Consider the following 99,266-nt stretch of genomic DNA (forward strand, 5'->3'; position numbering starts at 1 on the left):
GCTCGCCGGCCGCCAGCCAAACGGCAAGCGTGCCAAAGCCAATGGTCAGAGCCACAATGGTCAGCCAAAAGGCTATACGATCGGCCAGATGCTGTGTTTTCGATTTCTTATTTTGGGCATCCTGAACCATGTTGATCACTTTCTTCAGGTAAGCCTCATCACCCACTTGCTCTACTTTCAGTTTAAGCGAACTGCTACCGTTGATTGTTCCACCAATCACGCGATCGTTAATTGATTTCCTGACTGGCTGTGATTCGCCGGTAACCATAGCCTGATTGACATGGCTCTCGCCTTCAGTGATAATCCCATCAACTGGAATTTTCTCTCCGGGGCGAACCAGCACCAAGTCGCCGGGCTCAAGCTGGTCAATCGGAACATCTTCCGTCTCTCCATCTTCATGGCGATGGGCTTCGGAAGGCATCAGAGCAACCAGTTGCTGTAGCGATTTTGACGCTCCCATAACTGACTTCATCTCAATCCAGTGGCCTAGTAGCATGATATCAATTAGGGTGGCCAATTCCCAAAAGAAGGTTTTCCCTTCCAGACCGAAGGTGGTTGCCGAGCTGTATCCCCAAGCTATGGTAATGGCCACTGCAATCAGCGTCATCATTCCCGATTGTTTCTTTTTTAATTCATCGGCCAGGCCTGTCAAAAAAGGCCATCCTCCATAAAAGTAGATGATGGAAGACAAGCCAAACAAGATGTATTGGGAAGCTTCAAAGGTCAACTTATAACCAAGCAACTCCTGAATCAATGGCGATAGGATCAGAATTGGAATAGTAAGTACTACCGAAATCCAGAATCGCTTTTTAAAGTCGCGGATCATTTGCTTATGGTGCCCGGAATGATCGTGTGAACCATGATCATGATGGTGCTTTTTTTCTGTTTCTGATTTCTTATTGGATTTGCTGTCTTTACTCTCATTGGCTTGCTCTTTTTCATGCTGACTGGAATGCTTAGGATTCATTTGATTGCCCGATTCAGCTTTGTTTTTTGCTGCAAATTCTGAGTGTTCTTGGTGGAACATAATTGCTTTTTAACAATTGGGTGAAAATATCATGCCATAGGCTGTGTTATCCACTATCACCGACTTGTAAGTCCTATGAGCCCGATAATAAATCCAATGACTTTGACTTATGGGGTAAGGATTACACGATTGTTGTGTCTTTTCTACACTGACTAGGGAGCTGACATGCAGCCGGCAGCAAGCTTTAGAAATGAAATGACAAATATTGCTCGTCTTTGCCACTTGTGGAATCAATGGCCACCATGTGAGATTTAAATGCTACCTTTGCGTCCTTTATTTATCATCCCATCATTTCTAATTCAAATTATTTTAAGGTGGGAACAAAAATTAGTGAATGACACCATTTGAAGAACTAGGAATTATTGAGCCTATTTTAAAGGCATTGAAAGAAGAAAAATACACCGAACCAACAGCGATACAAGGAAAAGCCATCCCCATCATCCTACAGCGCAATGATGTACTGGGAAGTGCACAAACCGGAACAGGTAAAACAGCGGCTTTTTCTATTCCAATTTTACAACATCTTTTTCAGGACCAGCGCCAGCGCAACCATCAGCGAGTAATAAAATCATTAATCATCACTCCAACACGTGAGTTGGCTATTCAGATTGGCGAAAGCTTATCAACCTATGGCCGATATACCGGCCTTAAAAATACGGTCATTTTTGGAGGGGTAAAGCAGGGGGCACAAACCAATGCCTTGCGCAGTGGTATTGACATTTTGGTTGCTACTCCGGGGCGTTTACTCGACTTGATGGATCAGGGTTTTATCAACCTGAACCACATTGAGTATTTTGTATTAGACGAAGCTGACCGTATGCTGGATATGGGCTTTGTTCATGAAATTCGGAAGGTTATTGCCAAACTACCAGCCAAACGGCAATCGCTGTTTTTCTCGGCTACCATGCCTAAAAATATTGTGGAGTTGTCGACCAAAATCCTCAGGAATCCGGTCAAAGTGGAGGTTAGTCCAGTATCTTCAACAGCTGAAACAATTAGTCAGTACTTGTATTACACCAACCGGGCAGATAAAAACAGCTTGTTGGTTCACATTCTGAAAAATCAGGAATTGGATCCGGTTTTACTGTTTGCCCGAACCAAACACGGAGCCGACAAGATTGTCCGCTACTTGAAGAAATACAACATTGAATCAGCTGCTATTCATGGCGACAAAGCACAGAACCAACGTCAGAAGGCACTGGCCAAATTCAAAGATCGCGAGATTCGCGTATTGGTAGCTACCGATATTGCCGCGCGTGGAATTGATATTGATAAGCTGAAGTATGTTATTAATTACGACATTCCGAATGTGGCTGAAACCTATGTACACCGTATTGGGCGGTCAGGAAGAGCCGGAGATGAAGGCATTGCTATTTCGATGTGCGAACCGGAAGAAAATGCCTATATTAAAGACATTGAGCGCCTGATTAACCGCAAAATTGAGCGGGTGCAGGATAATCCATTTCCGCAAACCGACAAACCGATGACGGAAAAAGAGAAAAAAGCCTTTGAAAAGGAAAAACGGCAGCGAAAACAAGAATTCTTTGCCAACCGAAATAAATCGCAAAACCGGTCATACCGACGATAAAACAAAAAGAAGCCTCACAAGGGCTTCTTTTTGTTGCTCCTAAATTGGGAGCGAATTCCAATCAACCGCAAAAAAACCGGGAGAATGAAATTTTCTTATCAATGTGCTCTATCCGCTTAGCACATCACTAAAATAAAAGGATTGCCCTTCAGAAACAGGAGCAATCCACTATTCTGAATTTGTTAAAGCTTCTTCCCGATATAGAACACATAGCCATAATAGGCTTTATACTTGTTGTATAATTGTGTTTCATGCCGCTGGTTGGCAATAAATGCTTCGGCTGTTTGATTGCCAGCATACTTTTTCAGAAAGGCTTCCTGTGCTGCAACTTGTGGTGCATAAAAATGATCGGTCCAGCAATTATCAGGCAACACAAAGCTTGCGGTAGAAACATAGCCGGCATTTTGCATTTGAGTAACCTTATGAGGAATCGTATCGATCTGCGGATAGGCATCCTGCCAAAACGCGTCAATTTCGGCGGGGCGTTCCTCGGCGAACCACGAAGCCTCCGAAACGGCAATAAACACGCTTGGTTTCAGAAATTTAAGCCACTCATTTAATCCCCGTTCAAAACCGATATTGTAGATTGCTCCCTCAGACCAGATCAGGTCTAACTCTTCTTGCTGAAAAGGAAGAGCATCCATTGAGCCAACAAGCCCTTTTAAGCGATCTTGTAGGTTCAGTTTGGCGGTATTCCGATTAAATAGATTAATGAACTTGGGAAACAAGTCAATCCCGGTAATTTGTCCCGCGGTGTATGCTGTGCCAACACCATGGTCTGTCCGCCTGTGCCGCAACCAATATCGACAATGCGTGATTCATTCGTTAAATGATCAACAAAGCTTAGAGCTTTCAGCGTAACTTCGGGGCTGCCGGGACCTTGTCGTGCCAGGCTTGAAAAATAGTCGCAGATTAAATCAAAGTCGAACTCGTGCATGGATGTGTTATCGTTGCTCATTGATGTTTAATTATAAGGATTGAAACCGTGCCCTATGAATCAAGCGATTTCTGGGCAGGCCTCAAAATGTTATTAATAAATAGTCATGAAAATAACTCTGGCAAACTTATGCCTGAGTTTAATTACGGGATAGCCAGAGGCAACATGCCAAAGGTTATTTACCAGATCCATTTCAAATTTAAACATCCAACGTTTTTAGATTAGTTAAAGGTAGGAATTAATTTAGTACGTAGATGATTTGCTCGATTTATTACCTATTGGGGAGCTTTTGAGCTTGGAGAATACTTGCCATGATTAAAGTGTGGACTCATTATTCAGCGGATAAATATTCACCTTCAGCATCAAGAAAAGCAGGCTCAGCAATATTCTCTTTATTTCTGGCGGCCGCCCGGGTACTTTTGGCTCATGAAATCAATTTATACAAAAAGAAAGAACCCATGAAAACAAAAGGATTAACATTATTCGGACTAATCATTCTACTTTCAGTGAGTAGTTTGGCCCAGGAAAAGAACAAGCGATTTGGTTTTGAATTGAGCAGTGGCGTTTCTATCGCCTCTCAAAAATTAGCTGATGTAAATCTGAACACCGGTTTGGGTATTGAAGGCATTTTCCATTACCGTTTCTTGCAGCATGTAGGCATTTATGCCGGCTGGGGTTGGAACAGCTTTGGTGCCGACAACAGTTTTACCGGCAATGATGTTTGCTTTGAGGAGACGGGGTATGTCTACGGATTACAGTTTAAACACCCGATCGGTAATTCGCCAATTTCCTATTACCTGAGAACAGGAGGCTTGTACAATCATATTGAAACTGAAAATGCCGACGGTGATATTATAGATGATACCGGACATGGTTTAGGTTGGCAGGCCGCAGTAGGATTCGATATCGAGCTGGGAAATAACTGGAGTTTAACGCCTGGTGTAAAGTTCAATTCTCTTTCAAGAGATACTCAGTTCGAAGGTGTTTCAAGACAACTGGACTTGAAGTACCAAACCTTGCGTATCGGGATACTGAGAAAGTTTTAATCAACTTCCTGCGCTGATTGATTGCTATGCCCTTGCGTTCAGGAAATTAATTGTTGGTTTTTGGGGTATTTGCCTTGGTTGGGCTTCTAAGTAAAAAGAAACGAACATTTATCGTTCTCCTGGAAGCTTGGTCATGGCAAATGCCTTGTTTAATTGAAGCAAGTGCTAACATGCAGTTCCGGGATCTGCCAATTAAGTTACATTTCGTATCGGTTGAATGGAGTTTGGGTTGAAAATAAGTTTGATTCGGGCGGTATCATGTTACATTTCACCGATTAGGATAGTAACTTCATGATTTATATTTATTTTTGAATTTTATGCTTATGTTTTTTAAACAGATCCATAGTTTGTTATCCTTTAACCGCCTCTTGAAACTATTGGTGGGGATAGCCATAGGTATTCAACTTATTGTGATAAGCTATAACCATTTTAGCGGATATTATGTGCTGACCGGGTATCCTCACTTTTTTCAGCGTCTGCTCAGGGGGTCACTGCTTAGCCTTTTGGCCGCATTTCTGATTGCTTATCCCGATTTGTACATTATCGATTTTCTCAATAAGCGTTTATCCTGGGGAAAAAGCCCTTTTAGAAGAACAACAATACAGCTAGGTTTGTCCCTAGTGGTTGCTGGAAGTATTTCTGTACTGGTCACCCTGTTTGCAAACTGGCTGAATGCCTATACCGAGTACTTGCCCGGAGTACTCCTATACAACGCACTTATCTATAGTGTGGTTAACTTGTTTTTAATGGCTATCCTTGAGGCTTGGATATCCTTCATCGAAAGCAGCCGGGCGAAGCATTTGGCAGAACACCTTCAGGAAGAATTATCTCAGATTAAGTTTGAGGTTTTAAAAAGTCAAATCAACCCGCATTTCCTATTTAACAGTCTGAATGTACTTTCAGGATTGGTCAGTGTTGATTCGGCAAAGGCGCAGTTGTTTATCGATGAGTTTTCGCACATCTATCGCTATGTTCTTGAAACCATCGAGCAACCAGTTGTTACCTTAAATAAGGAGCTCGACTTTATGCGTTCATACTTATTTCTGCAGCAAATCAGGTATGGCGACTCACTGACTTATGAGGTGACTATTTCGGTCGAACTGTTGCAGCAGGTTCTTCCTCCGCTTTCGTTACAGGTTGTGCTTGAAAATGCCATAAAACACAACATTGTTAATGAAATAAAACCGCTCAAAATTGAGTTATTCAGTGAAGATAACTTTCTGGTAGTTAAAAATAATATACAGCTCAAAACGGCTGGAACTTCAACGGGGCTGGGGCTTAAAAATCTGGAAAAACGTTATGCCCTAATCAGTAAATTAGCACCACAGTCCATGGTGGTCAACAACCATTATATTGCCAAACTTCCTTTAATTAATCCTGATTGAAATGAAAGTTCTGATTATTGAAGATGAGAAGATCGCAGCAGAAAAACTGGAAAATATGTTGCATGAAATTGATCCTGAGATTCAGGTTCAGGCTAAGTTGGGGTCGATCAGAGAATCGGTTAAGTGGTTAATGCAGAATACTACTGAGCTGATTTTTCTCGACATTCAGTTATCCGATGGAATCAGCTTCAAGATTTTCGAGCAGCTTGCTGTAAGTACGCCCGTAATTTTTACAACAGCTTACGATCAATATGCCATTAAGGCTTTTCAGGTGAATAGCATTTCCTATTTGCTAAAGCCGATAAGGAAACGCGAATTGGCTGAGAGTCTTCAGAAATTTCGCTCACTGAAGGCGACGTTTAGTATCGATTTCGATGCATTGCTCGATCAACTCCAGGGGCGAGAACCTGACTTTAAAAAGCGTTTTCTAATTCAAATCGGGGATAAGATCAAGAAGATTGAAGTATCCGATATTGCTTATTTCTATGTCTTTGAAAAAGGAATCTATATCAAAACGTTTTCGGGTAATTCCTATCCGGTGGATTTCACTCTCGACAAATTGGAGGGTCTGGTAGATCCGGGCAATTTTTTTAGAATAAACCGCAAATACCTCGTAAACATGGATTCGATTTCCAATATGTTTGCCTATTCGCGAGCACGCGTCAAGTTGGAACTAGAGCCCCAAGCTGATGATGAATATGATACCATCGTAAGCATCGACCGATCGGCTGATTTTAAGAAGTGGCTGAACAGCTGAGTGGGTGTTTAAAGGTTTTAGCTAGATCATTTCGGCAACAAAATACCAGGCCATCATGCCCGAAACAATAAGCTTGAGCAGGGTACCCACCAGGAAGCCTAGGAATGAACCAAAGCCGGATCGAAAAGCTTCGCGCGATTGTTTGCCGCTGCTTAGCTCACCTACTACCGCCCCCAAAAAAGGCCCGACAATAAGGCCAAAGGGAGGAAAAAAAATCATACCTATAAGCAAACCAATAATGCTTCCCCAAACACCGCGCTTGCTGCCACCAAATCTTTGGGTTCCCCATATCGGGATAAAATAATCGAGCAGGTAAACTACGATGGTAATGACTCCCCAGATAATCAGAAAACGGCTTGAAAATTGGTAGCGTTCGGTGACATGCAACAGAAGTAAGCCGATGTAACTGAGGGGTGGCCCGGGCAATACGGGAATAACAGCTCCCAGAACACCACTAATGATAAATAAGATGCCCAAGGCAATTAATACGTAATCCATTATGTTGTGACCTGTTTGGTTGGTTTGTAGGCGAAAGTAGCCATCAGGCCGATAAACACCAAACTGATACCCGCTATCAAATAACTAATTTTTAATTGAACTTCCTTTTCAAGTAAGAAAAAGGAAAACTGTGTTATTTCCTCCCAATATTCAATGGAAAGTAAAACCAGCAGGTTGTTGATGGAGTGCCCGATGATGCAGACAAAAATATTTCGGGTGATGACCATAAGCCATCCAAGCAAGAGGCCCAGCAAGAAGGTAGCTGAGAATTGCCAGGGATTTAAATGAAACAGAGCAAAAAATAAGGCTGAAACGACAATAGCAATGATTTTGGGGTAGTTCCGCATAAAGCCATGCATAATCACCCCACGAAAAATCAGTTCTTCAACAATTGGGGCAACAACAGCAACTTTTAGGAAAGCACCAATAACTCCGTAATCATTTTCAAAGATTTTTTCGAACAGCTCCCAAAACCAGGGTGGGGGTGGAAATACCTTATCGATTTTTTGATTTATTTCGCCCAAAAACACATGCGCCGCAGCCAGAAAAGTGAGCACGGGTATAAGTATAAGCGGATTAAATCGTTTGATCGGAAATAAGTTAATGAGCTTGGTTTGAGCTTTCCGGTAAGCAAAATAAAGAATGAAGAGAATAGAGCCGAGTGAAAGAGCAATTTTTTTAATGGGATGAGATAAGTATTCTGTGCCATAGTAATAATCCCAAATGGCCAACGGAAAATCAACAATAGTCTGAATGAAGATGTACAAAATAATCAAATGTGCAGCTCCTAAAATCGTCGGGTAATAGCGTGTTTGAGTTGAATCCATAGGTCAATTTAAACTTGCTCTAAAATAACGGACTTTTCTATAAAATGAAACAGGAGTTGCTATTATTCGCAACTCCTACTCACTATCAAACAAAAAATACGGTTATAAATCCTTTTTAGCCAGGTAGAAATCAACCATTTCATAAGCTGATTTTTCACGCTCTTCCATGTCCGGAACAGTTTTTGGCGGTGGAACAATCACTTTTTCACCGGGCATCCAATTTAGCGGAAGAGCAACACCATGCTTATCCGATGTTTGCAGGGCTTTCAGCACTCGCATAATTTCATCCATATTACGTCCAACATTGAGCGGATAATACATTACCAGCCGCACCTTGCCAGTGGGGTCGATAATAAATACTGCGCGTACGGCAGCGGTTTCACTCTCGTTCGGTTGAAGCATCCCATAAAGCTTAGACACCTTCATGTCAATATCGGCAATAATGGGAAAGTTGAATAACACACCTGTGTTCTTTTTAACATTGTTTACCCAAGCCACATGGGCATGAATACTGTCAATACTTAATCCGAGTAGTTTGGTGTTTAGTGCTTTGAATTCGTCGCTCTGCAAGGCAAAACCACTCATCTCGGTGGTGCACACCGGGGTGAAATCTGCCGGGTGAGAGAAAAGAATGACCCAACTTCCTTTGTTGTACTCTGAGAATTTTAAGGGTCCATAGGTGGTGTTGGCTACAAAATCGGGGGCCATATCACCAATTCGAGGCATTTGATTCACTTGTTCTTCCATGATGATTTTTTTAGTAGGTTAAATTGTGACTTTAATATAACTATTTATTCGGCAATAGGTTCATTACCTAATCAATAGAAATGACTACCTTTGCGTCTTCATATACAATGTAAAAAACAACATTCGTAGGCCTGTAAAATCAAGTGCTGGAAAAACTTTTTGATTTTTAAACAATTAGTTGTTGAAAAAAGCACGAAAAAATCTTGAAACAATTTGATTTTTACAAGAAAAAACGCTTATTTTGCGAACTGTTTGAAAAATGTGTGATTCTGAATAAAAAATAAGACAATGTCAAAAGTTTGTCAAGTTACCGGAAAAAAAATGATGGTGGGAAACAATGTTTCACACTCAAAAAGAAGAACAAAGCGTCGGTTTTACCCGAATTTGTTCAAGAAGAAATTCTATCTTCCTGAGGAAGATCGTTGGATTTCGTTAACCGTTTCTGCTGCAGGTATCCGTACGATCAACAAAAAAGGATTGACTGCCGCGTTGAAAGAAGCTAAAGTAAAAGGATTCGTAACGAATATTTAAAAGCGTAAACAATGGCTAAAAAAGGAAATAGAGTCCAGGTTATTTTGGAATGCACCGAGCACAAAGAAAGTGGTGTGCCTGGAACATCAAGGTACATTTCAACCAAAAACAGGAAAAATACTCCTGATCGTTTGGAATTGAAAAAGTACAATTCAGTTTTGAAAAAAGTAACTGTTCACCGCGAAATTAAATAAATTGAGATATGGCTAAGAAAGCAGTTGCATCATTGCAAAAAGGTGCCGGTAAAGGTTATGCCAAAGTAATCAAAATGGTAAAATCAGAAAAAACCGGAGCTTATACATTTCAGGAAGATATCATTCCTAATGAAATGGTTAAAGACTATTTTAAAAAGTAAAAATATTTGTTTGCTTAACATGAAAGCTTCCATCATTTGATGGGAGCTTTTTTGTTTTATACTTCCTTGGATAAGGATTCAGGTTTGCTCTTTGGTTAGCTCTAAACATGAGCCTTTTACACGAAGGCACTAGAGAAGGACCTGGAGCTATTTTGTCTTAATCTTACGGGTTTTCATGGCAAGTGAGCAGCCCATTTCGACGACTTTTCTGGCAGAAATTTCCAATAGCGGCGTGGCATATGCTGACGCTGAACCTTGAGAGTTTTTCGTTCCTTGATGTTGATGCTGTCGAAATAGTTTCTCCAAAGTTGCTGGTAATTCACCTCATCTTCCTGCAGTAGGTTGGTATTTACTTTTCCATCCCATGCAGAAAAAGTCTTTTCAGAAAGAACAACTTCCCGTGTTGATTTTAAGTCATAGTAGAAGCCATAATCGCGCTTCAAGTCATAAATCAGCCATTGCTGGTCGGCAAACCGATTTTTGAAATGGTGAAGAACAAAAGGCAAAACATCGAAAGCAGGCTCTACGGGGGCGAAGTAAATGCCATCCTTGGTTTCCTGAAACCGGACAAACTCAAGAAGTCGGGCTGTTTCCTGCAAAACCTGGCGTTCAATCTTTTTAAGGCGAAGTACATCCGAATCACCGTAATCGGTCTCAATGCAGAATTCATTATCAAACAAACGACGGATAAAGCGATACAGCATCATTTCAATACCAGACTGCTCCGATAAGAAGGCTCGATACGGGAGCTCTCTGTTGCGGATATGAAGCTTCTTTTGTAAGCCTTTCCAAACTCTTTCTGCTTGATTCTCGTTAGTAGAAATCCGCTGTTTTTCGGCAAATAAAATTTCCTGAAAATCAGCTTCCTTGCAGATGTCTGTCGGTGTTATTTTTTGTTGGTAGCATTGGAAAACAACGCTTAAAAAACCCTCAAAACTTCCATCGTAAATCAGATAGGCCATGGCGTCAGTTTCTAAAATGAAGTTGTTTGGCAGCACTTGTAGCAACGGCCTGAGGGGGGAAAAGCTTTAATTGGGTGTCGCCGGCTTTTCTGCGCTTCATCAGACTTTCTGCCACGATGTGGCTTTTTAGTCGGGCAGGTTCCCAGTCAGCTATGCGACTGGGTAGCTCGCTGCAGGTAATGAAATACTGGGCACGCTTTAAAACAACACCTATCTTTTTCAGGTGGAAGCTTGTCAGCCGCCGAAAACGGCGGGCATCCACAATCATTTTTGCTGATTGCACACCAATGCCGGGAACCCGAAGGATCATGTGATAGTCGGCCTTATTAATATCAACCGGAAATAGGTGAAGGTTACGGATGGCGTAAGCCAGCTTCGGATCGACATACAAATCCAGAAAGGGCTGCTCAGTAGTCAGGATTTCATCGGCGGAAAATTCATAAAAACGCATCAGCCAATCACTCTGGTAAAGCCGGTTTTCGCGAACCAATGGAGGTGATTGAATTGCCGGCAGCCGCTTGTCGTATTCGTTAACAGGTAGATAACTGGAATAATAAACGCGTTTCAGCTTTTGCTGGTGATAGAGCTCGGAAGACAATTGCAGAATTTGCCGATCGCTCTCGGGGCTGGCACCAACAATAAGCTGGGTGCTTTGGCCAGCTGGTGAAAATTTAGGGATGTGTCGGAATTTTCGACGTTCGGTTTTATACTGCTCAATCCCTTCGTGAATCTGATTCATCGGCTGAAAGATACTTTGGTAATCTTTCTCGGGCGCCAGCTTTTTGAGCTGCAGTTCCGTCGGAATTTCAATATTGACACTTAAGCGGTCAGCATAGTGCCCGGCAGCTTGAATCAATTCCTGGCTGGCACCGGGAATGGCTTTCATGTGAATGTACCCATTATAGCGCTCTTCAAGGCGTAGTTTTTTAGCCACAAGCATCATGCGTTCCATCGTGTAGTCCGAATTTTTGATTACCCCGGAACTTAGAAAAAGCCCTTCGATGTAGTTTCTTCGGTAAAAGCTGATGGTTAAATCAACAATTTCTTGCACTGTAAATGTTGCACGGGGCCGGTCATTGGTCCGACGATTGATGCAATAAGCACAATCGTAAATGCAATGGTTTGTCATCAAAATTTTAAACAAACTGATGCACCGTCCATCGTCTGTAAAACTATGACAAATGCCTGCCGCTACTGCATTCCCAATTCCGCCCGACGTGTTGCTTCTGCTGTTTCCGCTTGAGGAGCAGGAAACATCATACTTAGCGGCGTCTGCTAATATTTTTAGTTTTTTCTGAACTTTTTGAGCCATCTCGTTCTATCTTTACGGCGTTACCTATCGGGTTTCAAAACCTGACATCAAGAATTCAAAAATACTAAGAATATTAGCAAACGCTAATTTTATTGGTATTTTTACTGTCAGAAAAAGGAAAATTTAATAAATATCAAAGCCGTGAATTACTTAGTCCACAATATCAAATACTTACGTAGGAAGCACCATTGGACGCAACAGCAGCTCGCTGACGAGTTGGCGGTTAAACGTGCATTAATAGGATCGTATGAAGAGGGGAGAGCAACGCCTAAAATACCGGTACTGCAGCGTCTGGCAGCTCTGCTTGAGTCAACGATTGACCGCTTGCTTGATACGCCGTTGGAAACGCAGCAGCCACAAAACAAACCTTTGCCGCGCGTGCTGCCTATTGTGGTAGACCAGAATAATGAAGAGCTCATTCCAATTGTGCCGGTTAAAGCATCGGCTGGCTACTTGAATGGATTTGCCGATCCGGAATATGTGGAGGCGCTGCCACGTTTTTACATGCCTATTCCCGAACTGTCACGAACGGCGACCTACCGGGTTTTTCAAATTAGAGGGGATAGTATGTTGCCCATAGCGCCTGATTCGTATGTTTTTTGCGAATACATATCGGAATTAAATGAGATGAAAGAGGGACAGCCCTATCTGCTAATCACCAAAGAGGAGGGGCTGGTTTATAAACGGGTGTTTTTCAAGGCCGGAAACCGGTTGCTGTTAAAGTCGGATAATGCTGCCTATGAGTCCTACTCAATTGAGATGGGCCAGGTGCTCGAACTCTGGAAAGCCATTGGTGTATTAAGTTTTGAACTACCAAAGCCTGAAACTAGCGAAGCAGCGCATATCTCGGCTGTTTTAAATGAGGTGAAAGAAGAGATTAGAAAGCTGCGAAAGGTCTAGTTTGCCCTTCGTGTTAAGTCTTTCACTTCCCCTCAGATTTAATTAAATTATGTCATTCAAATTTTGTAAATTGCGCCACTCAAATTCAGAAAGCTATGGGTCTATTCGGATCATTTACAAAATCAAAAAAAGAAAGCCTTGATCAGGGCCTTTCGAAAACCAAGGAAAGCGTATTTAAAAAACTAGGACGAGCCATTGTTGGTAAGTCTAAGGTTGATGATGAAGTACTTGATAACCTGGAAGAAGTATTGATTTCTTCGGATGTTGGCGTTGATACCACCCTGAAGATTATTGAACGCATTGAAGACCGGGTTTCAAAAGACAAGTATTTTGGTGTTGATGAGCTCAATCAGTTACTGAAAGAGGAAATTGAAAAACTTCTCGACGAAAATAATACCAACGATGACGCCGACTTTGAACTTCCTGCAAGTGATAATCCGTATGTGATTATGGTGGTGGGCGTCAACGGCGTTGGAAAAACAACAACCATTGGCAAATTGGCTTATAACTTCAAAAAATCAGGAAAAAAAGTGGTTCTTGGAGCTGCTGATACTTTTCGTGCCGCAGCAATTGATCAACTGCAAATTTGGGCCGATCGGGTAGATGTACCTTTGGTGAAACAAAGCATGGGTTCCGATCCGGCATCAGTAGCGTATGATACACTGGCATCAGCTAAAGCGAATGGTGCAGATGTGGTCATTATCGACACAGCTGGCCGATTGCACAACAAAATTAACCTGATGAATGAGCTGACGAAAATAAAAAATGTGATGCGCAAGATTGTACCTGATGCGCCACACGAGGTTCTGCTTATTCTGGATGGATCAACCGGCCAAAATGCTTTTGAGCAAGCCAAACAATTTACCAAAGCTACCGAAGTAAGCGCCTTGGCATTAACCAAACTTGATGGAACGGCCAAAGGAGGCGTGGTTATCGGTATTTCAGACCAGTTTAAAATTCCGGTCAAATACATTGGGATTGGTGAGAAAATGGAAGATTTACAGGTTTTTCGCAGAAAAGCATTTGTCGAATCCCTGTTCTCGTAGAACTTTTGGGCAAGTGAAAATCGTAGAACGATCATGCTGAACTTGTTTTAGAATCGGTTTCTGTAATCGATTCCGAACTTAATTTGGAATGATTTGATACGATGTGGACTTGTTTTCCGAAAGCCACCCTTGATATAGTTTGTTGTTAACAGCGTAATTTTAAAGCAAGATTAGAGATGAAAAGAGGAAAAGTTAATATAACCACCCTGGGGTGTTCCAAAAATTTAGTAGATTCCGAAATGCTGCTCAATCAGTTAGATTTGAATGGCTTTGAGGTTGTTCATGACAGCGAAGATGATGATGCAAACATCGTTATTTTAAATACCTGTGGCTTTATTATGGATGCCAAGGAAGAATCAATCAATACGATTCTGAGCCATGCCGAAAGTCGCAAAGACGGTAAATTAGATAAGCTATTGGTCATGGGCTGTTTGTCGGCTCGATACAAAGACGATCTTGAAAAGGAAATTCCAGAGGTAGATAAGTTTTATGGTAAGTTTGACTACAAAGAGATCATCAAAGATTTGAATGCCAATTTCTTTGAGCAGAAAATGTATCACCGCCTAAAAACAACTCCTAACCATTTTTCTTATCTGAAAATCAGTGAGGGGTGTAACCGGCATTGTTCATTTTGCGCTATTCCTCAGTTTACCGGCATTCACAAATCACGAAGCATGGAAAGCCTGGTAGAGGAAGCTCAAATCTTAGTTGATGAAGGAACCAAAGAGTTGCTGATCATTGCGCAGGATTTATCGTACTATGGTATCGACATGTACGGTGAAAGCAAATTGGCTGAGCTGGTCGATCGTCTGGCCGATATCAAAGGCTTGGAGTGGATTCGACTGCATTATGCTTATCCTTCAAAGTTCCCGATGGACCTGTTGAAAGTGATGCGTGAGCGCGATAATGTGGCCAATTACCTTGACCTCCCCTTGCAACATATCAGCGATCACATGCTGGGGCGCATGCGGCGGAAAATCACCAAAGAGGAAACCATCAAGTTGATTCAGACAATTCGGAAAGAAGTCCCTGGAATTGCACTGCGCACAACCTTTTTAGTGGGCCATCCGGGAGAAACAGATAAAGATTTTGAAGAGTTAAAAGCCTTTGTTGCTGAGCAGAAATTTGATCGGATGGGTGTTTTCGCCTATTCCGATGAAGATGACACCTATGCCTTCAAAATGTACGAAGACGATGTTCCGGAAGAAACTAAGGAGGCTCGCGCTTCGGAATTGATGGAGATACAGCAAAGCATCTCTGAGAATTTGAACACGGAAAAAATAGGAAAGACTTTAAAAGTCTTGATTGACCGTGAAGAAGCAGATTATTTTATTGGACGGACGGAATTCGATTCGCCGGAAGTAGATGGCGAAGTGCTGGTTGAAAAAGATGACCGTATTGAATTGGGCAATTTCTATCAGGTGGCCATTTCCGAATCGGCCGAATTTGACTTGATCGGAAGTCTGGCATAAGTCTCATATCTCAGAAAATAAATCAAAAGCATAGCCGTATTTTTAAGGGTTAAACCCATTAAAAATACGGCTATGCTTGCAAAAAGCTCCTGCCAAATTTATAAACAGAAGCCTACATGTTTAAAACATCTTCGGCAAATTGAATACAGGCTTGTTCTACTTCAAGCTGTGCTTTTGAGAATGCTTCGCAGCCAATGACATGCGCTTGAGCATTGAAAGCCTGCTTTCTCTTTTTTGCATCCTGTGTGCCCAAATGCTTATACATTTCGAGCATCGCATCTACATGAACGACCTCATCCTGATGGTTTTCGTCCTGGTAGTAATACCCAAGAAACACAGGCTTCTCAACCCGCCGAAACAGCTTTTTACTCATGGTTTTCTCCACCAATTGTTGCAAGTAAACCGTGGCTTCCACCCGGTAATAACAGTTCCAGTATCGGCATTCTTCATCTTCTAAATCTGTATTGACATAACGGTAATTCCCGCCGCTTGCCTTGCGACCAATTTGCAAGCCCCAGGGACCGGAAAGCAGCCAGGCTGCCGGATTGTTAATCTTGATATTGGGAGAAAGAAGGATTAAGCCATCGACCATCTCTGGAAATTCAGCCGCCAGTTTCAGAGAGAGCGTTCCCCCGGTAGAGGTACTCATGATGACCACCTTTTCGCCTAACAAATGAGCTATTTGCAGCGCTTCCTTGGCCGATTCATACAAGCGGTCGGGGGTCATACCCAGTAGAGGCTCCTGCACTTCGAGGCCATGTGCTGCTAAAAGCGGCATATAAGCATTGGCTTGAAAATGACGGGCAAAATTCACGTGCGTCGGATTGCCCTCGAACCAAGAGGCAGAAAAACCATGCAAGTAAAGCAAGCAATAAGGAGTTTGTGACTTTAGACTGTCGTTTGCCCATACAATCCGGGATTGATTGTCAGCTTTAACCGGAAGCCCTGCTTCTTTTGCTTCAAGATAGGAATCGAGCTCCTGTAATCCGACTTTCAAGTCCTTGAATTTCGATGAAAATATGGGCTTCTCCGGACGGGGACCTACGAAATAGAAAAAGACCAGAGACAAAACAAAAGCCAGAAAAATTTGCAAAAATAATTTCATTTAATACACCTGTTGGTTGCTGTCAAGATAGTAAAATTATGAATATCCATTAGTCCATAATTTCACTGTCAGTAATAATCGCTCAATTCATTAGGACAATCAATATCCAAGAATAGTGGTTCTTAATAACTGTCACATGCTATTTATGAAAGAATTACACACCTGTTTTATAATTTGAAAGCCAGATAAAGGGTACCGATTTAAAAGTTCTTTGCTTTTTCTTTGAAAGCCTTATTAAACATTAAAATCAGATGGATTGTTAATCTACAATAGTTATTTTTATAGAACCATAAATAACCTGAAAATCAACATATGGATAAATTCTCAGAAGTAGGCAATCAAGAAATTGCTGCTGTTGAAGAGCTTTACCAGGATTACCTTAATGATCCGGAAAGCATTAACGAAAGCTGGAGAAACTTTTTTAGAGGTTTCGAGTTGGCTCGGGCAAATTATTCTCCAGAAAAGATTGATTGGAGCGAACCAATTAACAAAGAATTTGCGATCCTAAATCTTATCCATGGATACCGGCAGCGTGGACACTTGTTTACCAAAACCAATCCAGTTCGCTCGCGCAGAACGTATTCGCCTACTTTAGCCATCGAAAATTTTGGGCTCGAAGAAAGTGATCTTGACAAGGTTTTTCAAGCCGGAAAAAATATTGGCATTGGTGCCGCAAAACTAAAAGATATCATTGCTCATCTGGAAGCGACTTATTGCAACTCTATTGGTGTTGAATATTTGTATGTACGCGATCCGAAGGTTTTAAGCTGGTTGCAGAAGAAAATGGAGAGTTCAAAAAACTCGCAGCCATTCACGCCTGAAATGAAGAAGCATATTTTTTATCATCTGAAGCTGGCTGTTGGTTTCGAAGGCTTTATTCATAAGAAATTCGTGGGGCAAAAACGTTTTTCTCTGGAAGGGGCAGAATCGTTAATTCCGGCTTTGGATGCTGTTATTGAGCAAGGTGCGGAGCTTGGTATTCGTGAATTTGTTATTGGCATGGCGCACCGTGGTCGGTTGAATATTCTGGCTAACATTATGAATAAGCCGTATGAATATATTTTCAAAGAATTTTATGGTACCGAATACGAGGAAGACATTTCTTTGGGAGATGTGAAATACCATTTGGGGTATGAAAACGAAGTAACGTCTGATCATGGAAAGAAGGTGAAATTGAGTTTAATGCCCAATCCTTCGCACCTTGAAACAGTCGCGCCACTGGTTGAAGGCTTGTCCCGCTCGCGTATTAATTCGCTCTACGATGGTGATTACGACAAGGTGGCGCCGATCATTATCCATGGCGATGCGGCCATTGCAGCCCAAGGCGTCGTGTACGAAGTAATTCAAATGTCGCAGCTGAAAGGCTACAGAACAGGAGGAAGCATTCATTTGGTCATTAATAACCAAGTTGGATTTACGACCAACTACCTGGATGCCCGCTCAAGTACTTATTGTACCGATATCGCCAAAGTTACCCGTTCCCCTGTGTTTCACGTCAATGGCGATGATGTGGAATCGCTTATTTACACGATCGAGCTTGCCATGGAGTTCCGGCAGAAATTCAATACTGATGTTTTCATCGATATTCTTTGCTACCGAAAGTATGGACACAATGAAGGCGATGAGCCACGATTCACTCAGCCTCAGCTGTATAAAGCAATTGCTGATCATCAAAATCCACGGGATATTTATGCTGAAGAGTTAATTGACCAAGGCATTATGAGTGCTGCGGAAGTGAAAAAAGAGATTAAGGCTTTTGATGACTTGATGAATGCGAAATATAAGGATTCAGAAGAGATTGAAAAGCTTAAAATCAGACAGTTTCTGGTTGATGAATATCAATCATACGAAAAACCTCAGAAGGTTGATTTTTCAGAGGTTATCAAAACAGGCGTTCAAAAATCGAAGCTGGTGGAACTAGCTGAAAAAATTAACTCGGTTCCTAAAGGAATGAAATTTTTTAACAAAGTCAACCGAATATTGTCTGATCGCCGTCAGATGATTTTGGATGATCGCCTGGACTGGGGAATGGCTGAACTGCTAGCCTATGGGACACTGGTTGATGAAGGCCATCCGGTACGTATCAGCGGGCAGGATTGTGAAAGGGGAACATTTGCGCATCGTCATGCCGCATTTGTTGTTGAAGATGCAGGGGAGAAGTATTTCCCGCTAAAAAATATCTCACCCAACCAGGGAACCTTTCACATTTACAATTCCTTGCTTTCAGAGTATGGAGTTATGGGTTTTGAATATGGATATGCGATGGCACAACCCAATGCGTTAACCGTCTGGGAAGCTCAATTTGGCGATTTCAGCAATGTCGCTCAGGTAATTATCGACCAGTATATTACCTCGGCAAATGAAAAATGGGGATTGATGAATAACCTGGTGCTTTACTTGCCACATGGTTACGAAGGACAGGGGCCCGAACACTCCAGTGCACGAATAGAGCGGTTTCTGGCTCAGGCAGCTAGTAACAATATGCAGGTTATTGAGCCTACAACACCTGACAACTTGTTTCACCTGCTGCGAAGGCATATGAAAATGCAAACCCGCATTCCGTTGATCGTATTCACACCGAAGAGTTTACTCCGACATCCCATGGTGACCTGCAAGCTTGAAGAGCTTGCTCATGGTCATTTTCAGGAAATAATTGATGACAAACTGATTGATCAGAAAGAGGTTAAGCAACTCGTTTTTACTTCCGGAAGGCTTTATTATGATTTAGTAAAAAAGCGAAGTGAGTCAAGTGATAACTCAAGCGCCATTGTACGTTTAGAGCAACTCTATCCACTTCCAACGTCCCAGATTAATGCGATTCTGAAGAAATACAAAAAAGCAGAACGAATTGTGTGGGCTCAGGACGAACCCGCCAATATGGGACCATGGCCGTTTATCTCACGTAATTTAAAAGACATCCCGTTTGAGGTGATTGCACGTTCTGAGAGCGGGAGTCCGGCTGGTGGGCTTATGAAACAACACAATAACCGATTAAATAAAATCCTGGAACAAGTATTTAGTGCTGAAAAATTAGCAAAAGCATAAGAAATCATGATCATTGAAATAAAAGTACCAACACCCGGAGAATCAATAACAGAAGTCGAGCTAGGAAGATGGTTAGTGGAAGATGGCGCTGTTGTTGATAAAGATGATGAAATTGCCGAGATTGAATCGGATAAAGCCACATTAACGCTGGTGGCCGATGAAGCCGGAAAAGTGAGTTTTAATGCGCAGGAAGGAGACACTCTTGAAGTAGGGGCCATTGCTTGTACCATTGACACCTCTTTCAAGGCCGAAGCTTCCGAAGAAAAACCGGCAGCGAAAACTGAAGATAAAGCACCAGTCGAAGAGCAGAAGCAAAAGGAGCATGAGCCTGCGAAGAGCCCGGATAAAACAAAAGATGGAAAGTTGGAAAAACTATCAAAAGCAGCTGATACGGAAAGCCAGTCACATGTTAAGATTACCTCGGTGGCAAAAAAAATGATGGAAGAGAATAAGCTCTCGGTCGAAGATATTCTTCAGGGACTAAAACGCATTTCGAAAAATGAGGTGGAAGCTGTTATCGATTTACCCGAGGGCACATCGACAGCTTTATCTTCGCAGAGGGCTTTTTCGCGCGAGGAAAAACGTGAGCGAATGAGCTCACTTCGGCGCAAGTTGAGTCAACGCCTAGTGGCTGTTAAGAATGAAACTGCCATGTTGACCACCTTCAACGAAATTGATATGAGCAGGGTGATGGAGTTGCGCAAAAAACATCAAAGCCGTTTCATGGAGACACACGATTTTAAGCTTGGTTTTATGGGTTTCTTCACCAAAGCGACAGCAGTGGCCATGAACTTTCATCCGGCAATTAACTCAATGCTGGATGGGGAAGAGATCATTCAGCCTGAATTTGTGGATGTAGGCATTGCTGTACAAACCCCCAAAGGGTTGATGGTGCCCATTATCCGAAACACCGAAAGCAAGTCTGTTCCTCAAATTGAAAAAGACCTGAAAGACCTGGCTGAAAAAGCCCGAAATAAAAAGATTTCAGTTGAAGAATTAACAGGGGGTACCTTCACCATCACCAATGGTGGCACCTTCGGATCCTTGTTGTCAACTCCAATTATTAACCCGCCACAATCGGCTATTTTAGGCATGCACAACATTGTCGATCGCCCCGTAGCCATTAATGGCAAGGTTGAAATTCGCCCAATGATGTATGTTGCCTTATCTTACGATCACCGGATCATTGACGGTAAAGATTCTGTAGGATTTTTGGTCAAAGTAAAAGAACTGATTGAAAATCCGGAGCGCTTATTAAACCAAGGGATTAATCCGGAAGAATTGCTACTCGAATTATAAAATTAATTTAGATAAAATTTTAAATGGCTATCTCAAAATAGAGGTAGCCATTTTTTTGTCTCAAACTCTAACAAAAAATAAACAAGCTTAAAAAAAATTAAATGAATTTGAGAGGCTAAAAAAAACACCAACCTTTGCATTCATATATTTCTTGTACGACTTACTTATCATAGAACAATGTTCAAATTTTCCGGTTACAAACTTCTTAAGATTCTGCTACATATATTCTTTTGGGGAATGCTTTTTTTATTCTTTTTTTGGCTGCTTAGCATGCGTGAGGTTTACGTAAATAAGATTTCCGATTATAGCCAGTTAGTTATCAGGCTGGGCATACTGACTTCAATCTTTTATCTGAACTTCTATGTATTAATACCACGATACCTCTTTCAAAAAAGATTCAAACATTATGCCGCTTGGTTGTTCCTGATTTTGGTTTTGGTATTTGGGGTATCATACTTCAACCGGCCATCTCCGCCTGATTTTGCAGAGAAAAGAGCAATTCGATATGAACGGACGGATGAAGCAATAAAGTCGTTTAAAAGGTCTATGCCTAAGGGAAGACGCATATTCCTAAGTTTTGGTGATTTGATCTTGGCCTCTATCTCAATTGCGATTGGTACCAGTATTCGAGGAACAAGAGGATGGCTAGTCAATGAAAAGCAGTTAAAGGAAATTGAGAATCAGAAGTTGGTAGCAGAACTTTCTTATCTGAAAGCCCAGATTAATCCCCACTTCTTTTTCAATACATTGAATGGAATTTATGCCTTAGCACGAAAAAAATCAGATCAAACGCCAGAGGTCATTTTGAAACTCTCAGATTTAATGCGTTACATTATTTATGAGGCTAATGCAAGTAGAGTGCTGTTAAAGAGAGAAATCAATCATATCGAGAACTATATTGATCTTCAGCGGATAAGATTGAATGAGATGGTGAAAGTTCATTTTCAGGTGAAAGGCAACCCTGGAACTTTGCAAATAGAGCCCTTACTATTTTCTGTTTTCCTGGAGAATGCTTTTAAGCATGGAGTTGATTACAGTAAGCCTGGAAGTATTGAAATTACGCTAACGATTGAAACGAATCAGGTAATCTTTACGGTTGAAAATCCCATTCAAGCTAACAAAAAGGAATCAGGGTGTTCTGATGGAGGGGTTGGGTTGGCCAATATAAAGCAGCGATTGGGATTGGTTTATCCCAATCGTCATAGGTTAAAGATTTACAAAAAGAACGAACGACATATAGTGGAACTGTATTTAAACATAATAAGTGATGAGATGTATCATAATTGATGACGAACCTTTAGCGCAGCAGATTATTGAAGATTACGTGAATATGATTCCCTTTTTACAGCTGGAGAAGAAATGCAATTCAGTATTTGAAGCCCTGGAAATTCTTCAAAAAACAAAAATAGATCTTATCTTTCTGGATATCCACTTGCCGAATGTCTCGGGCATTGAGTTTATCAGCAGCCTCGAAAATAGGCCCATGTTTATCTTTACAACAGCCTATTCAGAGCATGCCTTGGAAGCTTTTGACTTGAATGCAGTAGACTATTTGCTAAAGCCCATTTCTTTCACCCGCTTTCTGAAAGCCACAAATAAGGCTTACAATTATTATTCAACAAACCGAAGCATCACGGGTGAAGTGCAAGTTGAAACACCAGAAACGGATCAGGAATATATTCTGGTAAAATCGGATTATAAATCGGTGAAAATAAAGCTGAGCCAAATTCTATACATTGAAGGATTGAAAGACTATGTCAAAATCTACCTTCAACATGAAGTGAAACCAGTCGTTACATTAAATTCATTGAAGCGAATGAGTGAAAATCTGCCAGACGGGCATTTTCTGCGCGTTCACAAATCCTTTATCGTTAATACCAATAGAATTAAGTCGGTTACGAAAAATCGGATTATTATTCATGATCGCTGGATTCCTGTTGGAGAAAGTTATAAAAGTGATTTCCAGAACTCAGTAATCAATAAATTTGCTCTTTAATATCTCTCGATTTTAGCTTGAATCAGAAACGTTGGCGATTAAAAATCGGGTTCAGGTTCAACGCCAATTTTCAGATGGCGGAAGTGTTCTTTTTCCAACTTATTCAAGCTAAAAAACGAGTAACCTACTAGTTATTAATTCTAGTCGATTACTCGTTGCAGTATCACGTTATTTGTTCTGAAGTCGCTTGTGGTTAATTGTATTTTGGGCGGGTAAACCAAGTGTCTTTAAGCGAGAACCCCAGCCTGAAGCGGAGATAGTTTTCCTGGATAAGGCTTTTGCTTGTTGTTCCAATTTTTCCAAGCTCAAAACTCAGGTCAATACGTGATTTTTGATTACGAATAGGGAGTCCAACTCCAAACGAAAATACCATTTCGTCCAACTGAATTTCCCTTAAATTAAGGTAGGATTTAGCATATTGAAATCCCAAGCGATAGTTCACTTTCTTATAATAAGCATCGCGCAAACTAGTGGATGGTAAATAGTCGACACCACCATGTAAATAGGGGTTGTTATTCAGATCAACACCGCTGATGTCGTAAGATTCATCAGACCACATCTGCATGCCGGCATCCATCGCAACCAGTAAATAATCCCCTTTCTTCCACGAAAAGCCGATGCCAATTTCTTCCGGAATAACAAAATCTCCATCCGATTCCTCTTCATACTGCAAGACAATTCCGGCCGAATTGGATGTGGTGTTTACCCGGCGAGTTTGAATCTCTTGCCTTGGATTATAGATGGCGCCAAGCATCAGTGTGCTAGCTTTAAGTTGAATTTGGTATTGCACTCCAAATTCCCAATAAAAGTTATTAAAGTAGTCGGTTGTTTCATTGGTTATTGACGAGCTTCCCAGATCTATCAAATTATGAAACTGCATCTGTGCTTGATTTCCGAAAAGATAGGATGTTTTCATTCCAAGAGATAGTTTTTTCAGTGGCATGACTGAAAGCGAGAAGTAAGCTCGACTGATGTCTCCCGAGCCCATAATGCTTAAGGGGTATTCCTGTTGAATGCCTTCAATCAAACTAGTGGTATTGATTTCATAACCGGTAGAACTAAATGGATTTAATCCAAATCCGGCGGAAAACCAGTTATTTACGTGCATGCCCATGGCCAGGTAACTAAAATTGGCCCTCGTGGCAGATGCTGATTTATTGCTATTTTGGTAATCCGATATTTTTCCATCAGCTCCCATTTCAAAAACAAAAGTCATACTATCCAGAGCACTGTAAGACGCAGGATTAAGCGTATTCAGAAAGTTGTCGGATAGCATGCCAATTCCCGCATTTCCCATTGCCGAATTGTGAGGGGTACTTTGAAAACGCAGTTCACCTAATCCATACATAGAGTAAGGCGAACTAGTATTGTTTTGTGCAAAGGTGGCACATGTCAATAGAATCAGGCTGCTCGCTATCAGCAAATGTTTTTTGATATTGTTATGCATCATACTATTCATAAGTCAGGAAATAGAAATTTAGAGTAGGTTTTTTGCGACTGGAATTTTCACCCTCCAGAATCAGGTGATCGGTTTGCGACTGGAAATCAGCATTTGGAACGGTAAGTAACAAGCCATTGTTAGTGTCATAGAAATTCCCGTTAAGCTGTTCCGATAGAAATGTCGTGATGTCGGCCGCGTAATAAGAATTCTCCGGATACAATTCATCAAGAACCAAGATAGCCTGTACGGTCGCGTTCTCGTTGTCGGTTACAAGGTCCTTGATTTGATTTATTTTATCGGTTTCATAGAAATGTAATACTTCTGGCAAATCGGCATTAAACGTTTCCATGGCTGGATACAAATATAATTCGGTCTTTAGCAAAATCCGGTCTTCAAGTTTGTACAGTTCATTGAGCGATGGGAAGTCAAGTCGAATGACCACGCCAGCGCTTCCCTGTATGAAACTTTTATTATCCGAAGCCGTTGAAGGTAGTTCTTCCCGCTCGTTTAGCAGCGTGCTAAATAAAGTATTGGAGCGATCGGCCTGAATGGAATTAAAATGAGTATTTTCTGAAGACATAGTAAATACTAGTTCCGACGATTTCTCTTGTTCAAATTGCTGGTCAAGATGCGTGTAAAGCACCATCCGGATAGAATCTGTAGCAAAACCAATAATAGTCTTGGGGGAGTTTTCATCTGCTTTTAACACAAATCCTTTTAAATAGGCACTGAAATTAGTATTGTTCAGCACCTCACTAGCTTCATCTCTTCCTAGTTGAATCAATTCCAGACCAAGTTCATCGGTTAAGCGTATCTCCTCATAGCCGTGTTGCTTTTGTGGATAATAGTTCAACTCACCAAGAGGTTCTGATTCGTAGGCAAACTGATTGGTGTTAAATAGATATTCTTCCGAATAATCATCTTCTTGCATTTGCAGTTCCTCTGTCAAGCGGTGAACTTGTAAATTCTGCTGTAGGCTTGAGTCTCCCAGCATATAATCAGTGTAATATACTTGAATCGTTAGCGAATCAAAAATCGCATCATTATCCAGGTTATTAATCCCTGTATTCAAATCAAAATTAAAATAACTGCTGGCTTCAATTTGTCCGGAAATTTCATTATTAAAATACCCCACCAGAGCTGTCGTGTTTCCGGAGGTTGGTATCGAATCATACTTGACTGTAGACAATTGGACGGTAAAACTATCCACCATGCTAACTTCTGTTTTCGATTCTACCAAGTCTACTCCAATCTCGAACTCACCGTTTTCGGATTCGCAAGAGAGCAGAAAGACATTTAAAATCATAAAAAATGGGATGTATTTTTTCATGTGATAGGAACTAAATTTTTGAGGAATTAATGAATTCATGAATATGCGCTTTATGCTGTGCAAAGCAATGATTTCGACCGAGCTCTAAAAACAATATTAGACTTAGAGGGATTTTTGCAGGTTCACCAGTCGGTTATAATCGATTTAGTGGAAACGTAGTGTTAAGAAGTTTGAAATTTATTAACAGATAGTCTTTTTGTATCGATCTTTCAATAGTTGGTCAGGAAATTATTCCTGTTTCTAGTCAATAAATAAGTCCTGGTCTATCATTTTTTTTTTACCCACCCAATCCGTCTAAGTTTGGCGTCAAAACAGATTAAAATTAAGCCATGATTAAAAAAAAATTAGCTGAAATGAGTTGGTTAAACTTCGTTATTAAATTAGGTGTCGCCATGTCGATTCTAGTAGTTGTTTCATCATGCGGAGAAGATGAAGACGAGGATCTAGTTGGCAACTGGGTTGAGTTGTCCGATTTTGAGGGAATCCCCAGATCCGACGCGGTCGGGATTAGCCTGGGGGACAAAGGTTATATCAGTACAGGCTACGATGGAGAAGATCGGTTAACAGATTTATGGGAATATGACCCGATTAACGACTATTGGATTCAAAAAGCTGACTTTCCGGGGGCAGCTCGAAACGGGGCGGTTGGCTTTGGAGCAAATGGAAAAGTTTATGTTGGTACAGGCTATGATGGCACCAATAAGCTGAATGACTTTTATGCTTTTGATCCGGCTAGTAATACCTGGACACAAATTGCTGATTTCGCAGGGTCACCACGCTATGGGGCTATTGCTATGGACATCAACGGAAAAGGTTATGTTGGAACAGGTTATGACGGCAATTACCTCAAGGATTTTTACCAGTACGATCCGACAGCAGATAGCTGGAGTCAGAAAGTAAGTGTCGGTGGTTCAAAACGTCGCGACGCTATGGCTTTTGTTATTGATGGTACGGGGTATGTTTTTGGAGGCATAGATAATGGAGTCTACGAAGACGATTTCTGGAAATATGATCCGGATGCTGATAGTTGGACCAGACTACGCGATATTTCAGACGCTACCGACCAAGACTTTGATGACGATTATACCCTTGTTCGAACCAATGCGGTAACCTTTGTTATGGATGGGAAAGGCTACCTGACAACAGGAGGTAGAAGTACTACCGGTGGTGATGTATGGGAATATAACCCAGCGACTGATTTATGGAATGAAAAAACAGAATTGGGTGAAGAAGGCACCGGAGGGGCTGATCGTACCGAGGCTGTAGGATTTACCATAAACAATATTGGCTATGTGGTTACCGGACGAAATAGCAGTTATTATTTTGATGATATTTGGCGTTTTGAGCCCAATTCGGAAATGAATGAATATGACTAAGCTGAAATCTTCAAAGCTCCAAGCAGTAATAATCATGCTTTATAGCGGATTATTACTGCTTGGATGTCAAGATAAGACGGTCTTAAAACTCGAGACTTTTAAAACAGAAAAAGGGTGGGGGTACCACATCAAAAAAAATGAGCAAATTATTATCTATCAACCCACCATTCCTGCAGTTGCTGGCAATTATGATTTTGTTAGCCAGGAAGATGCAGGCAAAACAGGCCGTCTGATGCTTGAAAAGTTAAAAGAAGGCAAACCTCCTGCAATCTATCCAGCAGAACTAGATAGTATGAGGGTGTCTTATCCTCGCATTGTTGCTCCCAATCAGCCCTTGTAATCCTTTCATCTTGTTCTTTTTTTAGCTTTATTTCACTACTTTGGTGACAGATAAAAAAATGAATGAAATGAAAATAGTTGTATTGGATGGCTATACCCTAAATCCGGGTGATTTAAGTTGGAATGCATTAAAAGCAATTGGTGATTGCGAAATTTACGATCGCACACCAGCTAGTTTAACCGTTGAACGTATCGGTGATGCCGAAATTGTTTTAACCAACAAGGTGGTGATTGACGAGGCCGTATTAAAAGCGTGTCCGGCAATGAAGTATGTTGGCGTACTGGCTACTGGTTACAACGTAATTGATTTGGAGGCTACTCGAAAAACAGGAGTTGTGATCACGAATATTCCTGCTTATAGTACCGATTCTGTTGCTCAAATGGTATTTGCTCATCTGCTCCATATTACAAACCAAGTACATCTTCATGCAAAGGCAGTAAGTCAAGGCGACTGGGTAAAGTCCAAAGATTTTTCTTTTTGTGTTTCGCCTCAAGCTGAGTTATGTGGCAAGACGCTGGGGATTGTTGGCTTCGGACAAATTGGGCGCAAGGTTGCGGCTATTGGATCAGCCTTAGGTATGAAAATAATATTTCAAAACCGATCTGTAAAAACAGATGTTCCAAAAGAATTTATTCAATGCCAATTAGACGAATTACTGACACAATCCGATATTGTTAGCCTTAATTGTCCGTTAACCGATAGTAACGCGGGTTTCATTAATGAAAGTAAACTGGCTTTGATGAAACCCGGTTCGATCTTAATTAATACCGGGCGCGGACCACTGATAAACGAGCAGGATTTAGCTGATTCACTGAACCGAGGGCATCTTGCAGCAGCAGGCCTGGATGTGCTTTCAACGGAGCCTCCTGCTGCCGATAATCCATTGCTAGAGGCTAAGAATTGTCACATTACGCCTCATATTGCCTGGGCCACAAAAGAATCACGCCAGCGCCTCATGAATATTGCGGTGGACAACCTAAAAGCTTTTCTGAATAGAAAAAAGCTAAACGTAATTAACTAAAATTATATGGATTTAATTGTATCCGAGGATTATCTAATCGTATAAGTCATCGTCTGAGTTAAGGTCATTAAAATCTAGTTCATCATCAAATTCATCATAAATAGACAAGCGGCGTTTTGAGCCTCGTTCTTTTTTTACACTCTTTGGTGATTTGCTCCCTGAATCAATGTCTTCAAAGTCATAATGCTTTTGCTGTTTTGTGGAGCTTTTTTTCGATTTCATTTTCGTTTTACAGATCTTTAAATTAGTAACTTACATTCAAAAGATACCCGGAGGTATTGTATTGGCAAACTAGAAAAAAATATTTCTAATTTCCAAATTACGGATCATGTTTTTTAGATATTCAATACGAGATAATTTCCGAATTAGTTTTTTTTAATACCAGCTTTTCTGTCAATTTGTGAATAACAAAAATTCGCCCCAACAAGTTTAAGCTTCTGCTTGTTACCTTTAAAAGTAACCCACAAAAGATTAAATAATGAGTTTTACACTTGAAATAGGCGCCCATGCAGTAGATTTTAAGCTTCCGGCAACCGATGGCAAACAGTATTGCTTGAAGGATTTTGAATCCGCTAAATTTCTCGTAATTTTCTTCACCTGCAATCATTGCCCCTATGTTGTGGGAAGTGACGAAATGACAAGGAGCACAGCAGATAAGTATAAACACCAGGGAGTTGAGTTCGTTGGTATTAACTCTAACAGTGATAACACGTACCAAGAAGATGATTTTGACCACATGGTTGAACGCATGCAAATTCACCAATTTCCTTGGGTGTATTTGCGTGATGAAAGTCAGGAAATAGCAAAAGAATACGGTGCGCTGAGAACGCCTCATTTTTATGTTTTTGATCAGGGTAGACAGCTAGTCTATACAGGAAGGGGAGTGGATTCTCCTAGGGATGCTTCTCGTGTGACAAAGAATGATTTGGATCTTGCACTTCATGAGCTTGTTTCCGGGAAAAAGATATCAGTCCCAGTAACCAATCCAATAGGCTGCCATGTAAAATGGGATGGCAAAGATAAACATTGGATGCCACCAGAAGCATGTGATTTGGTGCTGTAATAATGCCTGATCGGTAGTTTCACGGATAAATTCTGCAATAGATCAGTCATTATATTGTAATTTTGAGAACAATTAATGTTCTTACTAATCGTTAGAATTTAAACCAAACATTTATTATATCATGAAAAAATTTGCATTTATCTTATTATTCACGTCCTTTTTACTTCCGGCAGCAGCTCAATTGCCCTTAAATCTGGGATTAAAGGGGGGCTTCACCAGCTCGAAATTGTCAACTGATCTTTCCCAATATAGCGAGGAAAGTATTAGTAATTTTCACGCAGGAGCTTTTGCTCGGGTCAATATTGGTCGCATTTATGTTCAGCCTGAGGCTTATTTTAGCTCTAAAGGAGGAGATTTGGAAGAAAATGGCATGATTAATTCATTCGACCTGAAAACGGTAGATGTGCCAGTATTACTCGGTCTTAACCTTCTCAAGAAAGGTCCAATCGCATTGCGAGCCAATGCCGGGCCGGTCTTTTCTTTTGTTACCAAGAAAGAACTGAATAGTGATGTTTTTGATAAGGATAAGCTTGAGGATAACTTTTTAGCTTGGCAATATGGAGTGGGAGTTGATGTTATGATGTTTACGCTCGATGTTCGCATGGAAAACGGCTCTGGTGATTTGTATTCCGGACCAGACCTGAAAAGTAAAAGCTTTGTCATTAGTCTAGGATTTAAAATTCTATAAGCACTGTGAAATAACTTTAAGCTATTTGCTTGTTGATCTAATAAAAATGATTCGATTTATTTGTGATTAAAATAGTTCAGGAGAGGCGCCTTTAGCTGTTTAAGAAAATTAACAGAATAGCACGTCTGGTTGAGTCAAATCTTTCTATTTTTGTTCAAGATTAATATCGAATGAAGAGACTTATTTTTCCAATTCTATTTGTGCTCTCAGGATTTATTGCATCTGCCCAAGCCGATTCGGCTTGGGTAGGTACAGTAAATCCTGAATTTGATTTTTTGTATCAGGAGTTATTTAATTTTTCGCCAAACTCTACCTTTGGCAGCTTGGCTCCTGAAAACAGTACCCTTCTTCAATCCGAATTGAATTTTCAACCTGATCTTATTATTGACTTTGATGCGTTTTCGAGCATGAAAACGTTAAGCATTTCCAATGGAATGCCATTTCTTAATCCATTTGCCAATGCGCTTTCAATTACGAATCAAGCCCACTACCAATTAAGCGACAAACTGACCTTGGGAGGAAACAGTTTCGTGGGAAATTCTATTTTCAGCCCGCTACCGGACAATCCGTCATTAAAAGACATGAGTCTTCGGGGAGCATCGATGTTTCTGGAATATAGAGTGTCGGAAAAATTTAAAATTGGTGGAGGTTTTAGCATTAGCAACCAAAGTCAACCATTTGGCTGGTGATGACTTTGGCTTTCTAAACATTCATTCCTTCTGCATTAAAATTTAAACAAACCTACCTATAGGCTTGATTCCTTCCTCTTCTTTCTTAGAATTCAATTTAAAGTATGATTTTCTGATCTACAAATCGGGATATTCACTTTCTGGCTTAGCTGCATAATTTTGGCATTTAGTAATACAACCGGATTTTTTCAGAAAATTATTTCTGCTTTTTTGTTGACGGTTTTTAATCGTTCACCCCCAAAATATCGTTGTTTGTCGAAAGCCAACCAATAAGAGGGGGGCAAGGTGTAATTTTTTATTTTTTTGATCGTCTATTAGTTAAACAAGCAGAAAACATGGAGGTTTTGAGGATCTCTAAAATTAGAACAGAAACAATTTTAACGATTAAATCCACAGTCATGAAAAACAAAATTATTACAGGAATTACAGCATTCGTATTTTGTCTGATAACTTTTGCAAGTCAAGCAACAGAGATTGATCGGACATTTAGCGATTACGACATCATCCCCGTAGCCAATCAGGATCTATCTGCTACTGCAGATAAAGCTTGGGTCTTATCTTATGACCACAACGAAACACCAATCATCATTACCTTGCATCAAAACAAACGATCAAAAAACTACGTCGTGCGCAGCGAGCATTTCGAAGTCTCTTATGTGTGCTGCAAAAATGGATTTGGAGCTTCGCGGGTTAAAGCAAAATACAGCGAAATTCCAGAGGAACTTGTAACCAGTGTACTTAATGAAAAAGAGTTGGATCGACAACGCATATTGACGCCCAACCAGGTTACAAATGATCAGGCTCTTGGCTTAATAGCTTCCTATTTGCCAGATCTGATTAATCCTAGCTACCAACATCTTCTGAATTAGTTTTTTTATAAAAACAGCATCAATTCGAAAGCTGCTTCCCCCCAGGAGCAGCTTTTTCTTTTAGATGCAACCACAAACAAAGCCATCAGCCAACTCATCGGTTAATTTCTGAATTGCTTCCCGTTCCTGATCTGATTCTTCACATAAATCGCACACCGGTAAGTTCAGTTCTTTGTTGTGTTTTGATCCTTGAGGATCAATTGTTTTTTGACATACAAAACATCGGGTAGAGAAATCATTCATGCCTGTCCTTTCTTATATTTCGAGCCACAAAACTACTAATTTGTCCCATTCATCCCGCTAATACCTGTTGTATTGGCAGTTTACCTAACAAGGTATGTTATTATGGCGCAAATTTACTCAAATCGCCGAATGGCACGATTATTATTGAAAAAAAACAACACACAAATATATAAACTAGCACAGATTAACTACTTTTGTGTCCGTTCATGTTAAAATATAAGAAATTTTAGATAATGGCATTTGTAAATAAAATTTTAGGCAAATTCTTGGGCAATAAATCGGATCGCGATATTCGTGAAATCACCCCAATTATTGAGCAAATAAAGATTGAATACGAGCGAATTTCAAAACTTTCCATAGATGAGTTAAGAGATGAGTCCAAACAGCTAAAGCAGATCATTCAGGATCGGATTCAGCCAGATATGGATGAAATCAAATCGCTGAAACTACGAGTTGAAGAAGTTGAAATTCAGGAAAGTGAGAAAATCTACCAGCAAATTGATAAAATAGAAGAACAAATCAATGAAAAGATTGAAGCTGTTCTGAATGAAATTTTACCAACAGCTTTTGCAGTTGTTAAAGAAACGGCCCGCCAATTTAGTGCAAATGAACAACTGGAGGTTCAGTCCACTGATTTTGATCGTGAACTGGCTGCCGGACGTGACAGCATTCAAATCGATGGTGATAAAGCTATCTGGTCAAACACCTGGATTGCTGGCGGATCTGAAGTTACCTGGGATATGGTGCATTACGATGTGCAGCTTATTGGAGGTGTTGTTCTTCACCAAGGGAAAATTGCAGAGATGGGAACCGGTGAAGGAAAAACGCTGGTAGCTACCTTACCTATTTTCTTAAATGCCTTGGCCGGCAGGGGGGTTCATGTCGTAACCGTGAACGACTACCTGTCCAAGCGTGACTCCGAGTGGATGGGCCCAATATTTGAATTCCACGGTTTAAGTATCGATTGTATTGACAAACACCGTCCCAACTCCGATGCTCGCAGAAAAGCCTATAATGCCGACATTACTTACGGAACAAATAATGAATTCGGGTTTGATTACCTGAGGGATAATATGGCCATCAATCCACAGGATTTGGTTCAGCGCAAACATCACTATACCATTGTCGATGAGGTTGACTCCGTTTTAATTGATGATGCCCGTACGCCTTTGATTATTTCAGGCCCCATACCCAAAGGAGATATTCAGAAGTTTGATGAGTTGATGCCAAAAGTTGAAAAGCTTGTCGCTGCCCAGAAAAACTTTGTTATGCAGTGTTTGACAGAGGCTAAGCGTCTGTTGGCAAAAGAGAATCCTACGAAAGAGGAGAAGGAAGAAGGCGCTTTGCTGTTGCTTCGGGCTCATAAAGGATTGCCAAAAACAAAGGCGATCATCAAATTCCTAAGTGAAGAGGGAATTAAAGCAGCCATGCAAAAAACGGAAAATTATTACATGCAGGATAACAGCAAAAATATGCATGTGGTAACCGATCCGTTATATTTCATTATTGAAGAAAAACAAAATTCAGTAGAACTTACCGACAAAGGAATTGATTTAATCTCTTCTGATGTCGATGATCAGGAATTCTTCATCTTGCCGGATATGGGCGGTATGATTGCCGAAATCCAAAACGATGCATCGTTAAGTAAGGAAGAGCAGCTCGATAAAAAAGATCAGTTACTACAGAATTATGCTGTAAAATCAGAACGCGTTCACACGATTAATCAATTGCTGAAAGCTTATGCCATGTTTGAGAAAGACGTGGAGTATGTAGTCATTGATAATAAAGTAAAAATCGTTGATGAGCAGACTGGTCGTATCATGGAAGGCCGCCGTTATTCCGATGGTTTACACCAGGCTATTGAAGCCAAAGAGCGCGTAAAGGTAGAGGCTGCAACACAAACTTTCGCGACCGTTACGCTGCAAAATTACTTCAGGATGTACCACAAATTAAGTGGTATGACCGGTACGGCCGAAACGGAAGCAGGAGAATTCTGGGACATTTATAAACTGGAAGTTGTTGTTATTCCTACCAATCGTCCAATTGTTCGCGATGACCGGGAGGACTTGGTATACAAAACAAAACGTGAAAAGTATAATGCCGTCATTCAGGAGATTGTTGAACTAAACAAACATGGAAGACCCGTTTTGGTTGGTACAACTTCGGTTGAAATTTCAGAACTACTGAGCCGAATGTTGAAGATTCGAGGAATCAAACACAATGTACTGAACGCCAAAATGCACGCTCGCGAGGCTGATATTGTAGCTGATGCCGGTGCTGCCGGAATGGTTACCATTGCCACTAACATGGCTGGTCGTGGTACCGATATCAAGCTGACTAAAGAAGTGAAAGAACGCGGTGGTTTAGCCATCATTGGTACCGAGCGTCACGACTCTCGTCGTGTTGACCGTCAGCTGCGTGGTCGTTCCGGACGTCAGGGAGACCCCGGTAGCTCACAATTTTTTGTTTCGCTGGAAGATGATTTGATGCGTCTCTTTAATTCAGACCGAATAACAGGCATTATGGACCGCCTGGGACTGGAAGAAGGGGAAGTGATTCAACATTCCATGATCACCAAATCCATTGAACGTGCACAGCGAAAAGTAGAAGAGAACAACTTTGGAATTCGGAAACGCTTGCTGGAATACGATGATGTGATGAACTCGCAGCGTGAAGTGATCTACAAAAAACGTTACCATGCCTTATTTGGCGAACGTCTGGAGGTCGACTTACTGAATATGATGTATGATTCACTAGAAAATCTGGTGAATGAATATTACGGAAGCGAGCAATTTGAAGATTTTAACCTGGAGTTGGTGCGTCTGATGTCCATCGAATCGCCAGTTTCTGCTGACGATTTTGCCCGACTGAAGCCAGAGGAAATCATTGATCAGATTTACCAGGTCATGATTCAAACCTTTAGCCGTAAAGTAGAAACTATTTCAAAGCAGGCTTATCCGGTTATTAAAGATGTTTACGAAGGAAAATCGCATATCTATCAAAATATTGTTGTCCCAATTTCAGATGGAAAACGCGTCTTCCAGATTATTACTAACCTCGAGAAAGCATACAACAATCAAGGCAAAGAGCTGGTGAAATCGTACCAAAAGCAGATCGTTCTTTCTACCATCGATGAATCATGGAAAGAGCAGCTGCGCGAAATGGACGACTTGAAACAATCCGTTCAAAATGCCACTTACGAGCAAAAAGATCCGCTGCTGATTTACAAATTTGAGTCTTTTAACTTATTTAAGTTGATGGTTCAAAAAGTAAATAAAGATGTGGTTTCGACCCTGATGAAAGGTCATATTCCTATTTCGGACCCAAGCCAGGTTCGCGAAGCTGAAGCCACTAAGCGCACCGATATGAGCAAATATTCTACTCAGAAATCAGATATGCCTGGCGGTACTTCCAGGGGTGGCGGACAAGAGCGAAAAGAGCAGCCCAAAGTACAACCAGTGCGCGTGGAGAAAAAAGTAGGACGTAATGATTTATGCCCATGTGGTAGCGGTAAAAAATACAAAAGCTGTCACGGCAAAAACGCGGAATAAAATAAAATTACATGGAATTTTTAGCCTTTATTCACTGGAATGTAGATCCTGAAATTTTTAGCTTAGGTCCTTTATCGATCCGATGGTACGGCTTATTGTTTGCCTTTGGATTTTTATCGGGGTATTACCAGGCAGAACGCATGTTTAAGTTTGAAAAGATTAATCCGGAATGGCTGGAGAGTCTTTTTATCTATATGATTGTTGCCACTATTGTTGGTGCCCGACTCGGACATGTTTTCTTCTATGGTTGGGACTATTATTCACAGCATCCGGCAGAAATTCTGAAGGTATGGCACGGTGGACTCGCCAGTCATGGCGGTGCCGCCGGCATTTTTATTGCCTTAATAATTTGGAGCAAGAAAGTGTCCAAACGCTCGGTTTTCTGGGTTTTGGATCGGGTAGTGGTTCCTACTGCTTTAGTGGCTGCTCTGATTCGTACGGGTAACCTGATGAATTCTGAAATCTATGGAATTCAAACCAGCTTGCCTTGGGGCGTAATTTTTGAACGCAACGGAGAAACAGTTGCTAAACATCCTACCCAGTTGTACGAAGCTTTTGCTTATCTGGTAACGTTTGGGGTTATGCTTTACACCTATTGGAAAACAGAATTGCGTAACCGCCAGGGATTTATTGTAGGACTGTTTTTCGTGATGATTTTCGTTGCTCGTTTCTTAATTGAATTCATCAAAGAAGATCAGGAAGCATTTGAGGCAGGAATGGCTCTAAATATGGGACAGTTGTTAAGCATTCCGTTTATCCTGGGCGGTTTGTATCTCATGATCCGGGCCCTTAAAAGGGCTCCGGTTAGTTATAAGAACTAATCCGAAAGGATTTTTTTAAATTCATCAATCGTTCTTTTTCGATTTTTCAGTTGGTATAAATATAGCTCCGTTTGCCTGCGATATTGTGTTTGGTAAGATTGTGTAGCCCATTCAGCGGCTTCATTCAAATTGCCAATCATTTCACTGGCTACAGCCAAATTATATTCCAGCTTGCTTTTATCAGAAGCTTTGCTTGTGCGGTTTAAAATTGACTTCCAGTGATCGTAGGCTTTGCCCCAGTTGTTCTCCCGAATGGCTGATTCCAATAAGGCTGAATCGGCTTCTTTCAGAACAAAATAATTTCGTGCCTGGGTTTGCCATTGAGGTGCCAGCTTGGCGTCCAGTTCAAGTGCTACCTGAATTCCGGTTTCAATCAAAGCCTGTTTTACTGGAACCAACTGGTTGGTGAATAAATTTTTGGATGAATAGTCCTGCTCCTCCCAAAATATGGTGTCTCCCACCAAAAGCTGGATTAGAATTTCTTCGCGTGAAGGATCGTAGACCTTCACAACTGCATCGTATTTTGAATCGATGGAGGCCAGGTGAAAATTCGAATATGGACCTGGACCTAGCATATAATCGGTCATGATTTTGTTGGTATAACGCTCCAGAACCAGCAAAGCATCGGTTTGATAGGTCTCACACACTTCGGTGACATAATCCCAATCCAAAGGCGGTAAAACTTTATAGTAGATCTCGCTACGCGGTATATTTCGCTTTTCAGGAATGACCACATCATATCGGCCGGATTCAAAAAGCAAGTCTGCTAAAACTTTTAGGGTGGTATCAGAAGCTGCGCTGTCCAAAACAGCGGCATCTACATTAAAAGCACGGCGGTAAAAATAGTTTTGCAGACTGTCTGCCGGGTAATTACCAAACTCATCAGTCAGACTCCGGTTCATCAAAGTCAGGCTAACAATGTCATTGGGTAGTAAAAACTCTGATGGCTTGGCCACCTCAATATAAACTGTTTTCAAACTTGTTGCACAAGAACCCAAAAGCAGGATACTAGCAAACAAAACAGTAAGCTTATAGAATCTATTGATTTTCATATTGTTATTCCATCATTAGTAAATGCCCCAAAATTTTCTCAAAAACCATTCCAAAGCTAATAAAAATAGGATGATAAAGAAGATCCATTTCACGGAGAGCAGTTCCTGATAGGCCTGCAGTTCAATTTCTTTACTGTTCAAACTTTCCTGTTTATTTAACTGCTTAACCAATTCATTCACCTGCTGAGATAAATAGAAGTTTCCCCCTGTTTTTCGTGCCATTTGAGCTAAGGACTTAAAATTAGCGTCTGTATTAACCAGCTCTATTTGAATGGGATTGACCGTGAAATTACCCGATTCTTCATACTCCTTCTCTCCAAGAAAGGTATGAGCAGTAAATTTGTATTCACCCACAGGAAGACACCCCATATTTAGTTGGTATTTATCGTTCATTCGATCAAAAACAACTTCGAATTCTTGTCCGCTTCTCGCTGCAATCTCCATGTGGATGTCTGCTGAGTTATCCAGCTCAAAGCTTTCATTAAACAACTCGGCGTGGATAATAATCGGCTCATCTTCTGCATATTCCGTTTCCCAAAAAAGATTGAAATTATCTTCGTTCCTTTTCAGAATCAAATAATGTATCGCTTTTTGAATCCACTGATCAAAGTTGCGGTGCGAACCATTTTTCAAGTAATTATGAATGCGCCAACGCCATAAACCTTCTCCTGCAATAAACCCTCTTTTGTGTCCATCAATACGCCCAAAAGCAATTAAAGGCCGCTCTGTTTCAATAGATTGAATAGCCTGATTGGCAAATATTTCCAAGCTCGGATGCAAAACAACCTCACCAAATGGCACCAGCAAAGGAGGGAAGGTTTCCAGATCCCGCATTTGTGAAGGATTGAAACGAAATAAGTTAAACTGATTACTGATAAGCGGTGTAGCCTGTTCGAAGCTATTGCCCTGTAGAAACTCCAAACCCGTTTTAAGTTGATTGAACCCGGGAACAGCTGTTTTTTGCCCCAAAATAAACAAAGCCGGACGTCCACTTTCTATCAGTTTCTCAACAAAGGAAACAGACCTCTGAGTGGCATCAGGCCATTGATGAACAACGACCAGATCATAATTAGTGAAATCCAGTTTATCATTCGGATTGGTGATCACCTCCATTTCATAGCTCGATTTGTCTTCCAGTGCGTTCATTAACGCACCGATATCCGGATGCGGTCCATGAGCTAAAAACAAGATTCGTTGTTTTTCAGAAATCACATCAACAGAAAAGTCAAAGGTATTATTCGCTAAATTTTGTTCTCCATTCACTTCTTCAAGCCGAACAGAGTATCTTACAATTCCTTCTTTCGTGGGCTTTAGACTTAGGTTTTCTGTGAGGAAATACGGGTCAGGTTGTACGCGAATAGCCCTTGAATAGAGGATCTCGTCAGATTCTTCAATAACCAGTTTTACCATTTGCCCGGCAGCCTTTGTAAAGCGAAGGTCAATTTCAACGGCAAAATAATCATCCAAAAAGACGGTTGAATTCGTTGTCACTTTTCGGATAGCAGCATCTGCATGAATGGTGGTGTCGCCAAAACCGATGGTATAAATCGGATAATTAATGGATTCAGAGACAAAGACAGGATCAGCTCCGGCGTTGAAAATTCCGTCCCCCAATAGTAAGAGCGCCCCAATATCGGACGGAAGATAACTTTGATTGATTTCAGTCAGCAAATTGCTGTAATCAGATCTTTTTCCAGTAAAGTCTGGTGCTGAATTGTGCGCTGTTTCACTATCAAACAAAAGAAATTCAGGTGAATATGAGTTCAGGTCACTCTTCAATTGATTGATCACCGAAACTAAATCATTCTGGAACGGGCGTAACGATTCGGAATTGTCAATTCCAATAATCAGTCTGGGCTTGTATTGACGGTGTTTTAGATGCTGAACAGCCAATTGTAAAAACAAAGAAGACAATAGAAAAACGGACAGAAAACGCAAAGCGCTTAAGCCATAAATTTGTTGCGAACTAAGCGGAGAGTTTTGTTTTGATTTTCGATAAAGAATGAAGCTAAAGGCTGCAGCCAGCAGCACAGAAAGCATGAATAGCTCGAAACCATATTTTGAATTAACGTAAATTTCCAAAATCTAAATTTTATAGGTCTCCAAATTTAACACTCTTACGACAAAATTGCGAACTAAATGCCAGGAATCATTTGGCTATTTTTACTGTTATATCGTTAAGCGAATTAATATTATTCCCTGTTTTTTTTGAGGAAGTCATGTTGATTTTATCCCGAAGCAGATTGGTTAATTGCACCCTGGGTTTCACTTTCGTTTTGGAATTTCAAAGCGCTTGTAAAATTGCTCAAAGCTTTCTTCTTCCGATTCGGAAAATGATGCCCCTCATGTTATGAAATGAAGATAGGCGGGAATCAAGGCAAGATGACTATAGATAGTCGAGCAACGCGAAGAGACCATAAATCGTGCAGTACAGGAGATTATCGCAAGAAAAATAAGCTGTAATTTGATGGCCGATTGCCCCATTCTCCTTCTTTCTTTGAGCTGAAAAAAGTATTAAATTACCCACTACAAGCACAAGCAGGTTCTCAATGGGCAGACTCCGAAGAAGTAATTTTAGGTTGACAGCTTCATTCAGGATAAGCTAATTTTTGAAATGCCAATTGCACATTTTTCATTTTTATTCATTGGACTCTCACTATTCACTTTTGGTGTGTTTCCGCGGTTCGCTAGGATCAATTCATCTTTCGCATCAATTTACAGGTAGCCTTAAACCTAGAGGAAAGCTACATGGAGTAAACAAGAAAAATATTCAAGTACATGTCGGGCAAATTTCCCTGCTTTTTTTATCTTTAATCCATTATGTACGAAGCACCGAAATCCAATGGTGGTGCTTATCCTGAATTCTATTTTGAACAAAGGTCGTTAGCTTTTGTATAAATAGAATCCTGCTTCAAAAAATAAATATCACACTAGATGAAATTAAACTCTCGGATAAAGTGGTGCTTTCAAACTCTTCTGATCATTTCCTCAATCATCCCATTGACGGGGTATTCGCAGTATTTTTCAACAGGGCAGGAGCCTGCCAGAATTCAATGGCGCCAAATCAATACGATGCATTTTCAATTGATTTATCCGGAAGACTATGAAACGAAGGCGCAGCAGGTCGCATCCATTTTTGAGAAGGTTTATGAATTTGGTTATCGCACACTGGAGCATCCTCCCAGAAAGATATCCGTTATTTTACACACGCATACCGTCAAATCCAACGGACTGGTGGCCTGGTCGCCCAAGCGGGTCGAACTTTTCACTACGCCACATCAGGCAATTTACGCTCAGGATTGGTTGGAGCAATTAGCCATTCATGAGTTCCGGCATGTGGTACAAATGGATAAAATTCAACAGGAACTTCCCAATATCTTGCCGATTCTATTTGGCGAACAGGCGGCAGCAGTTGCCGTTGGGGCTTACCTTCCTTTTTGGTTTATTGAAGGTGATGCTGTGGTAACAGAAACAGCTTTATCGCAGGCTGGACGGGGAAGGAAGTCTTCTTTCTTAATGGCAAATAAAGCACAGGCAGTAGAAAATGGCCTTTATTCATTCAACAAAGCTTATCTGGGATCGTACAAGGACTTTGTCCCCAATCGCTATAAATTTGGCTATTGGATGGTCGGCGGAGTCAGGCAGGAATATGGCGCCCAGGTTTGGTCCAATGTTTTGGAAGAAATTGCTCGAAAGCCACTCTCGATTAATCCGGTAAATCGGGTTTTGAAACGAGAGACCGGCTTGACTCAGAAAAAGATGTATCAAAAACTGTTTACGGATTACAAATCAGAATGGACAAGCGAAGTCGATCAACTGAAGCAAACTCCGGTTCAGCAATTAACGCAACAATTCAAATTTCCGACTCAATATACTCAAGCATATGCGCTGAATGATTCCACCATAATTGCATACAAGCAAAGCCGTGCTGACCTGAATCGGATTGTGAAAATCGTTTCCGGCCATGAACAGGTGATAACAACACCGGGGCAAATTTTCCAAGAGTCATTCTCCGGTGAAAAAAACATGCTAATTTGGTCCGAACGTCGTCCTGATGTACGATGGACTCATGCCGATCGATCCGTGATTGTGGTGTACAATATGGATAACCAAAAAAAGCAGGAATTTCGTTACGAAAACAAATTGTTCAGCCCAAAGATTTCGCTCAAGCAACTTCGTTTTGCAGCCGTTGAAGTTGATAAAACCAACCAGTACTCTTTATCAGTTTTCGATTTGATTAGTGGCAATCGGATTCAGCAATATGGCTTGCCAGGCAATCCGTTTCTTTTTACACCTTGTTGGGATAGTCAAGGAGAGAAACTCTATTTTGTAAAATTAACATCCAGCGGCAAATCGCTTGCCTCGCTTCAACTTACTACTGGTGAAGTAACCACGCTAGTCGAAGGGGGTTTTCATGAAATCAGAAATCCTTATTTTGAGGATGGAGCCGTTTACTTTACGGGCTCATTTACAGGAATTGACAATATCTATGCTTATCGAATCGCTACCGGAAAAACCGAGCAGCTAAGCTCAGTGCCTTTTGGAGCAGATTACCCGGGTCTATTCAAAAACGAAATTCTGTTTAGCAATTATACTGCTGACGGCTATCAATTAGTAAGTTTGAGTAAAAGCAATAGCCTCCAAAAATCTTTAGCCGAAATTCAACCTGAAAAATATGAATTGGCCGAAGCATTGGCGAAGCAAGAAGGGAAGGTGCTTGACTTTGACAACCAAGAAGAAACGAACTATCCGAGTACAAAATACAGTAAGCTGGCACATATTTTCAACTTTCACAGTTGGGCTCCGGTTTATATTGATGTCGCCAACACAGAAGTTAAGCCCGGCATTTCGCTGTTTTCGCAAAACAAATTAGGAACTGCCGAAACTCGCTTAGGCTATGAATACAACTGGGAAGAAGAAGCCGGTAAATACATCCTGGGGTTTCAATATTCCGGATTTTTCCCAGTTATTGATTTAGAGCTGACTTCAGGGACAAGAAATGCTGATTTTAATGTGATCAAACAAGTCTCTGTTCCAACGCCCACCGGATATACAACAGTAAATGATACGGTAAGGCAGAACATTGAATGGAAAGAACTTGGCTTTGAGGGCAATGTGTTTATCCCTTTGCAGTTTAGTCAAGGTAAATACAGCCAGTATATCCGTCCGGGAATAGAATATTCTTACCAAAGGATCTCGCATACCAGCACTACGCCGGATGGATTTTATGAGGGCTACTATCATTCGTTAAGCTATCAATTGTATTTGCAGAATGCGATTGCCCGCTCCGAAATGGATTTGCAGCCTCGCTGGGCGCAAATAGTCGATCTGACTTATCGTGATGGATTAAACGGGGGCGATGATATCGGAAGTTTATCGGCGATTGAAAGTTACCTTTTTTTCCCGGGATTACTGAATAATCACGGGGTCAAAATCTACAATGGTTATCAACATAAAAAGTCAGGCACTTCAGCTGCCTTTGGCAACATTGTCCGTTTTCCCAGAGGTTACAATAGCTTTCAGAATAATGAGCTGTATACAGCAGGTATCGATTATGTTATGCCTCTGTTTTATCCGGACTGGAGTCTGGGGCGATTGCTCTATTTAAAGCGACTAAGAGCATCCATCTTTTTCGACTATAGTCAGGCAAAAGGCAATATCTATTCTAATGAAGGAGAGATTGCAGCGCGATATTCAGCCGAAATGAAATCTCTTGGCGTTGAGCTGATGGGTGATGGCCACTTTTTACGTTTGATATCCCCAGTATCGGTCGGTGTTCGCTGTGCGTTTATGCCTGACTCGCAGAACTTTTATTTGCAAATGTTATTCTCTGTTAACCTCAATTCACTTTGACCGCAAGGTGAGCACCGTCAGTTCCGGAGCCATTTCAATACGCCCCAGCAGTCCAACACAGCCCAGGCCGCGGTTGACGTATAAGAATTGATGATCCTGCTGATACAAACCACCCCAGTATTGTTGAACAAAATACATGAGGCTAAATTCGATGCCTGCCAATTGAACCCCCGATTGGGCAGCATGCGTGTGTCCGGATAGTGTAAGCGAAACAGGGATTTCACGAACCACCTTTTTCCCCCAATGTGCCGGATCATGCGTGAGTAATATTTTAAACGATTCTGAAGTTGTATCTTTCATCGCAAGATCCAAATCAGCGTATTGAGGAAAAGGAGGGTGCCCCCAATTTTCAACGCCAATAATCTCAATCAGCTTATTGTTCTTAACCACTTCTGCCGATTCATTCAGCAGTAAACGGAAACCAGCAGCTTCAATCTTCTGCATCAAAGCCAGATGATTCGAATTTTTATCTAATTCATTTTTCCAGTTGGTGTAGTCTCCATAGTCGTGGTTTCCCAAAATGGCAAACTTCCCATAGGCCGCATTCATCTCCGCAAATTCATCCTCAAAACCATTCATTTCTTTGGCATAATTATTTACCATATCACCAGTAAATAAAATTAAATCAGGGCTGAACTGATTAATCGTATTGGTTGTCCTTTTCAAAAAATCATCATTTTCGAAACTCCCCAGATGAATATCAGATAATTGAACCACAACAGTTTTATCTAGTGATTTGGGAAGATCTTCTAAGTGGACTTCCTGCTCGATGACCCGCAATGACTTTCGCCCAAACACAATACCATAACCAATTGATAGCATAACACCAAAGCTTAAAATCAGGGTGCTCATGAGCATCACCCGGGCGTAGTAGCGGGCCTTGAATAACCTAAAAAGCAACGACAAAACGAAGGCTACTGATAACAGCAGCTTTGGAATCAGGTTAAAAAATGAAACAGAAATAACAAAATAGAAGAACTGGTAGTTCGATGCTTCTCTTATTTTTTCCGGATTCAAAAAGCCAGACGCCAAGATCCCAAACAATACGGCACTCATTAGCCAGTAGCCGTAACTTAATTTTCGTTTGACTTTGGGGTGGGACAAAAGTTGCCTGATGGCAAAAAATGCCACTAGTTCGATCATAAACACCAGACCAAAAAAGATAAATACACCAGAACCGGGAATTCCACGCATGAAATGATTTTTTAGTTTCAGAATAACAAACCAATCGGAAAATTGATGCAAGCGAAATTAAACAAGCTATTGGAAAAAAGATAACGCTGGGAATGAATTTTCAAAATTAATGCATCGCATCAGAAATAAATAGCATATGAAAGGTAAAAGCACTTAAAAATGCAGAAATCTTCTAGTTTAGTTATTGAATACTATAAATAAACTCGTTTCCGAATAGATTTACACGTCTATTTTATAGCTACTTACTAGCTCCTTTCGCTATTTTAAGGCTCCTGAGAATTGCGTATTTAAAGTAACATCGGGAATCTATCACAGAAAAAGTAACCTGCACAACGATAAAGCTTGATTTTTTATATAGCATACAGTCTAGAAGCACAATTACTGGATCGACCTCAAACTAACTGAAAAAATATAAGTAATCGAGGAGTCACTATCTTTTCTCCAGATTAAAATTTAGCGTACTTCAGTCGGTTTACATGTGTAATACAGCGCCAGTGCTGAGCAATGTTCATATGTAAATCAATACAGGTAGTGAAATTAACAAGATAATTAAGTTCTGATGTCTTCTAAATTTACTATTCACATACAAGTGGAGAGGGGGTCGACTAATTGGTCGGCAAAGGTATCTCCCGACATTAATGCACTAATAGCCAGTGACTAACAATTGATCACCTAAAGCTTATTATTGCTCGACTTAACTCGTTGCTTAAAAATACACTAAACAAGGACCTTTCTGGTTCATTGATGCCTAATAGTCAGATCAATATAGGTTTTACTTAAACCTTGACATTAATGCATATATCGATGGCAAGGTGCACGGACACTCTTTTAAGTTACAAATAAGAATTAAAAACGAGTTGTTTTTGTTTTGGATTTAGCGTAAAAAGATTAGTTTTGTAACAAACTATAATTCTCATTTATGAATAGCAGGATACAGCGTTTTATGGATTATAAAAATATCACCGCTTCGGTATTGGCTGACACGATCGGTGTTCAACGATCCAATGTTACACATGTGCTTCATGGGCGTAATAAGCCAAGTTTTCAGTTTATCGCTAAACTGCTGGAAACTTATCCTGAAATTGATGCAAAGTGGTTAATAATGGGAACCGGTAGCATGCTTGCTCAGGAAGATACTGCTCTTCCTGAGCAAGCTGGGCAGCAGCAATTGTTTCAGGAGACACCTAAAAAGGAAGAACCCATGCCTGCAGCCGTTGATGAGCCCAAAGAAGCCAGTCCAAGTTTCTCTATGCCAATTTCTTTTGACAACCGTATTCCCGAGCAACAAAAAACAAAGGAAGTTGAGCGAATTGTTGTGTTTTATACCGATCAAACTTTTAAAGAATACGGCCCTTCAAAATAAATTTTTCTGGCTATCTTTGCGCGCATATTATGTATCTGTGAAACGAGCCATGCCAAAGGCGAATACGATTGGCAGGTTTTTATAATGGCGAGTGACATGTGTTACTTTTTAAAAACAAATATTACAAACACATGAAAAAGACGGTTCAGGAACTACTTCTGGTTGATAACATCCAATTGAATCATGATAATTTCAAGCTAGTACTTCAATCACCGACTAAATTGCCGCAGATTTTCCCCGGGCAATTTGTCAATGTTGAGATTAAGAAAGCGACAGAAATCTTTCTGAGAAGGCCCTTTTCGGTACTGGATATTGACTATGAAAAGAATACCTTTTCGTTACTGGTAAAAATCTTAGGTCGGGGATCTAAAGTCTTGACGACCTACCAACCCGGCGATAAAGTCAGTGTTATATTCCCATTGGGAAGCAATTTCACACTTCCGGATGCGAATGATCGGGTACTTATGATTGGCGGTGGCAGCGGCGTAGCCCCCATGCTGTTTTTAGCCAAAATATGCGGTTTAAAGCCCGAAAACGTGCATGTTATACTTGGAGCAAGAAGTCAGAGAGACCACATTGACATTAGCGCATACAAAACCTTTGGGAACTACTACTTTACAACGGAAGACGGTACTCTGGGCGAAAAAGGATTTGTTACGCACCATCCTGTTTTTAGTCAGGAATTAAATTCATTCGATAAAGTTTACACATGTGGACCAGACCTAATGATGAAGGCGGTGGCCAAAGAGGCTGCGGCTAAAAATATCTTTTGTGAAGCGTCGTTGGAGAATATGATGGCTTGCGGATTTGGCGTTTGTCTGTGCTGTGTAGAAAAAACAAAAGAGGGTAATAAATGTGTATGCACCGAAGGACCGGTATTTAATATTAATAAGCTGACATGGTAGATTTAAGTGTTCGTATAAAAGATTTGAAGTTTAAAAATCCGGTTTTAACAGCCTCCGGAACTTGCGGTTTTGGAGAAGAGATCGCTGATTTTATGGATTTGTCGAAACTTGGCGGGATTGTAATGAAAGGAACCACGCTGAAGCCCCGCGAAGGAAATGACTATCCCAGAATGGCTGAAACGCCTTCAGGCATGCTTAATGCCGTTGGTTTACAAAACAAGGGAGTAGAAAATTTTATCCAGAATATATATCCTAATATAAAAGATATCGACAGTCAATTCATTGTAAACGTCAATGGATCAACTATTGAGGAGTATGTTGAATTAACAGAAAAAATCAATGAATTGGATAAAATTCCGGCCATTGAATTGAATATTAGCTGTCCGAACGTTAAAGAGGGCGGAATGGCTTTTGGCGTTAGCTGCCCCTCGGCGGAGGCCGTTGTGCGTGCGGTTCGTAAGGCTTATGACAAGCCGATGATCGTCAAACTGTCGCCTAATGTTACCAATATTGCCGAAATCGCGAAAGCGGTTGAAGGTCAAGGAGCTGATGCCGTGTCTCTGGTTAATACGCTCTTAGGGATGGCTGTGGATGCGAATAGCCGGAAGCCGGTATTATCAACAATTACAGGAGGACTTTCAGGTCCGGCTATTAAACCTATTGCCCTGCGAATGGTGTGGCAGGTTTACCAGGCAGTAAAGGTTCCGATTATTGGTATGGGGGGAATCATGAATGCAACCGACGCGATTGAATTCATGATTGCTGGCGCTTCTGCCGTGGAAGTTGGAACAGCTATTTTTATCGACCCAACAATTCCTGTTCAGATTGTATCTGGCATTCAGGCCTACATGGAAACTAATGGTATTCAGTCTGCTAGCAAGCTTACTGGTAGTTTACAAATCTAAAATAATGGAAATTCACGTTTGTGAAATATGAAATACTTGAAATATACGGTATTAGTCGTTCTGTTTGTTTTGTCCTATGGATCGAAAAGAATCAACAGGCAAAAACAAATTCCAGCTTATTATGAACTTGAAATCAAAGGACTGAATTACCGCATCAAGAATGGACTTTCTGATTTTGAATATTCAAAATACATTGATAAACAAGTCAAACGCTTCATTCAGCGCTGGGAACTCAAAGGAGTATCAGTTGCTGTTATTAAGAATGAAAAGCTGGTTTATGCGCAAGGATTTGGAAAAGCCGACAAGCTGGATAATGATGTGCAGCCAGGCAGTCTTTTCCGCGTAGCCAGTGTCTCTAAATTATTAACAGCAATTGCAATTATGAAGCTGGTGGAGGATAGTCGCTTGTCGCTTTCGGATCAGGTATTTGGTCCGGGAGCCATTTTAGATAATCACTATTTTAAAGATGTTCGCGATAAAAAGCTTTACAATATAACCGTTCGAAACCTGTTGGCTCATTCAGGGGGCTGGTCGCAACGCTATGGCGACCCAGCTTTTCATTCGTTAAGCATCGCCGATATCGTAGGCGATTCGCCTCCGGCAACAATGAACACCTATTCAAAATATATTGCCAGCCGGCGACTTGCTTTCGCTCCAGGTACACGAGTATCCTATTCCAACATGGGGTACATGTTTCTGGGTGAAGTCATTTCAGCCATAAGCGGCAAAAGCTATGAAGACTTTGTGCGCGATGAAGTCTTAATTCCAAACGGAATCGTTGATATGCATATTGGTCGAAGCAATTTTGAATATAAATATCCCAATGAGGTCGATTATTTTGAGCAACGTGGAAGTCTGCAGATATTTGCATACAAAGGAACAGGAATCAAGGTACCCAAATCAGACGGTGGAAACCCCATAGAGCTGTTAGGTGCTGCCGGCGGGTGGATCTGTTCATCGGTCGAGCTGGCGCGTTTATTGGTTTTAATTGACGGCCATGAAGAAGTTCGTGATATTTTGAAAGACAGTTCGATTTTAGAAATGACTGATAATACCTACGCCCAGGGACCTTTGGGTTGGCGGGCAACCACCGATTACGGCAATTGGGCACGAACAGGAAGTATGGCAGGTTCTGTAGCAATGCTTAAACGGCAGAAAGATGGAGTCAGTTGGGTTTTTCTTTCGAATACCAGCAGCTGGAAAGGCTCTCGTTTTTCCTCTGAAATCAGCCGGTTTATGAATACGCTTACCTCTCGGGTCAAGGAATGGCCACAGCAAGACTTGTTCAATTATTACCCAATTGAAACCCTTCCTTTAGCTCTTAACTAAGAAGGTGTTTTTCAGCATTATTCGATACCAGTCGATAGCTTCTATTTTATTTTTTCCTATTTTTAAACGAAATCTGATAAGAGGAGGAGTGATTTATGAAGTTATGTTTTTGTATCTGCTGTTTTCTAATCGCATTATCTTCAAAAGCGCAGGAAACTTTTCAGTTTAAACAAACCACATACGATTTTCCTGAAATCGAAGAATGCAATTACGATAAATTATTAGGTGAAAGGTTATCCATCAAACTCGAGCAGTTCAATCGGGTTTATACCAAAAAAGTCAATTGTGGTCCCCCAAATTATATTTCCTCGCTTGAAATTCAGAAACCAGATCTGTATTACTCTATCCAGAAACTGACCAAGCACTTCCGCAAGTGCAAAAAAAAGGCGATTCTATCTCAGGATAAGATCGAAAAAGAAATGGTTGAGATTATCAATAAATCGATTCTTATTTTCAATCAGAAAACAGACTCTGTTGAGCAAGAATTAAGGCAAGCTAATAATTCGAAAGAAATCATTGGTGTTTTCGAGCGAATCATTATTGAATAGTCTACCTTTGCTTTTGAATTAAGCGAGGAGCATCTACTCACTTTCAACTGATCATTAGTTCCTGCTTAGCTTTACTGAACAATAGTATTTATGAACATCTTTTATGCTTGAACTTTTCAATACCTAGCTTGTTGAATAAATTGAATTTTCAAGAATAATCAAATTGTTAAATAAATAATTTTTGGAGTATGTCAGAGTTCAAGATCCTAATGCCAAAGTTAGGCGAAAGTGTTCAGGAGGCTACAATTACCAAATGGTTTGTCAAAGAAGGAGATACAATTGAGGAGGATGACCCTGTATTTGAAGTGGCAACCGATAAAGTAGATTCAGAAATCCCATCGCCTGTAGATGGTGTTATTTCAAAAATCTTATTCCAGGAAGATGCATTGGTTCCTGTTGGCGAAGTTGTTGCTATTGTAAAAATTGAAGGTGATGATGACGATCAAACGGAAGATGCAACCCAAACAACGGATAAAGAAAAGGTAGAAGCACCAGTCGAAACTGTCGAGGCTAAAACCGAAAAAGAAGAAGACATCAAAGGTGTTCAGGCTGAAGAAAGCAAATCAACAGAATCGGCCAAAAGTACAAGTGTAAAATCAGATTCCACACGTTTTTATTCTCCTTTGGTTAAAAGCATAGCCGAAAAAGAGAATATTACTTTAGACGAGCTTGAGAGTATCGAAGGTTCTGGTCAAAACGGACGTGTTCAGAAAAATGATTTGCTTCAATACCTGGAAGATAAAAAATCAGGTAAGAATAAGCAGCCAGCCACTGGAGCAGCTTCTAAAGCAGAGGAAGCAAAACCTTCAGCACCGAAAATTAGCCCATCCATTGGAGCAAACGAGCAAATCATTGAAATGGATCGGGTTCGCAAGTTAATAGCTGATCATATGGTAAGATCGAAACAAACTTCGCCGCACGTTACTTCGGTTGTTGAAGTTGATGTTACCAATCTGGTGCTATGGAGAAACAAAGTAAAAAATCAATTCCAGGAAAAGTATGGAGAGAAAATTACATTTATGCCAGTGTTTACAGAAGCTGTGGCCAAAGCATTGATGGAATTCCCAATTGTAAACTCCTCGGTTGATGGAGATAAGATTTATCTGCATAAATCGGCCAATGTAGCCATCGCTGTTGCTAAGCCTGATGGAAATCTGGTTGTTCCGGTAATAAAAGAAGCTGAGCAGAAGAACCTGTTGGGCATCACCAAAAACCTGAATGAACTAGCCGAGGGTGCGCGCACGAATAAACTAAAGCCCGATGCTTACCAAGGAGGAACATTCACGATTACCAACTTCGGCTCATTCCGCAATGTCATTGGAACTCCGATTATCAATCAACCACAAGTAGCTATTCTTGCTACGGGCACTATTGAAAAGAAGCCTGCCGTTATGGAGACACCAACTGGCGATGTGATTGTTGTCAGACACAAAATGTTCCTTTCACTTTCCTATGACCACCGGATTATCGATGGTGCAATGGGTGGAGCTTTTGTTAGACGTATTGGTGACATCCTTGAGGCTTTCAATATAAATCGTGAAATCTGATTGGGATAATTTACAGTTTACTAACCTCTTAGAGATAATTTAGAAATGACAACGATACCCAAAGTATATTCAATAAAAGATACTCCAAAGGAAACGCTCGAGTCATGGTTCAGGTTAATGACCTTGGGACGAGCCATTGACGACAAAGCGCCCAACTACCTGAAGCAAGCCATTGGGTGGTCGTATCATGCGCCTTATGCAGGTCATGATGGGATTCAACTGGCCATTGGACAAATATTCGAGAAGCAGAAAGATCATTTATTTCCGTATTATCGGGACATGCTAACTGCCTTTTCTGCTGGCTTAACGGCCGAAGAGCTAATTCTCAATGGGATTTCCAAAGCAACGGATCCATCCAGTGGAGGTCGGCATATGTCGAACCACTTTGCCAAACCTGAATGGAACATCCATAATGTTTCATCGCTTACCGGAAACCACACCCTGCATGCCGTAGGTGCTGCCCGAGCCATTAAGTATTATGGCGAAAAAGCGGTTGCAATCAGCTCGCAGGGAGAATCCTCCTTGTCGGAAGGCTATGTATACGAGGCCATAAATGGTGCCTCCAAAGAAAAGCTTCCGGTAATTTTTGCGGTGCAAGACAATGGCTACGGCATTTCTGTTCCTAAAAAAGACCAGACAGCTACCCGAAAAGTGGCCAACAACTTCAAAGGCTTTAAGAACCTGCGCATCATTCATTGCAATGGAAAAGATGTTTTCGACTCGATGAATGCGATGACAGAAGCTAAAAAACACGCACTGGAGCTTGGAGAGCCTGTTATTGTGCAGGCTAACTGCGTTCGGATGCGATCGCATTCAAACTCCGATCGGCATGATTTGTATCGTTCGGAAGCAGAACGTCAATATGTATTGGAATATGATCCGCTGGCTAAGTTCAGAAGGATGTTAATCCGTTATAAGCGCTTTACTGAAGAAGAAATCGTTGCGATCGAAGCAGAGGCTAAAGTCACCTTAAAAGCAGCTCATAAAGCTGCGCTGGCAGCTCCGGACCCGGATCCGGCAACCTTCAGTGATTTTGTACTGCCAGAGCCTTACCTCTCCGAAAAATATCCTGAGGGTACACACCAAGAGGAAGGAGACAAAAAGAAGTTGATTACTGGTTTAAACGAAACATTGAAAGCTGAATTCCATCACAATCCCGATACGTTCATGTGGGGTCAGGATATGGCCAATAAGGACAAAGGAGGAATTTTCAATGTTTCAAAAGGACTTCAACAAGAATTCGGGTCTAAGCGCATTTTTAATGCTCCTATTGCTGAAGACTTTATAATGGGTACAGCCAATGGAATGTCGCGATTTAGCGAGAAAATACGCGTTGTAGTTGAAGGAGCTGAGTTTGCTGATTACTTTTGGCCTGCGATGGAACAGTACGTTGATTCCAGTCACGATTATTGGCGTTCAAACGGTAAATTTACACCCAACGTGACCATCCGCCTTGCATCGGGAGGCTATATCGGTGGCGGGCTTTACCATTCTCAGAACCTTGAAGGAGCCTTGACATCCATACCCGGAGTTCGAATTGTGTATCCGTCTTTTGCTGATGATGCAGCCGGACTTTTACGAACAGCAATCCGTTCGCGCGGAATGACCATGTTTATGGAACCTAAAGCGCTTTATAACGATCCAAAAGCGGCCGCTGTAATTCCCGACGATTTTGAGGTTCCATTTGGAAAAGCACGGACACGCCGTGAAGGAAGTGATCTTTTCATCATTACGTATGGTAACACAACGCATCATTGCCTGGAAGCAGCTGAGCGGCTTGCCAAAAAAGGTATTGAGGCGGAAGTACTTGATTTGAGATCCTTGGTACCTATGGATAAAGAGGCGATCTTGAATGGTGTTAAAAAGATCGGCAAAGTGCTTGTAGTTCACGAAGATAAAGTTCATTCCGGATTTGGGGCCGAAATTACATCGACCATTATGGAAGAAGCCTTTGAATACCTGGATGGTCCGGTGCATCGTGTCGGCTCTCCGTTTACGCCGGTGGGCTTTCATCCAATACTGGAACGTGCTATTTTGCCTAATGCAACGAAAATTTATGATGTTGCAAAAAATATCCTTGCTTACTAAAATCAGAAAATATGAGTACTGCAATTATCTATAGTTTTACCTCAAATAAAACCGCGAAAGCTGGCGAGAAGATTGCTGCCGCCATTGGTAAATCGTTTGAAACAACAATGGTAAATGCCGATGAGCTAACAGAAAAAGAATTTCTTTCTTACGATCAGTTGATTCTAGGTGTTCCTACTTGGTTCGATGGTGAGTTGCCGCATTACTGGGATGAATTTGTTCCAGCCATCGAAGAAATGGATTTGAAAGGCAAGAAGGTGGCCATTTATGGCTTGGCTGATCAAGTTGGGTATCCCGAGAACTTCGCTGACGGAGTTGGTATTCTGGCTCGTTTAATGCGTGATCGTGGAGCCGAAATTGTGGGGCAAACAAATATCGAAAATTACAAATTTGAATCGTCTAATGCCATTGAAAATGGAGATGATAAGTTTATAGGCTTAGTGCTTGATCAGGAAAATCAAGCCAGATTATCTCAAAAACGAATCGAAGATTGGGTGGAAGGCCTGAAGAATATTTTCAAGTAGACTCTGACAGCTATTCGAAAATGATGAAGCATGGGCTGATATGTCCATGCTTTTTTTATGCTTGAAACTAAATACTAAAACAAACTTAAAAGGAATTCAATGAAGACAACTAAGCAGAAAAAAGTCATTGCGCTGCTTGCTCACCACAACCGAAAGAAAGATATGATTGAATGGGTTCATACAACTATAGAGAGCTGATTCTTCATAACTTCATCTGCACAGGAACAACCGGCAAGTTAATGCAGGATACACTTTCAATGTATTGCCGAAGAAAAAGTAGAACTACGCATATCAACCTTGTATAATATTTCGGTAGCTACCATTCGTTCAACCGCTGATTTTATTATCTCCTCTAAATTATTTCACAAAAAATATCGGACTATCATCAAAGACTATTCTTCTTATATTTTTCGCGATGTAGATTTGTAAACTAAGATGAAATTAAGTGAAAATCAAGATAAATACAAATGTAAATAGATGCTAATTGTCTATTTTATGAGTTTATTATGAGCTTTTTGAGGAATGTACTGTTCGTAATTGTAAACTGAAAGTTACCTGGCATTTACTTGGATTTTAAAAGATAAAAGTCAAAAAGTACAAGAGAAGGACTTGTCATCTAAGTATAAAAAAACAGTCAAATCTGTCCATGAAGAATTATGATCTCCAATTTCTCAAAGCATCAGTATTGTCAGAGTCGTTTGAGTTTAGCTTCTGCATAACAATCTCCAATTTATACACATAACATAATTAGACGCCTGAGATTTCAATATTTTAAAGTCAATGGGCTTCCCGTAAGGAAATATGGGAATTGTTCGAATCTCGGATTTTGGTTAGATTTCTGGGAAAGATGACTTCTTACTATCAAAATTAAGGCAGAAATAGATTTGGGGAATGATAGTTCTATGGAAGGTATTATGAGAAAGCGTGATTAGGAAAGAATGACTAAAAACTAGACATGTGGAAGACGAATTGAAAGGAAGTTGTTGGGAACTTTAACAAATCTCGAATGTCCTATAGTTGATATTATGTTATTTCTATAGATTAAAAAAAAGGAGAGATTATCTCTCCTTTTTTTTAATCTTGCTATTGCTGTAATTCATCTAGCTTAGCATTGACTTCATCAAACTTATCCATCATCTTCAAACGATAATAAACTGTTTTCAAAGTTTCCAATGCGCTAATCTGAGTTTCTTTGGATTTCTCTGAATTATCTGCAGCTGCATATTTAGCTGCATTCTCCATTGGTTCAATGGCTTTTTTGAATTCTACATCAGCCTTATTTTTTTCCTCTTCGTATTTTTCAGGTTGATTGGTAGGAACGCCATTAGCTACCTCAATTTGCTTAACGCCTTGGTTATAATAGATCGCTCCTAAATTATAATACGCATCAGCAAAATCCTCTTTAATCTGAATAGCCTGCTTGTAGGCCTCCAACGCTTTTTCTGAATCGTTTATTTTGTCATACAATGATCCACGAGCAAAATGAAACGAAGCGTTTTCTGGATCATTTTTAATAGCCAATTCCAGGTACTTCATAGCTTCATCTACCTTATTTGAATTCAAGTAGATATTGATTAGCTGAACCATAATTGAGCTATTTTCCGGATATTTTTCAAAGCCTTCTTGCAGTGCAGTAACCGCATTCACAGTATCCTGCTGCATAATATAGCTTGATGAAATTAACTCATATGTACGAGCCCCATTGTAGTCGTGCTTTGCAGCTTCTTCATAATACTTAATGGCTTCATCATATTTTTCAGCGTTGTAAGCCGCTAGTCCTGCATTGAAAATAATCACGGTATCAACCGCTTGTGAATTTTCAGCATCAACCATTAATGGCAAGTCCTGAATCTCCAGGATTTGTTTGAACGACTGCAAGGCTAATTCATAATTATTATCAGTGAACGCTTTTACAGCCTGATCGGTAAAATCTGAAACTAAAAGAGTCAACTTGATTTTGATGCTGTTTTCATTCCGGTTTTTGTCATCAAGATCCAAGGCTTTCTTGTATGATCTAAATGCTTCCGCTAATGGGTCGTCTGATAACTTCTTAATGTTTGCATCTTTACTCTGGTAAACGGCCTGAAAAATCTCACCACGAACTTCCCATGTTTTTGGCCAGTCCAGCGTTTTATGAGATTTCTCATTACTGGGATCAATCGTGAATTCGATTGTTTCCACAGCTTTATCCAGTTTTCCGCCATCCTTATAGCTTTGAGCGCTGGATACCTTTCCTTTCTGGGCAAATCCAGTCGTTACTGAAATTATAAGTACAAATAGAAAAATAGTTTTCTTCATCATCATTCTTATTTTTAGATTTTTTTTACAAATTTAATTTTTTTACTACCATTTCAAATAAAGATAGTAAAATGGATTATGATTCATTTTCAGTATTTTCTTCTGCATTAGGAGAATTCAGATCTTCAGCATCTCCTTCTTCAATCTCTTCTCCGTCAATTTCGCTGGTACTTTCAAAAGTAACCCGAGCAACCGATGCGATTCGATCTTCGTCCTTCAGGTTAATCAAACGAACACCTTGAGCAGCTCGGCCCATCACACGTAGCGACGAAATTGGGAGACGAATGGTTAAGCCATTTTGCGTGATGATCATCAAATCGTTTTCATCAATTACACTTTTTATAGCTATTAATTTTCCGGTTTTCTCTGTTATGTTAATCGTTTTAACACCTTTACCTCCCCTGTTGGTAATTCGATAGCCATCAATACTCGACCGTTTACCGTATCCTTTTTCTGATACAACAAGAACGTCTTCCGACTCATTCTCCACACAGATCATGCCAACGACTTCATCGTTCTCATTTCCAAGAGTTATACCACGTACTCCGGATGCTGTTCTTCCAATTGATCGAACAATGTTTTCGTGGAAGCGGATAGCCTTACCTGATTTAACAGCAATCATAATCTCTTGATTTCCGTTAGTCAAACGAGCTTCAAGCAATTGGTCACCTTCACGAATGGTGATCGCATTTACGCCATTCTGACGTGGACGTGAATAGGCTTCAAGTGAAGTTTTCTTGATAACGCCTTTTTTAGTACAAAGAATGATGTAGTTATTATTAATATATTCTTCATCATCCAATTTTTTCACTTTGTTGTATGCCAATACCTGGTCGTCCGGTTCAATATTTAGTAAGTTTTGAATAGCACGTCCTTTGGATGTTTTGGTTCCTTCTGGAATTTGATACACTTTCAGCCAGAAACATTTACCTTTTTCAGTGAAAAGTAGCAAGGTATTGTGCATGGTGGCAATAAACATGTGCTCCAGAAAATCCTCATCTCTGGTGGCTCCACCTTTTGATCCAGTGCCTCCCCTGCCCTGTGTTTTAAATTCGGATAATGGAGTACGCTTAATATACCCCATATGCGAAATGGTAATTACCATTTCTTCATCGGCATAGAAATCTTCCGGATTAAATTCCTCTGCATTTGGAACAATCTCCGTCTTGCGCTCGTCTCCATATTTAGCTTTAATTTCCTGCAACTCATCTTTAATGATTTGCATACGAAGCTCTTCATTGGCCAGAATTTCACGACAACGCTCAATGAAAGCCATAACTTCCTCATATTCTGAACGCAACTTATCTTGTTCCAGTCCCGTCAACTGACGAAGGCGCATTTCAACAATTGCCCGTGCTTGAATTTCAGAAAGCTCAAATTTATCCATCAACCGTTCTCTGGCTTCATCTGGTGTTTTTGAACTACGAATCATTGCAATCACCTCATCAATATTGTCGCTTGCAATAATTAAGCCTTCCAGAATGTGTGCCCGCTTCTCGGCTTGCTCCAATTCGTATTGGGTGCGTCGAACAACAACATCGTGGCGGTGTTCAACAAAGTAATGAATCAGGTCTTTTAGGTTCAGCATTTTTGGGCGACCTTTGACCAACGCAATATTGTTTACACTAAAGCTTGTTTGTAGCTGAGTGTACTTATAGAGTTTATTTAAAACGACATTCGATATTTCATCCTTTTTAATATCCACGACGATACGCATTCCATCCCGGTCGGATTCATCATTGATGTTCGAAATTCCCTCAATCTTTTTCTCATTGACTAATTCAGCAGTTTTCATGATTAATTCTGCCTTATTAACAATGTAAGGAATTTCAGTAATGATAATCTTTTCCCGTCCGTTGGGTTGCACTTCAACATGCGCTTTCCCTCTTAGAACAATACGTCCACGACCAGTTTCATAAGAATCTTCTACTCCTTTATAGCCATAGATGACACCTCCGGTAGGAAAATCCGGTGCTTTTATGATGGGAATAAGTTCGGAAATCTCAATATCCTTGTTATCGATATATGCCACGATGGCATCAATAGTGTCTGATAAGTTGTGAGGTGGCATGTTTGTTGCCATTCCGACAGCAATACCAGAAGCTCCGTTCACCAATAAATTAGGGATTCGGGTAGGTAAAACCGTTGGTTCGTTCAACGACTCATCGAAGTTTGGTTGATAATCAACCGTATTCTTATCCAAGTCCTGCAAAATCTCTTCTGCAATCTTGGCCAACCTTGCCTCTGTATAACGCATTGCAGCAGGGCTATCACCATCAATAGACCCGTAGTTGCCCTGGCCATCCACTAAAGGATACCTCAGAGACCATTCTTGTGCCATCCGCACCATAGTGAAATATACAGAAGAGTCACCATGTGGATGATACTTACCTAAGACTTCACCGACAATTCTTGCTGACTTTTTATATGACCGGTTAGAGAAGATCCCTAACTCACTCATTCCAAATAGCACACGCCTGTGAACAGGTTTCAAGCCATCACGTACATCGGGCAATGCCCTTGACACAATGACTGACATCGAATAATCGATGTAAGCAGATTTCATCTGCTCTTCAATATTTATTTTTATAATTTTTTCGCCTTCAGCCATTTAATCCTCCTTTTAAAGAAATTTTATGTTGAAAAATTTTGACTTACAAAAATATAAAAATACTAATAAAATCAGCCATTTTAAGTGGTATTAATTCGACTTATTCAAACAAGATTTTAACAGTCCAGTGTTTAAAAATCCTATCGATTAAAGTCAGGCATCACTAATTATTCATTATTTTTATCTTTGAAATTTTGTTTCCAATTCAGAAATCCGAAATCCAACATTTCGGAATAGTATTTGTTAAAGCAAGAATAACTTACAAATTTATTAAGGACATTCATTATGGATTCTCAATTCTCACCAAGAATAAAAGATGTTCTGACCTATAGCCGAGAAGAGGCCATCAGGTTGGGAAATGAACAGATTGGACTAGAGCATATTTTTCTGGGAATTTTGAGAGAGGGAGAAGGGATTGCAATTGACATACTCACCAACATGGGAGTAAATTTATCAGAAATCAAAGAAGCCATTGAATCAGCGCTTCGCACAGATAATACTATTGATCCACAAGCTTCCGTTCAACTCTTAAAATCAGCTGAAAAAGCACTCAAACTTGTTTACCTTGAAGCGCGCGCATTCAGCAGTTCAACGATTAATACAGGTCATCTGCTCTTGGCTCTTTTAAAGGACAAAGACAGTCAAATATCAATGCTGCTTAGCGAATTTCATGTTAACTATTACATCCTAAAGTCAAGACTCGAGGATTATAAACACCCGGAAGCTAAATCGGACTTTGGCGATGAAGATGACATGGATGACCCATTCTCAAAACAACAGCCACCGTCAGGTTCTTCTTCCAAAAAGGTGGGGAATTCAAAGTCTGAAACACCGGTGCTGGATAACTTTGGCATTGATATTACCAAGGCAGCGGAAGATAATAATCTGGACCCGATCGTTGGGCGAAGCAAAGAAATTGAACGTTTAGCTCAGATTTTATCCCGACGTAAAAAGAATAATCCCATTTTAATTGGCGAACCGGGAGTTGGTAAATCGGCGATTGCCGAAGGTCTGGCCATCCGGATTATTCAAAAGAAAGTATCACGAGTTCTTTTTGACAAACGTGTCGTTAGTTTAGACATTGCCTCCATTGTTGCCGGAACCAAATATCGGGGGCAGTTTGAGGAACGTATGAAAGCAATTTTGAATGAGCTTTCAAAAGTGAATAATGTTATTCTATTCATCGACGAGATTCATACCATCGTTGGTGCGGGCGGCGCAACCGGATCGCTTGATGCAGCCAATATGCTGAAGCCAGCGCTCGCACGTGGCGATATTCAATGTATTGGAGCCACTACCTTGGATGAATACCGGCAACACATTGAAAAAGATGGAGCGCTGGAACGTCGCTTCCAGAAAGTAATGATTGAGCCTACATCGACTGATGAGACCATTGAAATCCTGAACAATATCAAGGACCGTTACGAAGATCACCACAATGTAACATACTCCGACGATGCGATTAAAGCTTGCGTTAAACTAACAGCCCGGTATATTACCGATCGTTATTTGCCCGACAAAGCAATTGATGCATTGGATGAGGCTGGATCACGGGTTCACATTGCCAATATCAATGTTCCGGAACGGATTGTAAAGCTAGAAGAAAAAATTGAAAGTACCCGCGAAGAAAAAATCAAAGCGGTAAAAAGTCAAAATTTCGAGGTTGCCGCCAATCACCGAGATAAAGAGAAGAATCTTCTGCAGCTGCTTGATCAGGAAAAAGAAGCTTGGGAAAAAGAACTAATCAGCCATCGCGAGGTGGTTGAAGAAGAAAAAGTGGCAGAAGTTGTGGCTATGATGTCAGGAGTTCCGGTTCAACGAATTGCACAGGCCGAAGGAATTCGTCTGATGAATATGGGCGCACAACTCAAAGGGAGTGTGGTTGGTCAAGATGATGCTATTGCCAAAATAGTCAAAGCGATTCAACGTAACCGCGCCGGACTGAAAGATCCGAACAAACCAATTGGGTCATTTATTTTCCTGGGGCCAACTGGTGTTGGAAAAACTCAACTAGCTAAAGTATTAACCAGATACTTGTTTGACAGCATTGATTCACTTATCCGCATTGATATGAGTGAGTACATGGAGAAATTCTCTGTTTCCCGATTAGTTGGTGCTCCTCCAGGATATATTGGGTATGAAGAAGGTGGACAACTTACAGAAAAAGTACGGCGCAAGCCCTACTCCGTTGTGTTGCTTGATGAGGTTGAAAAAGCGCACCCCGATGTTTTCCACCTGCTGCTGCAAGTGCTTGACGAAGGCCGGTTAACGGATAGTTTGGGACGTAATATTGATTTCAAAAATACGATCATTATCATGACCTCCAATATCGGTTCACGTCAGCTCAAAGATTTTGGACGAGGAGTAGGTTTCTCAACACAGAAAACAGCTGAAGAGGAAAACGACCATGCCAAATACATTGTTCAAAAGGCATTAAAACGTGCATTCGCTCCTGAATTCCTGAACCGGGTTGATGATGTAATCATGTTCAACACCCTTTCAAAAGAAGATATTTTCAAAATTATCGATATTGAATTGAAAGAACTGTATGAACGTGTGGAATCGTTAAACTACAAATTGAAGATATCCCGATCGGCTAAAGATTTTATTGCCGAGAAAGGATATGACTCCCAGTATGGGGCGCGTCCGCTAAAAAGAGCCATTCAGAAATACCTGGAAGATGAAATGGCAGAGGTAATTATCAAAGCCTCCATCACTGAAGGAGATACGATTTCGATTGGTTATGACAAAAAGAATGAAAAAATAAAGGTTCGCATATTAGCATCCAAAGACAAAACAGAATAATAATAAAAAAGCCGGCTGATATTTCAACCGGCTTTTTTACTATTCCTTTTCGGTAAGCTTAATTCGACTTTTAGGAAGAAATTGCGGATAGTCATTTTGCACAAAACGAATTAACTCTTCCCGGACATGCACCCTCAAATCCCAAGCTGCTGGTGAATCTTTGGCACTAACCAATGCACGCAATTCCAGAGTAAGCTCTTTTGAATCCGTCACTTGTAACACATTAACTTTGCCATCCCACAAATCAGACTGGGTTAAAATATTCGTCAACTTCTCACGCATTTTCTCCACCGGAAAGCCATAATCAACATGAATAAAAACAGTTCCCATAATCTCAGCTGAAGTACGAGTCCAGTTTTGAAAAGGCTTTTCAATGAAATACGTAATTGGGACAATAAGCCGACGCTTGTCCCAAATACGCACAACAACATAAGTTAACGTAATTTCTTCAATCCAGCCCCACTCGTCCTCCACAATAACCACATCCTCTAAACGGATAGGTTGTGTTATGGCAATTTGAAATCCAGCCAAAATCAGAGCAATACTCCGCTGAGCAGCAAAACCAATAATGATACCCGCAATCCCTGCACTGGCTAATAGGCTGAGTCCCACTTTTCGAATCTGAGGAATAGTCATGAGTATAATTCCAAAAGCAATAATAATAACCATGGCAATAAGCATGCGCTCGAGCACCGAAAGTTGCGTGTGGATTTTACGAGCTTTAAGGTTATCCTTGGTGGAAATGTCATACTTAGCCAGAACATAGACTTTTATTCCCCTAATCGCATTGATAATCAACCAAGCTAAAATCAAGGTGTAAACAATGCCCAAGACAATGTTGGTGTTGACATCCAATTCATCCAATAGTTTCGTAGCAGGCACTAACATCGATCCAGCAATCAATATCGTCAGGACAACAAAAGGTAAACTAATCAGACGTATAACCTTTAGGCCAACAGTGTAATCAGTATTTTTACGAATCAACTTCTTAAGGTATCCGATGATTAGAAAAGCCACAAAAACACCAATAACTATACCGGCGGCAACAATCGCAATTTGCAATAATAGGGTCATATCCTTTGTTTATTTTGAATAACAACAAATAGCATGAGACGTTCATTTGATTATTCATACATCCCATTGAACTGGATAGCCATCAGGCTAATATCATCGGCTTGTTTCGTTTCCCCCTTGAAGGCGATCAACTCACTCATCATCCTTTCGATTAGTGATTTAGGAGGCATACTCTTGCTTATTTCCATCAGTCTTGATAAACGATTCAGCCCATACATTTCTCCGTACTTGTTTTTACAATCAGTAACTCCATCGGTATATAAAAACAAAATATCGCCTTTGGCAAGCACTAACGACTGAGACTGATACGTCTTGTTGGAATAAACCCCGATTGGTAACCCATGAGTTTGTTCCAATTGAATGATCTCTTTATTTCGGCGCAGTAGAAACGGGTAATTATGTGCGGCATTGCAGTAGTCCAGAATACCGGTTTTGACATTTAGAATCCCAAGAAACAAGGTTAAAAAATGCTGATTTGAGTTTTCTTTACTCAAAGCTTTGTTGACTACATCTACTATATTTCTGGCCGACAGGTTGGTTGATTTGCTTTTTATCATGGTGGTAGCGACAGCCATAAACAGTGCCGCAGGGATCCCTTTCCCGGAGACGTCGCCCATGGTAAAAAGCAAGTGATCATTATCAATAAAAAAGAAATCATATAGATCCCCTCCGATACTTTCTGCCGGTTGAAGGATAGCATGTAAGTCTATTTCCTTGTGTTTATCCAAAAAACTGTAATCTTGCGGAATAATAGTTCGTTGGATTTCTTTGGCCGATTTCAGGTCTTTTTCGTACTTCCGTTTATCTTTCCTAACCTGGTTTTGTTCCTCCACGTAGGTGTTATACTGAAACTGCAACTCTTTCAAGCTATCACTTAACAGTTCAATTTCATTTTTCTCTCCCCGCCTCCTGCTCCGGTCCCCAAAACTAAATCGCTGAATGGAACGAACAATCTGAACCAGAGGCGAAAGCATCTTATTGAAGATTAATACAATAATCGCAAGAATAGCCAAAAAACCAATAAGAGATACAATTACAATTTCACGAAAAACAACACCTAGTTCATCAAACAACTCCTTAGCTGGCATCACAATAACAACCCGCCAATTCGTATAGGGAATCGATGAAAAGTAAAACCAGCTTTTCTCAAAATTAAGAAGCTGTGGATAGGCAAATCCCGATCCTGATTTTCCTGCATTCAGTAGTTGCTGGTAATAATCCCGTTCGCCACTCTGCTGCTTGGACGAAACTTCAAAAATATGTCGTTTCATTATCCATCCAGGGTCTGGGTGAGTTAAGTAATAACCTTGTCTCGATGCGATAACCGCAAATCCATTATCTCCTATCTTAATGTCTGAAATTACATTATTCAAAAAGTCAAGATTGATATCACCCGCAACAACACCTACCGATTCTCCCTCCTGATTTAGTAAAGGTAGAAAATAAGAAATCATCAATTTGCTTGAATCGGATGGACAATAAAACGGATCGGACCAAACACCCTGATCTTGCTGAATAACTGATTCAACCAATTGAGGAAATTTGAACACAGAGCAAAAAGTCAGGTTTTTCCTGTTTACAAGCACGTTATCTTTTCCATAGAAAGAAGAAAAGACAATGGTATCAACATCCTGAAACAACTTAACATGCAGCCCACTTAAAATCTGATTGTTTTGGACAACTTCATGAAGAAAGAATTGCAAATCACCATGAGAATGGTAATAAAGCGCCTGATTAGCAACATTTCGGGTAACCTCTTGATTGGTAACAACACTCTTTGAAATTTCATTAATAATTAGACTGGATTGATGAATTGCCACTTCTTCAATCTTTGCCATAATTATTTTCCGGCTGTGTTTATAATTAATAAACACAATCAAGGAAATGACAATAACCACAGCTACTGACACATAGATACCCAACTGAAAAGCGATACTTCTTTTGTTCATGAATCAGATACGGTCTATAAAAGCAAACAAGTTATGAAAAATCAGAGTGAAAGAAAAGTCCTTATTCCTGTTTATTTAGCCAATCGCGGGTTCCTTTAAATAAGCAAGTTTGGGAGGCAAATTCCGCCGACTTCTGGAGTGCCTGGTGATAATTGTTTTTAGTTAAAAGATAGTAGCAAAAAGCCCCATGAAAGAAATCTCCGGCACCAAGCGTGTCAACAACATCTACTTGAGGAACCGCCACCTGAGCCCGTTGACCTCGATCATTAACCAGAATTGGATCTCCTCCTCGGGTGATTGCCTGGCATGCAATCGAGTATTGATCCAAAAAGTGAAAAATCTCTTCCGCCTGCTGGCATGCTGGCGGGTAAAAATCATTCGAACAAATGGCATAGTTCACATAAGGCAGCAGTTCGGGCAAGTGCGACTTCCAACTTCCTCCATCAAAAACAACAGGAATCTGTCTTTTTTGTGCCTCACAGCCTAGCTTAGCGGCAATTTCCGGATAAAAACCATCCAACATTAAAACATCAGGTTGTAGCTGATCGAAAAGTTTCCGTTCATTCACCGCTTGTGAAATCGGATTGGGATGGTGTGTGAAAATGGTTCGTTCGCCATTGGATGAACTGATAACGGAAGCCAATACTGGCTGGGCTTGCACATTTTCTAAAAGATCAATGCACTTAACATTGCAGGCCGCTAAATCGCTTTTAAAAATAGATTGAAAGGCATGTGAGCCAACAGCAGTGACCAAACTGGCTTTTCCATTAAGTGTGGAATAAGCAACCGCAGCATTGGTTGCGGGTCCTCCAACTAAAAACTCGGGTGGCTTTGTCTTCACCTTCACATTCCCCGCCGGAAATTCATCAACAAAATATTGAATATCCAGGGTCGTTAAACCAAAAAATAGCGCTTTTCTCATGATTACAATAAAAAGAAAAGCCGCCACATTATTCTGTGACGGCTCGATATCTTATTTTCAAATGAATCAGGTGTTCATGGCTCCACAAACATTAATCACTTGGCCGCTAACATAGCTCGACAAATCAGAGGCAAGAAATAAAGCTGTTTTAGCAACCTCTTCAGGAGTACCTCCTCTTTTCATCGGAATATTGGCTTCCCATGCTTTGCGGGCATCTTCTGGAATTTTACCTGTCATCTCGGAAATGATAAATCCAGGAGCGATAGCATTACTGCGAATGCCCCGTGAACCCAATTCTTTAGCAATTGACTTGGTAAACCCGATGATACCTGCTTTCGACGCCGAGTAGTTCGACTGACCAGCGTTTCCACTCACACCAACCACCGAGCTCAAGTTAACGATTGAGCCTGAACGTTGCTTCAACATGATTTTCTGGGCTGCTTTTGTGAAATTAAAAACAGATTTCAGATTGACATTAATTACAGCATCCCACTGCTCCTCGGTCATACGCATCAATAGCGTATCTTTAGTAATTCCGGCATTATTTACCAATGCGTCAATTTGTCCAAATTCGTTGACCACTTCTGCTACAACACGGTCAGTGTCTGCAAAATCAGCTGCGTTTGAGGCATACCCTTTGGCTTTTACGCCTATAGCGTTCAGCTCATTTTCAGTTGCCTTCATATTTTCATCGTCAAAAAGGTCTGTAAAAGCGATATTACAGCCTTCTTCGGCAAATTTTATTGCTATGGCTTTACCAATACCTCTTGAAGCACCAGTAATCAGAGCCGTTTTACCTTCTAATAATTTCATAATTTATTCTTTTATGGAAATTTATTTTCAAAGCAAAAGTATATAAAAAACAGTCAAAGTAAGTCAAATCCAGTCTTGAAATACATAATCAAAGAGGCTTTTTGCCATTTAGTTGCCGACTTTTAAACCGTATAATTCAAAAATGACAAACTTAACCGACTTCTATTGACGCTCCCTTAATTTAAATGACTTTGTAAGTTCATATATCTTGGGAGCCCAATCTAAATAGTTATCTTCGTCCTACTAAAAAAGCAGCTATTTGTGTGTCTATGATTGAAAGAAAGAAGAATTTGTGTTTTTTTCTGCATCATTTTTCAGGAGATTATTTCCCGGTTTATGTGCAATATTATCTCAATGAATTAGAACATTATTTTGATGAGGTGATCATGATTACGAATGACAGAAGAATTAGCCAGAAGCCCAGCTTACTAAATAAAAGCGTTCGTATTCAATTTGAAAAAAATGAGGGATATGATTTTGGCCTATTTTATAAAGGATTCCAATCAATTGATCCGTCAAATTATAATCAAATTGCATGTATTAATGACTCTAATGTCGTTTTTGGCAAATTGAATTTCCTTTTTGATTGGGGCAAAGCACAACAGGCTGATGTCTGGGGCTTGGTTGATTCTCATGAAAAGCCTTGGTTTTCGGAGCACGAAGATAGTTATCACATTCAAAGCCATTTTGTTGTTTTTAACAACAAGGCAATTGCGAGTTTACCCGATTTTTTCAAAACGATCGATTACAATCAAATGATCAAAGAAAGAGATCTGAAGAAACTGCGAAGAAAAGTAATCAATGACTGGGAAATCGGATTGACACAGTACTTATTGTCGCAAAACCTGACCTGTTGCACATTTGTGGACAGCAAACACATGGCCGTTAAAAAAGATGCTTTGAAACCAGTTAATATCTTTCATAAACACTATACAGAGTTGATAGAAGGAGGAATTCCTGTTATTAAAAAACGTCTAATTATGGATCGCAGCTTGAAAAGCAAGTTGAAATTCAGAAGTCGCTGGAGCAAGCTTATTCGAAAATATGGCGAGAAGAATTGGGAAATTGATCTACTGATTGATGACTTGAATCTGATAAAAAACTATTCATCCGGCAATTTGGAGGAAATGAATAAGCATTTCAAAAAAATCCTTTACAATAGAACAGCCTAGTTCTTCAACTATTAAAACATCGAGAAAACGAATGAAAAAAACACCAAAAGTTGAACTTTACACCTTCTTTTATAAGAAAGCACCGGTAATCATAGACCAAGCTCTTTATATTCCGGTAATGGCAGGCAATGCACTTTCCAATGCCGCTTTGGAAATGCAAGGCGATGACACCGGCGATCACATCTCTTCAAAAAACAGCTACTACAGCGAACTGACAGGAACTTACTGGGTATGGAAGAATACCATTCAAGATATTGTAGGCGTGGTGCACTATCGCCGTTTTTTAACACAACAAGCAGAGCCACTACCCTATCGGTTTAAACGAATGCTCTATTATCTTGTCGGAATTCATTACAAACGATATGGCTTAATTTACACGAAAGACGTTCGGAAGTTTAAACATGCCGTGTTGAGCGAGAATGAGATTATTGATCTGCTCAATGAATATGATGTGATTTTACCCACCAAGAGAAAGCTCAAATACACGGTTCGGAAGCACTACCAGCGGTATCACAACGAAAAAGATCTTGAGTTGCTTCAATCCATCATTCAGGAGAAATACTCCGACTACAGCATCGCGTTTGAGCAGATGCTGGCAAGCAAACGCATGTATGCCAACAACATGTTTGTTATGAAACGACCTGATTTTGATCGGCTCATGGCGTGGTTGTTCGACCTCTTATTTGAATTTGAAAGCCGCATCCAACTCGCCGAATACCAAGAGTACCAAGAGCGTGTAATTGGATTTATTGCCGAACGCCTTCTCAATGTTTGGTTTGAAAAGGAACAGCCGCGCATCAAAGAATTACCTGTTATCTATTTTAAACATTTTAAGTTTACGAATTAATTTATCGCTCTTCCCGAAAGAGGCTGCTTTTAGCGACTTGCCACTCCCCTCACATTTTGTACTTTTGCATTTCAAATTATACGATAAAATGATTGATCAATCTACCATATGCGCCATTGCAACATCGCCCGGAGTTGGGGCCATTGCAACCATCCGTTTGTCGGGTGAGAATGCCATACAAATTGCCGACAAGGTATTTCAGTCGCCGGCAAAAAATAAAAAGCTGGCCGACCAAAAAGCCAACACGCTACATGTCGGAACCCTACGCGAAGAGGCTGAAATCATTGATGAAGTCGTGGCTGCCTTGTTCCGAACGCCCCACTCCTTTACTGGAGAAGATGTGGTTGAATTGACCTGTCACGGCTCCGTCTATATTCAGCAGCGCATTCTGGAATTACTGCTAAAAAATGGTGCACGCATGGCTCGTCCCGGAGAATTTACCCAGCGGGCGTTTCTGAATGGGAAAATGGATTTGTCACAAGCCGAAGCCGTAGCCGATCTGATTGCTTCAAGCAACGCATCGAACCATAAAATGGCATTAAAGCAAATGCGCGGCGGATTTTCATCCGAAATAAAAAAACTCCGCGACCAGCTTTTGCATTTCATTGCCATGGTAGAGTTAGAGCTGGATTTTAGTGAAGAGGATGTAGAATTTGCCGATCGTAAGCAGTTGGTTGATTTGACAGAGAAAATAGAACAACTTCTCCACCAGCTGGCCAGTTCATTCAAACTTGGAAACGTTCTTAAAAACGGTGTTCCTGTCGCCATTGTAGGCGAAACCAACGTGGGTAAATCGACCTTGTTAAATGCGATTCTTAACGAGGAAAAAGCCATCGTTTCTGATATTCACGGAACCACACGCGATGTCATTGAAGATGTGGTGAATATTGATGGAACTGCCTTTCGCTTTTTCGATACGGCTGGTATACGCGAAACAGTCGATCAGATTGAGAATATGGGAATTGAGCGCAGTTACAGTAAACTGGAACAAGCTGAGATTGTGCTACTGGTAACCGACTTGTCGAACCCCATCGACCTAATTCGTCAGCGCGTGGAGCTGATTCGTGAACGCATTCAAGATCAAAAGCTGATCATCATTGGCAACAAGGCCGACATTGGAGGTAATGCCAAAATAAAGGAAATGCTGGATGCCTTTAGTTTGGGTGAAAATGAGGACTTGGTTTTTATTTCAGCTAAGATGCAACAAAATCTGGAAGCCCTGATTGAATTACTCAAAGAAAATGCGGAATTGCAGCAACCCGAAGGCACTGACGTAATTGTATCCAATATTCGCCATTTCGAAGCGCTTACCAATGCCCACCTGGCAGTTGCCAGGGTAATCGATGGTTTGCGCAATGGGATTAGCGGCGACTTTTTGGCTCAGGATATTCGTGAATGCTTGCACTTCCTGGGTGAAATTACTGGTGAGATAAGCAACGACGAAGTACTGGGCCATATATTTAAAAACTTTTGTATCGGAAAGTAATCATAATAAATAAAACAACTACCAAACACATAACAACACAATATAAAGCCCTGGCTACAGGGCTTTTTTAATATCTTGTATTTATTGTTTTTTGTTAATGGCTATTGTTTATTTTGCTAGATTTTGTACCTTTATTGTACCTTATACAAAAGAGCTATAATTGTTAGCTCTCTTTTTGGTTGACAAAGTTTACACTTTGGAATACTTTGGAACAATTTAACACCGATATTTCGATGAGCAGCAAAATTCAGGTACAGCGGATTTGTCAGTTTTGTGGGAGTGAATTCATAGCCCGAACAACGGTAACAAAGTTTTGCGGAGATATTTGTGCGAAACGCGCCTACAAAGAGCGGAAACGAACCGAAAAGCTTCAGCGGTCGGATAATGAAATGCGCAAAATAAAGACCCAACGAACTGAAGAATTGAATAGTCGGGAGTTTTTGACAGTTACACAGGTTTCAAAATTGATTGGATGTTCAAGGCAGAATATTTATAAGCTAATTAACTCAGGGAAACTGAAAGCAACGAATATCCTTGAGAAGAAAACGATTGTAACCAGAAGTGACCTTAACGACCTGTTCAGCAAAAAGATAAAGAAACGAACGCCCTACTATTATACATTTGAAGAGTGTTATACCTTGAAGGATATAAAAAACAAATTTGGCGTATCTGAAAGTCTAATCCAGCAAATAGTTAAAAGGAACAATATTCCCAAAATTCGGAAAGGGAAGTTTGCATTCGTACCGAAGAGGCTCATTGATGACATTTTGAAGTAAAGATTTCCAACATGACAGGAATCAAAGTAGCACTAAGGCAAAAGAAAATTTCAGGTGGACGAAAAAGCCTGTATTTGGATTTCTACCCCGCGGTTATGCATGATGGAAAGCTAACCCGAAGGGAGTTTCTGAAAATGTACATCTTAGAAAATCCCAAAACGCCGATTGACAAAGCTGGAAATTTGGAAACTCTGAAATTAGCAGAGGCGATACGTCATAAGCGGGAAAATGAACTAAACAAGCCTGAAATATACAGTGAATACGAACGGGAACAGCTAAGAAGAAGGGAATTATCCAACCGCTGCTTTGTTACTTACTTCGAACAGATTGCAACGTCACGGAATAATTCTAACTATGAAAACTGGATAGCTGCTCTAAAATACCTAAAAAGTTATTCGGGAGGAACTGTCAAGTTTGGGGAGCTATCTGAAAGCTACCTGGAAGGCTTCAAGAAATTCCTACTGACCACCAAAAGCAATAGAAGTAAAAAGACTCCCCTATCACAGAATACTGCCTCTGCATATTTCAACAAGGTCAAAGCAGCGCTTAGGCAAGCGTTCAAAGATGGGTTTTTACAAACCGACCTGAACAGCAAAGTCCGCAGCATTAAAGAAATAGATACAAAACGGGAGTACCTTTCAATTAAGGAGTTGAATAAGCTTGTAAAAACGACCTGCAGTAATGATTTGTTGAAACGGGCAGCCTTGTTTTCTGCCCTAACCGGACTGAGGTTTTCTGATATTCAAAAGCTCACATGGGAAGAGCTGGAAGAATACGATGGCATTTATTTCTTGAAGTTTACTCAAAAGAAAACGAAAGGTAACGAAGTGTTACCAATATCCGCACAGGCTGTGTCTTTCATGGGCGAACCTGGTGAAGCAGAAAGAAAAGTATTCAAGGGCTTAAAATACTCAGCACACCTGAACAAGCAGCTGCTTCAATGGATTAGGGTAGCTGGAATTACCAAAAACATAACCTTTCATTGTTTCCGGCATACTTATGCCACTTTACAGTTAGCCGGTGGAACCGACATTTACACTGTGTCCAAACTAAGGACATAAAAACCTAAAAACGACCCAGATTTATACCAAAATCATGGATGAGGCCAAACAAAAAGCAGCTAACATTATTGTCCTAAACTTATAATTTAAATTACCATGGAAAATCCAGTAAAAACCTATAAGGTCATACAGAATGTATTTGCATTATTCGAAATAGAATACGGGAGACTGGTAAGTGACCTTTGGTTTAACATAAAATTCCCGTGTCCAGAAGTGAAATTGGAACTGGTTGACGATATGGATATTGATGAACTTTTAGGATGGGGAAGTACTCTTATGGAAGAAGAACGAATAATACGTTTCATGAAAACAGATATTTCACAGAACGAATTTATGAAAAAGCAAAAAAAAACATTTACTGCAGTTATTAAGCAATTATCTGCCTTACCGACTGAAAGAGTGATTGGTTTTTTTCAGAAACAGTGGATATATTACCATGAATACCATCCCTCAAATAGAGCAGCAATTCTTTTCGAAACATGCAAAAATATCATTTGCATGGGGCCGATAGAAACCATTCCTGACAATTTCACCCTGACTTATCTTGAGAAGCAGCTTTATAAGCTTTTTATGGAGACCTACTGCCATTTTTACGAGGAATTAAACAAAAGTTTAAGACAATATTATTCGGACCTTATTGCACTAAAAAGCATACCGGAGGCAATGACTTCACCGGAACTTTCATTAAAGCAGATTGCACTGATTTATGCATATAAAAACAAAGCAATTACCATTGAAAATGCAAATAGCATTGCAGGTATGCACGGCTTCAAGGCTGAAAACTCTGGGAAAAAGTTACGCCAAGCCTACAACTTACTGCGCCGACCTAGCGAGCGAACAGGGGATGCTGGAAGTAAACTGAAAAATAGAAACAAAATTAAACTCCTTGAATCGGTAAAACCTCACCTATCCCCCAATGAAAGGGAGCAAGTTGACCATGAGCTTGTATTTTTAAAAAACCTTTGCCAATAGAATGGCGTGATGTCCTTGTAGACTGTAGATTCTGATCTCTTCACAACAATACCGCAACCCTGTAAATTAAAATACAGAGCTTGCGGTATTGTTGTTTTTCTATGCATTCTCCCGCAATGTACTAGTGTTTTATGTTCGTTGTTTCGTTTTCCTTAGAATTTAGGAACCGGTTCGAACCGGTTCTTAAGTTTCCAATCGCTCAACTTTGTCATATAATTTTTTTAAAATTTAAAACTATGGAAAATCCATTTATTTCAATTAACGAAAGGCTTGACAGACTTGAGAACACGATTAATGAACGATTACCACTCCCAACTCACGCATGCTTTGATACCCCCCCCTTACCACCACCAGATGAGTTCTTTTTTATTGATCGGGCTGCAGATTTTTTGGGGCTTTCAATCCCAACAGTATATAGTAAATCGTCAAAAGGTGAGCTTCCTGTAATTAAACGAGGTAAGCGCCTTTACTTCTCCCGTAACGACCTACTGGAGTACCTAAGGAAAGGTAGAAGAATGACTAACGAAGAAATTGAGGAAAAAGCAAGAAAGTACACAGGCTAATAATGGCAAATGACACTCACCCCCACTCTGTTATTACGCTCTACAGAAGCCTATGAACTTTCTTCCTCAAAATACTGAAACTATGAAAATTGAATTACTTCCTAAGCAATTCTTCGGAAAAGGCGAAGTCAAAGGGTTTTGTTTTGAACAAGTTCTGGCATCACCCAATGCCTACCTCTACAAAGTCCTTATAGCCTACGAAACTTACTATGACACCTTTTCAAGAAGGGTCGACACTCGATTTGGTAAAGAGTATTATCCCAAGTCAAATGCTTTCGGGTATTCTGCCTGGACTTATCGGAGCTTTGACGCTGCTTTCATAAAATTTAAAGAAATAATGTAATGGAAAAAATTATAACCAATAACAGCACAGCTGCTAATCCACTAAACGCCAATCACATTTACGCTGCAGGCAACTCACCTGGTTTTGATCTTTCATTATTTAAGCCAGTAGAAGTAGCTGCAGATATTAAAAAAATGACAACGGAATACAATGAGGATTCAAGGAATGGAGTTTACACGGCAACGGAATTGCTTAACCGTAACATTTCAAAGATTCCTTGCCTTTTGGAACCAATTCTTCCTAAGGTTGGACTTTGTGGCTTTGCAGGAAGCAGTGACACGGGGAAAAGTACTTTTTTAAGGCAGCTAGCAATTGCAGTCTGTATTGGAGAAAAGGAGTTTTTAGGTTTCAAATTGAATACCCCAAATAAAAGAGCAATCTATGTAAGCACTGAAGATGATGATGATGCAATTTCGTTCTTACTAAAAGAGGCTTGCAAAACGAAGAACCTAAAGCCTGAAGAATACTGCGGCTTAACTTATATTTTTGACACAGAGAACCTTCTCAGTAGGTTAAAATCACTACTCCTGACCCAAAGTGTTGATTTAATTGTAATTGATGCGTTTACGGATATCTACGGGAGAAGTATGAACGATTCAAATCAAGTTCGTACATTTCTTAATTCGTATAGCCAATTGGCCCAAAAATACAGGTGTTTAATCGTTTTTCTCCATCATACAGGTAAGCGCACCGAGGAACTTGCACCAAGTAAACACAATCTTCTCGGGTCACAAGGATTTGAAGCGAAAATGCGAATCGTCATTGAACTCAGAACCGACAGCAACACCCCTGACTTTAGACACTTATGCATCGTAAAGGGCAATTATCTTTCAGCCGAATATAAGAATGAAAGCTTTGTCTTACGATTTGACAATGATCGTCACTTTACAATGACAAAAGAACGACGACATTTTGAAAGGCTAACGACCTCAAAAAGGTCTGAAAACAAGGAGCTTGCTTTAAGAATGGCCTCGGAGGGTAAAACTCAAGCAGAGATAGCAGGGCATCTTGAAATCTCTCAAGCCACGGTAAGCAGATATTTAAAAACGTAAATCATTCATTATTCAAACCCTAGAGGGTGAATAATGAATAACCCCACTTAGTGCACATAGTCAGGAAGTTAAAGCAAGTTGTTGAAATAACAAAGAATGCCATGAATAACTATAAATACCAACTTGAAACCTACTCCGGAAAACGAAGCCGGCATACTTGTCCTCTGTGTGGGAAAAGTGCATCTTTTGTTCGCTACATTGACTCTTATTCAGGCAACTACATTGCGGAGATGGTAGGGAGGTGCAACCGTGAGCATAAATGCGGTTACCATTATACACCTAAGCAATATTTTGCCGACCACGGTCTTTACGGTTCGCAAGATATCAAGCTTAAAACACCTGCAGAATCACCTATCCGCCTGGCTTCTCAGATTGAGTTTAAGCAGCTTGAAATGAGCTTGAAAAAATACGATCAAAACAACCTTGTAATCTTTTTGAACAAACTTTTGGGAAATTGTGCAGCTAACCAGCTTGTGGCAAAATACTATATTGGAACTTCAACACATTGGAACGGAGCTACGGTATTCTGGCAAGTCGATATCAATGGAAAAATAAGAACAGGAAAAGTAATGCTCTATGACTCAGAATCCGGGAAACGAGTTAAAGTACCATATAACCATATTACTTGGGCGCACAACCTACTGACTGGAAGCAACTATCATCTAAATCAGTGCTTCTTTGGAGAACACTTACTCCGAAATAATTCAAAAACCGTGGTTATTGTTGAGTCAGAAAAGACTGCAGTTATTGCCTGTTACTTTTTTCCTGAATTTATATGGCTGGCTTCAGGTGGTTCAAGCAATCTAAATATTGAAAAGTTCAAGGTTTTAGCAGGACGAAAAGTTGTACTATATCCTGACCTGGATAACTATACCCAATGGGCATCGAAGGCTAAAAGCCTACAAAATGAGGTTCAGGTATCGGTATCACGTTTATTGAATTCAATAGCCTCTCCCCTGGAAAAAGAAAAAGGTCTTGATCTGGCAGACTACTTAATTAACTACCACCTCACATGCATTAAAAATGAATCACCCAAAACAATAAACACAGAACGGCTCTTAGAGGTGGCATTAAAAGTGATTGGACAAAACAATCATGTACACAGAAGTCTAATACCTCATATTGAGGAAATGATCAAGCAAAAAATAATCTCCAAAGCCCTCCCGTTAACCGACTACTTCTATCTGGCTGAATCCTTCCCATTCTAATTCTTTTAAATAGCCTCATATAATGGCATTTTTGCCATTTTAAAGTCTAGCCTGATACTTTTGTCGCTCATGAAAAGTTTTTGGGTAAATCATCAATTTATACTTCTAAAATCAGGAAATAGAAGACTCTCTGCTTATCCTGAAAAGAAAAACAATATGTTTTGACTTTAATTTGATGTGCCCCAATTATAGAATGTCTTAATGGTTGATTTTTTCTTAGTGTTATTCAGAAAACAATCCTATTTCAAACTAGATTTATAGGAACTTGTTTTTAGGCTGAAATAGCTTTTTATCACAGATTAGAAGCTGGATTTCATTTTTTTATTGTGTGCATGCAAAAATAATTATGAAATTTGAAGCAATTTTTCCTTGAAAACTTTGACAAAAAAGTGACTATATTAGTTATATAATAGTTATTTAATAATAATGAAAACGCCACAGAAAATTTTAGCTCCACCTCAAACACGGAGAAAAGAAGACCAAATAAATTCAGAATAAAATAGAAACGAATATGAAATCAAAACCCATAACTATCTCTGCTGTATGGATTCTACTCTAACTCCCCCATTGAAAGCACCTGGTGTAATTCCCCCCAAATAGATGCATTTGTGCTTATTGGGCAAAATTAGAGCTATGCACCTTAGATTTTCAGTAGCCTTTAGAATGAAACTAAATTACCTTATCTGGAATAATTATACGGTTGAATTGCATACTTTGCAGGATTTTCAAAACAACACTCATAATAATTAATATTGAGTGGAAAAGGTTGTTATGACCCGAAAACTCATAGGCATCCCAACTTAGGCCAATCGGCTGACATTGTGGTGTGCATCAAAATAAGCAAAAAGAAATGACTCAAAACACACACTCCGAATAAGTCGGACTTATATGGAATATTGCCAATAAATTAAGAGGACCTTATCGCCCCCCCCAATACAGGAGAGTAATGCTGCCAATGATTGTTTTACGCAGGCTTGATTGCGTACTTGAGCCTACTCATGAAGCAGTAGTAAAAAAGTATGAGCAATTATTAGCTCAAGGTCAGCCCGAAAAAGCGATTGTAAAAATATTAGGCAAGACTGCTTCAGGTGACCGAAAACATCCTTTGTACAACACAAGTAAATATACCTTCAAAAAATTATTGGCTGACCCTGACAATATTTCGCGTAACCTGGTTACCTACATCAATGGATTCTCCCCCAAGGCCAAGGAAATTTTCGAAAAGTTCAAGTTTGAAGAAGAAATTACCAAGCTTGATGATGCGAACCGGCTTTACATGATTATAAAGGAGTTTGTGCAAACCGAGGATGGCAAATCTGTTGATTTACATCCCGACCGTGTCACGAACCTACAGATGGGTTATGTGTTTGAAGAGTTGGTGCGTAAGTTTAACGAACAAGCCAATGAGGAAGCTGGAGACCACTTTACACCGCGTGAAGTGATTCGCTTAATGGCCAATCTGATTTATACCGATGAAGAAGATGTGTACAAACCTGGTATTATCCGCACCATCTATGACCCTACTTGTGGTACCGGTGGTATGTTGTCCGTTTCTGAAGAACATATCCGCAAAGAAAATACCAATGCCCACTTAATTCTCTATGGTCAGGAGTACAATGGTGAATCGTATGCAATTTGCTGTTCCGACTTGCTGATTAAAGATGAACCTTTAGACAACATTACCTATGGCGATACACTAGGTGATGGCAAAACAGGAGATGGTCATCCGGATAAAAAGTTTCATTATATGATGGCTAATCCACCTTTTGGAGTGGAATGGAAGCCGCAAAAAGATACTGTTGAGAAGGAGTACAAGAGTTTTGGTTTTACAGGGCGCTTTGGTCCTGGATTACCACGCATAAACGATGGAGCATTATTGTTTTTGCTGCACATGATTTCTAAAATGCATCCAAGTCCGGAGTTTGGTGGTGATGGTTCAAAAATTGCCATTGTTTTTAATGGGTCACCGTTGTTTACTGGTGATGCCGGTTCGGGTGAAAGCAATATCCGTCGTTGGATTATCGAAAATGACATGCTTGATGCCGTGGTAGCTTTGCCTAACCAGTTGTTTTACAATACAGGTATATTCACTTATATCTGGCTGGTAAGCAATAAAAAGACACCTGAGCGCAAAGGTAAAGTTCAGTTGATTGATGCCACCAAACATTACCAGAAGATGAGTAAAAGTTTGGGGGATAAGCGTAACCTGATGTCAGACGACCATATTCAGGAAATTACACGCCTCTATGGTGAGAATGGACACGATTCGGTTTCTAAGTTCCTGTGTGAAGGAAAAGGGCAGGAAAAAGTAGCTTCCAAGGTGTTTGATAACCGTGAGTTTGGTTACCTGAAAATGACCGTTGAACGGCCTTTACGCTTAAACTTCCGGGTAAATGATGAACGCATTGCCAAACTGCATGATGAACCTGCCTTTAAAGGGCTTGCAGAATCTAAAAAACGCAAGAACAAAGAAGAAATTGACAAAGAAATAGCCGAAGGTAAAACCTTCCAACAAGCCATTCTTGAAATGCTTGAAGGCATGAAAAGTGATGAGCTGATAATGGACCGAGCTATCTTTTTAAAGTCACTGAAGAAAGCAATAAAGGCAGCCGGTTTAAAATTAGATGCCCCAGTACAAAAAGCCATTCTCTCTGCCTTATCAGAAAAAGACCCCAAAGCTGAAATTTGCCGCGATGCTAAAGGCAACCCTGAACCTGATGCCGATTTGCGAGATACCGAATTGGTACCTTTGCCAAATGATATCATGTTGCCTTTGCCATTTGATTACGACAAGAAAGCGAAAAATACGGATTTGTTAGAGTTGGTAGAGGAGCACTGCGAAGCTTATCTAAAAAAAGAAGTATTGCCACATGTGCCTGATGCCTGGATTGACCATAAAAAGACCAAAGTGGGTTACGAAATACCACTCAACCGACATTTCTATGTGTATGAGCCACCGCGTGAATTAAATAAGATTGAATCGGATATAGAACACGTGGAAAATGAGATTTTAGGAATGCTTAAAGCCTTAAAGTTATAATCATGAAAACTTACGAAATCTATTCGAATACAGATATTTCATGGATTGGTAGAATTCCTAAAGGCTGGACTGTTCGTAAATTTGGTCATGTGTCATATATGAAAGGACGGATTGGTTGGCAGGGATTAAAGCAATCGGAATTTAATAATAATCCAGAAGACCCCTTTCTAATAACTGGTATGAACTTTAAGGATGGTGTAATTAGGTGGGATGAAGTTTATCATATTTCACATGAAAGGTATAACGAAGCCCCTGAAATTCAACTTAAAGAAAATGACTTGTTATTTACAAAAGATGGAACAATTGGAAAACTTCTTTATGTTGATAAAATACCTGCACCAAATAAAGCATCTCTGAACAGTCATTTACTTGTTTTAAGACCATTTGATGAATATTACGATACAAGGTATATGTATTACCAATTGGCAGGTAAGCATTTCAAATTCTATATTGACCTTGTAAAAACAGGAACAACTTTCTTTGGGATTTCTCAAGAGGCAATGAGTCAATGCAAGCTCATATTTCCTCCGAAAAAAGAACAAATCCAAATCGCCTCTTTCCTCGACAGAAAAACGGCACAGATTGATAAGCTTATAAACGAAAAAGAAGAGCTATTGAAACTATTGGCCGAAAAACGCACAGCCATTATTACCCAGGCCGTAACCAAAGGGCTTCATCCGGATGCGGAAATGAAAGATTCGGGTATTGATTGGTTGGGGCAGATTCCGAAGCATTGGGAGGTAATACCTCTAAAATATCAACTAAAATCTTTAAACAGAAGAAGAATACCATTGAGTGCCGAAGAAAGGAGTAAAATGTCAAAAGAGTTCCCTTATTATGGAGCCTCGGGCATTATAGATTATGTGGAAGATTATATTTTTGATGAAGACCTAATACTTATAGCGGAAGATGGAGCAAATCTATTGAGCAGATCAACACCTTTGGCTTTTATTGCAACAGGTAAATACTGGGTAAATAATCATGCTCATATTTTGTCATCTGCCCCTGAAACATTCGATTATTGGTCTAATCTATTATGTATTATAGATTATACTCCGTGGATAACAGGTGCAGCACAGCCTAAGTTAACAAAAGAGAACCTTGGGGGTATTCCGCTACCAAAACCACCGCAAGAAGAACAACTACAAATATCTGATTTCATAAATAGAGAACTCATCAAATATGACCCTTTAATCGAAAAAGCAAAATTGAGCATTAATCAACTCAAAGAATACCGTGGAGCTTTAATCACTGCAGCTGTAACAGGCCAAATAGATGTAAGAAAGGAGGTAATTGATGAGCATCCATAAAGAAATAGAATTTGAAAAAGCAATAGAAAGGCATCTGATTGATAAGGGTGGGTATGTTAAAGGCAACCCCAATACTTATGATATTGAAAAAGCGCTTTTCCCATGTGATGTTGTAGATTTTATATCCAAAACACAAGAGCAAAAATGGAAAGCTTTGCAACAACTGTTGGGTAACCAGGCTGAAGAGACTCTGATTAACGACCTTTGTAAGCAATTGGCATTAAAAGGCGCATTGCACGTGTTGCGCCATGGTTTTAAATGCTTTGGAAAAAAGTTTCGCCTTGCGTTTTTTACACCCAATAGCAAATTAAATGAACAGGCCTGGGAAGATTATAAAAACAACATTCTTACCATTACGCGCCAGGTTCATTTCAGTCCTAAAAATCCAAATCTTTCGCTCGATGTTGTTTTGTCCTTAAATGGGTTGCCGGTGGTTACCATGGAGCTGAAAAATCACCTAACAGGCCAATCCATTGATAACGCCATCCATCAATATAAGGTTGACCGGCAACCAACTGAACCTATCTTTAAATTTAAGGAACGTGCATTGGTGCATTTTGCAGTCGATACTGATTTGGCATCAATGACTACCCGATTAGCAGGAAAGGATACGTTCTTTTTGCCATTTAACAAGGGATTTAATAATGGAGCCGGTAATCCTCCCAATGAGGATAATTACAAAACAGGCTATTTGTGGGAAGAAGTATTAGTAAAAGATTCTTTGTTAGATATCCTGGCGCGTTTCATGCACCTTCAGGTAAGTGAAACCAAAACAGTAACTAAGAAGGGCATTATCCGAAAAACGAAGGAAACCATGATTTTCCCTCGCTATCATCAGTTGGATGCCGTGAGGGATTTGGTTGGTAGTGCTAAACAGAAAGGTTCAGGGCATAACTACTTAATACAGCATTCTGCCGGTTCCGGCAAGTCCAATTCCATTGCCTGGTTAGCACACCGATTGTCAAGTTTGCACAATGAACAGGATGAAAAAGTATTTGATTCAGTCATTGTTATTACCGATCGCCGAGTTCTCGACCAACAGTTGCAAGATACCATCTATCAGTTTGAGCACAAACAAGGTGTGGTTCAAAAGATAGATGAGAATACGCAGCAGTTGGCTAAGTCACTTTCAGGAGGAGTGCCCATCATTATTTCTACCATTCAGAAGTTCCCATTCATTGCGCAAGCCATCGAAACCTTGGAGAAAAAGGGAGAGCAGGTTAAAATAGATACTGCCGGTAAACGTTTTGCAGTTATTATTGACGAGGCGCATAGTTCGCAGTCCGGTGAAACTGCCATGGAATTGCGCAAGGTCTTAAATAAAGAAGGCATTCAGGCAGCCATTGCTGAACAACTATTGGACATGGACGAAGATGATCTATCTGATGAAGCAAAAGAAGCCTTATTGAGAGAGATGTTAAAGCGCCCGCAGCAAAAGAACATCAGTTACTTTGCCTTTACTGCTACACCAAAATTTAAAACGCTTGCTGTTTTTAATGAACCAGGTAAAAACGGAAAAGCACCTTTCCATGATTACAGCATGAAGCAAGCCATTCAGGAAGGCTTCATTATGGATGTATTGGAGAATTACACGACCTATAAAAGATACACAGGGCTTTTAAAGAATATCAAAAACGACCCGGAAGTACCTAAAAAGAAAGCAGCTCTGGCCTTAACCCGTTTTATTGATTTGCATCCGCATAACATCTCGCAAAAAGTAGAAATCATTGTGGAGCACTTTATCAACTCAACGAAGCATTTATTAGGGGGAAGAGCGAAAGCAATGGTTGTTACGAAGTCGCGTTTACAGGCCGTAAAGTATAAGCTAGCTTTCGATGAATACATTAAAGAGCATCAGGAAAAAGAAAAGCATCTGCCTTTAAACGAAAAAAGGTATACCGGCATAAAATCATTAGTCGCTTTTTCAGGTTCAGTAGCTGACCCGGATAATTCAGATATATCCTACACTGAAACAAGTATGAATAATGGGATTAAAGAATCCGAATTGCCCGAAAAATTTGATACCGATGAGTACCAGGTCTTGTTAGTCGCCGAAAAGTATCAAACTGGTTTTGATCAACCCTTATTGCATACTATGTATGTCGATAAACGATTATCGGGTATCCAGGCCGTTCAAACCTTATCTCGATTAAACCGCATTGCCCCAGGTAAAGAAAGTACCTTTGTGTTAGACTTTGTGAACGAGCGCGAGGAGATTTTTAATTCATTCAAACAGTATTATACTGTTACCGAAAAAGGAGATGATGCCGATCCTCATACATTATACCGCTTACAACATGCGTTGCAAGAATATCAGATATATACAGATGACGAAATCACGGCATTTTGCAATGTATGGTACAAAAATCGTCAGGAGCCAACACCAGGAGACCATAAAAAAATAAATAGTGTCTTAGATTTAGCTGTAGAGCGTTTTAAAGGCTTGTATGAAGAGGAACAGGAAGAGTTTAAAGGGAAATTAATAAGCTTTAGACATCTATATGGTTTTCTATCACAGATAATTCCGTATCAGGATTCCGACTTGGAGAAACTCTATACTTACTTGAAATTTTTGCATTCAAAATTACCCAAACGGCAGACCGGCAAATATGAACTTGAAGATGAAGTTGTTCTGAAATATTATCGACTACAGAAGATAAGTGAAGGAAGTATTAATCTTGAGGCAGGTGAAGCAGAGCCCGTTTATGGTCCTGATGAAGTTGGAACAGGTAAAGGGCAGGATGAGCATGTGCAGTTATCAACTTTAGTAAACAAGCTCAATGAACGCTTCGGAACTGAATTTACCTTAGCTGACCAATTGTTTTTCGACCAGGTAATTGAAACTGCTTTGGAAGATTTTAAAATTAAGGAAGCAGCCGAAGTAAACACCTATGAAAACTTTATGCAGTTTTTCGGTAAGATGTTAGAAGGGCTATTCATTGACCGAATGGAAGGTAACGAAGAAATCTTCACCAGGTTAATGAATGACGATGATATGATGAAAGTAGCGGCTCAGCATGTTGGTAAGGATGTTTATAATCGGGTAAGGAAGTAATTCTGTTTTTTTGAATAAAAGAAGATTCAAAGACGTGAATCACCTTGGTACAAAAATAGCAGCATCTTAGAAATGCTGCTTATACCCTATCTTGTCGAAACAGGGATAATAGAAGGTACTCTACCCTGTTCAACACGCTCATAAGCATTCTATTCCCAATTTACAGGGGAAAATCATTGATTTAAGTTGACTGAGCTAAACTCTCTTGAGTTGCTTTTGTATTAAGTTCCGCCAGTTCCTTTTCGAGTTCCGCTATTTTAATCTCTTTTTCAAGGCGATGGATTTTCGCATCGTTTGGAAAAAGCAGCCCCCAAGAATAATTGAAAAACAATATAAACGGGAAGATAAAAGCAGCCCAATAGTTTAATATTTTTCCGAGTGGCCAACCAATCGGCATTTCAAAGAAAAATTTAGAATAAATGATATACCAAACAATAATGCCGATCATCGAAATAATTGTCGTTACTAAGTGTAATATTTTCATGGCCTATTGGATTTAGAAATGCTTGCATTTATTTTATTCAACTCAGCTTTTAATTTAACCGATCTGATTTTACTTTTCAGCTTATAAATCTTAAGATCAAGGTGGAGAGAAGCTAGTTTGTATGAACTAAAAATTACACATAGCGCAACAAAGATTCCGATGAATTCTATTGTGTCGAACCAACCATGATAATACAAGATTGCCAGCATGTCAAAAAACAAGAATACAGCCAACAAAACAGACAAATACCTTATTAGCTTGATCATCTTACTCATAACTATTTGATTTAATAGAAAAAAGATACGGAAAAATCCCAAATAGATAAGTATTTTCAGTTGCTTTATATAGCCCTCTTCAATGGCCTCAATAATCAGAAGGAAGATAATTTGTCTGTAAAAAGATGCATGGTAACACCTAGTAGGTCGACTTCGGGTAATCATCAACTAGAGAAAATTGCTTTCGAAGTCCCACCCCCTACTTTAGCTCGATCTTGAGTTTCATAAAGATAGGCATGGCCCTTGGCATTGAAACAGGCCGACAGCCGAGAACCGGTCAGAATGTTGCTTTCTTATCGAATATTAATCAACCTTTTTAAATTTTAGGACAATGGAAACAAAAAAGATCCCTTTAACAGAGGAACAAGTTTTAGCCATGCAGTAAATAAAAGCAATGCAAAAGGCCGCTTTCGGAATTGCCGAAGCTTCAAAAGTTACCAAAATTCCAATTTCCGAACTAACCGAAGTTTTAAACTACATGGCACTAAACCATTTAAACCGCATTCGGGAAATACCGCTACCAAAACAGACCGAGAGTTAATCCCGGCTTTGTGAAAAATGTGAAGAATGTGAAGCCGTGAAAACATCTTTTTTTTACGGTACATTCTTCTAAAGTAGATTGAAATAGAAAACGAATCTAAATTGTCAGGCTGTTCACTCAAATAGTCTCTATTCCTCAGATAGATAAGAAAAAATCAGCTATTCAGATCTTTTTTTGAACAATAAATTTCCACCATTGGCATACTGTTGTAAATCGATTTTTATCTATTTTTGCTACCAGTTGGTGGATTTCTCTTTATCAGGAGAAACCTTAATATGGGAATCCGGTGCTTCTGCAACAGAAAATTCCGGAGCTGTACCCGCAGCTGTAAGTCCATAATCAGTTTTTGAGAACACTTTTGCCACTGTTTGGTTTTCCAAACGGGAAGGCCTCAAAAAAGGACGAGCCAGAAGACCTGCCAATTGTGAATTACAATGCTTTCGGGAATAAAGGCGAATGGACACCAACTTTTGGCATTCATTTACAAACTTTCTTTTTCTGGTTTCGAAACAGTTTTCGTAGCTATTTTCCGGGCATTGCGTTTGATGAGTTTAATAATTTTAATAAACAGAAAAATGCAAAAGCAAGCGGTTATTATTGTTGGCCATGGTAGTAAATCAAATCAGGCAGTTGAAGATTTCAATTTCATTGTAAAATTGCTGAAAGAGAAATTGAATGAGCGAACTGTATACGGAGCTCACATGGAGCTAGCATCACCTTCGCTGGAAGAAGTTGTTGGCGAAATTGCTCATTCAGATATCAATAAAGTACTTGTTATACCCTACTTTCTGTTCAACGGAAATCATATCAAAGAAGATATTCCGGAAATTCTGGCACAACTGAAAGAAAAATACCCCCATTTAGATTTTCATTTTGGCAAACCAATTGGCCGCGAACCATTGATGGCTGAAATCATGTACCGAAAAGTGCAGGAGATTGCCTAATGACAAAGAAAAAGCTTGCCTATCTGGGGATCAGCCTTTTGTTTCCGGGTGTTGCTAACAGCATGCATATTGCCGAGGGATTTTTACCGGTTTCGTGGTGCATGGGTTGGTGGATCGTTTACCTGGCTGTTTTAGTTGCCGGCTTCTCCCGGCTAAAGACGACGATTGAAGCTCATCCGAATGCCAAATTGCTTTTTGCGGCAGTAGGCGCTTATGTATTCATATTAAGCTCATTGAAGTTGCCGTCCATCGCCGGAAGCAGTTCTCACTTAACAGGTATTGCTCTGGGAGCATTGTTATTTGGTGCATCGAGTATGTCGGTAATCGGATTGATCGTGCTGCTGTTTCAGGCACTTCTGCTTGCCCATGGTGGTTTAACAACATTAGGGGCCAATGGTTTCTCAATGGCGGTTTGCGGCGCTTTTTCGGCTGTTTGGGCTTATCGTTTTCTGAAAGGAGTAAAAGCACCGCAATGGCTGGCTGTTGGCGGAGCTTCATTCGTTTCGAACCTGGTTATTTATAGTTGCACCTCAGCCCAACTGGCTGCAGCCTTTGCTGATTCTACCGCAACTTTTGGTAGCAACCTAATTAGGTTTCTATCCATTTTTGCAGTAACGCAGCTCCCCCTGGCCTTTATTGAAGCCATTTTTACTGTTTTGGCATTTCGTTACATACAGCGAACAAGTAAAGCAGAAATTGAACAACTCAATCCGAATCTTTATGAAACGAAAAACAATCATATATCTGCTTAGCGGCTGTCTGCTGGTATTGCTGATCCAGTTTTTTGCCACCGAGCTGTTCCCCGGTTTTACGGGAACTGACGATCAGTCCGTTGAGCTAATTGAGCAAATAGCGCCAAAGTACCAGCCCTGGGCCAATCATTTACTTGAGTTTGATCAGCCCTGGGCCGAGCCTGTACTGTTTGCACTTCAGGCAATAATTGGCCTCAGTGTAATTAGTTATTTCATTTGGAAGCAAAGCAAAAAGAAAGTTTAATGTGGATTACTGAAATCTATAAACACGATCATCGTTTGAGCGAGCTGTCGCCAACGATTCGGGCCTTATACTGGGCTCCGGCTATGGTTTTAACATTGGTTTCGGACTCATTTTACTTTAATTTTACGATGTTCCTGATGGTTAACCTGTGCCTGCTGTATGTCAGTCGGATTCGCTTATCAAATTTGGCTCGTCTGTATCGGATTCCGATCGTCTTTATTCTGGTCGGAAGTATGGCGATTGCCCTGGAGATTCCGTCAACTAAAGCATTCGTCTCTTTTGGCAAGCTGTCGATTGGCTTTTCATCTCACGGAATACAACTGTCATCCTTACTGGTAAGTAGAAGTTTAGCGCTAATCAGCATCATGTATTTTATGGTTCTAACCAACACTATATCTGAGCTTGCAGAGCTAATGCGAAAGTTTAGGATTCCCGCCTTGCTGATCGATTTATTCGTCATCACTTTTAAGTTTATTGAAAACCTACGGAACACCGGTGTTGAAATGCATCGGGCTCAAAAATGCCGCCTGGGATATTCCCAAAAGATGAAGCGCATTCCACTTTTTGCCGGCTTAATGGCAGCGGTATTTCATCAATCTATGAAAAACGCCAGGCAGCTCGAAACGGCCATGCAGGCGCGTTGTGCCGGAGAAAACTATTGTTTCTTGCAAGAAGAAAGACCTTTTGCGATCTCTCAGTTACTAATACCAGTTGGTCTGGCATCGATGTTGGTCTTTCTGCTTCTAATTTGCGGCAATTATGGTTGGTAGTCTGATTGAATTAAAAGTAGCAAGCTATCGCTACCCCTCTGGTAAACAAGCAATAGCCGAAGTTGATCTTGCACTTCCTGAAGGCAAAAAAATTGCGTTGATGGGTGCCAATGGCGCCGGAAAATCAACGCTTCTGCTTTTGTTGAATGGAATTTACAAACCCACGAATGGTGAACTCCACTATCGGGGAAAACAATACCGCTACAACCGGAAAGCTTTGCAGGAGTTGCGGCAAAAGGTGGGCATTGTATTTCAGGAAAGCGATAACCAGTTGGTGGCTCCATCGGTTTACGAGGAAGTAGCTTTCGGTCTTAGCAATCTGTTTTCAGATAAAAAATGGATTCGGGAACAAGTTGAAAAGTACCTCGACCATTTCGATCTACTGGAATTGAAACATCATTCGCCCCATCAGTTAAGCTCTGGCCAAAAGAAACGGATATGCCTGGCATCAGTTTTAGCCATGGAGCCAGAATTGATTATTTGTGACGAGCCAGCCTCAAATCTAGATCCGCAAAGTTCTCGTGCCACCTTTGAATTACTCGATGCCCAAAATAAAAAAGGGAAAACACTGCTCATCTCAACGCACGACGTGAATCAGGCCTACGTTTGGGCCGACCTGGTAATTCTGCTGAAAGAAGGTGCGGTACTCAGTATAGGATCACCCAAACAGGTGTTTAGCGATGCTGAAACATTGGCGGAAGCAGGATTGGAACAACCCTTATTGGTCAAGCTAGCCCGAATGCATCAACCAGATATGAAAGCCAAAGAGCTTCCTGAAAATGAAGCCGAATTAGTAAACAGACTAACAAAAAAATTATGCACGGATTTATAATAGCTGGCACAAACAGTGGATGCGGAAAGACAACAGTCACCATTGGACTGATGGCTTTACTGCAATCAAAAGGAGTGCAGGTTGCACCTTTTAAAACCGGTCCCGACTATATCGATCCGGCCTTTCACCGACGCGTAACCGGAGTGCCATCGTACAACCTCGATAGCTTTTTATTGAATGATAATTGCTTGCAACACCTGTTCCACACGCACACTGCTGACAGCGATATTGCTGTGGTTGAAGGTGTCATGGGCATGTACGATGGGTTGGGAAAAGAGGGCTCAGGTTCAACCTGGCAAATGGCGCAAAAACTGAAATTGCCTGTCGTTCTTGTGGTCAACTGTAAAGGACTTTACCAATCGGTCATCGCAATCATTAAAGGATTTGCCGAACTAAAAAATCCGTCCTATGTGCGAGGCGTGATCTTGAATCACGTGTCATCCAAAGCACGGTTTGAATTTCTCCAAACACTTATCGAAGAGGAAACAGGCATTGCCTGCATTGGCTACCTGCCTACCCGAAAAGAAATCGGGCTGGAAAGTCGTCATTTGGGTTTGATACAGGCCAATGAGGTTGATACGCTTCCCCGTAAAGTAAATCTTCTTCGGCAAACAATGGAAGAAACCATCGATATTTCAACATTGTTAAAAGTTACCGAAATCGGGCAACCTTCACCTGTTGCAATTGATCTTCCGGATCTGGATTTATCCGACCTGCACATTGGAGTGGCCCACGATAAAGCATTCAGCTTTTATTATCAGGATAATTTGGAGTTATTGGAAACGCTGGGAGCCACATTGTATTATTTCAGCCCATTGTACGACTCTTGTCTTCCTTCCGCCTGCAACTGCTTATACCTCGGTGGGGGTTATCCTGAAGTATTCTCCGCAGAACTACAGCAGAACAGAGCTTTGATGCAGGAAATCAAGCAAAAAATCGAATCGGGCCTGAGTGTTTATGCAGAGTGCGGCGGATTAATGTATCTGACAGACAGCATCATTTCGCTGGAAAATGAAGAAACGCCCATGTGTGGAGTTTTTAATGTTTCGGTACAAATGACTACCCGGCTACAACGTTTTGGTTATGCGCAAATCAACTATGCCAACACAGTTACGCCCTGTCATGAATTTCACCGGTCTCAACTGGTTCAAAAGAAAACACACAAGAACTACACAGAAACTTATCATCTGAGCAAACCCAACAGATCCGTTGAATGGGAATGTGGTCTTAGTCGCGAGAATTGCCTCGCAGCCTATGTCCACGTGCACTTTTACTCCAATTTCGAATTTCTAAAAGCAATTAGTACACTATGGAAAAAAGCAACTACGTGAATTTAAATCCAATGGGAATTGAAAGCGACAGCATGGAGATTATTTCCAGGGAGCTTTCGCACCTTCAGATACCGGAGCAATACGACTCCATCGTGAAGCGGGTTATTCACACCACTGCCGATTTTGAGTATGCACAGCTGTTCGAAGCCCACCCTGATGCAGTTGAACTCGGCAAAAAGGCTTTGCTGCAATCCTGCCGGATTTATGCGGATACCAGCATGATCGTAGCCGGAGTAAGTAAGCCTTCATTACAAAAACTGGGTTGCGAGCTGCAATGCTTTGTGCACGATGAAGAAGTTGTTACAGAAGCCAAAGCACAAGGAATTACCCGTTCCATTTGCGGGATCAACAAGGCCGTTCAAGACGATCGCTTTCGCATTTTTATAATCGGAAACGCGCCTACAGCACTCGTTCGGTTATGCGAGTTGTATGCCGAAGGTAAAATTAACCCCGACCTCGTGATAGGTGTTCCGGTAGGTTTTGTGGGCGCAGCCGAATCCAAGCAAATGCTGAAGGAATCCGGACTTCCCTATCTCTTGATTCGTGGCCGGAAAGGCGGCAGTACCGTAGGCGTTGCCATGCTGAATGCCATTTTGTACGAAATGATAAAACGAAATTAGCGAAAGCCGGAGATGTCAGAACAACGAACATTGCGAAACGGATTAACCACAGGGACCTGTGCTGCGGCGGTAGCTAAAGCTGCTGCCTGGATGCTGGTGCATCAGGAAAGCATACACGAGGTTGGCGTAAAACTGCCCAATAAGGATGAAGTTTGGCTCGAAATTGAAAAAGCTTCGTTTTCACCAGAAGAAGGATTTGCTTCAACAATAAAAGATGCCGGCGATGATCCGGACATCACCCATGGTGCGGAGATCGTTGCGCGGGTAAGGACTGGTTCTCACAGCGGTGTTAAAATTATTGGTGGACAAGGTGTAGGCACGGTGACCAAACCGGGGTTAGCCATTGCACCCGGCCAGGCAGCCATCAACCCCGTCCCCTTAAAAATGATTCAAGAATCAGTTGCTGAAGTATTGCCTCCCGATATGGCTGTGACTGTTGAAATCAGCATCCCGAAAGGCGAAGAACTTGCCCGTAAAACCTTCAACCCAAGCTTGGGTATTGTTGGTGGTTTATCGGTGCTTGGCACCACCGGAATTGTCCGTCCCATGTCTGAAGAAGCTTTGAAAGACTCGCTGGTTCTGAAGCTGGATCAACTAAAAGCATTGGGTTGGAACAAAGCCATTTTCAGCCCGGGAAATTACAGCACCGCATTTTCGAGCGCGAACCTGCCGATTAGCGAAGCGCAGGTTGTTATCACCAGCAACTACATCGGTTTTATGCTGGAACAGGCGGTTGCCCTAGGTTTTAAGCAACTCGTATTGATTGGCCATTTGGGCAAATTGGTGAAACTGGCTGGCGGCATTTTTCAAACGCATAGCAAGGTAGCTGATGCCCGTAACGAAATTCTGGCAGCGCACTATTTTCAATTCAGCAAAAAGCAGGAAGCCTTTTCAAAAATCATGAATGCTAACACAACCGAAGAGGCACTCGATTTTATAGACGACGACAAATTTTGGCCAGCATTCTCAGAAAGAATCAAAGAACGTGCAGAACAACGTGTATTTGGAGAGCTGACTGTCGAAGTCATTTTACTCTCGCAGAAACAAGGCCTCTTGGGCTGCACAACGCAAGCTATGAATCAATTAAACAAGTGGAATGATGAGTAAAACGAAGGAACTGTGTATTTGCGGAATTGGCCCGGGGCATCCGGATTACATTCTCCCGGTTGTTCATCTGGAGGTGAAAGCAGTAGACCTGCTTGTTGGTGCGCGCCGCCAACTGGAAGCTTTTAAAAGCTATGGCAAACCCGAATTACTGTTCACAGGAAAATTGGAACAGTTAAAACAGGATTTAGCCAATCGCAATGAAGCGAAAATAGTCGTATTGGTTTCGGGTGACACCGGTTTCCACTCACTCCGTCGGTTTCTGCAACAAACTATAACTGACCGGACTATTCGCTGCGTACCGGGTATCAGCTCCTTTCAGTATTTATATGCCAAGCTTGGTCTGGGTTATGAGAATGCCTTCAAAACATCTTTACACGGAACAACGACCGACTTTATAACGAAACTACAAACATACGAATCGATTTTCCTACTTACCGATCGTCAGAATAGCTGGAAAACAATTGCCGGAATGCTGGTGGACGAAGGTTACGGCAAGGCAACCATGCATATTGGTAACCGCCTCTCCTATCCCGATGAGCAAATTATAACGACAACGGCAGAGGAAGTGCTTAACGAAGAATTCACCTTCTCGCTGTGTGCCGTCATTATTGAAAGAGTAACAAATTAAAAACCGATGCAATAAACATGAAAGATTCATCATTTATACGCGGCTCCGTGCCCATGACCAAAGAAGAGGTCAGAACGCTGGTATTAAGCAAACTGGAACTTCAGCCCAACGATCGGTTTATGGATATTGGTGCCGGCACCGGTTCAGTTTCCATTGAAGCAGCGCTTCGGCTAACCGAAGGACAAGTGATTGCCCTGGAGCGAAAACCGGAGGCGGTTGAGCTGATCAAACTCAATGCAGAAAAACATGGTGTTGTCAATCTCGAAATCATTGAAACTGAAGCTCCACTTGGCATGGAAAAGCTGGAAACTATCAACAAATATTTCATTGGTGGCAGCGGTGGCCAACTGGAACAGATTCTCGATTTAGTCGATAGGAAAGCTCCTGCAGACAGCATCATCGTTTTAACAGCAATTGTTATCGACACCATGTTGCGGGCGTATAACTATTTCAAAAGCAAAGGATGGTCGTTTGAGCTGAGCCAGATTGCAATTAGCAAAGTCGATACGCAATCGGCTGTGGCCATGTTGAAAGCCCAAAATCCGATCTTCCTGTTTACAGCGACAAAAACAAAATCAATATGAATACAACCAACGGAACTCTTTACGGAATTGGCTTAGGGCCGGGTGATCCGGATTTGCTCACCCTTAAAGCGGTGAAAGTGTTACAAACCGCCGACCTGATCTGTGTGCCCAATTCGAAAGGCCAGACCAGTACTGCACTGGAAATTGTCAGGCCACACTTGTCGTCCAAAGCCAGCACATTGGCTATGGGATTTTCCATGTCTCCGAACCTGGACACACGCCGGGCAGCACGCCGCGAAAATGCAGAGCTGATTCAGGAATACCTGCGTAAAGGCCAAAATGTAGCTTTTCTTACTTTGGGTGATCCCATGCTCTATAGTACTTACAGCTATATTCTCGATTATTTGCCCTCTGAATTTGAGGTGGAAACCGTGCCGGGCATTTACTCTTTTTCAGCCATCAGCAGTTTGCTTTCGCAGCCATTGGTGAAGGGTGATGATAAGCTCGCAGTGATTTCCTCTTTCGACGAAGTGGCAAAAACAATCATCCGGTCAACTGAAGCTGTGGTTTGCATGAAAGTTTCAGCCTATCACCAGGAGCTTTTCAAGTACTTGTCGGAGCAAAACGACTACCAATTCACAATGATGACCGATGCCGGGAAACCAAGTCAAAAGTGCTATACAGACATCACTATTTTAAAGGAAAAGGTCCCCTATTTTTCAACGGCCATCCTACTTAAAAACTCAAACGAAAAACCATGTCAGAAGTAATTTTTATAGGTGCAGGGCCGGGCGATCCGGAACTCATCACCATTAAGGGGCAAAAGGCAGTCCGCAACGCCGATGTTATTATTTACGCCGGTTCTCTGGTTCCCGAGGCTGTGATTGAGGATCGCAGAGCCGACGCCAAAGTGTTCAACAGCGCCACAATGGACCTGAAAAGCATCATCGATACCATGCGCAAAGCAACCGAAAAAGGCCAAACAGTAGCCCGGGTACATACCGGCGACCCATCGATCTACGGAAGTATTCGCGAGCAAATTGAAGAACTTGACAAACTTGATATTCCGCATCGGGTCATTCCCGGAGTTAGCTCTTTTGTGGCTTCGGCTGCAACCCTACAACGTGAATTTACGGTTCCGGGTATTTCGCAAACCGTTATTTGCACCCGTATGGAGGGTCGAACGCCTGTGCCCGAACTCGAGAAGATTGAATTGCTGGCCAGTCACCGTGCTTCCATGTCTATTTTTTTGTCGGTAGGCATGATCTCGAAATTGGTTGAAAAACTAACAAAGCATTATCCATTGCAAACGCCTGTGGCCGTCATTCAGCGCGCCAGCTGGCCCGATCAGAAGATCGTGCAAGGTATGCTGGCCGACATTGCACAAAAGGTGAAAGAGGAAAAAATTACCAAAACGGCCATGATTTTGGTGGGCGATTTTTTGGGTGACGAATTTGAAAATTCGCTGCTCTATGCCTCTCATTTCACACACGAGTACCGCAAAGGAAAGCAAGACGACATTTCTAATTAACGCATGCAAATGAAGCAGTCAGTAGTCATCATATCCATCAGTTTACAGGGCAATCAACTGGCCAGGGAAATCAAACAACATTTTCCGGAAGCCGATTGCTTTACGCTAGCCAAATGGAAAGCCGCTGGTTTTCGTCCGATAGAAGGAAAGCTCAGTCAGTTTTGCCAGCAACTGTTTCATAATTACGATAGTTTGATCTTCATTATGGCTACCGGAATCGTGGTTCGTAGCATTGCACCCTGGATTCAGGATAAATCAAGCGATCCGGCAGTGGTCGTGCTCGACGATGCTGGCAAACACGCGATTAGCCTGCTGAGCGGCCATCTGGGTGGAGCCAATGAACTGACAACTCGTATTGGCCGCTTAATTGAAGCCAATCCGGTTATCACGACCGCCTCCGATGTCAACCAATTACCATCAGTAGATATGTTGGCCCGGCACGCCGGGCTGGTTATCGCTTCGATGGAAAATGCCAAACTGGTAACAGCCTGCTTTGTGAATCGACAGGCGGTTGAACTTTGTGATGCGGGAAACTGGTTGGGAGTACTTGAACTTCCGGCATGTCAAGGTGAACCACATGCACGGATCATCGTCTCCAACCGATCGATTATTCCCGCTGATTTACCCGCTGTGCAACTTATTCCACCAAACATTTATTTGGGCATTGGCTGCAAAAAGAACAGCTCTCCTGAACAACTTTGGGCTTTTATCAACCAACAGATGGAGCAGTTGCAACTGGACAAACGCAGTATTACAGCGGTTTGCTCTATCGACATTAAAAGCTCAGAACGGGCAATTCTGGAAGCGGCGAAAAAACTGAACTGCAAAACAAAATTTTACGAAGCCTCGACATTAAAAACTGTCGAGCACCTGTTTGAAGGCTCCGATTTTGTAAAAAAAATTACCGGCGTTACATCGGTGAGCAGCACCGCTGCCTACCTAGCTGGTGGAAAAAACGGAAATTTTTTGGTTCAAAAAGCCAAACAAACAGGAATGACATTATCCGTATTCGAAACAAAACCATATCAATGCAAGGAAAAATAATACTGGTGGGCACTGGCCCCGGAGATAAGGACTACATTTGTCCGCGAGCCCTGCAGGTGCTTGAACAGAGCGATATTATTGCTGGCTATAAAACCTACATCGAGTTGATTAAATCGCTTTTCCCCGACAAACAATATGTATCGTCGGGCATGAAAAAAGAGGTTGATCGATGTGTGGAAGTGCTGGAACTGGCCGAAGCCGGCAATGTGGTGAGCCTGATTAGCAGCGGTGATGCAGGGATTTACGGTATGGCGGGAATTATGCTAGAGATTGTAGCTGAGCGCCAATCCGAAGTATCGGTCGACATTATTCCTGGTATTAGTGCGGCCACATCGGCAGCTTCACTTCTAGGAGCGCCTTTAATGAACGATTTTGTAACCCTTAGTTTAAGCGACCTGTTAACGCCCTGGGAACTAATTCAGAAGCGAATTCGGGCAGCCGGAGAAGGTGATTTTGCTGTTGCCTTGTACAACCCACGTAGCAAAACCCGCATTAAACAGCTGGATACCGCCATCGACATTTTGCTGGAATATCAGAAGCCGGAAACACCGGTGGGAATCGTCAAACAAGCCATGCGCGAGGGGCAACAAGTGGTACTAACCACGCTGGGCGAACTCAAAAATGCCGATGTTGACATGCTAACGACCGTAATTATCGGAAACTCGCAAACGCAAGTCATTAACGGAAAAATGGTTACTATTCGGGGATATCGCTTATGATTTGGATTATCGGAGGGACAAGTGATGCCAACAAGCTTGCTGAGCGTTTTCGGTGCGAAGGCCATCAAGTGCTGATTAGCACAACCACGGCTTATGGTGCACAACTGGCGGCGCTGCAACACTGTGAGGTCATTGAGCGACAACTGAGTGAAAACGAAATGGAGCAACTACTGATTGAGAAAGCCAGTTCCGTGGTAGTTGATGCCAGTCACCCTTTTGCAGAGCTTGTTTCAACCCAGGCGATGACTGTTTGCGAACGACTACAACGCCCATATCTGCGATATGAACGGAAACAGCTTCAGGTGCCCGGAGCCAACTATTATCCCGACTACGATGAATTGATTGAATCCCTAAAGCAAACCAACGGCAACATTCTGCTAACAATTGGCTCGAAGAATGTGCATCGCTTTTGCCCGGAGCTGAGCGAGCGAATTATTGCCCGTGTTCTGGCGGTAAGCAAAAGCCTGGACGAATGCCAGGCTGCCGGGCTGCAGGCTCACCAGCTCATCGCCATGAAGGGACGCATGCGCCTGGAAACCAACCGGGCTTTGATGCAGGAATACGAGATTACGCAACTGGTCACAAAAGAATCGGGCGAAGCAGGCGGGCTACCCGAAAAATGCCAGGCAGCACAGGAACTTGGCATCGTGGTGCACATCTTATCCCGCCCCCGGCTATATTATCCGCTTGTTTTTTCGGATATGGAGGAGCTTGTGCAACAACTGAATGAAACAGTGAAAGCAATACAAACATGATAAACGGACACGGTAACAACATTCAAGGATTACAACACCTGCTGAAAGCCGATTTCAGCACCAATGTTTTTGATAATCCGCAAACCGGCAACTTGTTGGATTTCCTGCAAACGCAGCTGCGGGCCATTCGTAATTACCCGGATCCCGAGTGCCGGATTTTACGCGGAAAGCTGGCTGATAAATTCAACTTAAGTCCCGGCTGTATTATGGTAACGAATGGCTCTACCGAGGCTTTTTACCTGCTGGCCCATGCCTTTCAGAATCAATGCTCGGCTATTCGCACACCGGCTTTTGCCGAGTACGAAGATGCCTGCACGCTCTACAATCATCAAATTTTGTTTGTTGAAGATCTGAACGAACTCAACAACATCAAGCCGTCTGTTTTGGTGTGGATTGGCAACCCGAATAATCCCGATGGTCGTTACCTTAGGCCGCGACAACTGGTTGCTTTCCTGGAACAAAACCCCAAGCGCCTTTTGGTGGTTGACGAAGCTTACATCGATCTTTGCGAGGCGGCAGAAAGCATGGCTTCCCTGGTTGGTCAGTATCAAAATCTGGTGGTGATCAAATCCTTCACCAAACTGTTTGCCATTCCGGGAATCCGGATCGGTTATCTGCTTGCTAATCCGCAAATTATTAAAAAGCTTCAGGCTTGCCACATGCCTTGGGCTGTGAATGCTCTGGCTTTGAAGGCCGGTGAGTATATTCTGGATCTGCCAGAAAAGCCCACAGATGCGCTAGTCCATCGATTGCAAGAGTCAAAACGCATGCAAGCGGAACTGGCACAGGTAGAGGGACTCCGTGTATTCCCCTCGCCCACCAATTATTTTCTATGCGAGTTGCAGCAGGCCACGGCGGCCGAGTTAAAAACGCAGCTGTTGGAGCAGCATGGATTTCTGATACGGGATGCTTCTAATTTCCGCGGTTTAAGGCCTGGCCACTTCCGGGTTGCCGCACAAAACAAAACATTAAATAACGAATTTATACCCGCTCTAAAGGCGGGCATTAATGCCATACAACCATGTCTTTCTTACCCATCTCATTAAACCTGGCCGGTAAAAAAATCGGCTTGATTGGCGGCGGCCAGGTAGCTGCTCAAAAACTCAAAAGCTTAGTTCGCTACAGTTCCAACATTTGCGTGGTAGCTCCCGATATAGCAACCGAAATTGAAGCGAACCCGGCTGTTCAATGCATTCGTAAAATCTATCAGCCAAAACATATCAATGGGCTTTTTCTGGTATTTGCCTGCACCGATTCGCCCGAAGTGAATGCCCAAATTCAGGCCGATTGCGAGTCGCGTGGTATATTGTGCAACCGCACAGATGATGCAGCGGTGTCCGGCTTTCATTCTTCAGCTTTGATTGAAACCGACGACTTTATGGCTGCCATAAACTCGAAAAACAAAGAGGTGAAGAAAACAGTTCTGCTTTCGCAGGAAATTGAGCACTTTATACGCGAACGAGAGCAGCTGCTTAAAGAGAAAGAGCAGTTGGCCGGCAAGGTGTATTTGGTTGGTTTTGGCCCGGGAAACCCCAACCTACTGAGCCGACGCGGCGAACAACTTTTGTTTCAGGCCGACATCATTTTCTACGACGACCTGCTCGATCACGAGTTCCTGGCGCGCTACCGGGGCGAAAAACATTATGTGGGTAAGCGCCGGGGAAATCATAGCAAGGAACAGCACGAAATTAACGAGGTGTTGTACCAGGCGGCTCAAAGCGGCAAAATGGTTGTCCGCCTCAAGGGTGGCGACCCGCTCATTTTTGGCCGAGGCAGCGAAGAGCGTTTCTATTTGGAGGAACGTGGCATCCTCGTGGAATTTGTACCGGGAATCAGCTCTGCCATAGCTGCTGCTTCATTAGCCAACATTCCGCTAACCCACCGCGGTATTGCCTCGTCGGTGAGTTTTGGAACAGCGCACGGCAAGAGTAGCTACAAGATTCCCAATTCTGATACAGCCGTTTACTACATGGGCGCTTCGCATATGCACGAAATTGCCACCAACTACCTCGAGCAGGGTTACCCGGACGACTACCCGGTTGGATTGGTGTACAAAGCCAGCTTTCCCGATCAGGAAGTTACCCGAACCACAATAGGCCGGCTTTCACGCAAAGAAATAGTGGCTAAAAGTCCGGTTATTGGTATTTTCGGTAATACGGTTAATTATTGCGAAATTCTAAAAACAAAAAAATGAAGAGCTGGAAGATCCAAAATTGATTAGTTCATTTTGCATCTTTTTCACACTTCGACCATCGTAAATAGCGGCCGGTTAAACAGTTGCAAATCCTGTATCGGAAAGTCAAATGAACCGCTACCTGATTTTGTGCCAATTTTATATTTTTCATACCTTAAAATGCACCCTATTTGTACCTTTTATCTTTAGGCCTATATATAAAGGGAAGTTACTTTTCGTGTCGAAGTGAATCAAACAACTACCCTATTTTGCGGAGTTTTGTATATTTGAGGACGTTTTTGGCTCCTATTTGTATCTCAAATGCCAAAATATCTATAAACATTGAATAATTACTTTCTGTATCTGAAAATGAAACTAAAATGAAACTAAAAAAACTATATCCAGAACTAGTCTCAGGCATTATTGATCAAGCTTTTGATAAAGAGCCTAAAGAAATTCAGACAACTTGTATTCCTAAAATTAAGTCGGGGGCAGACCTGCTTGTGTTTGCGCCAGAAGGATCTGGAAAATCAACAACAATTGTCATGGGCGTAATTCAACAGCTTAAAGAAGCCCTTGAGGAAGCACCTCGAGCTATTGTAATGGTTGAAAACAAAGAAAAAGCCTTCGAGCTAGAAGAGCAGTTCAAAATTCTTGGAAAACATACCAACCTACGCACATTTACCGTCTTTGACCAGGGAAGTTTGTTATATCAAAAAGACACGATTTATGAAGGGCTAGATATTTTGATCGGAACTCCCAAACGAATTAACGAACTTTTAAGTAATACCGGAATACCTTGTACTAACCTTAAACTATTGGTGGTTGACGATGCGGAAACGATCTTTCCAAATCGTCATCATCCTGTTGTATATCGTATTTCTGATGGTTCAATAAAAATTCAGTGCTTATTATTTGCAAACAAGCGGCACGAGAAATTTGATGACCTTTTAGAACGTATTGAGAAAAAATGGGAAATTATTGTAAGCATTCGGTAAACCCCGTCTTGTTTCATGTAAAATTAGCATCCTGCTTTCAAAGTTTCTCTTAAATGTTCGGA

The 99,266-nt window shown here is 41.0% G+C and carries 87 protein-coding genes and 1 riboswitch (1 of these 88 only partly in view); of the genes, 64 read left to right on the forward strand and 23 right to left on the reverse strand.

The features are described 5' to 3' along the window. Positions 1-1,027, reverse strand: the beginning of a protein-coding gene (locus tag ACUNWA_RS10945; RefSeq protein WP_445591951.1) for a copper-translocating P-type ATPase. It extends 1,112 nt beyond the left edge of the window; 1,027 of the gene's 2,139 nt are visible here — the first part of the coding sequence; it begins with the start codon at positions 1,025-1,027; its stop codon lies beyond the left edge, outside the window. 334 nt (positions 1,028-1,361) lie between these two features. Here ACUNWA_RS10945 and ACUNWA_RS10950 point away from each other — a divergent pair, with 334 nt between their 5' ends. Further along, positions 1,362-2,615 (forward strand): DEAD/DEAH box helicase, encoded by a 1,254-nt coding sequence (locus tag ACUNWA_RS10950; RefSeq protein ID WP_445591952.1) that lies wholly within the window; start codon positions 1,362-1,364, stop codon positions 2,613-2,615. Positions 2,616-2,797: 182 nt separating this feature from the next. On the opposite strand, the gene ACUNWA_RS10955 is transcribed toward ACUNWA_RS10950, so the two are convergent. Beyond that, the gene (locus tag ACUNWA_RS10955) at positions 2,798-3,412 is read right to left on the reverse strand and encodes a class I SAM-dependent methyltransferase (protein ID WP_445591953.1); all 615 of its coding nucleotides are present in this window, start codon (positions 3,410-3,412) and stop codon (positions 2,798-2,800) included. Continuing rightward, on the reverse strand, positions 3,295-3,573 hold the full coding sequence (locus ACUNWA_RS10960) for a hypothetical protein (RefSeq protein ID WP_445592037.1): 279 nt from the start codon (positions 3,571-3,573) through the stop codon (positions 3,295-3,297). Before ACUNWA_RS10960 ends, ACUNWA_RS10955 begins: the two co-directional genes overlap by 118 nt. A 437-nt stretch (positions 3,574-4,010) precedes the next feature. Here ACUNWA_RS10960 and ACUNWA_RS10965 point away from each other — a divergent pair, with 437 nt between their 5' ends. The 3 genes from ACUNWA_RS10965 (at position 4,011) to ACUNWA_RS10975 (ending at position 6,740) form a co-directional block, all read left to right on the forward strand. After that, positions 4,011-4,598, forward strand: a complete 588-nt coding sequence (locus tag ACUNWA_RS10965; RefSeq protein ID WP_445591954.1) for an outer membrane beta-barrel protein — start codon at positions 4,011-4,013, stop codon at positions 4,596-4,598. Positions 4,599-4,921: 323 nt separating this feature from the next. Continuing rightward, entirely contained in the window at positions 4,922-5,983 is a 1,062-nt protein-coding gene (locus ACUNWA_RS10970; RefSeq protein WP_445591955.1) for a sensor histidine kinase, read from the forward strand. Between the two features lies 1 nt (position 5,984). Beyond that, positions 5,985-6,740, forward strand: coding sequence for a LytR/AlgR family response regulator transcription factor (locus ACUNWA_RS10975; protein ID WP_445591956.1), 756 nt, complete (start codon positions 5,985-5,987; stop codon positions 6,738-6,740). A gap of 21 nt (positions 6,741-6,761) precedes the next feature. On the opposite strand, the gene ACUNWA_RS10980 is transcribed toward ACUNWA_RS10975, so the two are convergent. The 3 genes from ACUNWA_RS10980 to ACUNWA_RS10990 form a co-directional block, all read right to left on the reverse strand. After that, a complete protein-coding gene (locus tag ACUNWA_RS10980; protein ID WP_445591957.1) occupies positions 6,762-7,238 on the reverse strand; it encodes a DUF456 domain-containing protein in 477 nt (158 codons plus the stop codon). Then, complete coding sequence (locus tag ACUNWA_RS10985; protein WP_445591958.1) at positions 7,238-8,065, reverse strand: lysostaphin resistance A-like protein; 828 nt, start codon at positions 8,063-8,065, stop codon at positions 7,238-7,240. Before ACUNWA_RS10985 ends, ACUNWA_RS10980 begins: the two co-directional genes overlap by 1 nt. Positions 8,066-8,167: 102 nt before the next feature. Next, on the reverse strand, positions 8,168-8,812 hold the full coding sequence (locus ACUNWA_RS10990; RefSeq protein ID WP_445591959.1) for a peroxiredoxin: 645 nt from the start codon (positions 8,810-8,812) through the stop codon (positions 8,168-8,170). Positions 8,813-9,100: 288 nt separating this feature from the next. Here ACUNWA_RS10990 and rpmB point away from each other — a divergent pair, with 288 nt between their 5' ends. From rpmB to ACUNWA_RS11005, 3 genes are read left to right on the forward strand one after another with little or no spacing between them, the layout of a single operon-like run. Beyond that, on the forward strand, positions 9,101-9,343 hold the full coding sequence (rpmB, locus tag ACUNWA_RS10995) for a 50S ribosomal protein L28 (protein WP_445591960.1): 243 nt from the start codon (positions 9,101-9,103) through the stop codon (positions 9,341-9,343). Between the two features lie 11 nt (positions 9,344-9,354). Continuing rightward, positions 9,355-9,537, forward strand: coding sequence for a 50S ribosomal protein L33 (rpmG, locus tag ACUNWA_RS11000; protein WP_445591961.1), 183 nt, complete (start codon positions 9,355-9,357; stop codon positions 9,535-9,537). A gap of 8 nt (positions 9,538-9,545) precedes the next feature. Continuing rightward, positions 9,546-9,698 carry a DUF4295 domain-containing protein gene (locus ACUNWA_RS11005; protein ID WP_445591962.1) on the forward strand — a complete coding sequence of 51 codons (153 nt, stop codon included), beginning with the start codon at positions 9,546-9,548 and terminating at the stop codon, positions 9,696-9,698. 173 nt (positions 9,699-9,871) lie between these two features. On the opposite strand, the gene ACUNWA_RS11010 is transcribed toward ACUNWA_RS11005, so the two are convergent. Both ACUNWA_RS11010 and ACUNWA_RS11015 read right to left on the reverse strand, forming a co-directional pair. Then, positions 9,872-10,660, reverse strand: coding sequence for a TIGR03915 family putative DNA repair protein (locus tag ACUNWA_RS11010; RefSeq protein WP_445591963.1), 789 nt, complete (start codon positions 10,658-10,660; stop codon positions 9,872-9,874). Between the two features lie 4 nt (positions 10,661-10,664). Further along, positions 10,665-11,972 (reverse strand): putative DNA modification/repair radical SAM protein, encoded by a 1,308-nt coding sequence (locus ACUNWA_RS11015; RefSeq protein WP_445591964.1) that lies wholly within the window; start codon positions 11,970-11,972, stop codon positions 10,665-10,667. A 141-nt stretch (positions 11,973-12,113) separates the two neighbouring features. Here ACUNWA_RS11015 and ACUNWA_RS11020 point away from each other — a divergent pair, with 141 nt between their 5' ends. The 3 genes from ACUNWA_RS11020 (at position 12,114) to rimO (ending at position 15,390) form a co-directional block, all read left to right on the forward strand. Then, on the forward strand, positions 12,114-12,872 hold the full coding sequence (locus ACUNWA_RS11020; protein WP_445591965.1) for a helix-turn-helix domain-containing protein: 759 nt from the start codon (positions 12,114-12,116) through the stop codon (positions 12,870-12,872). Between the two features lie 95 nt (positions 12,873-12,967). Beyond that, positions 12,968-13,918, forward strand: coding sequence for a signal recognition particle-docking protein FtsY (gene ftsY / locus ACUNWA_RS11025; RefSeq protein ID WP_445591966.1), 951 nt, complete (start codon positions 12,968-12,970; stop codon positions 13,916-13,918). Between the two features lie 176 nt (positions 13,919-14,094). After that, a complete protein-coding gene (gene rimO / locus ACUNWA_RS11030; RefSeq protein WP_445591967.1) occupies positions 14,095-15,390 on the forward strand; it encodes a 30S ribosomal protein S12 methylthiotransferase RimO in 1,296 nt (431 codons plus the stop codon). Positions 15,391-15,502: 112 nt separating this feature from the next. Here the strand turns inward: rimO and ACUNWA_RS11035 are convergent, their stop codons facing one another. After that, entirely contained in the window at positions 15,503-16,495 is a 993-nt protein-coding gene (locus ACUNWA_RS11035; RefSeq protein ID WP_445591968.1) for an alpha/beta hydrolase, read from the reverse strand. A gap of 312 nt (positions 16,496-16,807) precedes the next feature. On the opposite strand from ACUNWA_RS11035, the gene ACUNWA_RS11040 reads away from it, so the two are divergent. The 4 genes from ACUNWA_RS11040 (at position 16,808) to ACUNWA_RS11055 (ending at position 22,835) form a co-directional block, all read left to right on the forward strand. After that, positions 16,808-19,540, forward strand: a complete 2,733-nt coding sequence (locus ACUNWA_RS11040) for a 2-oxoglutarate dehydrogenase E1 component (RefSeq protein ID WP_445591969.1) — start codon at positions 16,808-16,810, stop codon at positions 19,538-19,540. Between the two features lie 6 nt (positions 19,541-19,546). Further along, the gene (gene odhB, locus ACUNWA_RS11045; protein ID WP_445591970.1) at positions 19,547-20,839 is read left to right on the forward strand and encodes a 2-oxoglutarate dehydrogenase complex dihydrolipoyllysine-residue succinyltransferase; all 1,293 of its coding nucleotides are present in this window, start codon (positions 19,547-19,549) and stop codon (positions 20,837-20,839) included. A 546-nt stretch (positions 20,840-21,385) separates the two neighbouring features. Continuing rightward, a complete protein-coding gene (locus ACUNWA_RS11050; RefSeq protein ID WP_445591971.1) occupies positions 21,386-22,126 on the forward strand; it encodes a sensor histidine kinase in 741 nt (246 codons plus the stop codon). Then, the gene (locus tag ACUNWA_RS11055) at positions 22,107-22,835 is read left to right on the forward strand and encodes a LytR/AlgR family response regulator transcription factor (protein WP_445591972.1); all 729 of its coding nucleotides are present in this window, start codon (positions 22,107-22,109) and stop codon (positions 22,833-22,835) included. The genes ACUNWA_RS11050 and ACUNWA_RS11055 overlap by 20 nt, the downstream gene beginning before the upstream one ends. Before the next feature lie 193 nt (positions 22,836-23,028). On the opposite strand, the gene ACUNWA_RS11060 is transcribed toward ACUNWA_RS11055, so the two are convergent. Beyond that, a complete protein-coding gene (locus ACUNWA_RS11060; RefSeq protein ID WP_445591973.1) occupies positions 23,029-24,294 on the reverse strand; it encodes a hypothetical protein in 1,266 nt (421 codons plus the stop codon). Next, positions 24,287-25,645, reverse strand: a complete 1,359-nt coding sequence (locus ACUNWA_RS11065; protein ID WP_445591974.1) for a DUF4270 family protein — start codon at positions 25,643-25,645, stop codon at positions 24,287-24,289. Before ACUNWA_RS11065 ends, ACUNWA_RS11060 begins: the two co-directional genes overlap by 8 nt. Before the next feature lie 290 nt (positions 25,646-25,935). On the opposite strand from ACUNWA_RS11065, the gene ACUNWA_RS11070 reads away from it, so the two are divergent. The 3 genes from ACUNWA_RS11070 to ACUNWA_RS11080 all read left to right on the forward strand — a co-directional run bounded on the left by ACUNWA_RS11070 (position 25,936) and on the right by ACUNWA_RS11080 (position 28,343). Further along, the gene (locus ACUNWA_RS11070) at positions 25,936-26,982 is read left to right on the forward strand and encodes a Kelch repeat-containing protein (RefSeq protein ID WP_445591975.1); all 1,047 of its coding nucleotides are present in this window, start codon (positions 25,936-25,938) and stop codon (positions 26,980-26,982) included. Then, positions 26,975-27,322, forward strand: a complete 348-nt coding sequence (locus ACUNWA_RS11075; protein ID WP_445591976.1) for a DUF4907 domain-containing protein — start codon at positions 26,975-26,977, stop codon at positions 27,320-27,322. Before ACUNWA_RS11070 ends, ACUNWA_RS11075 begins: the two co-directional genes overlap by 8 nt. Before the next feature lie 67 nt (positions 27,323-27,389). Next, entirely contained in the window at positions 27,390-28,343 is a 954-nt protein-coding gene (locus ACUNWA_RS11080; RefSeq protein ID WP_445591977.1) for a D-2-hydroxyacid dehydrogenase, read from the forward strand. A gap of 33 nt (positions 28,344-28,376) precedes the next feature. Here ACUNWA_RS11080 and ACUNWA_RS11085 read toward each other — a convergent pair whose 3' ends face one another. Continuing rightward, positions 28,377-28,565 carry a hypothetical protein gene (locus ACUNWA_RS11085; protein WP_445591978.1) on the reverse strand — a complete coding sequence of 63 codons (189 nt, stop codon included), beginning with the start codon at positions 28,563-28,565 and terminating at the stop codon, positions 28,377-28,379. A 256-nt stretch (positions 28,566-28,821) separates the two neighbouring features. On the opposite strand from ACUNWA_RS11085, the gene ACUNWA_RS11090 reads away from it, so the two are divergent. The 4 genes from ACUNWA_RS11090 (at position 28,822) to ACUNWA_RS11105 (ending at position 31,652) form a co-directional block, all read left to right on the forward strand. After that, positions 28,822-29,406 carry a thioredoxin family protein gene (locus ACUNWA_RS11090; RefSeq protein ID WP_445591979.1) on the forward strand — a complete coding sequence of 195 codons (585 nt, stop codon included), beginning with the start codon at positions 28,822-28,824 and terminating at the stop codon, positions 29,404-29,406. A gap of 121 nt (positions 29,407-29,527) precedes the next feature. Next, the gene (locus tag ACUNWA_RS11095; RefSeq protein WP_445591980.1) at positions 29,528-30,094 is read left to right on the forward strand and encodes a porin family protein; all 567 of its coding nucleotides are present in this window, start codon (positions 29,528-29,530) and stop codon (positions 30,092-30,094) included. A gap of 170 nt (positions 30,095-30,264) precedes the next feature. Further along, positions 30,265-30,783, forward strand: a complete 519-nt coding sequence (locus ACUNWA_RS11100) for a hypothetical protein (RefSeq protein ID WP_445591981.1) — start codon at positions 30,265-30,267, stop codon at positions 30,781-30,783. Positions 30,784-31,181: 398 nt separating this feature from the next. After that, positions 31,182-31,652, forward strand: coding sequence for a hypothetical protein (locus ACUNWA_RS11105; RefSeq protein WP_445591982.1), 471 nt, complete (start codon positions 31,182-31,184; stop codon positions 31,650-31,652). A gap of 60 nt (positions 31,653-31,712) precedes the next feature. Here the strand turns inward: ACUNWA_RS11105 and ACUNWA_RS11110 are convergent, their stop codons facing one another. Next, the gene (locus ACUNWA_RS11110) at positions 31,713-31,895 is read right to left on the reverse strand and encodes a hypothetical protein (RefSeq protein WP_445591983.1); all 183 of its coding nucleotides are present in this window, start codon (positions 31,893-31,895) and stop codon (positions 31,713-31,715) included. A 233-nt stretch (positions 31,896-32,128) separates the two neighbouring features. Here ACUNWA_RS11110 and secA point away from each other — a divergent pair, with 233 nt between their 5' ends. Together secA and lgt are read left to right on the forward strand one after the other, a co-directional pair. Then, positions 32,129-35,446, forward strand: a complete 3,318-nt coding sequence (gene secA / locus ACUNWA_RS11115; RefSeq protein ID WP_445591984.1) for a preprotein translocase subunit SecA — start codon at positions 32,129-32,131, stop codon at positions 35,444-35,446. A gap of 11 nt (positions 35,447-35,457) precedes the next feature. After that, on the forward strand, positions 35,458-36,267 hold the full coding sequence (gene lgt, locus ACUNWA_RS11120; protein ID WP_445591985.1) for a prolipoprotein diacylglyceryl transferase: 810 nt from the start codon (positions 35,458-35,460) through the stop codon (positions 36,265-36,267). On the opposite strand, the gene ACUNWA_RS11125 is transcribed toward lgt, so the two are convergent. After that, the gene (locus tag ACUNWA_RS11125) at positions 36,264-37,319 is read right to left on the reverse strand and encodes a DUF6340 family protein (RefSeq protein WP_445591986.1); all 1,056 of its coding nucleotides are present in this window, start codon (positions 37,317-37,319) and stop codon (positions 36,264-36,266) included. The two genes, lgt and ACUNWA_RS11125, sit on opposite strands and share 4 nt — an antisense overlap. A gap of 15 nt (positions 37,320-37,334) precedes the next feature. Further along, entirely contained in the window at positions 37,335-39,401 is a 2,067-nt protein-coding gene (locus tag ACUNWA_RS11130; protein ID WP_445591987.1) for a hypothetical protein, read from the reverse strand. A gap of 852 nt (positions 39,402-40,253) precedes the next feature. On the opposite strand from ACUNWA_RS11130, the gene ACUNWA_RS11135 reads away from it, so the two are divergent. After that, a complete protein-coding gene (locus ACUNWA_RS11135; protein WP_445591988.1) occupies positions 40,254-43,172 on the forward strand; it encodes a hypothetical protein in 2,919 nt (972 codons plus the stop codon). Here the strand turns inward: ACUNWA_RS11135 and ACUNWA_RS11140 are convergent. After that, positions 43,164-44,366, reverse strand: coding sequence for a metallophosphoesterase (locus ACUNWA_RS11140; RefSeq protein WP_445591989.1), 1,203 nt, complete (start codon positions 44,364-44,366; stop codon positions 43,164-43,166). The genes ACUNWA_RS11135 and ACUNWA_RS11140 overlap by 9 nt on opposite strands. Before the next feature lie 919 nt (positions 44,367-45,285). Here ACUNWA_RS11140 and ACUNWA_RS11145 point away from each other — a divergent pair. The 8 genes from ACUNWA_RS11145 (at position 45,286) to ACUNWA_RS11180 (ending at position 53,575) form a co-directional block, all read left to right on the forward strand. Beyond that, positions 45,286-45,729 (forward strand): helix-turn-helix domain-containing protein, encoded by a 444-nt coding sequence (locus ACUNWA_RS11145; RefSeq protein ID WP_445591990.1) that lies wholly within the window; start codon positions 45,286-45,288, stop codon positions 45,727-45,729. A 131-nt stretch (positions 45,730-45,860) separates the two neighbouring features. After that, complete coding sequence (locus tag ACUNWA_RS11150) at positions 45,861-46,634, forward strand: dihydroorotate dehydrogenase electron transfer subunit (RefSeq protein ID WP_445591991.1); 774 nt, start codon at positions 45,861-45,863, stop codon at positions 46,632-46,634. Next, entirely contained in the window at positions 46,628-47,539 is a 912-nt protein-coding gene (locus tag ACUNWA_RS11155; protein WP_445591992.1) for a dihydroorotate dehydrogenase, read from the forward strand. The genes ACUNWA_RS11150 and ACUNWA_RS11155 overlap by 7 nt, the downstream gene beginning before the upstream one ends. 27 nt (positions 47,540-47,566) lie before the next feature. Beyond that, complete coding sequence (locus ACUNWA_RS11160) at positions 47,567-48,868, forward strand: serine hydrolase domain-containing protein (protein WP_445591993.1); 1,302 nt, start codon at positions 47,567-47,569, stop codon at positions 48,866-48,868. A 95-nt stretch (positions 48,869-48,963) separates the two neighbouring features. Further along, on the forward strand, positions 48,964-49,416 hold the full coding sequence (locus tag ACUNWA_RS11165) for a hypothetical protein (RefSeq protein WP_445591994.1): 453 nt from the start codon (positions 48,964-48,966) through the stop codon (positions 49,414-49,416). 188 nt (positions 49,417-49,604) lie between these two features. Further along, on the forward strand, positions 49,605-50,963 hold the full coding sequence (locus ACUNWA_RS11170; protein ID WP_445591995.1) for a dihydrolipoamide acetyltransferase family protein: 1,359 nt from the start codon (positions 49,605-49,607) through the stop codon (positions 50,961-50,963). A gap of 45 nt (positions 50,964-51,008) precedes the next feature. Continuing rightward, complete coding sequence (locus tag ACUNWA_RS11175) at positions 51,009-53,051, forward strand: alpha-ketoacid dehydrogenase subunit alpha/beta (protein ID WP_445591996.1); 2,043 nt, start codon at positions 51,009-51,011, stop codon at positions 53,049-53,051. A gap of 11 nt (positions 53,052-53,062) precedes the next feature. Beyond that, a complete protein-coding gene (locus ACUNWA_RS11180) occupies positions 53,063-53,575 on the forward strand; it encodes a flavodoxin (protein ID WP_445591997.1) in 513 nt (170 codons plus the stop codon). A 1,083-nt stretch (positions 53,576-54,658) separates the two neighbouring features. Here ACUNWA_RS11180 and ACUNWA_RS11185 read toward each other — a convergent pair. Together ACUNWA_RS11185 and gyrA are read right to left on the reverse strand one after the other, a co-directional pair. Continuing rightward, complete coding sequence (locus ACUNWA_RS11185) at positions 54,659-55,879, reverse strand: tetratricopeptide repeat protein (RefSeq protein WP_445591998.1); 1,221 nt, start codon at positions 55,877-55,879, stop codon at positions 54,659-54,661. Between the two features lie 70 nt (positions 55,880-55,949). Further along, entirely contained in the window at positions 55,950-58,484 is a 2,535-nt protein-coding gene (gene gyrA / locus ACUNWA_RS11190; RefSeq protein ID WP_445591999.1) for a DNA gyrase subunit A, read from the reverse strand. A gap of 285 nt (positions 58,485-58,769) precedes the next feature. On the opposite strand from gyrA, the gene ACUNWA_RS11195 reads away from it, so the two are divergent. Beyond that, complete coding sequence (locus tag ACUNWA_RS11195; RefSeq protein WP_445592000.1) at positions 58,770-61,289, forward strand: ATP-dependent Clp protease ATP-binding subunit; 2,520 nt, start codon at positions 58,770-58,772, stop codon at positions 61,287-61,289. A 39-nt stretch (positions 61,290-61,328) separates the two neighbouring features. On the opposite strand, the gene ACUNWA_RS11200 is transcribed toward ACUNWA_RS11195, so the two are convergent. From ACUNWA_RS11200 to fabG, 4 genes are all read right to left on the reverse strand, one after another. After that, positions 61,329-62,363: a mechanosensitive ion channel family protein gene (locus ACUNWA_RS11200; protein ID WP_445592001.1), complete on the reverse strand. Its 1,035-nt coding sequence runs from the start codon at positions 62,361-62,363 to the stop codon at positions 61,329-61,331. A 50-nt stretch (positions 62,364-62,413) separates the two neighbouring features. Then, positions 62,414-64,312, reverse strand: coding sequence for a SpoIIE family protein phosphatase (locus tag ACUNWA_RS11205; RefSeq protein ID WP_445592002.1), 1,899 nt, complete (start codon positions 64,310-64,312; stop codon positions 62,414-62,416). Positions 64,313-64,373: 61 nt separating this feature from the next. Beyond that, on the reverse strand, positions 64,374-65,234 hold the full coding sequence (locus ACUNWA_RS11210) for a PfkB family carbohydrate kinase (protein ID WP_445592003.1): 861 nt from the start codon (positions 65,232-65,234) through the stop codon (positions 64,374-64,376). Between the two features lie 66 nt (positions 65,235-65,300). After that, positions 65,301-66,047 (reverse strand): 3-oxoacyl-[acyl-carrier-protein] reductase, encoded by a 747-nt coding sequence (gene fabG, locus ACUNWA_RS11215; protein WP_445592004.1) that lies wholly within the window; start codon positions 66,045-66,047, stop codon positions 65,301-65,303. A 269-nt stretch (positions 66,048-66,316) separates the two neighbouring features. Here fabG and ACUNWA_RS11220 point away from each other — a divergent pair, with 269 nt between their 5' ends. The 13 genes from ACUNWA_RS11220 to ACUNWA_RS11280 all read left to right on the forward strand — a co-directional run bounded on the left by ACUNWA_RS11220 (position 66,317) and on the right by ACUNWA_RS11280 (position 82,932). Further along, the gene (locus ACUNWA_RS11220) at positions 66,317-67,219 is read left to right on the forward strand and encodes a rhamnan synthesis F family protein (protein WP_445592005.1); all 903 of its coding nucleotides are present in this window, start codon (positions 66,317-66,319) and stop codon (positions 67,217-67,219) included. A 31-nt stretch (positions 67,220-67,250) separates the two neighbouring features. Then, on the forward strand, positions 67,251-68,066 hold the full coding sequence (locus ACUNWA_RS11225; RefSeq protein ID WP_445592006.1) for a DUF4422 domain-containing protein: 816 nt from the start codon (positions 67,251-67,253) through the stop codon (positions 68,064-68,066). Positions 68,067-68,154: 88 nt separating this feature from the next. Next, complete coding sequence (mnmE, locus tag ACUNWA_RS11230) at positions 68,155-69,552, forward strand: tRNA uridine-5-carboxymethylaminomethyl(34) synthesis GTPase MnmE (RefSeq protein WP_445592007.1); 1,398 nt, start codon at positions 68,155-68,157, stop codon at positions 69,550-69,552. Positions 69,553-69,785: 233 nt separating this feature from the next. Then, on the forward strand, positions 69,786-70,328 hold the full coding sequence (locus tag ACUNWA_RS11235) for a helix-turn-helix transcriptional regulator (protein WP_445592008.1): 543 nt from the start codon (positions 69,786-69,788) through the stop codon (positions 70,326-70,328). An 11-nt stretch (positions 70,329-70,339) separates the two neighbouring features. After that, positions 70,340-71,389 carry a site-specific integrase gene (locus ACUNWA_RS11240; protein WP_445592009.1) on the forward strand — a complete coding sequence of 350 codons (1,050 nt, stop codon included), beginning with the start codon at positions 70,340-70,342 and terminating at the stop codon, positions 71,387-71,389. Positions 71,390-71,485: 96 nt separating this feature from the next. Then, the gene (locus tag ACUNWA_RS11245; RefSeq protein ID WP_445592010.1) at positions 71,486-72,361 is read left to right on the forward strand and encodes a hypothetical protein; all 876 of its coding nucleotides are present in this window, start codon (positions 71,486-71,488) and stop codon (positions 72,359-72,361) included. 236 nt (positions 72,362-72,597) lie between these two features. Continuing rightward, entirely contained in the window at positions 72,598-72,924 is a 327-nt protein-coding gene (locus tag ACUNWA_RS11250; RefSeq protein ID WP_445592011.1) for a helix-turn-helix domain-containing protein, read from the forward strand. An 82-nt stretch (positions 72,925-73,006) separates the two neighbouring features. After that, a complete protein-coding gene (locus ACUNWA_RS11255) occupies positions 73,007-73,267 on the forward strand; it encodes a hypothetical protein (RefSeq protein ID WP_445592012.1) in 261 nt (86 codons plus the stop codon). Continuing rightward, the gene (locus tag ACUNWA_RS11260; RefSeq protein ID WP_445592013.1) at positions 73,267-74,319 is read left to right on the forward strand and encodes an AAA family ATPase; all 1,053 of its coding nucleotides are present in this window, start codon (positions 73,267-73,269) and stop codon (positions 74,317-74,319) included. The genes ACUNWA_RS11255 and ACUNWA_RS11260 overlap by 1 nt, the downstream gene beginning before the upstream one ends. Before the next feature lie 101 nt (positions 74,320-74,420). Next, on the forward strand, positions 74,421-75,527 hold the full coding sequence (locus ACUNWA_RS11265; RefSeq protein WP_445592014.1) for a DUF6371 domain-containing protein: 1,107 nt from the start codon (positions 74,421-74,423) through the stop codon (positions 75,525-75,527). Between the two features lie 895 nt (positions 75,528-76,422). Continuing rightward, positions 76,423-78,567 (forward strand): type I restriction-modification system subunit M, encoded by a 2,145-nt coding sequence (locus ACUNWA_RS11270; RefSeq protein ID WP_445592036.1) that lies wholly within the window; start codon positions 76,423-76,425, stop codon positions 78,565-78,567. A gap of 2 nt (positions 78,568-78,569) precedes the next feature. After that, positions 78,570-79,877, forward strand: coding sequence for a restriction endonuclease subunit S (locus ACUNWA_RS11275; RefSeq protein ID WP_445592015.1), 1,308 nt, complete (start codon positions 78,570-78,572; stop codon positions 79,875-79,877). Next, positions 79,864-82,932 (forward strand): type I restriction endonuclease subunit R, encoded by a 3,069-nt coding sequence (locus ACUNWA_RS11280; RefSeq protein ID WP_445592016.1) that lies wholly within the window; start codon positions 79,864-79,866, stop codon positions 82,930-82,932. Before ACUNWA_RS11275 ends, ACUNWA_RS11280 begins: the two co-directional genes overlap by 14 nt. A 181-nt stretch (positions 82,933-83,113) precedes the next feature. Here the strand turns inward: ACUNWA_RS11280 and ACUNWA_RS11285 are convergent, their stop codons facing one another. After that, positions 83,114-83,416, reverse strand: a complete 303-nt coding sequence (locus tag ACUNWA_RS11285; RefSeq protein WP_445592017.1) for a hypothetical protein — start codon at positions 83,414-83,416, stop codon at positions 83,114-83,116. A 1,040-nt stretch (positions 83,417-84,456) separates the two neighbouring features. Further along, positions 84,457-84,669, forward strand: a riboswitch (cobalamin riboswitch). Positions 84,670-84,807: 138 nt separating this feature from the next. Between ACUNWA_RS11285 and ACUNWA_RS11290 the strand changes: the two genes are divergently transcribed. The 18 genes from ACUNWA_RS11290 (at position 84,808) to ACUNWA_RS11375 (ending at position 99,204) form a co-directional block, all read left to right on the forward strand. Next, positions 84,808-85,176 carry a sirohydrochlorin chelatase gene (locus ACUNWA_RS11290; RefSeq protein WP_445592018.1) on the forward strand — a complete coding sequence of 123 codons (369 nt, stop codon included), beginning with the start codon at positions 84,808-84,810 and terminating at the stop codon, positions 85,174-85,176. After that, on the forward strand, positions 85,176-85,928 hold the full coding sequence (locus ACUNWA_RS11295; RefSeq protein WP_445592019.1) for an energy-coupling factor ABC transporter permease: 753 nt from the start codon (positions 85,176-85,178) through the stop codon (positions 85,926-85,928). Before ACUNWA_RS11290 ends, ACUNWA_RS11295 begins: the two co-directional genes overlap by 1 nt. After that, positions 85,897-86,172, forward strand: a complete 276-nt coding sequence (locus ACUNWA_RS11300) for an energy-coupling factor ABC transporter substrate-binding protein (RefSeq protein ID WP_445592020.1) — start codon at positions 85,897-85,899, stop codon at positions 86,170-86,172. The genes ACUNWA_RS11295 and ACUNWA_RS11300 overlap by 32 nt, the downstream gene beginning before the upstream one ends. Then, entirely contained in the window at positions 86,172-86,942 is a 771-nt protein-coding gene (locus ACUNWA_RS11305; protein ID WP_445592021.1) for an energy-coupling factor transporter transmembrane component T family protein, read from the forward strand. Before ACUNWA_RS11300 ends, ACUNWA_RS11305 begins: the two co-directional genes overlap by 1 nt. Next, entirely contained in the window at positions 86,932-87,774 is an 843-nt protein-coding gene (locus tag ACUNWA_RS11310) for an energy-coupling factor ABC transporter ATP-binding protein (protein WP_445592022.1), read from the forward strand. The genes ACUNWA_RS11305 and ACUNWA_RS11310 overlap by 11 nt, the downstream gene beginning before the upstream one ends. Next, positions 87,759-89,105, forward strand: a complete 1,347-nt coding sequence (locus ACUNWA_RS11315; RefSeq protein ID WP_445592023.1) for a cobyrinate a,c-diamide synthase — start codon at positions 87,759-87,761, stop codon at positions 89,103-89,105. The genes ACUNWA_RS11310 and ACUNWA_RS11315 overlap by 16 nt, the downstream gene beginning before the upstream one ends. Continuing rightward, positions 89,084-89,725, forward strand: coding sequence for a precorrin-8X methylmutase (locus ACUNWA_RS11320; RefSeq protein WP_445592024.1), 642 nt, complete (start codon positions 89,084-89,086; stop codon positions 89,723-89,725). The genes ACUNWA_RS11315 and ACUNWA_RS11320 overlap by 22 nt, the downstream gene beginning before the upstream one ends. Positions 89,726-89,737: 12 nt before the next feature. After that, entirely contained in the window at positions 89,738-90,832 is a 1,095-nt protein-coding gene (cbiD, locus tag ACUNWA_RS11325; RefSeq protein ID WP_445592025.1) for a cobalt-precorrin-5B (C(1))-methyltransferase CbiD, read from the forward strand. Beyond that, positions 90,822-91,460: a precorrin-6y C5,15-methyltransferase (decarboxylating) subunit CbiE gene (gene cbiE / locus ACUNWA_RS11330; RefSeq protein WP_445592026.1), complete on the forward strand. Its 639-nt coding sequence runs from the start codon at positions 90,822-90,824 to the stop codon at positions 91,458-91,460. Before cbiD ends, cbiE begins: the two co-directional genes overlap by 11 nt. A gap of 17 nt (positions 91,461-91,477) precedes the next feature. After that, positions 91,478-92,044, forward strand: coding sequence for a precorrin-6Y C5,15-methyltransferase (decarboxylating) subunit CbiT (gene cbiT / locus ACUNWA_RS11335; protein ID WP_445592027.1), 567 nt, complete (start codon positions 91,478-91,480; stop codon positions 92,042-92,044). Next, positions 92,041-92,754 (forward strand): precorrin-2 C(20)-methyltransferase, encoded by a 714-nt coding sequence (gene cobI, locus ACUNWA_RS11340; RefSeq protein ID WP_445592028.1) that lies wholly within the window; start codon positions 92,041-92,043, stop codon positions 92,752-92,754. The genes cbiT and cobI overlap by 4 nt, the downstream gene beginning before the upstream one ends. Next, on the forward strand, positions 92,742-93,515 hold the full coding sequence (gene cobM / locus ACUNWA_RS11345; RefSeq protein ID WP_445592029.1) for a precorrin-4 C(11)-methyltransferase: 774 nt from the start codon (positions 92,742-92,744) through the stop codon (positions 93,513-93,515). Before cobI ends, cobM begins: the two co-directional genes overlap by 13 nt. Before the next feature lie 9 nt (positions 93,516-93,524). Next, a complete protein-coding gene (gene cbiG, locus ACUNWA_RS11350; protein WP_445592030.1) occupies positions 93,525-94,559 on the forward strand; it encodes a cobalt-precorrin 5A hydrolase in 1,035 nt (344 codons plus the stop codon). Further along, the gene (cobJ, locus tag ACUNWA_RS11355; RefSeq protein ID WP_445592031.1) at positions 94,544-95,278 is read left to right on the forward strand and encodes a precorrin-3B C(17)-methyltransferase; all 735 of its coding nucleotides are present in this window, start codon (positions 94,544-94,546) and stop codon (positions 95,276-95,278) included. Before cbiG ends, cobJ begins: the two co-directional genes overlap by 16 nt. After that, entirely contained in the window at positions 95,275-96,033 is a 759-nt protein-coding gene (cobK, locus tag ACUNWA_RS11360; protein WP_445592032.1) for a precorrin-6A reductase, read from the forward strand. The genes cobJ and cobK overlap by 4 nt, the downstream gene beginning before the upstream one ends. After that, positions 96,030-97,079: a pyridoxal phosphate-dependent aminotransferase gene (locus tag ACUNWA_RS11365; protein WP_445592033.1), complete on the forward strand. Its 1,050-nt coding sequence runs from the start codon at positions 96,030-96,032 to the stop codon at positions 97,077-97,079. Before cobK ends, ACUNWA_RS11365 begins: the two co-directional genes overlap by 4 nt. Beyond that, positions 97,055-98,227, forward strand: a complete 1,173-nt coding sequence (gene cobA / locus ACUNWA_RS11370) for a uroporphyrinogen-III C-methyltransferase (protein WP_445592034.1) — start codon at positions 97,055-97,057, stop codon at positions 98,225-98,227. Before ACUNWA_RS11365 ends, cobA begins: the two co-directional genes overlap by 25 nt. Before the next feature lie 359 nt (positions 98,228-98,586). Beyond that, on the forward strand, positions 98,587-99,204 hold the full coding sequence (locus ACUNWA_RS11375) for a DEAD/DEAH box helicase (protein WP_445592035.1): 618 nt from the start codon (positions 98,587-98,589) through the stop codon (positions 99,202-99,204). Positions 99,205-99,266: the final 62 nt, after the last annotated feature.

This window comes from Sunxiuqinia sp. sy24, assembly GCF_052677165.1.

Excerpts from the sequence above, each read along its gene's own strand:
- ACUNWA_RS10950 (WP_445591952.1), top strand. The coding sequence starts at position 1,362 with ATGACACCATTTGAAGAACTAGGAATTATTGAGCCTATTTTAAAGGCA.
- ACUNWA_RS10960 (WP_445592037.1), bottom strand. The coding sequence starts at position 3,573 with ATGAGCAACGATAACACATCCATGCACGAGTTCGACTTTGATTTAATC.
- ACUNWA_RS10965 (WP_445591954.1), top strand. The coding sequence starts at position 4,011 with ATGAAAACAAAAGGATTAACATTATTCGGACTAATCATTCTACTTTCA.
- ACUNWA_RS10970 (WP_445591955.1), top strand. The coding sequence starts at position 4,922 with ATGTTTTTTAAACAGATCCATAGTTTGTTATCCTTTAACCGCCTCTTG.
- ACUNWA_RS10975 (WP_445591956.1), top strand. The coding sequence starts at position 5,985 with ATGAAAGTTCTGATTATTGAAGATGAGAAGATCGCAGCAGAAAAACTG.
- ACUNWA_RS10980 (WP_445591957.1), bottom strand. The coding sequence starts at position 7,238 with ATGGATTACGTATTAATTGCCTTGGGCATCTTATTTATCATTAGTGGT.
- ACUNWA_RS10985 (WP_445591958.1), bottom strand. The coding sequence starts at position 8,065 with ATGGATTCAACTCAAACACGCTATTACCCGACGATTTTAGGAGCTGCA.
- ACUNWA_RS10990 (WP_445591959.1), bottom strand. The coding sequence starts at position 8,812 with ATGGAAGAACAAGTGAATCAAATGCCTCGAATTGGTGATATGGCCCCC.
- rpmB (WP_445591960.1), top strand. The coding sequence starts at position 9,101 with ATGTCAAAAGTTTGTCAAGTTACCGGAAAAAAAATGATGGTGGGAAAC.
- rpmG (WP_445591961.1), top strand. The coding sequence starts at position 9,355 with ATGGCTAAAAAAGGAAATAGAGTCCAGGTTATTTTGGAATGCACCGAG.
- ACUNWA_RS11005 (WP_445591962.1), top strand. The coding sequence starts at position 9,546 with ATGGCTAAGAAAGCAGTTGCATCATTGCAAAAAGGTGCCGGTAAAGGT.
- ACUNWA_RS11010 (WP_445591963.1), bottom strand. The coding sequence starts at position 10,660 with ATGGCCTATCTGATTTACGATGGAAGTTTTGAGGGTTTTTTAAGCGTT.
- ACUNWA_RS11015 (WP_445591964.1), bottom strand. The coding sequence starts at position 11,972 with ATGGCTCAAAAAGTTCAGAAAAAACTAAAAATATTAGCAGACGCCGCT.
- ftsY (WP_445591966.1), top strand. The coding sequence starts at position 12,968 with ATGGGTCTATTCGGATCATTTACAAAATCAAAAAAAGAAAGCCTTGAT.
- rimO (WP_445591967.1), top strand. The coding sequence starts at position 14,095 with ATGAAAAGAGGAAAAGTTAATATAACCACCCTGGGGTGTTCCAAAAAT.
- ACUNWA_RS11035 (WP_445591968.1), bottom strand. The coding sequence starts at position 16,495 with ATGAAATTATTTTTGCAAATTTTTCTGGCTTTTGTTTTGTCTCTGGTC.
- ACUNWA_RS11040 (WP_445591969.1), top strand. The coding sequence starts at position 16,808 with ATGGATAAATTCTCAGAAGTAGGCAATCAAGAAATTGCTGCTGTTGAA.
- odhB (WP_445591970.1), top strand. The coding sequence starts at position 19,547 with ATGATCATTGAAATAAAAGTACCAACACCCGGAGAATCAATAACAGAA.
- ACUNWA_RS11050 (WP_445591971.1), top strand. The coding sequence starts at position 21,386 with ATGCCTAAGGGAAGACGCATATTCCTAAGTTTTGGTGATTTGATCTTG.
- ACUNWA_RS11055 (WP_445591972.1), top strand. The coding sequence starts at position 22,107 with ATGAGATGTATCATAATTGATGACGAACCTTTAGCGCAGCAGATTATT.
- ACUNWA_RS11060 (WP_445591973.1), bottom strand. The coding sequence starts at position 24,294 with ATGAATAGTATGATGCATAACAATATCAAAAAACATTTGCTGATAGCG.
- ACUNWA_RS11065 (WP_445591974.1), bottom strand. The coding sequence starts at position 25,645 with ATGAATTCATTAATTCCTCAAAAATTTAGTTCCTATCACATGAAAAAA.
- ACUNWA_RS11070 (WP_445591975.1), top strand. The coding sequence starts at position 25,936 with ATGATTAAAAAAAAATTAGCTGAAATGAGTTGGTTAAACTTCGTTATT.
- ACUNWA_RS11075 (WP_445591976.1), top strand. The coding sequence starts at position 26,975 with ATGACTAAGCTGAAATCTTCAAAGCTCCAAGCAGTAATAATCATGCTT.
- ACUNWA_RS11080 (WP_445591977.1), top strand. The coding sequence starts at position 27,390 with ATGAAAATAGTTGTATTGGATGGCTATACCCTAAATCCGGGTGATTTA.
- ACUNWA_RS11085 (WP_445591978.1), bottom strand. The coding sequence starts at position 28,565 with ATGAAATCGAAAAAAAGCTCCACAAAACAGCAAAAGCATTATGACTTT.
- ACUNWA_RS11090 (WP_445591979.1), top strand. The coding sequence starts at position 28,822 with ATGAGTTTTACACTTGAAATAGGCGCCCATGCAGTAGATTTTAAGCTT.
- ACUNWA_RS11095 (WP_445591980.1), top strand. The coding sequence starts at position 29,528 with ATGAAAAAATTTGCATTTATCTTATTATTCACGTCCTTTTTACTTCCG.
- ACUNWA_RS11100 (WP_445591981.1), top strand. The coding sequence starts at position 30,265 with ATGAAGAGACTTATTTTTCCAATTCTATTTGTGCTCTCAGGATTTATT.
- ACUNWA_RS11105 (WP_445591982.1), top strand. The coding sequence starts at position 31,182 with ATGAAAAACAAAATTATTACAGGAATTACAGCATTCGTATTTTGTCTG.
- ACUNWA_RS11110 (WP_445591983.1), bottom strand. The coding sequence starts at position 31,895 with ATGAATGATTTCTCTACCCGATGTTTTGTATGTCAAAAAACAATTGAT.
- secA (WP_445591984.1), top strand. The coding sequence starts at position 32,129 with ATGGCATTTGTAAATAAAATTTTAGGCAAATTCTTGGGCAATAAATCG.
- lgt (WP_445591985.1), top strand. The coding sequence starts at position 35,458 with ATGGAATTTTTAGCCTTTATTCACTGGAATGTAGATCCTGAAATTTTT.
- ACUNWA_RS11125 (WP_445591986.1), bottom strand. The coding sequence starts at position 37,319 with ATGAAAATCAATAGATTCTATAAGCTTACTGTTTTGTTTGCTAGTATC.
- ACUNWA_RS11135 (WP_445591988.1), top strand. The coding sequence starts at position 40,254 with ATGAAATTAAACTCTCGGATAAAGTGGTGCTTTCAAACTCTTCTGATC.
- ACUNWA_RS11140 (WP_445591989.1), bottom strand. The coding sequence starts at position 44,366 with ATGCGTGGAATTCCCGGTTCTGGTGTATTTATCTTTTTTGGTCTGGTG.
- ACUNWA_RS11145 (WP_445591990.1), top strand. The coding sequence starts at position 45,286 with ATGAATAGCAGGATACAGCGTTTTATGGATTATAAAAATATCACCGCT.
- ACUNWA_RS11150 (WP_445591991.1), top strand. The coding sequence starts at position 45,861 with ATGAAAAAGACGGTTCAGGAACTACTTCTGGTTGATAACATCCAATTG.
- ACUNWA_RS11155 (WP_445591992.1), top strand. The coding sequence starts at position 46,628 with ATGGTAGATTTAAGTGTTCGTATAAAAGATTTGAAGTTTAAAAATCCG.
- ACUNWA_RS11160 (WP_445591993.1), top strand. The coding sequence starts at position 47,567 with ATGAAATACTTGAAATATACGGTATTAGTCGTTCTGTTTGTTTTGTCC.
- ACUNWA_RS11165 (WP_445591994.1), top strand. The coding sequence starts at position 48,964 with ATGAAGTTATGTTTTTGTATCTGCTGTTTTCTAATCGCATTATCTTCA.
- ACUNWA_RS11170 (WP_445591995.1), top strand. The coding sequence starts at position 49,605 with ATGTCAGAGTTCAAGATCCTAATGCCAAAGTTAGGCGAAAGTGTTCAG.
- ACUNWA_RS11175 (WP_445591996.1), top strand. The coding sequence starts at position 51,009 with ATGACAACGATACCCAAAGTATATTCAATAAAAGATACTCCAAAGGAA.
- ACUNWA_RS11180 (WP_445591997.1), top strand. The coding sequence starts at position 53,063 with ATGAGTACTGCAATTATCTATAGTTTTACCTCAAATAAAACCGCGAAA.
- ACUNWA_RS11185 (WP_445591998.1), bottom strand. The coding sequence starts at position 55,879 with ATGATGATGAAGAAAACTATTTTTCTATTTGTACTTATAATTTCAGTA.
- gyrA (WP_445591999.1), bottom strand. The coding sequence starts at position 58,484 with ATGGCTGAAGGCGAAAAAATTATAAAAATAAATATTGAAGAGCAGATG.
- ACUNWA_RS11195 (WP_445592000.1), top strand. The coding sequence starts at position 58,770 with ATGGATTCTCAATTCTCACCAAGAATAAAAGATGTTCTGACCTATAGC.
- ACUNWA_RS11200 (WP_445592001.1), bottom strand. The coding sequence starts at position 62,363 with ATGACCCTATTATTGCAAATTGCGATTGTTGCCGCCGGTATAGTTATT.
- ACUNWA_RS11205 (WP_445592002.1), bottom strand. The coding sequence starts at position 64,312 with ATGAACAAAAGAAGTATCGCTTTTCAGTTGGGTATCTATGTGTCAGTA.
- ACUNWA_RS11210 (WP_445592003.1), bottom strand. The coding sequence starts at position 65,234 with ATGAGAAAAGCGCTATTTTTTGGTTTAACGACCCTGGATATTCAATAT.
- fabG (WP_445592004.1), bottom strand. The coding sequence starts at position 66,047 with ATGAAATTATTAGAAGGTAAAACGGCTCTGATTACTGGTGCTTCAAGA.
- ACUNWA_RS11220 (WP_445592005.1), top strand. The coding sequence starts at position 66,317 with ATGATTGAAAGAAAGAAGAATTTGTGTTTTTTTCTGCATCATTTTTCA.
- ACUNWA_RS11225 (WP_445592006.1), top strand. The coding sequence starts at position 67,251 with ATGAAAAAAACACCAAAAGTTGAACTTTACACCTTCTTTTATAAGAAA.
- mnmE (WP_445592007.1), top strand. The coding sequence starts at position 68,155 with ATGATTGATCAATCTACCATATGCGCCATTGCAACATCGCCCGGAGTT.
- ACUNWA_RS11235 (WP_445592008.1), top strand. The coding sequence starts at position 69,786 with ATGAGCAGCAAAATTCAGGTACAGCGGATTTGTCAGTTTTGTGGGAGT.
- ACUNWA_RS11240 (WP_445592009.1), top strand. The coding sequence starts at position 70,340 with ATGACAGGAATCAAAGTAGCACTAAGGCAAAAGAAAATTTCAGGTGGA.
- ACUNWA_RS11245 (WP_445592010.1), top strand. The coding sequence starts at position 71,486 with ATGGAAAATCCAGTAAAAACCTATAAGGTCATACAGAATGTATTTGCA.
- ACUNWA_RS11250 (WP_445592011.1), top strand. The coding sequence starts at position 72,598 with ATGGAAAATCCATTTATTTCAATTAACGAAAGGCTTGACAGACTTGAG.
- ACUNWA_RS11255 (WP_445592012.1), top strand. The coding sequence starts at position 73,007 with ATGAAAATTGAATTACTTCCTAAGCAATTCTTCGGAAAAGGCGAAGTC.
- ACUNWA_RS11260 (WP_445592013.1), top strand. The coding sequence starts at position 73,267 with ATGGAAAAAATTATAACCAATAACAGCACAGCTGCTAATCCACTAAAC.
- ACUNWA_RS11265 (WP_445592014.1), top strand. The coding sequence starts at position 74,421 with ATGAATAACTATAAATACCAACTTGAAACCTACTCCGGAAAACGAAGC.
- ACUNWA_RS11275 (WP_445592015.1), top strand. The coding sequence starts at position 78,570 with ATGAAAACTTACGAAATCTATTCGAATACAGATATTTCATGGATTGGT.
- ACUNWA_RS11280 (WP_445592016.1), top strand. The coding sequence starts at position 79,864 with ATGAGCATCCATAAAGAAATAGAATTTGAAAAAGCAATAGAAAGGCAT.
- ACUNWA_RS11285 (WP_445592017.1), bottom strand. The coding sequence starts at position 83,416 with ATGAAAATATTACACTTAGTAACGACAATTATTTCGATGATCGGCATT.
- ACUNWA_RS11290 (WP_445592018.1), top strand. The coding sequence starts at position 84,808 with ATGCAAAAGCAAGCGGTTATTATTGTTGGCCATGGTAGTAAATCAAAT.
- ACUNWA_RS11295 (WP_445592019.1), top strand. The coding sequence starts at position 85,176 with ATGACAAAGAAAAAGCTTGCCTATCTGGGGATCAGCCTTTTGTTTCCG.
- ACUNWA_RS11300 (WP_445592020.1), top strand. The coding sequence starts at position 85,897 with ATGAAACGAAAAACAATCATATATCTGCTTAGCGGCTGTCTGCTGGTA.
- ACUNWA_RS11305 (WP_445592021.1), top strand. The coding sequence starts at position 86,172 with ATGTGGATTACTGAAATCTATAAACACGATCATCGTTTGAGCGAGCTG.
- ACUNWA_RS11310 (WP_445592022.1), top strand. The coding sequence starts at position 86,932 with ATGGTTGGTAGTCTGATTGAATTAAAAGTAGCAAGCTATCGCTACCCC.
- ACUNWA_RS11315 (WP_445592023.1), top strand. The coding sequence starts at position 87,759 with ATGCACGGATTTATAATAGCTGGCACAAACAGTGGATGCGGAAAGACA.
- ACUNWA_RS11320 (WP_445592024.1), top strand. The coding sequence starts at position 89,084 with ATGGAAAAAAGCAACTACGTGAATTTAAATCCAATGGGAATTGAAAGC.
- cbiD (WP_445592025.1), top strand. The coding sequence starts at position 89,738 with ATGTCAGAACAACGAACATTGCGAAACGGATTAACCACAGGGACCTGT.
- cbiE (WP_445592026.1), top strand. The coding sequence starts at position 90,822 with ATGATGAGTAAAACGAAGGAACTGTGTATTTGCGGAATTGGCCCGGGG.
- cbiT (WP_445592027.1), top strand. The coding sequence starts at position 91,478 with ATGAAAGATTCATCATTTATACGCGGCTCCGTGCCCATGACCAAAGAA.
- cobI (WP_445592028.1), top strand. The coding sequence starts at position 92,041 with ATGAATACAACCAACGGAACTCTTTACGGAATTGGCTTAGGGCCGGGT.
- cobM (WP_445592029.1), top strand. The coding sequence starts at position 92,742 with ATGTCAGAAGTAATTTTTATAGGTGCAGGGCCGGGCGATCCGGAACTC.
- cbiG (WP_445592030.1), top strand. The coding sequence starts at position 93,525 with ATGAAGCAGTCAGTAGTCATCATATCCATCAGTTTACAGGGCAATCAA.
- cobJ (WP_445592031.1), top strand. The coding sequence starts at position 94,544 with ATGCAAGGAAAAATAATACTGGTGGGCACTGGCCCCGGAGATAAGGAC.
- cobK (WP_445592032.1), top strand. The coding sequence starts at position 95,275 with ATGATTTGGATTATCGGAGGGACAAGTGATGCCAACAAGCTTGCTGAG.
- ACUNWA_RS11365 (WP_445592033.1), top strand. The coding sequence starts at position 96,030 with ATGATAAACGGACACGGTAACAACATTCAAGGATTACAACACCTGCTG.
- cobA (WP_445592034.1), top strand. The coding sequence starts at position 97,055 with ATGTCTTTCTTACCCATCTCATTAAACCTGGCCGGTAAAAAAATCGGC.
- ACUNWA_RS11375 (WP_445592035.1), top strand. The coding sequence starts at position 98,587 with ATGAAACTAAAAAAACTATATCCAGAACTAGTCTCAGGCATTATTGAT.